At 45.5% G+C, this 85981-nt stretch carries 65 protein-coding genes and 1 pseudogene; 31 read left to right on the forward strand and 35 right to left on the reverse strand.

All coding sequences use genetic code 11. From position 1 onward, the window contains the following. The first annotated feature begins 124 nt into the window (after window positions 1-124). Entirely contained in the window at window positions 125-487 is a 363-nt protein-coding gene (locus QUB30_RS01390; RefSeq protein WP_333327981.1) for a hypothetical protein, read from the forward strand. Window positions 488-719: 232 nt separating this feature from the next. On the opposite strand, the gene QUB30_RS01395 is transcribed toward QUB30_RS01390, so the two are convergent. From QUB30_RS01395 to QUB30_RS01410, 4 genes are all read right to left on the reverse strand, one after another. Further along, entirely contained in the window at window positions 720-1121 is a 402-nt protein-coding gene (locus QUB30_RS01395) for an MgtC/SapB family protein (protein ID WP_333327984.1), read from the reverse strand. A gap of 107 nt (window positions 1122-1228) precedes the next feature. Next, on the reverse strand, window positions 1229-1885 hold the full coding sequence (locus QUB30_RS01400) for a hypothetical protein (RefSeq protein ID WP_333327987.1): 657 nt from the start codon (window positions 1883-1885) through the stop codon (window positions 1229-1231). Between the two features lie 280 nt (window positions 1886-2165). Further along, window positions 2166-3131: a BadF/BadG/BcrA/BcrD ATPase family protein gene (locus QUB30_RS01405; RefSeq protein WP_333327990.1), complete on the reverse strand. Its 966-nt coding sequence runs from the start codon at window positions 3129-3131 to the stop codon at window positions 2166-2168. 72 nt (window positions 3132-3203) lie between these two features. After that, complete coding sequence (locus tag QUB30_RS01410; RefSeq protein WP_333327992.1) at window positions 3204-3560, reverse strand: zinc ribbon domain-containing protein; 357 nt, start codon at window positions 3558-3560, stop codon at window positions 3204-3206. A gap of 215 nt (window positions 3561-3775) precedes the next feature. Here QUB30_RS01410 and QUB30_RS01415 point away from each other — a divergent pair, with 215 nt between their 5' ends. Together QUB30_RS01415 and QUB30_RS01420 are read left to right on the forward strand one after the other, a co-directional pair. Then, on the forward strand, window positions 3776-4102 hold the full coding sequence (locus QUB30_RS01415; RefSeq protein ID WP_242723321.1) for a phasin family protein: 327 nt from the start codon (window positions 3776-3778) through the stop codon (window positions 4100-4102). A 242-nt stretch (window positions 4103-4344) separates the two neighbouring features. Continuing rightward, window positions 4345-4932 (forward strand): FKBP-type peptidyl-prolyl cis-trans isomerase, encoded by a 588-nt coding sequence (locus QUB30_RS01420; RefSeq protein ID WP_333327996.1) that lies wholly within the window; start codon window positions 4345-4347, stop codon window positions 4930-4932. Between the two features lie 164 nt (window positions 4933-5096). Here QUB30_RS01420 and topA read toward each other — a convergent pair whose 3' ends face one another. Further along, window positions 5097-7823 carry a type I DNA topoisomerase gene (gene topA, locus QUB30_RS01425; protein ID WP_333327999.1) on the reverse strand — a complete coding sequence of 909 codons (2727 nt, stop codon included), beginning with the start codon at window positions 7821-7823 and terminating at the stop codon, window positions 5097-5099. Between the two features lie 300 nt (window positions 7824-8123). On the opposite strand from topA, the gene QUB30_RS01430 reads away from it, so the two are divergent. Both QUB30_RS01430 and QUB30_RS01435 read left to right on the forward strand, forming a co-directional pair. Beyond that, the gene (locus QUB30_RS01430; RefSeq protein WP_333328003.1) at window positions 8124-9449 is read left to right on the forward strand and encodes a transposase; all 1326 of its coding nucleotides are present in this window, start codon (window positions 8124-8126) and stop codon (window positions 9447-9449) included. Between the two features lie 445 nt (window positions 9450-9894). Further along, the gene (locus tag QUB30_RS01435) at window positions 9895-10566 is read left to right on the forward strand and encodes a VOC family protein (RefSeq protein WP_333328006.1); all 672 of its coding nucleotides are present in this window, start codon (window positions 9895-9897) and stop codon (window positions 10564-10566) included. 278 nt (window positions 10567-10844) lie between these two features. Here QUB30_RS01435 and QUB30_RS01440 read toward each other — a convergent pair whose 3' ends face one another. Genes QUB30_RS01440 through QUB30_RS01450 form a run of 3 tightly spaced genes read right to left on the reverse strand, consistent with a single transcriptional unit; the run spans window position 10845 to window position 14197 of the window. Continuing rightward, on the reverse strand, window positions 10845-12956 hold the full coding sequence (locus tag QUB30_RS01440) for a SpoIIE family protein phosphatase (RefSeq protein ID WP_333328010.1): 2112 nt from the start codon (window positions 12954-12956) through the stop codon (window positions 10845-10847). Further along, window positions 12953-13945: an ABC transporter substrate-binding protein gene (locus tag QUB30_RS01445; protein WP_333328013.1), complete on the reverse strand. Its 993-nt coding sequence runs from the start codon at window positions 13943-13945 to the stop codon at window positions 12953-12955. The genes QUB30_RS01440 and QUB30_RS01445 overlap by 4 nt, the downstream gene beginning before the upstream one ends. 42 nt (window positions 13946-13987) lie before the next feature. Next, window positions 13988-14197: a hypothetical protein gene (locus QUB30_RS01450; RefSeq protein WP_333328016.1), complete on the reverse strand. Its 210-nt coding sequence runs from the start codon at window positions 14195-14197 to the stop codon at window positions 13988-13990. 265 nt (window positions 14198-14462) lie between these two features. Here QUB30_RS01450 and QUB30_RS01455 point away from each other — a divergent pair, with 265 nt between their 5' ends. The 5 genes and pseudogenes from QUB30_RS01455 to QUB30_RS01475 all read left to right on the forward strand — a co-directional run bounded on the left by QUB30_RS01455 (window position 14463) and on the right by QUB30_RS01475 (window position 19803). After that, window positions 14463-16034 carry an NAD(P)H-quinone oxidoreductase subunit N gene (locus QUB30_RS01455; protein WP_333328564.1) on the forward strand — a complete coding sequence of 524 codons (1572 nt, stop codon included), beginning with the start codon at window positions 14463-14465 and terminating at the stop codon, window positions 16032-16034. Window positions 16035-16187: 153 nt separating this feature from the next. Then, window positions 16188-16787, forward strand: a pseudogene (locus tag QUB30_RS01460) (Uma2 family endonuclease). A 74-nt stretch (window positions 16788-16861) separates the two neighbouring features. Further along, window positions 16862-17554, forward strand: coding sequence for a class I SAM-dependent methyltransferase (locus tag QUB30_RS01465; RefSeq protein WP_333328019.1), 693 nt, complete (start codon window positions 16862-16864; stop codon window positions 17552-17554). A gap of 220 nt (window positions 17555-17774) precedes the next feature. Further along, on the forward strand, window positions 17775-19385 hold the full coding sequence (locus QUB30_RS01470; protein ID WP_333328022.1) for a cyclic peptide export ABC transporter: 1611 nt from the start codon (window positions 17775-17777) through the stop codon (window positions 19383-19385). After that, a complete protein-coding gene (locus QUB30_RS01475; protein WP_333328025.1) occupies window positions 19375-19803 on the forward strand; it encodes a GNAT family N-acetyltransferase in 429 nt (142 codons plus the stop codon). Before QUB30_RS01470 ends, QUB30_RS01475 begins: the two co-directional genes overlap by 11 nt. An 11-nt stretch (window positions 19804-19814) precedes the next feature. Here the strand turns inward: QUB30_RS01475 and QUB30_RS01480 are convergent, their stop codons facing one another. Further along, window positions 19815-20165: a Spx/MgsR family RNA polymerase-binding regulatory protein gene (locus QUB30_RS01480; protein ID WP_333328028.1), complete on the reverse strand. Its 351-nt coding sequence runs from the start codon at window positions 20163-20165 to the stop codon at window positions 19815-19817. A gap of 117 nt (window positions 20166-20282) precedes the next feature. Next, complete coding sequence (locus QUB30_RS01485; RefSeq protein WP_333328031.1) at window positions 20283-20726, reverse strand: DUF4332 domain-containing protein; 444 nt, start codon at window positions 20724-20726, stop codon at window positions 20283-20285. 396 nt (window positions 20727-21122) lie between these two features. Between QUB30_RS01485 and QUB30_RS01490 the strand changes: the two genes are divergently transcribed. The 5 genes from QUB30_RS01490 (at window position 21123) to QUB30_RS01510 (ending at window position 28742) form a co-directional block, all read left to right on the forward strand. After that, entirely contained in the window at window positions 21123-22532 is a 1410-nt protein-coding gene (locus tag QUB30_RS01490) for an aminopeptidase P family protein (protein WP_333328034.1), read from the forward strand. 180 nt (window positions 22533-22712) lie between these two features. Next, on the forward strand, window positions 22713-24278 hold the full coding sequence (locus QUB30_RS01495; protein ID WP_445300459.1) for an adenylate/guanylate cyclase domain-containing protein: 1566 nt from the start codon (window positions 22713-22715) through the stop codon (window positions 24276-24278). A 470-nt stretch (window positions 24279-24748) separates the two neighbouring features. Next, on the forward strand, window positions 24749-25732 hold the full coding sequence (locus QUB30_RS01500; RefSeq protein ID WP_333328040.1) for a GntR family transcriptional regulator: 984 nt from the start codon (window positions 24749-24751) through the stop codon (window positions 25730-25732). 272 nt (window positions 25733-26004) lie between these two features. Next, window positions 26005-26679, forward strand: coding sequence for a nitroreductase family protein (locus tag QUB30_RS01505; RefSeq protein WP_333328043.1), 675 nt, complete (start codon window positions 26005-26007; stop codon window positions 26677-26679). Window positions 26680-26852: 173 nt separating this feature from the next. Next, window positions 26853-28742 carry a hypothetical protein gene (locus tag QUB30_RS01510; RefSeq protein WP_333328046.1) on the forward strand — a complete coding sequence of 630 codons (1890 nt, stop codon included), beginning with the start codon at window positions 26853-26855 and terminating at the stop codon, window positions 28740-28742. A gap of 59 nt (window positions 28743-28801) precedes the next feature. On the opposite strand, the gene QUB30_RS01515 is transcribed toward QUB30_RS01510, so the two are convergent. Both QUB30_RS01515 and QUB30_RS01520 read right to left on the reverse strand, forming a co-directional pair. Next, complete coding sequence (locus tag QUB30_RS01515; RefSeq protein ID WP_333328049.1) at window positions 28802-29440, reverse strand: Uma2 family endonuclease; 639 nt, start codon at window positions 29438-29440, stop codon at window positions 28802-28804. A gap of 324 nt (window positions 29441-29764) precedes the next feature. Beyond that, complete coding sequence (locus QUB30_RS01520) at window positions 29765-30544, reverse strand: ABC transporter permease (protein WP_190742169.1); 780 nt, start codon at window positions 30542-30544, stop codon at window positions 29765-29767. Between the two features lie 127 nt (window positions 30545-30671). On the opposite strand from QUB30_RS01520, the gene QUB30_RS01525 reads away from it, so the two are divergent. The 4 genes from QUB30_RS01525 (at window position 30672) to QUB30_RS01540 (ending at window position 35625) form a co-directional block, all read left to right on the forward strand. Further along, the gene (locus QUB30_RS01525; protein WP_333328052.1) at window positions 30672-31829 is read left to right on the forward strand and encodes a DegT/DnrJ/EryC1/StrS family aminotransferase; all 1158 of its coding nucleotides are present in this window, start codon (window positions 30672-30674) and stop codon (window positions 31827-31829) included. Between the two features lie 409 nt (window positions 31830-32238). After that, entirely contained in the window at window positions 32239-33915 is a 1677-nt protein-coding gene (locus QUB30_RS01530; RefSeq protein WP_333328055.1) for an AarF/ABC1/UbiB kinase family protein, read from the forward strand. Window positions 33916-34108: 193 nt separating this feature from the next. Beyond that, the gene (locus tag QUB30_RS01535) at window positions 34109-34483 is read left to right on the forward strand and encodes a hypothetical protein (protein ID WP_333041041.1); all 375 of its coding nucleotides are present in this window, start codon (window positions 34109-34111) and stop codon (window positions 34481-34483) included. A 191-nt stretch (window positions 34484-34674) separates the two neighbouring features. Continuing rightward, window positions 34675-35625, forward strand: coding sequence for an NAD-dependent epimerase/dehydratase family protein (locus QUB30_RS01540; protein WP_333328058.1), 951 nt, complete (start codon window positions 34675-34677; stop codon window positions 35623-35625). A 3-nt stretch (window positions 35626-35628) separates the two neighbouring features. On the opposite strand, the gene QUB30_RS01545 is transcribed toward QUB30_RS01540, so the two are convergent. From QUB30_RS01545 to QUB30_RS01600, 12 genes are all read right to left on the reverse strand, one after another. Further along, window positions 35629-36651 carry an Npun_R2821/Npun_R2822 family protein gene (locus QUB30_RS01545; RefSeq protein WP_333328061.1) on the reverse strand — a complete coding sequence of 341 codons (1023 nt, stop codon included), beginning with the start codon at window positions 36649-36651 and terminating at the stop codon, window positions 35629-35631. A 225-nt stretch (window positions 36652-36876) separates the two neighbouring features. Then, complete coding sequence (locus QUB30_RS01550) at window positions 36877-37749, reverse strand: Npun_R2821/Npun_R2822 family protein (RefSeq protein ID WP_333328064.1); 873 nt, start codon at window positions 37747-37749, stop codon at window positions 36877-36879. Further along, a complete protein-coding gene (locus QUB30_RS01555) occupies window positions 37746-38720 on the reverse strand; it encodes an Npun_R2821/Npun_R2822 family protein (RefSeq protein WP_333328067.1) in 975 nt (324 codons plus the stop codon). The genes QUB30_RS01550 and QUB30_RS01555 overlap by 4 nt, the downstream gene beginning before the upstream one ends. Before the next feature lie 109 nt (window positions 38721-38829). Next, a complete protein-coding gene (locus QUB30_RS01560) occupies window positions 38830-39939 on the reverse strand; it encodes a formylglycine-generating enzyme family protein (protein ID WP_333328070.1) in 1110 nt (369 codons plus the stop codon). Between the two features lie 11 nt (window positions 39940-39950). Then, on the reverse strand, window positions 39951-40901 hold the full coding sequence (locus QUB30_RS01565) for a glycosyltransferase family 10 domain-containing protein (protein ID WP_333328073.1): 951 nt from the start codon (window positions 40899-40901) through the stop codon (window positions 39951-39953). Between the two features lie 118 nt (window positions 40902-41019). Beyond that, window positions 41020-42219, reverse strand: a complete 1200-nt coding sequence (locus tag QUB30_RS01570) for a glycosyltransferase family 4 protein (RefSeq protein ID WP_333328076.1) — start codon at window positions 42217-42219, stop codon at window positions 41020-41022. 91 nt (window positions 42220-42310) lie between these two features. Next, the gene (locus QUB30_RS01575) at window positions 42311-44314 is read right to left on the reverse strand and encodes an ABC transporter ATP-binding protein (protein ID WP_333328079.1); all 2004 of its coding nucleotides are present in this window, start codon (window positions 44312-44314) and stop codon (window positions 42311-42313) included. An 86-nt stretch (window positions 44315-44400) separates the two neighbouring features. Beyond that, window positions 44401-45558, reverse strand: a complete 1158-nt coding sequence (locus QUB30_RS01580) for a glycosyltransferase family 4 protein (RefSeq protein ID WP_333328082.1) — start codon at window positions 45556-45558, stop codon at window positions 44401-44403. Window positions 45559-46756: 1198 nt separating this feature from the next. Next, window positions 46757-47575 (reverse strand): hypothetical protein, encoded by an 819-nt coding sequence (locus QUB30_RS01585; protein WP_333328085.1) that lies wholly within the window; start codon window positions 47573-47575, stop codon window positions 46757-46759. A 9-nt stretch (window positions 47576-47584) separates the two neighbouring features. Further along, the gene (locus QUB30_RS01590; RefSeq protein ID WP_333328086.1) at window positions 47585-48460 is read right to left on the reverse strand and encodes a hypothetical protein; all 876 of its coding nucleotides are present in this window, start codon (window positions 48458-48460) and stop codon (window positions 47585-47587) included. Further along, the gene (gene galE, locus QUB30_RS01595; RefSeq protein ID WP_333328089.1) at window positions 48426-49424 is read right to left on the reverse strand and encodes a UDP-glucose 4-epimerase GalE; all 999 of its coding nucleotides are present in this window, start codon (window positions 49422-49424) and stop codon (window positions 48426-48428) included. Before galE ends, QUB30_RS01590 begins: the two co-directional genes overlap by 35 nt. A 57-nt stretch (window positions 49425-49481) precedes the next feature. Next, a complete protein-coding gene (locus tag QUB30_RS01600; protein WP_333328091.1) occupies window positions 49482-49685 on the reverse strand; it encodes a hypothetical protein in 204 nt (67 codons plus the stop codon). A 118-nt stretch (window positions 49686-49803) separates the two neighbouring features. Here QUB30_RS01600 and gloB point away from each other — a divergent pair, with 118 nt between their 5' ends. The 4 genes from gloB (at window position 49804) to dnaB (ending at window position 58554) form a co-directional block, all read left to right on the forward strand. Beyond that, window positions 49804-50577 (forward strand): hydroxyacylglutathione hydrolase, encoded by a 774-nt coding sequence (gene gloB, locus QUB30_RS01605; RefSeq protein WP_333328094.1) that lies wholly within the window; start codon window positions 49804-49806, stop codon window positions 50575-50577. 376 nt (window positions 50578-50953) lie between these two features. Continuing rightward, window positions 50954-56053 (forward strand): PAS domain-containing protein, encoded by a 5100-nt coding sequence (locus QUB30_RS01610; RefSeq protein WP_333328097.1) that lies wholly within the window; start codon window positions 50954-50956, stop codon window positions 56051-56053. Window positions 56054-56322: 269 nt separating this feature from the next. Then, window positions 56323-56781, forward strand: coding sequence for a 50S ribosomal protein L9 (gene rplI / locus QUB30_RS01615; RefSeq protein WP_333328100.1), 459 nt, complete (start codon window positions 56323-56325; stop codon window positions 56779-56781). Between the two features lie 447 nt (window positions 56782-57228). Continuing rightward, window positions 57229-58554 carry a replicative DNA helicase gene (gene dnaB / locus QUB30_RS01620; protein WP_333328103.1) on the forward strand — a complete coding sequence of 442 codons (1326 nt, stop codon included), beginning with the start codon at window positions 57229-57231 and terminating at the stop codon, window positions 58552-58554. A gap of 514 nt (window positions 58555-59068) precedes the next feature. Here the strand turns inward: dnaB and QUB30_RS01625 are convergent. Then, window positions 59069-60289, reverse strand: a complete 1221-nt coding sequence (locus QUB30_RS01625; RefSeq protein ID WP_333328105.1) for an acetate kinase — start codon at window positions 60287-60289, stop codon at window positions 59069-59071. Between the two features lie 230 nt (window positions 60290-60519). Here QUB30_RS01625 and psaK point away from each other — a divergent pair, with 230 nt between their 5' ends. Continuing rightward, window positions 60520-60780 carry a photosystem I reaction center subunit PsaK gene (psaK, locus tag QUB30_RS01630; RefSeq protein ID WP_333328108.1) on the forward strand — a complete coding sequence of 87 codons (261 nt, stop codon included), beginning with the start codon at window positions 60520-60522 and terminating at the stop codon, window positions 60778-60780. Window positions 60781-60821: 41 nt separating this feature from the next. Here psaK and QUB30_RS01635 read toward each other — a convergent pair whose 3' ends face one another. The 8 genes from QUB30_RS01635 to QUB30_RS01670 all read right to left on the reverse strand — a co-directional run bounded on the left by QUB30_RS01635 (window position 60822) and on the right by QUB30_RS01670 (window position 74594). Beyond that, window positions 60822-61460 (reverse strand): histidine phosphatase family protein, encoded by a 639-nt coding sequence (locus QUB30_RS01635; RefSeq protein WP_333328111.1) that lies wholly within the window; start codon window positions 61458-61460, stop codon window positions 60822-60824. A gap of 32 nt (window positions 61461-61492) precedes the next feature. Further along, the gene (locus tag QUB30_RS01640; RefSeq protein WP_333328114.1) at window positions 61493-62179 is read right to left on the reverse strand and encodes a DUF3226 domain-containing protein; all 687 of its coding nucleotides are present in this window, start codon (window positions 62177-62179) and stop codon (window positions 61493-61495) included. Then, window positions 62172-63266, reverse strand: coding sequence for an ATP-binding protein (locus QUB30_RS01645; protein WP_333328116.1), 1095 nt, complete (start codon window positions 63264-63266; stop codon window positions 62172-62174). Before QUB30_RS01645 ends, QUB30_RS01640 begins: the two co-directional genes overlap by 8 nt. A 147-nt stretch (window positions 63267-63413) precedes the next feature. Beyond that, complete coding sequence (locus tag QUB30_RS01650; RefSeq protein ID WP_333328119.1) at window positions 63414-65885, reverse strand: phosphoketolase family protein; 2472 nt, start codon at window positions 65883-65885, stop codon at window positions 63414-63416. A 473-nt stretch (window positions 65886-66358) separates the two neighbouring features. Continuing rightward, window positions 66359-66793: a hypothetical protein gene (locus tag QUB30_RS01655; protein WP_333328122.1), complete on the reverse strand. Its 435-nt coding sequence runs from the start codon at window positions 66791-66793 to the stop codon at window positions 66359-66361. A gap of 7 nt (window positions 66794-66800) precedes the next feature. Next, entirely contained in the window at window positions 66801-68072 is a 1272-nt protein-coding gene (locus QUB30_RS01660; protein WP_333328125.1) for an AAA family ATPase, read from the reverse strand. Between the two features lie 535 nt (window positions 68073-68607). Continuing rightward, window positions 68608-68856 carry a hypothetical protein gene (locus QUB30_RS01665; RefSeq protein WP_190659166.1) on the reverse strand — a complete coding sequence of 83 codons (249 nt, stop codon included), beginning with the start codon at window positions 68854-68856 and terminating at the stop codon, window positions 68608-68610. A gap of 932 nt (window positions 68857-69788) precedes the next feature. Beyond that, entirely contained in the window at window positions 69789-74594 is a 4806-nt protein-coding gene (locus tag QUB30_RS01670; RefSeq protein WP_333328128.1) for a CHAT domain-containing protein, read from the reverse strand. An 81-nt stretch (window positions 74595-74675) separates the two neighbouring features. On the opposite strand from QUB30_RS01670, the gene rnhA reads away from it, so the two are divergent. From rnhA to blaOXA, 5 genes are all read left to right on the forward strand, one after another. After that, window positions 74676-75593 carry a ribonuclease HI gene (gene rnhA, locus QUB30_RS01675; protein WP_333328131.1) on the forward strand — a complete coding sequence of 306 codons (918 nt, stop codon included), beginning with the start codon at window positions 74676-74678 and terminating at the stop codon, window positions 75591-75593. A 347-nt stretch (window positions 75594-75940) separates the two neighbouring features. Continuing rightward, on the forward strand, window positions 75941-76729 hold the full coding sequence (locus QUB30_RS01680; RefSeq protein ID WP_333328134.1) for a HipA family kinase: 789 nt from the start codon (window positions 75941-75943) through the stop codon (window positions 76727-76729). Further along, a complete protein-coding gene (locus tag QUB30_RS01685) occupies window positions 76707-77171 on the forward strand; it encodes a DUF3037 domain-containing protein (RefSeq protein WP_333328137.1) in 465 nt (154 codons plus the stop codon). Before QUB30_RS01680 ends, QUB30_RS01685 begins: the two co-directional genes overlap by 23 nt. A gap of 175 nt (window positions 77172-77346) precedes the next feature. Further along, the gene (locus QUB30_RS01690) at window positions 77347-77760 is read left to right on the forward strand and encodes an MAPEG family protein (protein ID WP_333328140.1); all 414 of its coding nucleotides are present in this window, start codon (window positions 77347-77349) and stop codon (window positions 77758-77760) included. Window positions 77761-77911: 151 nt separating this feature from the next. Beyond that, window positions 77912-78784 carry a class D beta-lactamase gene (gene blaOXA / locus QUB30_RS01695; protein ID WP_333328143.1) on the forward strand — a complete coding sequence of 291 codons (873 nt, stop codon included), beginning with the start codon at window positions 77912-77914 and terminating at the stop codon, window positions 78782-78784. 266 nt (window positions 78785-79050) lie between these two features. Here the strand turns inward: blaOXA and QUB30_RS01700 are convergent, their stop codons facing one another. After that, entirely contained in the window at window positions 79051-79596 is a 546-nt protein-coding gene (locus QUB30_RS01700) for a phosphatase domain-containing putative toxin (protein ID WP_333328147.1), read from the reverse strand. A gap of 57 nt (window positions 79597-79653) precedes the next feature. On the opposite strand from QUB30_RS01700, the gene QUB30_RS01705 reads away from it, so the two are divergent. Continuing rightward, window positions 79654-80292: a pentapeptide repeat-containing protein gene (locus tag QUB30_RS01705; protein ID WP_333328150.1), complete on the forward strand. Its 639-nt coding sequence runs from the start codon at window positions 79654-79656 to the stop codon at window positions 80290-80292. Window positions 80293-80389: 97 nt separating this feature from the next. On the opposite strand, the gene QUB30_RS01710 is transcribed toward QUB30_RS01705, so the two are convergent. After that, window positions 80390-83506, reverse strand: coding sequence for a TIGR03032 family protein (locus QUB30_RS01710; protein WP_333328153.1), 3117 nt, complete (start codon window positions 83504-83506; stop codon window positions 80390-80392). A 379-nt stretch (window positions 83507-83885) separates the two neighbouring features. Here QUB30_RS01710 and QUB30_RS01715 point away from each other — a divergent pair. Further along, window positions 83886-85981 (forward strand): DUF4347 domain-containing protein (locus tag QUB30_RS01715; RefSeq protein ID WP_333328156.1); only part of this gene is annotated, 2096 nt, incomplete at its 3' end.

Below are 85981 nucleotides of genomic sequence, written 5' to 3' on the forward strand. Positions count from 1 at the left end.
TCTCGCTGCTTGTTTATTTCCCCATGATGATGCCTCTCAACCCGCTTGTCAATAGCCTTTGAGATGCGCTTACCCTGCTCACTGTACCAAAGCTAGCTTATCTGATGATCGAGGGCTGATTGAAATGCTTTCCCAAAACATCGATTACTTCAAATCTAAACCTGCCGAACTTCCCAAAACTACCATCTTGTTAGACAACGGGTACCACCCTGAGAAAATTACTCAAGCCTTGGAGGAGATTTATCCTCAGATTATGGCTAAGATTCAATTTGAACTCTCCGCCAAGCCATCAAAAGCCGAAAAGCTCGCTAAAGGGCAATCGGGATTTGTGCCTGTGGCGGCTAGATGGGTGATTGAACGTTCAAACGCTTGGGTGGAAAGATGCAAAAGTTTAGTCAAAAACTTTGATCGCACACTCGCTCGTTCAAATGCCAAACTCAAGCTTTGCTTTATCAGACTGATGCTTAAAAGACTAGCCACCGCGTAAAAAGATCTCAAATGGGTTCTATAAGTAGCGAGTCAAACCACTTGTTGCGTATCGTGTATAAGTGATTAACTGGACTTGCTATGAAACCGCTAATATTATGTCACCTCGATCGACCGCAGTCAAATTGGTTGGTAGTTAGGACTTCATTCCTCATAAAACTGGCTGGGAATGATCGAGTTTTCACTGCAACGTTATAACGGTTATTTTACCAGACCTGATATAATCGCTGAGACTATTTCCTGCGACTCCGACGCTCTAACTCTTTAATTACTCTCAGAACAAACAGCGACATTAAAGCGCCAATTAATGCAAGTTGCCACAACCCGCATCCTGCCGCAGTTCCTAAAGCTGCTGACACCCAAATAGCGGCGGCAGACGTAAGCCCGCGAACTTCAACTTTGCCTATTTCCTGCTGATTTTGCCGCAGGATTTCTCCGCCTCCCAAAAACCCAACCCCGGCAGCAATGCCTTGAATTACGCGCTCGATCGCCTCTCGTTCGTTTCCATTTTTACCTATTGCCAGCGGTATTAAAACAAACAGTGCAGAACCCATACTTACTAGCATATGAGTTCTCAATCCCGCTGGTTTGTGTCTGAGTTGGCGTTCCCATCCAATAATTCCGCCAACAAACATGGCTAGGCACAACCTTAATAGTATGCCTAGCCCATGATCGGGAGACCAAAAGTTAGCGATCGACAATGTTTTGCTGCAAATAATTAATCAATCGGAAGATTCCAATATTAGCGCAGCACGATGTCCGATCGCAATCTCACTGCCAAATCTTGTTCCGGGCGAATCACGAGCACGTCAACGCTGCGCCGCCCCAACAATACTCCAGCTAAAGCGCCGATCCCAGCGCCTCCCAATACTTCTTCAGTGGCGATCGCTTTGTCGCCGGTAATGCCTGCTAGCGCTGCTGCTGCTGCTGCACCCAATGCTGCACCTTGCGCGATCGAACCTGTACCAGCACCTTTTTGAACTCTTTCGGTTCTGGTAATAATTCCCGAATAGCCGTCAATCCGATAGCGTTGGCGGCGGCTGATAATTAACTCTCTGGCAACAAATTGAGTACCGATTTGATTGCCTCTTCTTACAGGTTGCAGTGTCCCGACAATCTGACTGCCTGCGGGGATTAATACTCTGCCTTGATCTGTGCGGATGTCTCGCGCTACTGTTAAAGTTAAAGGTGCTGTTTCTTCGCGGGTGACAATAATTTTGTCTTTTTCATAGCTAACTGGAATTACACTGCCCGAGGGAATTCGGATGCTATCAAATTGGGAAATTCGTTGTTGAGCTTCTGCGGGGGTAGCTACCACCAGCGGCGCGCTGGTTCCAAGTGTAATGCCCAATGCGAGGATTGCTGCTGTTGCTGAACGCCATTTTTGAGAAGTAATCATATAAATTGTCTCCTTGCTTCGGTTTTGGTTTACTTAGGAACGCACTACTGCTAAATTTGTTTCTGGTTTCGGATTCATCTGATGTTTTAATTATGGCAGCCTGGAATTCTACAAGTTGGGAAGATAAGGTAGATAATCCAGAATTTGAAAATTTGGAAAAATCGCGAAAATCCGCAAGATTGGGAAGATAAGGAGGATAAAGCAGAGATTTCGATTCATCGTCCCCCTTAGCCTCTCACAGTTAATGTGAAATCCGACCAGGAAGCGTCGGGGCACGAGTTTAATTGTTGAGAGCGTTTAAGGCTAACAACCCAGCACCGAAAGCTGGTTCGTATCGGGGCGAGATTACCTTAGCTTTTGGGGCGATCGCACTTACTGCCGCTTCAAACCGACCCCGGAAATTTGCCTCTGAGCTCCACACACCTCCTATGAGCACAATTTCAAATTCTTCTCTGGGGTTAAATAGGGCTGAAATGGCTATTTTTGTTGAAAAGGTTAATTCTGCCACGGCACTATCAATAATGCCGTCAGCGACGCGATCGCCCTCGGCTGCGACTCGATCGACAATCGGCGCTAAACCTGCAATTTCTTTCACTCCCCAACCGCGGCGGTAAACGACTTCTACCAATTCTTCGAGGTGATTTAGGCCGAAATGGTTTTGAAATTTTTCCGCAAGTGCTGTAAATTCTCCGCGTCCGTCATCAAACTTCAAAGCCGCTTGCAAACCCTGAATGGCGATGTCATATCCGCTGCCTTCATCGCCTAAAAGATATCCCCAACCGCCGACTCGTTTAGTTTTCCCTTGACTGTTTTGCCCGAAAACAATCGAACCGGTTCCTGAAATAACGGTGATACCCACTGGATAGCCCGTGCCCCCAACAAGTGCGATCGCGCAGTCGCTGCAAATTACGATATTCCTAGGCAAGAACGATCGGGTTACAGGTAAAGTATTCGTCAACTGCAAGTTCTGCACTACAAATTGCACTATTTCAATATCTTTTGGACGCCCGACGCCTGCTAGTCCCAGACCAATTGCTTCTATGTTGAGATTGCTATTCGTCTCGATTTTAGCGGACAGAACTGCTCGTTCGATCGCCAATTGAATGGATTGTTTGGTTGTCTCAATTCCCAGCGTTTGATAATTTGACGGCCCTGCTTCGCCCCGTCCCAAAACAATGTGGTTTTCGTCCATTAAGAGGCAGATAGTTTTCGTGCCGCCCCCGTCGATGCCGAATACGTAGCTCATGAATAATTTAGAGAATAATAGAGCAACCCAGATTAACAGATATATTTCTATTCTACGCTTTGTACAATCCGATTAAATCGACAGAGCAATGCTAATAATAATTAAACCAACTAAAGCTAACCAAACGAGATGGCGCTGACACCAATTTTTGATTGATTGCGGCCAGCCGCCGCTGATGTAAGGGATCGTCGGCGGCACAAGTGGCTCAGCTCGATCGTGATAAAGCGTGCATTCTTTGGCAAAAGGACGCTGCGGGTAGTTGCAAGTGTCATCTTCGTGGTAAATACAGGTAGTGCACAGAAAGTCTTCCGATTTCGATCGATAAAGGGGGATACCCGGATGACCGAAAGCTTTGAGAGGGATTTTGCAGTGCGCACAGGCGATGGCTCGGGCGTCTACAGGTTGGTGACAGCGGGGACAATCAGGCATTGACTTTGCTGGTGATAGGGTAATCTTGTCGGTAGCTCATTAGCGGGTTTTCCGAACGCCCATAAGCGCGATCGACTCGCCATCAGGCGGCTGGATGCTCCAAAATAGAAAGGTAGGTCAGCGCTGATGTAACTTTAAGTTTACAGATGGTTTCGCAGCGACCGCAGGCGACCTGAGCCGATCGGGTATGAAGGGGCAAACAGTAGGAAAAATTTATGGATAACAATAGCAACTTACTCAAACAACTGGTAATGCTGGGCATTGGTACTACCTCCTTGGTGGCCGAGAAATTGCAGGAAGTCAGCGAGCAATGGGTCAAAGATGGCAAAATCAATCCTGAGCAAGCCAAAACCTTTGTCGATGACATGACGGAGCACCTCAAGTCTGAACAGGGCAATTGGGATACGCAGTTGCAGCGGCAACTGCGGAATATGCTGCAAGATATGGGCGTTCCCCGACAGTCCGAAATGGATGAGTTGCGGGGAAGGCTCGATCGTTTGGAACGTCAGATGCGGGATTTAGAGAACCGTAATTGGCGCTGAGTTCGATCGCCCGGGAGCGGTTCGCTGTTATCTTGTGATAAAATTGTCACCCGAAGGCAGAAGGCTCAAGAAGGCACTTATGTAGAATTACAAACATTCTGACTTCATACTTTTGTCTTTAAAATTAGCTGGCACCTGCCATCTTTTGGCGGAAAAGTTCAGATAAAATTTGGTGGTTCTTGTTGTAATAGATGTCTTAGATATCTGAGATATCGCGGTTAAAAGTATCAGGAGGATTAATTTTGCGAGGAGTTCTAGTCAGCTTGGGGGTAATGCTGGTTTGCTTTGTGTTTTTGATAGTCGCTCAAATGGGCGGTTCTGGGCCCCAAGCAGTTGCCGCCGAATTAAATAATCCTTCATCCGAGACTGCTATTGAGAAGTTGTCAGCGCAGTCTTTGAATGAAGATAGCTTGCTAGTAGCTGATGCTACTTTACCGGATGTACCAACTACTATCGCTGGCAATAACATGACTGATAATACTGAGAAAACTGTCACCACAGATTCAGGTCTGAAATATGTTGAATTGAAACAGGGTGATGGGGCGACTCCAAAAAAAAGCCAGACGGTTGTGGTGCACTACACTGGCACTTTGGAAGATGGCACGAAGTTTGACAGTTCGCGCGATCGCAATTCTCCTTTTCAGTTCAAAATTGGCGTAGGTCAAGTAATTAAGGGTTGGGATGAAGGTGTCGGTACGATGAAAGTTGGAGACCGCCGCAAGTTGATTATTCCCCCTGAACTCGGTTACGGCGCTCGCGGTGCCGGCGGGGTAATTCCTCCTAATGCTACGCTGATTTTTGATGTGGAATTGCTGAAAATCGCTGGCTAGGTAACTCAACCTAATTAAACGTAAAACTTTGACAGTGTTTAGAAACCCGGTTTTTCAAATAAACCGGGTTTTTTGGGTTAGCGTGCGTTCAGGGCTGTACAAATAAATAAACCCGGTTTCTCAAGTAAACCGGGTTTCTGGGATGATAGAAAAATAAACTAATTTTACTTGGTTTTCTTCTTAGTCGCAGTCGCAGTCGCCGCCTTCTTAGTCGTGGTTTTCTTCGCCGCAGTTGTCGTCTTTTTAGCAGTAGTTTTCTTCGCCGCAGTTTTCTCAGTTGCAGTCTCCGACTTCGCCGCCGCAGTCTTCGTTGACTTCTTGGACTTGCTGCTAGTTTTTCCCCCGGCTGCTTCCTTGGTTGCTAACAATTCCAGTGCTCTTTGTAAGGTAAAATTCTCGACAGATTCATCCTTGGACAAAGAAGCATTGATATCGCCGTGTTTCACGTAGGGGCCGTAGCGGCCATCGTAAACATTGATGGGTTCTCCCGACTCTGGATGCGCGCCCAATTCCTTCAAAGGTGTGGTGGCTTTGCTGTTGCGGCCGCGGGCGGCTTTCGGCTGCGCTAACAATTCTAATGCCCGATCGAGCTCGATCGTCAAAACATCATCCGGCGCTTTGATCGATCGATAATCTTTCCCCACCTTACCCTGGTCGTGCACCACATAAGGCCCGTACATCCCCAAATTAGCTTGCACCTTCGCCCCCGTCTCCGGGTGAGTTCCCAACAACCGGGGTAAAGTCAACAAACTCACCGCCATATCCAGCGTCACGCTATCCTTATCCGTCCCCTTCGGTAAAGAAGCCCGCTTCGGTTTCTTGTTCGTTTCCGAAACTTCCCCTAACTGAACGTACGGCCCATAACTGCCAATCAGCACAAAAATCGGTTCCCCGGTTTCCGGGTGAAGACCCAATTTTTCCGGGCCTTCCGTTTTTTGCTTTAACAGAAACTCGACTTTTTCCGGGTCTAAATCTGCCGGCGTTAAATCTTGGGGAATCGATGCTTTTACCAGGCCTTCTTCGCTTTCTGATTCCAGGTATGCGCCGAATTTGCCGATGCAGACTTTGGCGGTGAGATTCTCCAATACCACAGTTCGGGCAACTTTCGCATCAATCTGACTTTCCTGTTCTTTAACTTGGGTTGCGAGTCCGCTTTCCCCTGTATAAAACTTTTGCAAATACGGCAGCCATTTCGCCTCGCCCGTGGCAATTTCATCGAGGGTTTGTTCCATTCGGGAAGTAAAACCGGTGTCTACTAAATCGGGAAAATGTGTTTCCAATAAAGTCGTGACTGCGAAAGCGGTGAATGTCGGAATTAGGGCGTTAGCTATTAATTTCGCATATCCCCGATCGACAATTGTACCGATAATACTCGCATAGGTACTCGGACGGCCCACACCTTCGCTTTCGAGCATTTTCACCAGAGAAGCTTCCGTGTAGCGGGCGGGAGGTTGAGTTTCGTGGCCAACTGCCTCTAAATCTTTACAATTAGGTTTATCCCCCACCTTCAGCGCCGGCAAAATCACCTCTTGGTCTTCCAACGCCGCATTCGGATCGTCGGAACCTTCCACGTATGCCCGCAAAAAGCCTGGAAAATCAATGCGTTTGCCGCTGGAACGGAAACCGGCATCTTCTACCTGAGTTAATACAGTGACGTGAGTTTGGCGGGAATCGGCCATTTGAGAGGCCACAGTCCGCTTCCAAATCAAATCGTAGAGGCGGAAATCAATGCCATCCAATCCGGTTTGCTGCGGAGTCCGAAAAGTGCTGCCGGCGGGACGGATAGCTTCGTGGGCTTCCTGCGCGCCTTTGCTTTTCGTCGTGTATTTGCGCGGTTGGGGGCTGAGGTATTCGCTGCCGTAAAGTTCTTGCACGCAACTGCGCGCCGCTGCGATCGCCTGTTCGGACAAATGCACCGAATCCGTCCGCATATAGGTGATAAAACCCCGTTCGTAGAGACTTTGGGCAATTCGCATAGTTTCCCGCGCACCCAGCCGCAGCTTGCGGTTAGCTTCCTGCTGCAAAGTCGAGGTCGTAAACGGCGGCGAAGGTTTCCGGGTGACTGGCCGTTCTTCGAGATTTGTGACAGTCCAGGGTTTGTTTTGAATGCGCGAGAGTAAAGCCCGCGCCTGTTCTTCGTTCAGCAAAAGTACGCGGCGGCCTGCGATAATTTGCCCGGTATTTTCATCAAAATCGCTGCCGTTGGCAACTTTCACATTCCCGACAGTCACGAGTTTGGCATCAAAGGAAATCTTGCCCTTTTCCAAAAGGGCTTTTAAATCCCAGTAGCTACCTTGGCGGAAGGCGCGGCGTTCCCGTTCCCGGCGCACCAAAAGCCTGACTGCGACTGACTGCACCCGGCCTGCCGACAAACCCCAAGCGATTTTTTTCCACAGTAGCGGGGAGAGTGTGTAACCGACGAGTCTGTCGAGAATCCGGCGAGTTTCTTGGGCTTGTACTACTCGATTGTCGATATCGCGACAGTGAGTCAAAGCATCGCGGATTGCTTCGCGGGTGATTTCGTGAAACACCATCCGCTTGATGGGCACTTTGGGTTTGAGGATTTGCAGCAAATGCCAGGAAATGCTTTCGCCTTCCCGGTCTTCGTCAGTGGCTAGAATCAGTTCTGTGGCGTCTTTGAGGGCGTCTTTGAGTTCTTTAACAATTTTCTTTTTATCTTTCGGGATGACGTAGAGGGGTTCAAAGTCTGCCTCCACGTTTACGCCGAGTTGCGCCCATTTTTCTCCTTTAACGGCTTCTGGTATTTCTTCGGCCGAGGAGGGGAGGTCGCGGACATGGCCCATCGATGCCTCTACGCGGTAGGTGGAGGGCAGGAAGTTGCGAATGGTGCGGGCTTTGGTCGGAGATTCGACGATGACTAGGGTTGACATGGCATCTTTAATATGGGTAGCGGCGCAGAAGCGAGTGTTTAATTTACAGAGTGTATGTCAGATGTCAAGGCTTCTGGAAACATTTGGGTATTATTTTCAACTAGAACAGCAGGATTCCCCCACCATAGCGTAGCTTGGTGGCGGGAGAAATGCGCGTGAGCGACGAATCCCGTCCCCAACCGAAACCGACAATCTTTAGATGTTGGAAGGGCTCTTTCGGTGAGGAGTGAACAAATTCCTGACTTTTCGTTGCTATCTTTATCTTCACGAGATACAATAATACTAGATTTCGTGAAAATAATGTCCCAAGTAATCACCGCCAAGCTAAAACTCAACCTGACCACCGAGCAAAAAGCTTTGGTGTCCCAGACTGCCTTGGCTTATCGAGATGCTTTGAACTACACTTCGCGAGTTGCTTTTGACGCAGGTAAAACCAGTAATGGGGCTAAGTTGCAGAAAGCTGTTTATAACGAGTTAAGAGCTAAATTTGGGCTGGGAGCGCAAATGGCTTGCAATGCTCCAAGACAGGTATCTGCTACCTATAAAGCCCTGTGGATCAAAGCAAAGCAGAACGCTGATGCTATTGCCAAAGGCTACACTAAGAAACGATATAAAGGACTAGACAAAGCTCCCAAGTATGTTTCTAGGACTTGCACTTTGAACTATCAGCGAGATTACTCATTTAAAACTGAGGGTCGAGTTAGTATTAACACTCTGAATGGTCGAGTGGTTGTTTCTTATAATGGTTACAATAAGCACCTTGCTCTGATTGCGAAATGCCCAAAGATTGGTGCGGCAAAGATTGTCTATCAGCGTTCTTCTAAGACTTACTACTTGATGGTGAGCTTAGAGATAGAAACCCTTGAAATCGATCCCACAAAGATCACCAGAGTCTCTGGTGTTGATGTTGGGCAAAGATATCTGGCGGTAGAAACAGATTTGCAAAACAAGTCTAAATTCTACTCTGGTAAATCTGCTAGACACAAAGCTAATCGCTACCATAAAGCGCGACAAACTCTTCAGCGTAAAGGCACTAGATCGGCAAAGCGTAGATTAATTGCTTTGTCTGGTAGAGAAAGACGGTTTATCGCTGATGTCAACCATCAAATCAGTAAAGAGATTGCTAAACCTCACAGCTTGATTGGACTAGAAAACTTGACTGGAATAGGGGATAGAACTAAGTCTAGGTCGGGAAAAAGGGCTAGCAAGAAGCAACGCAAAGCTAATCGGAACAAAGCTAAGTGGTCGTTTGCCGAATTACATGGCTATATTGATTATAAGGCTAATCTGAATGGTTCTTTGGCTACAAAAGTTCCGGCTCATTATACTTCGCAAAGTTGTCCTAAATGCGGTCATACATCGAAGGCTAATCGACCAAACAAAGGGCTAAGATTTCGTTGTGAATGCTGCCAACATGAGTTGCATTCTGATTTGGTTGGGGCACGAAATATCACATTAAGAACGCTACTTGTCCGGCAAGACTGGATGAGTACGGGGAGCTTGTCAGTATCCCCTGATGTGTCAGGCAATGAAGCCAAAGCTGAGATTTTACAAAAATTCTCAGAATTGCGGTGGAGTCTAGACACAAGCCCCCACCATAGCGGTACTCCGCTTGGTGGCGGGTAATTGACACTACCTTAATTTTTAAGTTACTGCCTCACGGGTGGCAGGTGACAAGCTGATGGGATTTTATTGCTTTCGGGGCAGAGGCTGCGAATCGCGTCTCTACAAGATGCACCGGATGATGACCTGACTTTACCAGAATAGTCGGTAACTGGATGTTGAGACTGCTGGATGCGGGCGGATGGTTCCTCAATCTGGTTGTAACTTAAAGGTTGGGGAAGGTTGGGGGGATCGATTTTAGATTTTAGATTTTAGATTTTAGATTGGGAAAAATTGACTGAGTAGAGGTTTGGGACTATCGATTTTAGATTTTAGATTGGGAAAAATTGACTGAGTAGAGGTTTGGGACTTTGGTACAGTACGCTGTGCAGCATCAGCCCGGCGATCGGAAGGAAAGCCATCACAGAAGGTTAAAATTACTGGAGCGATCAATTCTATCAACAATGCTATGACATTTGAATTCGACCATCTTTTCATCCTTACTGATATTGGTGCTTCGGAAGCTAATCGTTTATCATCCTTCGGTTTAGTTGAGGGTGGATCTCGCATTCATCGCGGACAAGGTACAACCAATCGCTGTTTCTTTTTCCATAACGCAATGTTGGAATTGTTATGGATTCACGATCCAGAAGAGGCGCAGTCTGAGCCAATTCATCAGACTCGTCTTTGGGATCGATCGACAAATCGGAATAATGGTGCGTGTCCATTTGGCATCTGTTTGCGTCCAGCCAAAGGTTCTGAGGACACAGTTGCATTTTCTAGTTGGGCATATCGTCCACCTTATTTATCTGAAACGATGAGTATCGCGGTGGCAACAAATAGTGATGTGTTGACTGAGCCGATGCTTTTCCAAATTTCCTTTAGTCAACGTCCAGATCGATACTCGGGCCAGAAGTCACAGCCTTTGGAGCATGGTGTTGGTTTCCGGGAAATTACTCGCGTAGAATTAGTCAGTCCTGCTGCCAATAATCCGTCACCTGAACTGCAAGCAGTGATTGACACAAATCAGCTCAAGTTACGGATAGGAACCGAGTATTTTGTGGAGCTTGGTTTTGATGGAGAAGTGCAGGGACAACAGGTAGATTTTCGACCTGGATTGCCGCTGATTATCAGTTGGTAATCTCAAGCCGTCAGCTAACAATAATTTTGATAAGCTGTAGAAGTCTTGGCGTTGCACAATTTGAGGATGATGTTTGTGCGGAGTAGGAGTTAGGCGTGAAAATACACGCCTTCGGGCAGGACGCCCATCCCACAAAACAATCAAAATAATCCCGCAATTATCCAAGGCCGAATTTTTTGTCGATTAGCTATAGTTCACGGCGCTGCGACAGAATTATTTTTAAAGCGTCTGCCGTTAAATCAATTGTTTTTTAGTAATTTATTTTCATAAAGTATTGCTCAAACTCTCAGTGTCACGGTAGTATTTTTTTGGGAAATGATATTTTTAACTAAAGTTCCCTTTTCAGTAACGTCAGCCTCCCGCTTAAAGACTAGCAACGTAATATCATCAAATACTTTCTGCTTACCGATATGTTGCCGCAGATCTACAATCACCGCATCCTTAATTTCTCCAGCAGATTTGTGCCAATTTTGACCGATCACTTGACACAATTGCTTCAGTCCATACTGTTTTTTGCCGATGTTATAGGCTTCTGGAATGCCATCAGTATAAAGCACCACGCCATCCCCAGGTTCTAGCTCAATCAGGATGTGACTGATGAAGTCTGCGATATCATCATCTAAAGCGATCGGGAAGCCTAAATCCATCGTGTCGATGCGCTCAACCTCTCCATTTTTTCGCACCACTAGCGTTTCTTCATGTTGACCGCTGATGCTGATTCGTCCTTCGGAATAGTTCAAAATCGCCAGCGTCAAACTTTTCTCAGAATTCATCCGCTGCACGTTTTTGTAGAGGGTACGGTTGAGTACATCCAGGAACCGAACGGGGTCTAGTTCGCGAATCTCTTGCAGGGTGCGAACTGAGGTTTGCGTCATCAGCATTAGAATGCCACTCTCCAGGCCGTGTCCGGTGACATCGCCGATACCCAGTGTTACCACACCATCGATCTGTAGCACGTCATAGTAATCACCTCCTACTTCATCGGCGGATTCCATGTATGCGGCGATATCTAGTCCGTCAATTTCCAGTTCATCAGGGTTGGGCAAAATCATTTGCTGGATCTGACGCGCCACATTCAATTCTGCACCTAAACGAAGGTTGTCTTCTTTGAGTTTTGCGTTGAGGGCAATGATTTCGTCATTAGCATTAGCTAGTTCTGCTGTTCGTTCTTTAACTTTGTCTTCGAGGGTTTCAAAGGATTCTTGGAGTTGCCTCGCCATACTGTTGAAGGATCGTGCCAGCAGACCGATTTCGTCTTGCGATCGCATCTTCACACGGATGTCTAAGCGACCGGCCGTAAACTGGGCAACCGCTTGGGTGAGGTCAATCAGAGGCTTTGTTAATAGTTGTGCGATCGCAAAAGCTATGATAGTTACAATTGTGGCGATGATGGCTAATAAAAGAAGTGCATCGCGTATTTGTTTTTCTACAGGTGCTAGGGCAACGGCAATGGGCTGTGCGAAAAGGACTGACCAAGGTTTATATTTCAGGTGGGCGATCGCTAAAAGGCTCAACTCATTTTTATTGCCCCTAGCTGCCAACCGTGTGGTTAGATAGGGCTGTTTAGTGTCTAATGCTTGCTTGAGATCGGACAAATTGATTGCAAGTTCTTGCGTTAGAGTCTTAGGCAAACGCCCTTCGCGTTGCAGTTGTGCTACAACATTGGGTGGCAAAGGCACAATGGATTTGAAAAGGAGTTCAGGTTTAGTGCTATGTGCCAGATGGATATAGTGTTCATCTAAAAGAACTGCTAACGATTTCGCACCTGCGTGTTCAGTTTCCCGAGTCACCAACTGCTGGACAGATGTGGCATTGTATGTCACCCGCAATACACCCAATATATTTCCCTTCGTATCGCGAACAGGACTGCTAAAGAAGAGCGTAACAAGGTTGGGAATTGTCGGCGATAGTCTAATACTAGAAACAAAAGATAGTTGAGTTTTGAGCGGTTCTTGGAAGTAATCTTGACCGGATTCATCTCGTCCAACATCCGATGTATTCGTATCGAGTACATTCCGTCCCTTTAAGTCGAGCAAGGCATAGGAGAGAATATGAAGCATATCTTTGCGACTGAGGCGACTTAAGGTTTCAGCCGCTAACATATCTTCGGGACTACCATTTCGCAGTTCTGGAGGTAGGCCCAGATAGGCAGCCAAACCTGGTAAAATCGCTTCTACGCGCACGGCATTGAGATTCCTATCGATAAACTCATCTATTCTGTGAGCGGTTTCGGTAGCCTCTGCAGATAGGGCTTGTCGTGCGTTGTCGGTCAATGCCTTTTCAGTTGTCTGCTTGTCGATAAATGCTAACAACAGCAACGGAATTAGAGCAACGACGAGAAACGACACGATTAACTTTGTACGAATGCTTTTGAAAAACGAGCGCTTCATGGTTTCAAACTAGGAGGGGGGGTTAAGAAAGAAGAATTGAACAAGCTTTCTATATTTGGAAGGCGCGTCACATTGCCCGTGCGAATAAAAAAGTCCGCATATTTCTTGGCGGTTTTGTAGATATAATTAGGACTGTCAGATTGAAAAAATTTTTGATTTTCTGCAAAATCAGTGAGGTCTAATCCCTCGAAAGAGATTGTATTGCTGGGAATATTCAAGGCTTGGCTCGCGATCTCGTTTCCTTCGGGAATATTTGTTTCCCAATAAGACAAGGCTTGAAGCCAGCCTCGCACAAAGGCGCGAATATCTTCGGGGCGATCGCGTATCACCTCACCCCGAAACGCGACCACATCCAAAATTAAGCCTGGGGTTTGCTTGCTTGTAAACAGGATATGTGCGCCTAATTTTAATGCTTCAGAAAGATACGGTTCCCAAGTGTGTCCTGCTTGGATAGCATTGTTTTGTATGTGCTGGGGAACTTCTAAAGCCTCGGCTTTAACCAGGCTAACATCATCGCTCGTCAGCTTGGAGGTTTTCAACATCTCACTAACGAAGACTTCGCTAAAGCCGCCTAGATTTGCACCAAGCTTTTTTCCTTTCAAGTTAAGAATTGTTTTAATGTCCGATTGCGCGACTACCGCATCAGCACCTGTCGATTCATCCACAACCATCACAGCTTGCATATCAGGATTTGTGGCACTCAAGAAAATAAAATCTCCCAAGGTTAATCCGATCCCATCATACTTCCCTGCACTGAAATCTGCTTGTTGCAATTGTAAGTAGTTTACATAGCTCAGTTCCACGTCTATTCCTTGGGCTTTGAAGAATCCTTTCTTTTGAGCAATGATGACAGGTGTATGGCCAACAAAAGGGACACAAGTTACGTTCAGGGGAGGACGTTTTACTTGTAGAGATTCCGGAGATTGACAAGCAAACAGCAGCCCGCCGGTAATAATAAAGATACAGATGTAATTGAGTAGTTTAGACATACTAGCTATAGCATTCCTGGTGTAGAAAATGCGACTGATATTTTATTGAGTTCGATCCGACCTAAGTGCATCCTCCGCAATTGCCGCTAAACCTGTTCCGGTGGCTATATCTAGAACTTGCTGGCCCGATCGCACTTTTGCCAATTCTACTAACCGAGTTGCAGCTTGTTTGTGAAATTCATTTTCGCAGTCGGGACGGTTGTTGAAGTAATTGAGAATAAGTTGTTTGTAGGCACTTAGCGAGTAAGTCATGCCGGATTACTGGTTTAACTTTCTACATTGTGGCAGTTATGGTCGATCGCGACGAGAGTCGCAGGTGACATCAGTCTGCAATCTCTACAATGCCCGCAACTGTATGCAAAACCGCTACCGAGTATCGACTCCCGGACCACAAACAACCGCAAAACTGGGAGCGCGAAGCTGTAATCAGCTACAATCTGTGTTTGGTAAAGAATTTTTACGAGTTCACTGCCCATTACAGCCTTTGCGGCTTGTACTACCCAACCTGCGTGAAAATATGGATTTTGCTACTCTTGCCGCCCAGCTAAATGCTGGAACTATCTTACCGGAGGGAATTGTCATCATCACCCTCTTGGTTGTTCTCGTCGGCGATTTAATCGTAGGCCGCAGTTCCTCGGGTTGGACTCCCTACGCTGCCGTTGCGGGTTTGCTGGCCGCCGTCGCTGCCTTGTGTTTGCAGTGGGATAACACGGATACTATCTCGTTTCTGGGCGGTTTTAACAGCGATGCCTTGAGTTTAGTATTTCGGGGAATTATCGCTTTGACTGCGGCTGTCACTATTTTGATCTCCGTCCGCTATGTACTGCAAACGGGTACTGCTTTAGCGGAATTTATCGGCATTTTGCTCAGCGCTACTTTGGGGGGAATGTTCCTCAGCGGCGCTGATGAATTGGTGATGATTTTTATTTCGTTGGAAACTCTGAGTATCTCGTCTTATTTGCTGACGGGTTACACAAAACGCGACCCGCGTTCCAATGAAGCTGCTTTGAAATATTTGTTAATTGGTGCATCTTCTTCGGCGGTGTTTCTCTACGGTATTTCGCTGTTGTACGGGTTGTCTGGCGGCGAAACTAAGCTGAGTGCGATCGCGGCTAACCTTTCTACTGTGAATGAAGGTCAATCTCTCGGTTTGGTGATTGCTTTGGTTTTTGCGATCGCCGGAATCGCCTTCAAAATCTCTGCGGTTCCCTTCCACCAGTGGACTCCTGACGTTTACGAAGGTTCTCCTACACCCGTTGTTGCCTTTCTTTCTGTCGGTTCCAAAGCAGCAGGTTTTGCCCTAGCAATCCGCTTGTTAACAACTGCTTTCCCCGCACTTACCGAACAGTGGCACTTCGTATTCACGGCCTTAGCTATTCTCAGCATGGTGTTGGGAAATGTGGTTGCCCTCGCCCAGACTAGCATGAAGCGGCTTTTGGCTTATTCGTCGATCGGGCAAGCCGGTTTTGTAATGATTGGTTTGGTTGCAGGAACAGAAGCCGGTTACTCCAGCATGATATTTTATATGTTGGTTTACCTGTTTATGAACTTGGGCGCTTTCGCCTGCATCATCCTGTTCTCGCTGCGGACTGGAACCGACCAAATTAGCGAATACTCCGGTTTGTATCAAAAAGACCCGCTGCTAACTTTAACCTTGAGTATTTGCCTGCTTTCTCTCGGCGGAATTCCGCCGCTGGCTGGATTTTTCGGCAAAATCTATCTGTTCTGGGCAGGCTGGCAAGCTGGACTTTACGGCTTAGTTATTCTGGGATTAATTACCAGCGTGGTTTCGATTTACTACTACATCCGCGTCGTCAAAATGATGGTCGTGAAGGAACCTCAAGAAATGTCAGAAGCGGTGAAAACTTATCCCGAAATTCGCTGGAATCTTCAGGGAATGCGGCCTTTGCAGGTCAGCGTTGTACTCACCTTGGTTGCGACAACTTTGGCAGGTATTTTGTCTAACCCTTTGTTTAATTTGGCTAATGATGCTGTTACCAAAAGTCCCATCTTGCAGTCGGCATTGAGTCAGGTGCAACCTGTGGTGGCTGCAAAAGTTGAATCGAATTTGTTGTCTAGCCGGGATTAAGTTTACCTGGTTTTGAGAGATTGAAAAGCGCCTAACTTTGTGAAGTTGGGCGTTTCTTTTTTGTTGTGATATACTGTCAATTATGATTTTTAACCGCAGGTGTAGGCAGATTAACGCAGATTAACGCAGATTAAAGTTAGTACAGAGGCAACAATGTTAGTAAAAAGTAAGGAAAAGTTTTATACTCCAGATGAGTACCGGGAGTTAGAGGAAACTGCTGAGTTTAGAAATGAATACCGGGATGGAAAAATTGTACAAATGAGTGGTGGTAGTATTAATCACAGCCGGATTATCCGAAATTTGAGTAGAGTCTTGGGAAATTTGCTTGAGGGGCAGCCCTATGAGCTTTTTCACAACGATTTGCGGTTGTGGATTCCTCGGTAGCGACGGGGAACTTACCCGGATGTGATGGTTATTGAAGGAGAGCCAGTTTTTAACGAGGGACGCAGTGATGAGATCCTCAATCCGATGCTCATTGTGGAAGTGCTTTCTAAGTCTACCAAAGATTTCGATAAAGAGGATAAGTTTCGGTTTTATCGCTCGATTCCTGAATTGCGGGAATATGTATTAGTGAGCCAATATGAGTTTTTGGTCGAACAGTATATTAAAACTGACTCGAATGAGTGGTTATTTAGGGAATATGAGGGAGAAACAGCAACAGTTTCTTTGGCTTCGGTGGGAGTGCAAATGTCGATGAGTGACATTTATGTAAAAGTAGTATTTGAAAGCCAGGAAACGGAAGTACAAGAATGAAAATCATCCTAGTGGGGGATGCGAAGCTTAACTTTATAACGGGCAAACCAAAATATAGCTATTAGGAAACGAACATGACAATAGAAGAAAACCTCCAAGAACAAGTTGATTACTACCGTGCCAGAGCTAGCGAATATGATGAATGGTTTTACAGAACAGGTCGCTACGATCGCGGAGCGGAAATTAACCAGCGTTGGTTTAATGAGGTTGCCGTTGTTAAAAGTGATTTGCATAAACTTGGCAAATTTGCAAGTGTTTTAGAGTTGGCTTGCGGTACGGGTATTTGGACTGCTGAACTTTTGCAGGTGGGCGAGGATCTCGATGCTTTTGATGCCGCGCCAGAAGTTATCGAAATTAACCGCCAAAAGCTAAATGCTTCTCAAGTTACTTACCGACAGATCGATTTATTTTCATGGGAACCCGATCGGGAGTACGATCTAGTTTTCTTTGCTTTTTGGCTTTCTCACGTACCCCCAACTTTAGTGGATGAGTTTTTGGGAAAAGTTTACCGATCGGTTCGCTTTGGGGGACAAGTATTTATAGTTGACTCTTTATTTGAAGAAACCTCTTCAGCCACAAATCATATTCTGAAGGATGAAACCAGTATTTGCCAAAATCGCAAGTTAAATGACGATCGAGAATTTCAAGTTTATAAAGTTTACTACCAGCAGGATTCGCTTTTAGAAAAATTAGCTAAAATAGGGTTTAAATCTGAAGTTAAGGTGACAGAAAACTATTTTATTTACGCTACCGGGATTAAGGTTTAAAGTTTTTGCTCCTAATCTGTCGCGCTATGTGTAGAGAAGATGAGGACATTTTGGGAAAAAATTGGCCAAATAGACAGTCATGGACGCAGAGTGTCCATATATAGTTTTTTGTATGGGCAATCCCCCCGTGGTTGCCCCTAAATCTGGAAAAAATTGGCAAAATAGTTAAGGGTGCGATCGAGCTCTGACTACCGTCAAAAATCAACCTCAATAAACTTCTATGAATGTAATTTGGTTACTGTTAAAAGCTTCGTGGTTAAATGTTTCCATCGCCATACTCACAGGTTTAATCAGCGGCGGTTGCAGCGCTATGTTAATTTCCCTCATTAACCGTGCAATCAACGACAATTCCAATGGTAATTTAGTCTGGTATTTTGCCGGGTTAGCCGTTTTGGCTCTCGTCGCCGGAGTCATATCGCAATTTTTGTTAATCTACCTTTCTCAAGAAGCGGTTTACAATCTGCGTCTGAGTTTGAGCCGCGGGATTTTGTCTACTCCTTTGCGGAATTTGGAAGAGTTGGGCGCTAACGGCTTGCTGGCAACTCTGACTGATGATGTGGGAACGCTTTCTAATACTATATTTTTGATTCCTTTTCTCTGTGTTGATATCGCCGTTGTTATCGGCTGCTTAACTTATTTAAGCACGATTTCTGGGACGGTTTTTGTTGTTGTATTTTGTTTTATGGGGCTGACGATTGGCACGGTGCAGTTGCTGCTAAATAAAATGCGGAAATTCTTCGATTTAGCCAGAGAAGAACAAGATATATTGTTTAAGCATTTTCGCAGTATTACTGAGGGAATTAAGGAACTAAAACTGCATTCGTTGCGCCGCCAAGAGTTTTTTGCGGAAGAATTGCAGGTGAGTGCTGATGCTTCCCGCGATTATAACGTGACTGCTTTGAATACTGGCGCAGTTGCGATGGGAGTTGGGCAGTTGCTGTTTTTTATGCTGATGGGTTTGTTGTTATTTGTTGTACCCAAATTTGTGCTGGTTTCTACTCCGGTTTTGTCAGCTTACATTCTGACAAGTACCTATTTAATGTCTCCGTTTAACAATATTTTGCAAAGGTTGCCTGCGCTTTTTCGTGCTAATACTTCTGTGGAAAAGATAGAGAGAATGGGCTTGGCTTTGGCGAGTCAAGCTGAGATAAATTCAACGGTTAAACTGCCTGACACAGCTCAGTGGGAGACGCTGGAGTTAAATCGAGTAATTCACAGCTATCCGGGAGAAAAAGAAGACAGCAATTTTAGTTTGGGCGAGCTGAATTTGAAGTTTCATCCGGGTCAATTGGTGTTTATAATTGGCGGGAATGGCAGCGGTAAGTCTACTTTAGCTAAGTTAATCACTGGTTTGTATATTCCTGAATCGGGAAAAATTCTCCTAGATGGCCAGCCAATTACTGATGAAAATCGAGAGTGGTACAGACAGCATTATTCTGCGATTTTTTCTGATTTTTATCTGTTTGAAAGGCTTTTGGGGATGACTGATCGCGATTTGGACAAGCAGGCTGCTGAATATTTGCGAGAGTTTCATTTGGAAAATAAGGTTCAGGTGAAAGATGGAGTTTTGTCAACTACGGCTTTGTCTCAGGGACAGCGAAAGCGGCTGGCTTTGCTGACGGCGTATTTGGAAGATAGACCGATTTATTTGTTTGATGAATGGGCTTCGGATCAAGACCAGTTTTTCCGGGATATTTTTTACAAGCAGTTGCTACCGGAGTTGAAGCGGCGGGGGAAAACGGTGTTTGTGATTAGTCACGATGACCGCTATTTTGATTTAGCCGATCGCGCAATTAAACTAGATTACGGTAAAGTAGAGTATGACCGATAAAATGGATAACTACCGAATTGTCGAAACTTTGAATGACAGCCAGATTTCTGACTTGATGGATTTGTACAAAAACGAGTTTTGGAGCGACAAGCGGACGCGGGAGGATGTTGTGAAAATGCTGGCTTCTACTGATGTTATCATTGCTTTTGTCGATGAGAGCGATCGACTAATTGGCATTATCCGCGTCATTACCGATTTCGTATACAGAGCCATGATTTTTGATGTCATTATCAAGCCGACACACAGAAAGATGGGACTGGGTGCGAAGTTGATGGATGCAGTTTTAAGCCATCCCGAACTGCAAGATGTCGAGCATTTTTATCTTAATTGTTTGCCCAACATGATGCCGTTTTACGAGCGTTGGGGTTTTACGGATGATGTGGGCGAACTTAAGTTTTTGCGGCGAACAACAGGCTGAACTCAGCCATTTTAAAGCCCCAATTTTTCTCTAATTGCGTCTTGTTTGAAACCTACTAAGACAGCCGTTCCATCTTTAACGAAAAGAGGACGTTTCAGCAGCATCGCATCCTTAGCAAAAGCCTCCACCCACTGTTCGCTAGTCCAATTATTCTTGTCGTCCCCCAAAGCGCGGTAAGATTGACCGGAAGTATTTCGCATGGGTTTAAAACCCAAAGCAGCTACCCAGCTTTGAATTGTTTCGCGATGCGGCGGCTGTTCTTTTGTGTTAATAAACTCGTAATTAACGCCGCTATCTTGGAGCCACTGGAAAGCTTTTTTGCAGGTTCCGCAGTTCGGGATTCCGTAAACTTGAATTGACATACTAATGACTGCTGATTGTTGACGGTTGACTGTTGACTGGTGACTGTTGACAGGAAAGCTAATAACAACTGACAACTAATAACCAATAACTAATAACCAATAACTAATGACTAATGACTAGGGACTGCTGACTAATCTAGCTTGTTGAACCCATTTTTGCACGCGATCGACTGAAGGAGTCAAGTCATTGCGCTGCATTGTCGCTACGTGCAGCCTTAAAATTTGTTGGTGCAATCTCTCCACGGGCATTTGAGCCAATTGAGCCGGAGAAGCAACGCCGGCGTGCAGTAACAGCCCGCAATACTGACAACCTACACTCGGAATTCGAGCCAAATTTGCCATGGCTGCCCATTTATTAATATATTGAATGTTAATCTGTAATTGATGCGCTAGCAATGCTTTTGCAGCCTGCGTTTTCGTCATGCGAATTAGTTGTCCGGTTGTGGTGATGCTGCACTCTTCCAGTTGAGATTGGTTTTCTTTGCTCAATCCCGGTAAGTGTGCGATAGGCCAGTCGCGTACTTGTACGGAAGTTTGAGGAGCTTTGTGAGAAATTTTCATGTTTTTTCAGTGAATTTTACTTATACTTTAAAGTCTAAAATATCAAACCGTCAATACAGGCGATCGCTCAGCTCGCAAAATCAACAAAAACCAGACAAACGAATTTCGCTAATAGCGGGTGTTGTGACATTTCTGCTAATTGGCTGCACACTAGCACTTTCAGCCTTTTTGTGGGAGCAGCCGGCAGGGTTCCTACTTAAGAAAATCATGCCGGCAATGACGACAAATACGATTAAAAAGACCGCCCTAAAAATGATAGCAAAAAATCTGAGCAAGATGAGACTTTTTCCAAAAATGGCTGCCAAGTTGGCAGTCTGGACTTTAGTGCTTTAATCCCGAGACTCAAACGACTTCCGCTTTATTGCAAACCAAACTCAAATTTATCGGTTTTTACCCATGAGAATTACAGAAGGTTATGATTTCTTAACTAATACTTTACACCAAAGGCGGCAAAAACTGGCCAATTTAATTAATTTTCCGGTAATTCTCTGGTCTGGTCGTAGCATTCCTCGCAATTATCCGGCACTTACTTATCCCTTTCGTGCCAGCAGTCACTTTCTATATTTTGCTGGTTTGCCCTTAGAAAATGCTGCCATTCGCTTAGAATCGGGCAAATTAGAACTGTTCTTAGATGACGCACCTGCTAGCAACACGCTTTGGCACGGAGAAATGCCGAAAAGAGCAGAAATTGCTGAACTAATTGGGGCTGATGCTGCTTTTCCAATGGCCGAATTGAAAGCGCGATCCTCTTCGAGGGCTGCGCTAACGACAAATGCAGCAACTATCGCCGTTCAGGATTCTTTGACTCAGTTACAACAGTCTCAAATTCTCGATCGCCCTCTGGCACCGCCCAAATCCCCAACCGGAATCGACCTAGAATTAACCAAGGCGATCGTATCTCTGCGCCTGAGCCACGATGCAGCCAGTTTGGCCGAATTGCGTCAAGCTGCGGCTGTCACCGTAGCAGCTCACAAAGCGGGAATGGCGGCAACTCGAAATGCTCAAATTGAAGCAGGGGTGCGCGCTGCAATGGAAAGTGTCATCATCTCGGAGAACATGACCTATGCCTATCCCAGTATCGTGACTGTGCATGGGGAAGTCCTGCACAGCGAACATTATCACCATCCCCTACAAACAGGAGATTTGCTGTTAGCAGATGTCGGTGCGGAAACATCAACGGGATGGGCGGCTGATGTGACTCGCACTTGGCCGGTTTCTGGCAAGTTTTCTCCGACTCAAAAAGCGATATATGATGTGGTTTTGGCAGCGCACGATGCTTGTATCGATAAAATTAGTCCGGGCATGGAATATCAAGACATTCACCTGTTAGCTGCTCGAATTATGGCGGAAGGATTGGTTGATTTAGGTATCTTGCGGGGGAAGGTTGAAGATTTGGTAGAAATGGACGCTCACGCGCTGTTTTTTGTGCACGGAATCGGACATTTAATCGGTTTAGATGTTCACGATATGGAAGATTTAGGAGATTTGGCTGGCTATCAAGAAGGAAGAACGAGAAGCAGTCGGTTTGGGCTGGGATTTTTGCGGCTGAATCGAGTTTTGCGATCGGGAATGCTGGTATCGATCGAACCGGGATTTTATCAAGTTCCGGCAATTTTAAATAACTCGGAAAATCGCGCCAAATATAAAGATTTTGTTAAGTGGGATGAGTTGGAAAAATTCGCAGATGTGCGGGGAATTCGCATAGAAGATGATATACTTGTCAGTGAAGAGGGTAGAGAAGTATTGACAGGGAAATTGCCTACAAAAGCTCCGGAGATTGAGGAGTTAGTTGCGGTAAATACGTAAGTAGAGCCGAGTTCGATCGCCCTCAGTTCGAGCGGGTATGAAAAAAAATAAATAAAGATGAATAAAGCTTGGCAAATAGGTCTTTTGATGCTAGTTGAAAAACTGGCCGCGCAAGTCCAAAAATTCGCAGCACAGAGACTTGCGCGCATTTTTCACAAACCTGTATCCTCGCCACCGCCGATGCAAGCTGCACCTTTGCCCAGCAACGAAGCAGAGAGGCTAGAAGCACTTTACCGCTACAACATTCTCGATACAGATGCCGAAGCAGCTTTTGATGACCTAACAGCTTTAGCCTCCTATATTTGCGGTACTCCTATTGCTTTAGTCAGCTTAATAGATTCTAACCGACAGTGGTTTAAATCAAAAGTCGGTCTGGAAGCGCCAGAAACTCCGAGAGAGTTAGCTTTTTGCGCTCACGCTATTTTAAATCCCAGCGAATTGCTAGTTGTACCGAATGCTCTAGAAGACGATCGCTTTGCCGGCAATCCGTTAGTAACTTCCGATCCAAATATTCGATTTTATGCTGGAGCCCCGCTAGTAACTGCTGACGGTTTCCCTATAGGCACTTTGTGCGCGATAGATACAGTTCCTCGCAATCTCACCCCAGAACAGCTAGAAGCGCTGCGGACTTTAGGACGGCAAATTATCACCCAAATGGAGTTGCGGATTAATCTGACTAAATTAAAGCGCGCCAAATTCCGGCAGAAACAAGTTGAAGCAAAACTCCGTTCAAGTGACGAGCAAATTGTCAATTTTTTAGAAGAAATGAGCGATGCTTTTTTTGCTCTCGACCCCCAGTGGCGATTTACTTACGTCAATTACAAAGCATCGCAATTTTTGCAGCGTTCGCCGGAAGAGCTTTTTGGTAAAATTTTTTGGGAAGAGTTTCCCGACTTAATAAATTCGGTATTTTATGAAGAGTATCGTGAAGCTGTAGCCAAACAAGTTGAAGTGACTTTTGAAAAATATTATCAGCCCTTAAAAGTCTGGTTGGAAGTCCGGGCTTTTCCAGGTCACGGCGGCATTTCTGTGTTTTTTCACGAGATCACCAAGCGCAAGCAGATGGAATCTGCACTCAGAAAAGAACAGAAAAAAACTGAAAGTTTACTGCTAAATATTTTGCCAGAAGCAATCGCAGACAGGTTGAAGTACCAACCGGGGGTGATTGCAGACAAGTTTGAAAAAGCAACAATTCTTTTTGCTGACTTGGTGGATTTTACCCAAATTTCTACTACCATGTCTGCCACTAAATTGGTATACTTGCTGAATGAAATTTTCTCAGCTTTTGACGAACTGAGTGAGAAGCACGGCTTAGAAAAAATCAAGACGATCGGGGACGCTTACATGGTAGCAGGCGGCATTCCCATTGAACGCCCAGACCACGCAGAGGCGATCGCCGAAATGGCGCTGGATATGCTAGCAGCAATTGATGAATTAAATGTGAAGCTAGACGCGAAATTTGACCTCCGAATCGGGATTAATAGCGGCCCGGTGGTAGCGGGGGTAATCGGCACTAAAAAATTTATTTACGATTTGTGGGGAAATGCCGTGAATACAGCCAGCCGCATGGAATCTCACGGCATAACAGGTCGCATTCAAGTCAGCCACTATACTTATGAGTTGCTGCGGGATAAATATGAATTTGAAGATCGCGGCGAGATCGAGATTAAAGGTAAAGGGCAAATGCAAACTTATTTATTGACGGGTAAAAAACAGCAAGCGCTCTCAAAATCTGAGAGTAAATAGGGAGCATCCCGATTTTATAAAAAGCGTTTTTTTTAGGAGTGTTCGCTGTGAGAGATCGAAGCGAGATACAGCAATTGTAGGGACACTCCACCGTGCCAATTGGTGTCAACTTAACGTCAAATCTTGAGTCTCTCTTGTTTATATCAAAGCTGAGATCCCCCCTAACCCCCCTTAATAAGGGGGGAACAAGAAATTTTATCAAAGTCCCCCTTATTAAGGGGGATTTAGGGGGATCTAGACTTTGCCTAAAAGCGATATTTATTATAGGTTTCAGTCTTAAGTTGACACCAATTGGCACGGTGGAGTGTCCCTACGGGGAACGAGAAAGCGGCTGCGATCGCAAGGCAAGCAGAACGGCCGCAGCAGATGAACAAAATAAGATTATGCTATAGACAGAGATATCCGAGCAATCCTCTGTCCGGTACTCGACGTTATAAAAATACTAAGTTGAAGTCCTCGGAGCCTTTAAGATGGTTCAATTTCATATTCAAACAGATAGCGATATTCCCGCATCCACCCAACTATTCAATCAAATCAGGTTTGCGATCGCATCGCGACAATTTCCGCCCGGGCACCGCTTGCCCAGCACTAGGCAACTAGCCATGCAGACGGGTTTGCACCGCAACACCATCAGCAAAGTATACCGACAGCTAGAAAATACCGGACTCGTAGTAGCCCAAGCAGGATCTGGCATTTACGTCCGCGCTCAAGGCCACGAAGGCGGCAGTAAACTCAAATCCCCGATCCTCGAAGAATATCCCCTTGCCAACAAAATAGTGCAAGAAAGTATGGATCAACTGCTGGGACAGGGCTGTACGCTCAACCAAGCCAGGGAATTATTTTTGGCCGAAATAGACTGGCGGCTCAGATGCAGCGCCCGAGTGCTCGTCACAGCCCCCACAGAAGACATCGGCGTGGGCGAGCTGATGGCGAAAGAACTCGAACAAGCTCTGCGCATTCCCATACAGTTAGTGCCGATGGAACAGCTAGGTACTTTTCTGGATCAAATCTCTTCGGGAACTGTGATCACCAGCCGGTATTTTATCGGAGAAGCAGAATCGATTTCGGCACCGCGTTCGGTGCGAGTCATTCCCGTAGATATCTACGACTACAGTCAGGAAATCCAGCTAGTGGGGGGTTTGCCAAAAGACAGTTATTTGGGTCTTGTCAGCCTGAGTCCGGGAATGCTGCGATCGACCGAAGTCATCATCCACAGCATCCGGGGAGAGGATTTGCTGGTGATGACGGCATTGCTGTCAGACGCCTACAAGATTAACTCGATCGTGCGATCGGCCAGAACAATTCTCTGCGACCAACCGAGTTTTGCTACAGTAAAAGCTGCCATTAACGCGGTCAGAGAAGATATTATTCGTCCCCCTCAACTGGTATGCTGCGAAAATTACATCGGCTCTAAGTCGATTAACTTGCTCAAACGCGAGTTGGGCTTGGGATGATACGATTTTCGATTTTCGATTTTCGATTTTCGATTAAAAAATTGGGAATGACTTACTGCATAATGGTTGGGATATTCTTTAAAGCTGCATCCTTTTGGGAACTGGTATAATTCTCAATTCCTAATGGGCGTAATGTGCTTAAGTAGGTTGCACCCTACATAATTAGGTTATGCGTCTAGGACTGAACTCGTAACTTTCAACTTCTATTACCCAATAGCGGATACCGGATACCCAATTCCCAGCGATTACCAATTACCAATTACCAATCATTTATGACAATTGAAATCCAACCTTCTATTAATGTTAAAACCGCGATCGAAAGCCGACGGGCCGCGCGCAGTTTCAAACCAGATCCGATTCCCCCAGCAATATTGGCAGAGATTTTGCGATTGGGAGTGCGATCGCCCTCCGGTTACAACTTGCAGCCTTGGCGGTTTATCGTACTTCAAGATTCAGCCAGCAAACAAAAATTAAAAGCTTGCGCTTTCGACCAGCGCCAAGTGGTAGAAGCCCCAACAGTATTAATTTGCTGTGGCGATCGGCGCGCCGGTGAACCGGAAAACACCGAAGCCGTCATCGAATTGGGCAAAGCAGCAGGCGCAATGAATGACAATTTAGCCGGTTATATGCGGCAAGCAATCCCGCAATTGTTCGAGAACCGTCCCTGCTTCGAGTCCCTAGAAACTTGGACAAACAGGCATACAATGCTCGCAGTAGCCCACTTAATGATTGCAGCTAAAAGCTTTGGAGTAGACAGTTGTCCGATGGAAGGTTTTGTCAGCGCTAAGGTGAAAGAAGCCTTTCAAGTTCCCGAAGAAGTAGATGTTTGCTGTTTGCTGCCGCTTGGTTATGCAGCAGAACCTTTGAAACAATACGGCGGGCGTTTTGAGGTGACTCAAGTTTATTACAGTGAAAGTTATGGAGAGACCTTGCAAATTGAGATTTGAGAGTTAAGATTTGAGAGTTAAGATTTAAGAATTGAGATTTGAATGAGTCGGTACAAGTTCAAACAAATCGGAAATACCGACAATTTCGCTATTTCGCAATCCGAAATCTAAAATCTAAAATCTAAAATCTAAAATCTAAAATTTCAAGTGGTGATATCAGAGAGAGGAAAAATATGACAGTAGCAGCGCGACAAAGCAACGCCCAAATTTTAGAAGTAAAGTTGCAGCAGCACTTACAAGCAGCCGGCTTTAAAAAATTACCGCTTTATATCAGTTGCGATTTTCGAGATGAATCTTTAACGGTTGTGGGAGAACACCCGCGCAGTTTAGTTCTCAAAGCAAAACCGACTTTTGCAGTGCTAGAAGCAGCCCTTCTCGAAATAGAACCAGAATCTATTCAACAGATTGGACTTTGCCTAAAAATTACCGGGCAAAAACAGCCTTATGCTTTCCATTCTTTTACCATGCACAACCCTGTTTTGTCAAGACCAAAAACAGTGCAGTTGTTCAAAAAAACAGAGAATACCCCCGCAGAAGAAACCGGGATAGTCTTAACAGAAAATGCGGCCCAGACTGCAGATGTAGAGGAGAAGATACCGTTAGAAACGGATGGGAAAGATGCGTGGGATGAAGAATATTTCCCCAATTTGTCTGAGAGTTCCAGCAATTCCGAGCCGATCGCCTTTAAAGTAGCTGCCATACCGACAGATATTGCAGACAATCCCTTCAATCCGCTGGATATGGAAGCGGTAACAGTTGCCCAAAAACCCCAGCATTCACCGTTTGCGATGCTGGCTGCAGCAGGAATGGTCAGCATGGCGGCGCTAATTTTGGCAGGCGGTTATTATATGCTGAGCCGCCCCTGCGTCATCGGAGAATGTACTGCATTAGCTAATGCCAAACAGTTGAGCGAGAATTCGGCGAAGACGCTGAAAACGTCAAAAGTTGCCAGCAGCCCCCAAGAAGCGCAGGAACAGTTAAAACAGGCGATCGCCCTTTTGGAACCGATTCCCTCTTGGTCAATTCATCGCGGTGAAGCTCAAACCGCTCTGGAAAACTACCGCCAGCAAAGTCAGAATTTAAACTCTGCGATCGATGCAGCGCGCCTCGCACAGTCAGCAGCCCAGAAAATCCAAAATTCGCCTTATTCTGCCGAGAACGGGCAGGAAGCGCAAGCTCTGTGGCAAAGCGCGATCGCCGAACTCGGAGAAATCCCCACAGATAGCCCAGTTTATCCGTTTGCTCAGAGAAAGACAAAAGAATACCGGAAGAATTTAGCAAGCGGAAATCGCCAGTTAAGCACAGAGAAACAAGCCGAAAAAACGCTGCTCGCCGCCAAAAATACAGCCCAAATAGCAGAAGCTCGCGAAGCAGTAGCTCAGACAGCCGAGACTTGGGATCAAGTGCAAGCAGGTTGGGAAGAATCCCTCGAAACCCTATCAGAAATTCCCACGGGTACGACATCTTACCAACAAGCTAAACTGCTAGTTCCCAAATACGAAACCAAACTTTCACAAGCTCGCGAGCGCAAAAATGTCGAAGGAATTTCTGAAGATGCCTACACTCAAGCAGTGACTTTAGCAGCTCAAGCTAAAATTTTTGAGGGGCAAAATGCGTGGTTTAAAGCATCAGAATACTGGCGGAGAGCTTTGAGTTACGCGGAGCAAGTGCCGGCGGCAACTTCTTATTCCCAGAAAGCCCAACCGCTGATCGCTTCCTACAAAACTTCCTTGCAGCAAGCAGAAGTAAGGTTGCAGGAAGAAAGAAATCTGCAAAAAGCCCGCACCGATTTAGATAGAACTTGCAAAGGCAACCCCAAAATTTGTGACTATACTGTTAGCAAAGGTTTGATTGCCGTGCAGATGACTCCAGGTTACGTGCAGAAACTGCAACAAACTTTTATTCAAGCAAACAACAACAATGCTGTGAAGTCTCGCCAAGCTGTAGAAAACCACGTTCAAACGTTGCAAAAAGCTTTGGAGGCGATCGCCGAAAACGCCAAAATCCCGATGCAGGTGTACGATGGCGAAGGCAAGCGGATTGCGAGCCACGAACCGAAATAGTTGTATTTGTAGGGTGCGTGAGGGCGAAAAATTTGTCACAACGATCGAAATATTTACACTCACGCATCGCCAGCAATTTCACCCGCAGTCAATCCAGCTTGAAAAACTTGTTGCGCCGTTAATTTCAACTCGGGAAAAGTTGGCGACTCAATCCTATCATTTCCCCGAAACAAACTCACCTCATACTCGCCCTCAACCAACTGATAAACCGATATCGTTGGTTGTTTGGGATTGCCAATAAACCTGCGACCCCCCAAACCGAGATAATCCACAATCCAGTATTCAGGAATCCCGATTAGTTCGTATTCGCCTACTTTTTTGATGTAGTCATCTTGCCAATTCGTGCTAACTACTTCAATAACCAGCGGAATTGATGCGCCTTGAGTCACAGTGGAGAACTTTTCCCAAAGAGGTTCTGATGCTAAATTGGTTTCATTTAATATCAGAACATCGGGGGAATAAGCTGATTCGTTTTCGGACGACTTAACTAATGCTTGTTTAGGGATGAAGTACGGAAGGTTTAATCGATCGAATTGCGCGGTCAGTTTTTTGGCTGAAAAACCTATAACTTTCTCATGCTTACCTAATGGCTGTGACATTTCAACAATCTCTCCATTGTGCAGTTCATAACGTCCGTTTTCGGGCTTCCATTCCGCAAATTCTTCAAAAGTTAGCGGTTTAGTTGCAGTTTGAATCATGGCTATTTCTCCTGAATTATGGCCGGGCGGGCTAGAAGCCCACCCCACAAGAAAACTCACTCTTTGTGGAACAGGCATCTTGCCTGTTCCGCCCACCCCACAAGAAAACTTAAGTCTTGTGGAACAGGCATCTTGCCTGTTCTTAAAAATACTGCGGGTTTAATAGATAAGCTGTCTGGCATCTAAATTGTTTTTTTCGGGCGGGCGAGACGCCCACCCCACAAGAAAATTTAAGTCTTGTGGAACAGGCATCTTGCCTGTTCTTAAAAATAGTGCCAAATGCAAGTTCATACCCACATGATCTTACCAATGCCCAATTCCCAATTACCATTTTATCAATTGTGCATCTTGATTGAAAAACTTCCGGGACAATCCCTCAGTCAACAGCAGAGTTGCGATTACAGTTGCCAGCGCTAACACAAACATAATCAAAATCTGGTAAGATGCTGCATCAAGAGGACTGACACCGCTCAGCATTTGACCTGTCATCATTCCCGGTAAAGTCACGATTCCTACCACTGTCATTGTATTTAAGAGCGGGATTAATCCAGCTTTGATCGCATCTTTGCGGTATTGTTTGACTGCTTGCTGCGGCGTCGAACCTAAACTTAAATGGGTCTCTATTTCTAACTGGCTGCTATTAACTGTACTGACAAGTCTTTCGCCGGCGATCGCCCCGGAGTTCATAGCATTGCCCAAAATCATACCCGCTAAAGGAATCAGGTATTGCGGTTCGTACCAAGGGTCAGGTTGCAAAATTAGCAAGTTTGTATACGCGAGAGTCAAGGCCGTACTGATAAAAATTGAACCCCAAACTAAGGGCAGTAAGTTCTTGATTTTTTTGCTGATGCGGTTGCTGGCAACCATGCTAGCTGTTGTCAGCATGATTGCTAAAACTGCTAAAACCAGCCAAGGATTTTTCCCCTCCGGGTCAAATACGACTGCGAGCACGTATCCGACTAAGATTAGCTGGATCAGGGTGCGCCCCGCGGCGATCGCGATCGCCCCCTCCAATCCCAATCCCTGCCACGCCGAAAGCCCGATCGCGATCGCCACCATCCCCAAAGCCCAACCCAAATCAGTAAAATCTAGCAGAATTAACACCGGCCTACCCTTTCGATAATGTGATTGTTTGCCTGTCCAAATATAAGATATTGCAATAAAGGTTTCTGAGAAACAGTTTTGCTGCAAGAATTTGCTTTGATAATGGTTGAAATTTATGGTGTGAAGAGTGAATAATGTTCCCCCCCTCGACTTAACCCGCCAATACGCGCAGATTGGCGACGAGATAACCGCTGCGGTGCAAAAAGTGCTTGCCTCTGGCGGCTACGTAGGCGGCCCAGCCGTAAAGAGTTTTGAACGAGAGTTCGCCGACTACACTGGAGTTTCCGAGTGCGTGGGCTGCAACTCCGGCACCGATGCCCTGATTTTGGCTTTGCGAGCTCTCAAAATTGGCCCTGGCGATGAAGTAATTACCACTCCTTTTACCTTTTTTGCTTCGGCTGAGACAATTAGCGCCGTCGGCGCAACTCCAGTATTTGTCGATATTGACAGCGATACTTTTAATCTGGATGTCGAGCTCCTCGAAGCGGCAATTACCGACAAAACCAAGGCAATTATGCCCGTGCACATCTTCGGTCAACCGGTAGACATGACTCGGTTGATGGAAATTGCGACTCGACACAATTTAGCCGTAATTGAAGATTGCGCCCAATCTGTCGGGGCCGAGTGGCAGTCTCGAAAAGTGGGCAGTATTGGTCATGTAGGATGCTTTAGTTTTTATCCGACCAAAAATTTAGGCGCTTGCGGTGACGGTGGCGCGGTGACGACAAATGATCCTGCCCTCGCAGCTTCGATGCGAGTGCTCAAAGAACACGGACAGTCTTCTAGGTATTTCTACGAAGAAATCGGGTACAACAGCCGTTTAGATGCCCTGCAAGCGGTGATTCTCAGCATTAAATTGCGGTATCTCGACAGTTGGAACGCCCAGCGGCGGGAGAAAGCGGCACTTTACAGCGAATTTCTCTCCCGCGCGCCCGGAGTTGCCGTCCCCAAAGAATTGCCGGAAGCAAAAGGAGTTTGGAATCAATACACGATCCGGCTGACAAGTCCAGAAGAGGCGCAAAATTCCTCTGGCAATTTTCGAGATTGGATGCGGGCTCAGTTGCAGGAAGCTGGCATCGGTTCGATGGTTTACTATCCGTTACCTTTGCACCTGCAACCTGTTTACAAATCTTTGGGTTATCAAGCAGGTCAGTTGCCAAAGGCTGAGCAAGTTTGTCGCGAAGTCTTGTCTTTGCCGATGTTTCCGGAACTGTCGAGGGATCAACAAGAGCGGACGATTTATGGTTTGAAAGATTGCTTGGCAAAGGCCGATCGCATCCGGTAGCTTTGGCGCGATGGCATCAGCGAGGGAAATGCAGGAGGAGAAAAGAATTGCAGGGTTGCAGTGCTGTGAGAATGTGCAGGGTTCAGGGAGAGCTGTTAAGTATTTTGACCGATCACTTGTACTTTTATGTACTATATTTAATGAAAAGAAACAAATTTAGGCTAGCAATCCGCCTCGCACGGGTGCATTTTCCGCTCGCCTAAAACTTGCAGTGCGATCGGTCAATGATGAAGAAGGAAGAGGGAAGAGGGAAGAACGAAGAAGGAAGAACGAAGAAGAAAGAATAAATAATATTTGAACTTTCGACTTCCATCCCCGATGCCCGATGCCCGATGCCCGATGCCCGATGCCCGATGCCCAATTCTCAATTTAACCTGTAATTTTCAGAAGATAAGAGGAAAATAAACGAGTGCCTCAGTATCAATTCACTCAGGCTAGACGCTACGATCCACAAGCGATCGCTCAGTATTACCGCAACCGTCCTTGGAAAGCAATTTGGCGCGCAATTACCGTTATTTGGTCTTTTGCGGGCTTCGTGCTGGGGATGCTGTGGGACAGTTGGCAGCACGAAGTCGCAGCACACCAGCCGGAACGGGCCGCCCACCTGCGACAAATACTCACTCGCTTGGGCCCCACTTTCATTAAAGTCGGCCAAGCCCTTTCTACCAGACCAGATTTGATCCGCAAAGACTTTCTCGAAGAATTGATCAAACTTCAGGATCAATTGCCGCCGTTTGACTCGGTGCGCGCTTTCGAGATTATTGAAGCGGAACTCGATCGCAAAATTAGCGAAACCTATAGCGAAATCTCTCCCGAACCTGTCGCCGCGGCAAGTCTCGGTCAAGTCTATCGAGCTCGCCTCCTCACCGGGGAAGCAGTAGCAGTCAAGGTTCAGCGACCGAATTTGCTGCCAGTCTTGAGCCTTGACCTTTACTTAATGCGCTGGGCGGCTGGATTGTTGGGCCCCTGGCTGCCGCTGAATCTCGGTCACGACCTTTGTTTAATAGTCGATGAATTCGGTATCAAATTGTTCGAGGAAATTGATTATATCAATGAAGGACGCAACGCCGAGAAATTTGCTACAAATTTTGCCGACGACCCGACAGTAAAAGTTCCGAGCATTTACTGGCGTTATACTTCAAATTGCGTTCTGACTCTCGAATGGATTGACGGCATCAAGCTGACAGATATGGAAAGTGTTAAAGCCGCAGGTTTGGATACCGATAGTTTAATTGAAGTCGGAGTCCGCAGCGGTTTGCGACAGTTGCTGGAACACGGATTTTTTCATGCTGACCCCCATCCCGGAAATCTGTTTGCCTTAGCGGACGGCCGCATGGCTTACATTGATTTTGGGATGATGGATCAGATGGAAGAAACAACTAAAGAAACTTTGGTTGATTCTGTCGTTCATTTGATCAACAAAGATTACTTACAGTTAGCTAAGGATTTTGTCAAACTGGGCTTTTTGACACCAGATACAGATATTATGCCGATCGTCCCGGCGCTGGAATCTGTACTGGGTGATATCGTCGGCGAAAAGGTGTCAGATTTTAACTTCAAGACGATTACAGACCAGTTTTCGGAGTTGATGTACGATTATCCTTTCCGGGTGCCGGCGAAATTTGCCTTAATTATTCGCTCTCTGGTGACAGAAGAAGGTTTGGCCCTGACGCTGAATCCCAATTTCAAGATAGTCGAGGTGGCGTATCCTTATGTAGCGCGGCGTTTGTTGAACGGAGAATCTCCGGCACTGCGGCGGCGTCTGATTGAGGTATTATTCAAAGATGGCAAATTCCAGTGGAACAGGTTGGAGGACATGATCGCGATCGCCCGATCCGATCGTAGTTTCGACTTGCTACCAACAGCACAACTAGGCTTGCAATTTTTGCTGTCCGAGGAAGGGTCGTTTTTGAGACGCCAGCTAATGTTAGCTTTGATTGAGGACGATCGAATCCACACCGAAGAAGTTCGCAGCCTGTGGAACTTAGTCAAGGAAGATTTGCAGCCCGGTCGCCTTTTCAACGTTGCTCTAGGCGCTTTGACGGAGTTTTCCACAGCAGGAGCAGCGGCGCTAACTCGGTTTTAATTAGAAGGAAGTTCGGCAACGGATTCTGTAACGGATGTAACGGATGTCAGTCCGATGGAAGTCGGAAGAAGGAAGAAGGAAGAAGGAAGAAAAATAATTCTACTCTTCCCAATTCCCAATTCCCAATTCCCAATTCCCAATTCCCAATTCCCCATTTCCAATTACCCAAATTACCCAAATTAAGGAATTATTCGTGTATTATTTTCCAGAACCTCCCTATTTTTTAATGTCGGCTGGACTGCTAGCAGGGATGGCCTCCGGTGTAGCATTTGAAGCAACTCTCAAACAATCCGTACAACAGTGGTCTAAAAATCGTTCTACTCGCACCTTGGCTAACCTGCCAAGGCTACAATTGGTCATACCTTTTCTGGGAATGGCTGGCGGTATTTGCGTATTTTTAGCTTCTGGAATGGAGATTTTTGGCTTCCCAAAACTACTTTCTTATGCCCTAGCTTTGCCACTGACGGTACTCACAGGTTGGCTAGTTTGGACTCAGTTGGGTAAGCTTTTGATCGAGTTAGAACGCGGAGGTTCCCAAGCGCTGGATTTAGATTCTTTTGAACAATGAAAGGTTAACTATCAACCTCTTTTTATCTGAAGGAAGGGGGTTGATAGTTCTCTAAGATTATCCTATTTGATGTTTTTTGAAACGCAGAGAACGCAGAGGAAGAGAAAGAGAAAGAAGAATAGGACAACTTATGCAATAATTTCTGTAAAATTTTTAAAATCTAAAATCTAAAATCTAAAATCTAAAATCTAATGAGTATTGTTATTGTTACGGGTGCGGCGGGATTTATTGGCTCTAACTTAGTAGAAACTCTTTTAAATAGAGGGGACACGGTTATCGGTGTTGATGAGTTCAACGATTATTACGATCCGGCTCTCAAGCGCAAGAATATTGCACGATTTGAAAAGTATCCGGGTTTTGAATTGGTGGAAGGCGATATTTTGTCTCTAAATTGGCGAGGTCTTTTATCCGATGTTAAGGTAATATTTCATCAGGCGGCGCAAGCCGGAGTTCGTGCTAGCTGGGGCGATGGTTTTCGCAGTTATACCGAACGCAATATTAACAGCACCCAAGTATTGTTAGAAGCTGCAAAAGATGCGCCAAAATTGCAAAAGTTTGTCTATGCTTCTTCTTCTTCTATTTACGGCAATGCTGAATCTTTTCCCACGAATGAAAATGCTTGTCCGCACCCGGTTTCTCCCTACGGAATTACGAAATTAGCCGGTGAACGTTTGTGCGGGCTTTATTACAAAAATTTCGGTCTTCCGACTACTTCGCTGCGCTATTTTACGGTTTACGGGCCGAGACAGCGCCCCGATATGGCTTTTCACAAGTTTTTTAAGTCGATTTTGTTTGATGAGGCGATTTCAATTTTTGGCGACGGATTGCAAACGCGGGATTTTACGTTTATCAGCGATTGCGTTGCGGCGAACTTAGCAGCGGCTGAGGTTCCGGAAGCTGCGGGGGAAGTTTTTAATATTGGTGGGGGAAGTCGGGTAGTTTTAAAAGAAGTTATTGATACAATAGAGAGAATTGTCGATCGACCTATTCGGATAGATTTTACTGAAGCTGCGAGGGGAGACGCCCGACACACTAGCGCTGATGTGTCTAAAGCCAAGAAAATCTTAGGTTATCAGCCGCAGGTTGCTTTAGAAGAAGGTTTAAGGCGCGAATGGGAGTGGATTCAGTCTTTGTACAGTTAGAGGCTATCTATCCCAGAAATTCCGCAACTTAAATTGAAAATTATTAACTTTTTGACTTCCCCAAGTTTTGAGATTTCTCCCCAAGCGAACCAACAAATTTGGAGGCGCGAGTTTTGGCTGTGTTTCCGGCGAATTCAAATAGCGATAGTGGAGAAATACGTCTCGGTAGGGAATCTCAACATCTTCGCCAGCACACAATCGAGTAAACTTTGCAGCCGAAATGCTCATGTAGTGCAAGTAAGTCAGCCGCCGTCCTTTATCGTATAGAACATAATCTATCACATCAAATTGAGAAGACCAATGATTGCCCGTTACCAGTGCAGGTTGATGATAAGCAAAGTTATAAAAAGAGATGCCGCTGCGGGCGACTAAATAGTTAAATAAAGGTTGGTCAGTTCCCCGCAAAGACAAAATTCCTGCTTCTCCTGAAGTCAATTTATCTAAAAGCTGGCTTGAGTAATTTTGATTTAAAATACCTTTTTTTGAAGCAAACCAACCAGCACAAAAAATTTGAGATTCCAGTCGGTCAAGATTGAAGATTTCTGCGAGTTTTTGGGAGGATAAGTCAAATACATAATTGAGATCAGATTTGTATTGAAAATCGTTGGCTACCCAATCAAATTCATCAAGTTTTTGATAGATGTAATCTAGAGAACCCATTAACAGAGTGTCCGCATCAAAATAGACAAATTTATCAAAAGGGCCGTCAAAACAGCAAAATTTTCGGTGCATTCCCAAACAGTGAACTTGCTGCCAACCTTTGGCTTCCCAAACTTTTTGAGCCTTGCGGTGAGATGTCCAAGCTTGAGTGGCAAAGTTTTCCCAAAAATTGATGGAATCGGTATTGTCAAAGAGGGTGACATTATGGCGAATTGCAATTTCTATTCGTACTTTTTTCATTCTGTCATCATAGGGAATGATGCAAACTGGAATATCTTTTGCCCCATTGACTTCAAGACTGTTCAATAAAGCGACTAAGTGGTCGAAAACAACATCGTTTGCCAGAATATAAATGCCATCAGCCATAGTTTTTAGTTAATAAGTAACCCAGTGCATATACATTACTTTTTAGGTGCGGGCAAGATGCCCACACCACAAGAAATAAAATTTATTGATTGTGGAACAGGCATCTTGCCTGTTTTTCAAAGCTTGTTTGGTTTCAAAAATACAACAAAATTTATAAATTGTGGAACAGGCATCTTGCCTGTTCTTCAAAGCTTTTTGATAATGATACAACATATAATTTTATCCTCACCTACTGAAAACCCGAAATATCTTTTGCACTAAATTGGGTTGTTTTTCATTGAGATAACGATAATGTTTCCAAAGTTTCCAATAAGGACTACCCGATTTAATTGGTATTCCAGCCCAGTGAAGATATTTTAACCTTTTGCCTTTGTCATAAAGAACATAATCTATTTCTTGAAAATGCTTGGAACCAGCCCAGCTTCCAGGTGCGGTTGCTGAATCTTTAACAAGATTGCAGCGTTTGGAAATCAATTTAAGAATGATATAATTTAGTATAGGTTGGTCTGTGACATTTTGAGTAAAGTCAAAATATTCTCGATGCTGCGAACATTCTCGCAAAATTTCATACATTTGCGATTCGGTAATAGTTCCTTTTCTCGAAGCCCAAAAACCGCTGTTAAATACATCTTGAAGCTGTGAGTCTGTAAAGATATTTTGTTCTTTTACAGCGGGTGAAAATACATTTCGCAGTTTTTCGCTGAGGTGGTGGTAGTCGCAGCAAAAAAAGTCTACTTCTGATAGTTTGTTTAGGTTGGCTGCGATGTCTTCAAAGACGATGATATCGGTATCGATGTACAGAAATTCATCGAGGGGGCCAAACCAAACGGCGAGTTTTCGCATTTTGTTAGGAAGGGCTAAAAAGTTGCGCTCGAACATTTGGCCAATTTCCCTGGTAAACTGTTCGACAAACTCCAGATTTGGGAACAATTGCACCCCGTGGAGACTGCTGAGTGCGGCTGCGACTTGCTGATAATTGTCGTCGAAGGGAATCAGAAAAACAGGTACTTGACAATTGTACAGACGTATGCTGTTTAAAAGGGCGATCGCACTTTCGATCACCTTATCATTCGCAACAATATAAATACCGCGACTCATACATTTATCCTCAACCTTCTCAATACCCTTTTTAACAAATTCGGCGCAGAAACCTCAGCATAAGACTTTGGCGCGTGGGCAAAAATCGGACGCTTGGACGGTTCGCGGAGATAGCGGTAATGCAGGAACAAATCGCGATAGGGAAACTCAATATTTTCGCCCGCACAAACTCTCCGAATTAAATCGGGCTGCACGCCAATATAATGAATGTAAGTAAGTCGGTTTCCCTTGTCGTACAAAATCTGATCTTGCTCTTCAAAATGTTTGGAAGTGACGCTGCACCCAGTTTTTTCGCCATCCGGGAGGCTGTAAGCAAAATTATAGCTATTCATCCCCGTTTTCATCACCATATAATTGAGCAACGGCTGTTCTCCCGCACCTTCATAGAGAATTTCCGCCTCGCCCGATTGCAGTTGAGCTAACAGCCATTCCCTAGTATCTTGCTCAAACAATCCTTGCTTGCTTGCGTAAAATCCCGAACAAAATATTTCCGAGTCGATCCGATTTTGCTCAAAAACTTCGAGGAGTTTTGGCGACTGAATATTGTATACTTTAGTTGGGTCGCGAAATTGAAAATCATAAACCACAAAATCCGATTCCTCTAACTTCTGAAAAACCGCATCAAGGGAATTCATCACCAAAGTATCCGCATCCATATAGATAAACTTTTCAAACGGGCCGTCGAAAGCGCAAAAGCGCCGGTGTGCGCCGTAAAGCCGAATTTTTTTGCGGTTCAAACGCTCTGGAGCGGCTGCTTGCATGAATTTATCCCATCGCTGAATAGATGCGCTATCTTCATAAATAAAGACGTTGGGACGGTTAACAATTTCAGCTTGGATTTGCTGTATCTGGTCGTCGAAAGGATAAATACAGACAGGAGTATTTGAGCCTAAGATAACTTCAATACTGTTGAGCAAGGCAATTAGTTGGTCGTAAACTGTATCGTTGGCTAGCGTGCAAATTCCATTCATATCTATAGTCTCGCGAAGGCGGACTTTGTTTGTGTCGTTGCGGTTTCAACCGCCGAATCAGTTAGTAAAATGGTAGAGAAGGGCGATCGAGGCAAAACGAGGATAAAGGCTATACCGACGCTACCGCTACGCGAAAACCTATGCCCCAGTACCTGTTGCTCAGCAAGTTCCTGTTGCGGTTGGCACTGCGGCAATTGACCGCATTGCTGTTCCACGAACCTCCACGTCGCACTCGGTAATCATGTGAGCCAGTTTCCCAGGAACTTCCGTCATTAGGTGCGCCGTTATAGTTATAGTGCCAGCGATCGCTGCACCATTCCCAAACCTGACCGTGCATATCGTACAGTCCAAAGGCATTGGCAGGAAAACTCCCCATAGTCGTTGTTTCTTCACGGTAAAGTCCTTTGGATACCGAAGCGTAGGGATAGTTTCCGTTATAGTTGACTAAATCCGGGGTAATGGTTTCCCCAAAATGAAATGGCCCTGTCGTACCCGCACGACAAGCATATTCCCATTCTGCCTCGCTCAGGAGGCGATACTTTTTCCCGGTTTTTTGCGAGAGTTGAGTACAGAATTCGACTGCATTTTGCCACGATACATTTTCTACAGGACGTTTTTCACATTGAAACCACGATGGATTATTTCCCATCACTGCTTCCCATACCTCCTGAGTGATGGGGTATTTGCCTGCATAAAAAAAAGGTACTGTTACTCGATGCTGCGGACTTTCGCTCTTATCTCGATCTTTCTCTGTTGCCGGGGAACCCATCATAAATGTGCCGCCGGGAATATAAACCATTTCCAGCACAACTCCGTACCCTAAGTCTTCTGTGAAGAAGTGAGCATAATGACGGCGACGACTGTTTTCTTTTCCTTCAGCATCAACTGTGATCGCGTCAAACTCAAAGGTAGGAAAAGATTTTTTTAACTTTTGTAACTGCTGTTTTATATTTGGTTCATCTCTATCCCTCAGCAGCGAATAGGCTGCAAACTTCATCGGCATTGATTCATCTTGCAGTACCCCCATTATTAAATCTAAACCTGCATCTCCATATTTCAGCGCTTCAGACAGTGCAGCAATTTTCACCTCGACAATCGGTGAAGCCAAACGACTCTTAACGCCGGGAATCCCGCCTAAAACACCTGCACCCAATGGCACCTGAGATTCACGGCCCTTGACGGCATCGTATTCTCTGGGTTGATTTTGGTTTTCTGTCATTGCGCTATTTCCTAAGATGCAAAGTTAGACAGCCAATTGAGCAAGTTTAATTCATGGAGAATGATTTGTCTGGCTTCAGCAATTTTCTCCCTCGCTTCATGCCAATAATCCGGCGTAGCCAAAACCTCTTTAATAAATTCTACTCCTTTCTCATCCAAACTCGGCAGCCGCAGAAAACTCCCAGCAGGCAACAATTTATCCACCGCCGAACCGCCGTAATAAATCGGCAAACACCAAGCTAACAAAGCATCCCAAAGCTTCTCGCTGACATACAAATCGTTTTCGGCATAATTTTCTATAGCTAAGTTGTAATAGTATGGTGCGACGGCGTGCCATTTATTGTTTACAGTGCCGTTACCGCGCGCCCAAGTTGGCAAGTTTCGCCCGTAAAGGTCAAAATCAAATTCTTGCGATCGCAGCAATTTGATAAAGTCTAATCTGTGGCGGTGATTGGCGGTGCGGCTAACACCTGAAGTAATCCAAGAACAGGATTTAGTTTTCGGCGGCGCAGGCATTTCATCGAGTTCTCGAAACGAGTTAGAGTGATACCAAATCGCGGGCATATAATTGGGGTTTGGTGCGAAATCGTCTGGCCCGGAAACGTAACCGCAATAAAGTTTCGCTTGTTCGTAGTTGGCTTTGGTAATTTCAATTACTTCTGGTAATGGCGGTTCGCGGATCAGGTAAATTATGCGTTCTTTGGGGACACCGCGCAATTTGTCTCTAATGTCGTTTTCTGGATTTTGATGCCTGTAGCCACGTATTTTATCGACCAACGATTGCTTTTTGGGCGGTTGGGGAAAGTCGAATTGATACATGAGTAAAAAGTCTGGTTCTGGGTGGTTGGCGAGCATTTGAATGTTGCCCCATTTGCCGAAGTGGTGGGGGGTTTGTTGCCACAGCCAGTCGCTTTGGTTCATGCCTGGGTAGGTGGTGATTGTGCCGATGATTTTTTTGTTCATATCTAATAATCAATCTGGTTTTTGCGTGTGGGCGGGGCGGGTTTATGAGATTATTAATTTTAGGCGATGATTGTTAGTAAAACCCGCCCCGGAGGATATTCAAATTATCCGATGAGGATTAATGAATGATTTGCGATCGCACTCGATCATCCACATAACCCATAATTTTCTGTATCCTATTTTCCCAGGAAAATTGCTTGACAAAATTCAATGTTTCTGCATAACCTTCGATTTTCCTCGGATATTTGGTTAAACAATCTCGAATGCTTTGCGCGAAATGGTGCGGGTTATCCGGTTCGCACCAAGTTGCTGCTATATTTCCCGATTTAAATTCCATTAAAGAGGCAATCTCCGTCGCTACAATCGGAGTTCCCGATGCCATGTAATCAAAGAATTTTAAAGGAGATGTGAACGTCGCGGCCTCTGTCAAACAGTGCGGGTGAGTCAAAACATCGGCTGCTTGCAGCAAGCTAGCAAGTTGATTTTGAGGGAGGTAGCCGAGAAATCTAATGTTGTTAACTTGCTTGGATTTGGCTAACTGCTGGTATGCTGTTACTTGGGATGAATCACCGCCCGCGATCGCAAATTGAACCAGCGGCAATTCCTTAGCCACATCCACCAACATATCGACACCTTTAAACGGGTAAAGTCCGCCTGCATAAACTGCTAAATGCTGTCTGTCATCTTCTAATAATTGCTGTCGCCAATTCTGGGCAGTTTCTGTTTGTCTCGCGAGAAACAAATGGTTAAAACCGTTGTGCAGCGTAATTACTTTTTCCGGCGGCATCCCATTCAAAATCATGCTGTCTCGCACTGTATCGGCAACTGTTACGGAAATCTGAAACAGAGGATTTCGGACAATTTCTGATTCAAATTGCTTGTTTTCATGGTGGTGCTGTTCGTAGATAGCGGGAAGTCCGTTTTTAACTGCTGCTTTGACAAAGTTCCAGTCCCGGCTATGGACAATTTGAGTGGATTTAAGCAGGTGAATCGGTAAATAGTATTTTGATACTATGGTACTCGCACTCGTCCACTTGTTATCCCAAATGTCGAGCGGCCAAGGCACGGGCAAATCTGCTACTTTTAAATTTTCCTGAATATTGTAAATTTTGGCAAGTTTGTCATCCGGTTTCCTCGGTTGAAAAGGAAAAAGCAAATCAACCGGATTCAAAGCACTCCAGCCTTTGCGGAGGTATACCAAAACTGCTGGATAACCGAGATTTGCTGCGGCATTGGCAGAGTGCGCAACTTGAACTAAGCTCGCTACATTTTGTTGTGGTAAGATATTCCTGGTAAAAAACACATAATATTTGGACATGGTAATTGGTAGTTAGTAATTGGGGATTGGTAATTTTTGACTGTGCAGACTGTTGACTAATGACTAATGACAACTACCAACTGCAAACTGACTACTTTTTAACAGCTTGACGCTTAATAGTATTTTCTATAAATTCTAAAGTCGTAAAAATATTAGCAGCCGAGTGAAATGATTCTCTGATTAACTCGTCTCTTTCTTCGGGAGAGTCTACCATTTCATCTACTAGCAATTTGAGGTAAGCTATCATGGGAGTCAAGCGAGTGCGAATTTCGTAAGAACCTCTAATTAGAGCTTCATCGCGAGCGGTTTCTTCGGCAAATTGCACTGAATACAAGCGAGTGTAGTAACCTCCTTTTGCTAGCAATTCTTCGTGAGAGCCAATTTCTACTACTTGTCCGCGATCGATCACGGCGATTTTGTGGGCTTTTTGGACTGTGGAGAGGCGGTGGGCGATTACCAAGGTTGTGCGATCGCAGCTCAATTTCTCGATCGCCGCTTGCACGTACCTTTCCGAAACCGTATCCAGCGAACTCGTTGCCTCATCTAAAATTAAGATTTCCGGGTTTTGCAGCAAAGCTCTAGCAATTGAAATTCTCTGACGCTGCCCTCCCGATAATATCACCCCCCGATCGCCAATTTGAGTATCCAACCCCTCCGGCAACAGTTGGATAAACTCGTAAGCATTCGCTCCCTTCGCCGCTTCCACAATTTCTTCCTCACTCGCTTGGGGCCTAGCGTAAGCAATATTTTCGCGCACAGAAGCATTAAACAAAAACGTATCTTGGCTAACAATACCCATCGCTTGTCGGAGACTTTTTAGCTCAAATTCGCGCAAATCCCTGCCATCGATCGAGATATGACCTTCAGTAGGATCGTAAAATCTCGGCAGTAAATCTGCCAAAGTTGACTTGCCCGAACCCGAGGCTCCTACCAAAGCCAAAGTAGTGCCATGAGGTAGAAATAAATCAACTCCTTGAAGAACTAAATTTTTGTGATTGGGATAACTAAAAGATATTTTATTAAAATGAATTCCCGATCGCAAATGATTATACGGCACAGAACCGTTTAGCATAAACGGCTTGTCATCACAGCTCAAAAACTCATTAACCACCTCTACACTAGCCGAGGTATTAGCAAATTGACTCCGCCCGCTATTCAACTGAGAAATGAAAGGAATTAACCGGAAAAGCACCAATAAATATGTCAACAAAACTGTAGAAATCGACTCTACTTCATTCGCAAATATTGTGCGTCCTATAAATACAATCAAAATAATAACTATCAAATTAACAACTTCGTTAATTGGAGCGATCGCCGCATAATTGACCTGAGCCTGAAAATCCGCTTGTTCTCGCCTGTGAATTAAATGCTTGATCCGCTCATACTCCCTTTCCTCGTTCCCGGTTGACTTGACCAGGCGAATCCCAGTCATGGTTTCGAGCACTCTAACCGAATAATCTTTCGACATTTCAGAAAGCAGGTGTCCAAAATGCTTGGAACGGTTAATAATATATTGATTTGTCCAAGCAACTAACGCCAGCAAAACTGTAGATGTCACCGTCAATTTCCACGAGATAGAAAGCAGCAAACCCACAAACACCAAAACCGTGATTGAGGTAGTAAACATTCCGATCGCCGTGCCAACTGCACCAGCAGTCCGGCCAATCTCTCCGCCCAATCTATTAATTAAATCCCCGACTTTAGTTTTAGAATAAAAATCTAAATCTACTTCTAACAACAAGCGCAAACCTGCTTCTCGCAAATCAAAAGTCAGAGATCGCGTCAGAGAAGTAGCTACTAAAGTATTAATATAACTCGCAACATTTTTTAAAATAATTGCCAGAACAATCGCCACTGTTATCAACATTAAACGCTGATTTGGGGGCATTCCCTCAAAGGGATACATCAAAGTTTTAATTACAGGTGGAGCGCCGCGCAGCTCGATAGCTTCGTCTAAAAAACTTAAAAGCACTGGTACAATCAGAGTAGTGCTGATACCGTTGAATAAAGCCCCAGAAAAGCCCAGCATCACAGTTAACAGAATCCTGCCGGGATATCGTCTGGCAAATTTTAGGAGTAGCTTATTGGCAGACATGAAGCATTCCCAGCTAAACAGTACGGCATCTCAAAATATTCTTTAATTACAACCAGTGTTTCCTCCTCCATTCAGTCGCTTGAAAGTTAGCTCTGTATACCTGAAATTATATCTGAAAGTATCGGTGCCATTGCTTGAATGCTATATTTTTTCACGCATCTTTCCCGAGCTTTCATTCCTTGCAAATTTGCGGCTGTCAAATTTTGAAATATCCATTGAATTTTTTGGGAAATTTGAGCCGGAGAACTCGGCTCGACTAAATAACCGGTTCCCCCTAAAATTGCTGGAATATCTCCCACTCGCGTAGACAAAACAGGCTTAGCCATTGCCATGCCATCTGTCAGCTTGAGCGGAAACTGAGCCACCGCTGTGAGAGTTTCTCGCTGAGGAACAACGACAACATGAGCCGCCGCTACAACGGACGGCATCGTCTCGACTGGAAACCTGGGCAGTTTAACAATCCAACGCCCCCATTGTTTCACAAGTTTATCATCATAATCATCATAAGGACTCCCACCGACGATCGCTAATTTTAAATCGGGCTCATTTAACTGTTTGAGTGCCATCAAAACATCCTCAACACCTTTGTGAGGTCGCGGTGCCCCGGGAAACATCAGAATTCTACACCCGGACAAGCCGTAACGCTGCCTGCTTAATTCAGGATTGTATTTAGCGGGGTCGAACATTTTAGTATCTTTGCCGTTCGGCAAATATACGCCCCCAAAACGCTGTTTTAAAAACTCAGTATCGACGGTGACGGCATCAGCACGAGAAACTAAACTTTCCATCCACTTGACATATAGCGGATGATCTGGTTCTCTCAATTGACCATTTTTTTTGGCAAGATCTCGATAAAGTTGTTTGAAAGAAGGGCGATATTTCCACTCGTCTCCGCCGCACCAGCTAAGTTCCCAGTCATCTATATCTAAAATGACAGGGCGGCGAGTATCCAGTTTTTTTAGCAGCGATAAACCAAAGCTTGTAGGTTTAGGTTTGACTGCATAAATAATATCTCCATCTATTTTTTTCAAAACTTTTTGAGCATCCATCAAAAACCCCGGATAATTTTTCCCCGGTATCGCACATACCGGGATGCCTTGCGGAGGAATAGCATACAATTCCTTGCCAAACTGAAATCCGACAACTTCTACCTCGCAGTTAAGCTCTATCAGAACTTGAGCTAGGAGAAAAGCACGAATTGCACCTCCTCCCGACAAATCGCTCACCACTAATGAAACTTTCACTTGGTAATTTTTTTCAAAAAAAGTTGCTTTATTTTCCTACTTAACCGAGGTTTTGTCAAGGGTAGCAAAGCAAACAATATTTTTTTGAGGCAAACTTTCGGATATTTTAAGGCTAAAGCATCTTTGATTTCTTGTCTAAAATTGGTTGCTCCTGATGCTGTTGGCAAATAAAGCTGCGGATGAATTAAGGAAAGCTGAAAAATGTTAGTTCGAGCGGTATCTTTTTGCAAGACAGGATTCGTTGTTAAATATCCCCCTTGGCAAATATAAGTATATTCTGGGCGCAGTACGATTTAAGTCGATCGTTTCGCCATATCAGTCCTGAACGCAAAAACCCGGGTTCTTCACGACGTAATTTGGTCGTATATGCTCGAACGTGACAAGGAGAAACCGCGTTTTTTTGGGAAGCGTGCATAAGTCCTGCATATTTTATTTCTCACGCAGTCAACTGCCAGATATCCTTGCTATTGGAATAGTTTCGCTCAACAGTCGGGCAACTGTTCATTTACGTGATTTGTTCCCCCTTGAAATCGTACTGTGGCAGAGAATAAAATAAGTGCGATCGGCTTCACTAAAGACTCTAAAAATATCTGGGCCTACTCAGAGGGCAAGTGTTTGGCAACTTCTCAGGAAAAAAGTAAATCAAATTATTTTTCAAGGGGCAAAGCCTGGTTTAAATCTAATGCTAAAAAGTTAGCATTGACGCTTTTTAGCATCTTTGAGTAAACCCTATTACCAGAAATTTAAAAATATTTTAAACAACGAATTTTTTGAATGTTTACAGCCGATTCCCCGTGCCACAACCAGATAAATTACTCGCTTTTGCTGCACTAATTACCAAATAATATGAATGATTTTCATGGCTGATTATTGGGAGGTTTTTTGCAAGTACAGGACTTACGCACTTACGCACAGACTCTAGTTGTAGGGTGCGGACTGCGCACCTTACCAGTACAGATAGTATAAAACATGATTCCTTGCGTAAGTCCTAAAGTATTGATATAGTTCTTTCGTATAATGTTGCACAATAGCTAGAGTAGTTATATTTCATTTGTTGTGAATGATATTTTTTTAATCAACCGCAGAGGGCGCAGAGGCCACAGAGAGAAAGAAAGAAAGAAAGAAAGAGAGAGAGAGAGATGTTCAGTAATTGGCAGCGGTTGCTATAATATTGAAATCTTGAATACGTTACTAAAGTTTATTTTAAACGCCAGGGATTGTTAAGTTGATTTGGTAAAAATATTTTAGCCATGCGATCGACTATTCTAGTAAAGATCGATCGCGTCACGTTCTTCGCGTACTGAGGGCGGTAAGGATAAGTGCAGTGCATTACTTTAATAGGTTTGTCGATCGCATAAACATCTTTCCACTTATCCAAGTAGTTGTAAACCGGGGACAAAGTTGTCATTTTCGGTTTCACAGATTCCACAGCCGCCGCAAAAGCACCCTGGTCTTTTAGTAGTAGCACATTTTGATGTAAAACTACCATCTCGAAATATTTCTTAAAGTTTATAAACAATTCCTGAGTTTTACTGCTTTTCGTAAAAGCGATAAATCCGCCATTGTATTGAATGCTATTTTCATTTAGTGGCAACCCGACAGACTGCAAAGTTGACAGAATATCCTGCTTGACTCTTAATAAATTTGCAGCTTTAGCAATCGCAGGCTGCACATCTTCCGTCACCAACAAATCCACCCCATCAAGAAAATCAAACACCTCATCTATTGGCGACAGCAAACAAATATCACAATCCATATAAATAGTTTTCTCAAATAAAGATTCCCCGTACAAAGCCAGCTTAGCTAGCCGCGACGCTAAAACAGGATTTTCGTGTTTCGGTGCCGCCTGCAATCTCACATTTCCGAACACCAAAAGTAAGGGATATAAAAATCGCGGGACTCTATCTATTAAAACAATAATTGGTTCGCGGTGAAACTTCCTGACTGAAGCTAGAAAATGTATGCAGTCTTGAAATGAGTACAATCCAATTAAAATGGTGATAAATCCTCTATCCATATCTTTTCTCTAACGATAGTAAAAATTGAAATTTAATAAGGCAATTAACTGTGTTTTTAATAACCGATAGAGATATTGCCAATGCTCAAAATGCAATTTATCCCAAACTTTATCCCAAAAGGTTCTTACTTGATTTTTTTGCCAGTCCCAATGAGCCAAAGAATGCTCCATAATTTGAGCGAGTTCCTGCCACCCGTCATTACGAATATTCCACCCAACTTTAGCAGTTGCTAACCCAATTGGATTACCGTCTTTTGTTTTGACTTTTTGCACTTCAAAAAATCTTCCAATTTTTCCCCATTCTTGAATAAACTGAATTTCTTTCCCATTGTCTCTCGCAATTACAAACAAATTTTCTTGAACAAAACTTACCTTTTTCAAGGGTAGTTCTAGCTTTTTTGCTAATTTATGAATTGCCTCTTTTCTCCCCGGCAATGATTGATTTGGTGGATGTTCTAGAATGGGAATAAACCCTTTACAAGTAATTCCTGACATCCATTCTCTCTCCGGCACTTTTCCTATGATTCTTGTATCTGCATCCACAAAGATTGCCACTCGGCATAATTCTAAGGCTTTTTTTAGTGCAAATCGTTTATCGTTATAACAATAGTCTACACCTTCGCGACTTTTTTTAAAGGCGAAAACATTCGTCAAATTCTGAAAGTCATTTGGGTTGTCAGTACAAACAACTAGCATCGTCCCTAGAGAATGAGTTTCTAAGTCTGCGGCTAGTTGTTTGGCTAATTCGCGATACTTTTTCCGAAAAGCTAAGGTGCAAAAACAAAAATCTTTGTGACTGTTTAACATTCTTTTCGACTCAATTTTTGCACTTTTTTTATTTGATTTTATGCTAACTGTGACGCTTTTGATGCCACTGCCAAGCATGGGAGATAATGTTCTTTATGTCGGGATATTCTGGAGACCAACCCAAGGCTTTGATGGCTTTCTCGCTGCTGCCAACCAAAGCAGGCGGGTCCCCCGGACGCCGATCGCACTCAACCGCCTTAATCTCTTTTCCGGTCACTTGGCGAGCCGTTTCTATCACCTCTTTCACCGAAAACCCGCCGCCGTTGCCCAAATTAAAGAAATCAGATTTGCCACCATTTAACAAATATTCTAATCCCAAAATGTGAGCAGATGCCAAATCGTTAACGTGAATGTAATCCCGAATGCAAGTACCGTCAGGAGTATCGTAATCCGTACCCAAAATCGCGATCGAATCTCGTTTCCCCAAAGCAGCGAACAACACCAGCGGAATCAAATGAGTTTCGGGATTGTGATCCTCTCCTAACAACCCGTTCGGATCGGCCCCAGCCGCGTTAAAATAGCGGAAACAAACAGACTTGAAATCGTACGCAGCGTCAAAATCCGACAAAATCCGTTCTACCATTAACTTAGTAGCACCGTAGGGATTGATCGGATTTTGCGGGTGGTCTTCTGTGAGCGGAATTTTCTGCGGTACGCCGTAAGTCGCGCAAGTAGAAGAAAACACAAATTTCTTCACGTCAGCAGCGAGCATTGCTTCCAAAAGGGTAATAGTGCCGATAACATTGTTGCGGTAATATTTAGCTGGGTCGGTAACAGATTCGCCCACGTAAGCGTAAGCAGAAAAGTGCATTACCGCATCAATTTTGTGCGTAGCAAACAGGTTATCGAGAAGAGTGCGATCGCTCGTATCGCCAACTATAAACTCCACCTGCAAAACCTGCTCTACTAAATCTCGGTGACCGTAAGCTAAATTATCCAAAATCACCACACCGTAACCGGCGTTTTTCAGTGCTAATACCGCGTGAGAGCCAATATATCCAGCTCCGCCCGTCACCAAAATAGTTTGTTTTTCTGCACTCATTTTATTAGGCCTTTTTTTTGTAACTGCAACTGTCGATTATCTGGTGAATTTACAAGTTCAATCGATAAACTTGATGCGACCAATTTGGATATAATCAAATATCCGATTGATTTGATGTCGCTCCTCCTCTGAAATTTTATCATCTGACAGGATAGCAGAAGTCAAAACCAAATGTTCCCGGCGAGCGATCTTGCCAGATACTACAATCCGATCGACCATTTGAAAAATTGTTAAGTTCGATTTGTTTTGAGAAGTTCGCATAAGTCGCTCGCGCTTTTATGTCAGAATAATCATAGCAGTTTGCAGTTCTTGACGAACTAGCTCAGCGTTTACATTCATTGATTGTAAGTAAAAAATTACTGTTGAGAGGCAGTTTTCTATGCAGGTTTATCGGCTTCCGGTACTGTCCGACAACTACATTTTCTTGCTGCACGACCCCGATCGCCGCACAGCAGCCGTCGTCGATCCAGCGCGATCGCAGCCAGTATTAGAGCAACTGCGATCGCTCGGAGCCGAATTAACCGCAATTTTCAATACCCACCACCACAACGACCACATAGGTGGCAATCAGGAACTGATCGATCGCTTTCCCAACATTAAAGTTTACGGCGGCGCAGAAGACCGAGGCAGAATTCCGGGACAGCAAGTGTTTTTACAAGCGGGCGATCGAGTTTCTTTCGCCAACAGAACCGCCGAAATCTTCTTCGTACCCGGTCACACAAAAGCTCACATCGCCTACTATTTCCCCCCCAGCAACCCAGGCGAAACCGGCGAATTGTTCTGCGGCGACACCTTATTTGCAGGAGGCTGCGGCAGGCTGAAAGAAGGCACTCCCGCCCAAATGTTAGCCTCTCTGGGGCAACTGCGAAACTTGCCAGACAATACCAGAGTTTGGTGCGCCCACGAATACACGCTGAACAACCTGCAATTTGCCTTGAGTGTGGATGGCGACAATCCCGATTTACAGCACCGCTTCGCCGAAGTCAAGGAAGCGCGCAGCCGATCGCAACCTACAATACCATCATCGATCGGCATCGAAAAAAGCACAAACCCATTTTTGCGCTGGGATTGTCCCAACCTCCAATCAGCCGCCAACACCCGCGATCCACTGCAAACTTTCGCTCGATTGCGCGACATGAAAGACCGATTTTGAGCATTACCAACAATAAAGATCGCTAGATCGAGCCATAATTGATTGGGGCGGAGCTTTCGCACGGTTTCGGTATTGATAGAAAGCGCACCACTTTAGTTGACATATCTTCAGTATGGTAGTTTTTCCCTACTCGATCGCATTTGCAACAGCCAGAAAATTGCCCGTCGCCCGTGCTGATTCTCGCAACTTGTTAAGAGGTGGGAGTCTCATATAAAATAAATTGTCTAGAGCTTGATATTCCAGCAGGACGACCGACATCCCTCTGAGGTTTGAATTGTCACCCTGATTAAATCAAAACTTCCTTTGAATTATTTCTCTATTCATTGATGAGCGCGATTGGCTTGGCCAAAAGTAAAATGAGCGTTGTTAGAAACCGATGCAAAATCCAGGCAATACTGAACCCCAACCGAAAATCGACCCCTCTGTTTCAACGAATTCTAACAAAACGTTCTACCCAGCCGCGCCTTTGCCCGCAGATATAGGGATGGTTCTGCAATTGGCAGATGGTAGCATTCAGGGGTGCAATTTTCACGCCCAGAAGCTGTTGGGGATGACAGCACAACAGATGCAGGGCTGCACTTCCATAAATAGTCTGTGGCAGACTGTGGGTGGAGAGGGGTCGGATTTTCCCGGCGAGACGCATCCGGCGATGGTGGCGCTGCAAACAGGGAGACCATCCTCAAATGTCATCACGCGCTTTTATCGGCCACAGGGAGAATTGATTTGGTTGACGCTCAATTCTCAACCTTTATTTCAGGGAGATCGATCGACTCCCTATGCGGTAGTAACAACCTTCACCGAGCTCGCTCAACCTCAGCCACAAGCCTTGACTCACGCGCCCGCCCAACAACTGTCAGACACCCTCGAAAGTATTTCGGATGGGTTCTTTGCTTTGGATCGAGACTGGCGATTTACCTACCTCAATTTGCAAGCGGCGCGGTGGCTGAATCGACTCCCGCAAGAGGTGATTGGCAACACCATTTGGGAAGAGTTTCCAGAATCTGTGGGCAGTTTGTTTGAAAAGGAATATCGCCACGCCGCGACATTCCAAGTTACGGTTAGTTTTGAATCTTTTTATCCGCCGCTCAATGCTTGGTATGCGGTACGAGCCTATCCGATCGCCTCGGGACTTGCCGTTTATTTTCAAGATGTGACTGAGGAAAAAGCAGCTCGGGCTGCTTTTATTGAACAAGCGCAAACTGTGCAGCAACAACTAGCAGAAATCGAGGCGATTTATGCTAGCGCGCCGGTCGGACTTTGCTTTATCGATACCGAGTTGCGGTTTGTCCGCCTCAACGATCGCCTAGCAGAAATTAACCGAGTTCCAGCCGCCGCCCATATCGGCAAAACATGGCGCGAAATCTTGCCCGAAATGGCAGATGATTTAGAGCCGCTTTACCGACAAGTTATTGAAACTAAAGTTCCTCTCAAACAGCTCGAAGTTCGCAGGACGAACACAGCACAGCCAGGACTAGAACAGGATTGGCTGTTGAGTCTCTATCCGCTGAGGGCCGAGGACGATCGCGTCCTGGGCGTGAATGTGACGGTGCATGAAATCACCGAACGCAAAGCTACCAAAAAAGAAATTCAACGGCTCAACCAAGAACTAGAGCGGCGAGTTAATGAACTGCAATCGATACTTGATGCTGTACCCGTCGGTATTACGATCGCCGACGACCCACAGTGTCAAGTAATTCGCGCTAATCGGTTTGCCCAGTCGATGTTGAAAGTGCTGCCCGATACCAATGTTTCTGGAACCGGAGAGCGAGCCGCAGTCCTTCCGTTTAGACGACTCCGCAACGGAGAGCAAATTCCGGGAGAACAACTCCCCATGCAACTAGCCGTGGCTTCCGGCGTCGCAGTGCGAGATATGGAAATTCAAATGGTGCGCGAGGACGGCGCGGCCTTTGATTGGTTGGTGAATGCGGTGCCGTTATTTGACGAACAAGGCGCAGTTCGCGGCTGTGTGGCGGCGTTTATGGATATTAGCGAGCGCAAACAAGCTATTGCTGCTTTGCGCCGTTCCGAGGAACGCTACCGCACTTTGTTTGAGTCGCTAGACGAAGGCTTTTGCGTCATAGAAATGCTGTTTGACGAAAACGAAAAGCCGATCGATTACCGCTTTTTAGAAATCAATCCGGCCTTTGAGAAACAAACCGGACTCGTACAAGCTACGGGGAAAACGATGCGACAGCTCGTTCCAGAGCACGAAAATTATTGGTTTGAGGTGTACGGCAAAGTCGCACTCACGGGGGAACCCTTGCGCTTTGAGCATGGCTCGGAAGCCATGAACCGCTGGTTTGAGGTTTCGGCGTTCCGCACTCCTGAGCCGCACAGCCGCAAAGTCGCCGTACTTTTCAAAGACATCAGCGCTCGCAAACAGTCGGAGAATCTTTTGCGGCAACAGGAAGAGCAACTGCGGCTGTTCGTAAAACATTCGCCTGCGGGGGTGGCGATGTTTGACCGCCAGATGCGGTATATGCTGGTGAGCGACCGCTGGCTGGCAAGTTACGGGCTCGGCACTCAAAACATTGTAGGTCGATCGCACTACGACATCTTTCCGGATTTGCCGGATCGTTTCAAACAAATCCACCAGCGCTGTCTGGCGGGAGCAGACGAAATCTGCCAAGAAGATCGGTTACCCCGCCCTGATGGCTCGATCGACTGGGTGCGCTGGGAAATTCACCCTTGGCGAACCAACACCAACGAGATTGGCGGCAGCATGATTTTTTGCGAAATCATCACCGAGCGCAAAAACGCTGAACTCGCCGTGCAAGCGGCCTCCCAGCAAGTCAGCAATATTCTAGAAAGTATTACCGATGCCTTTATGGCGCTCGATTCACAATGGCGCTATACCTACGTTAATGCAACTGCTGAAAAACTGCTTTCTCGATCGAGAAACGACTTGTTAGGTCGATCGATCTGGGAGGTATTTCCCGCCCCGGGAGAATCCAATTCGATGGTATATCAAGAATTTCATCGAGTCGTTAACGAGCAAGTTTCTGTCAAATTTGAAGAGTTTTCCCCGTCGCTCCAGATATATATAGAAGTGAGCGCCTATCCTGCGGCCGAAGGACTTACGGCTTATTGGAGCGATATTAGCGATCGCAAACGCACTGAAGAAGAACTGCGGCAAAAAAATGCGATTTTGAATCTGATTAACGAGTCAGCGCCCACGCCAATTTTTGTCAAAGATCGAGAAGGACGGATTATTTATGCAAATCCAGCCACGCTGGACGTACTGGACAAACCTGCTGCTGAAGTAATTGGCCGGCGCGATCGCGATTTATACCCAATAGCAGAACTTGGAGCCACAGTCACCGAAAACGATCGGCGCATTATGGAATCCGGACAAACAGAAGTCGTCGAAGAATCTCCCGATGGCATTCGGACATTTGTGACAATGAAAGCTCCCTACCGCAATCAGGCGGGAGAAGTCATCGGCCTGATTGGCATCTCCAGCGACATCACAAATCGCAAACGAGGAGAAGTCGCCCGGGAAGAACAAACTAAGTTACTGCAAGTAATTATTGACAGCATTGGTGATGGCTTGATTTTGGCCAACCAACAAGGGGAGTTTGTGCTGTTTAACAGAGCCGCCGTGCGGATATTCGGTCAGCTATCGAATGAAAAATCTTCTGAGGAATGGTCGATCACTTACGGGCTATTTTTGGCAGACAAAAACACTCTCTTCCCCGACGCTGAACTACCTCTAGCCAGAGCAATCAAAGGTGAATATGTCAATGATGTAGAGGTATTTGTCCGCCGCGAAGATTCCGCAGAACGCTGGATCAGTATCAGCGGTTATCCAGTAGTTGATGCTAGCAGCGAAATCAAAGGCGGAGTGATTGTCTGTCGGGATATCACAGAACGCAAACAAGCCGAAGCAGCGATGCAAGAAAGCGAAGAACGATTCCGCAATATGGCTAACAACGCTCCCTTTATGGTATGGGTAACAGACTCCACAGGCTATTGCAGTTTCTTGAGCGAAAGCTGGTATGAATTCACAGGTCAAAGTGAGGAAACAGGTTTGGGATTGGGTTGGGTAAACGCGGCGCATCCAGAAGACCGAGAAAAGGCCAAAAATGCGTTCTTGACCGCCAACGAACGCCAGGAACCGTACCGCGTAGAATTTCGCCTCCGGCGCAAGGATGGCGGATATTCTTGGGTGATAGATGCGGCTGCTCCCAGATTTTCCGAAAGGGGACAATTTGAGGGTTATATCGGCTCTGTTATCGACATTACAGAGCGCAAACAAGTGGAAACTGAGCGCGATATGGTTCTCCAATTAGAACAAACTGCCCGCGCGGAAGCTGAGCGAGCTAACCGCATTAAAGACGAGTTTCTGGCGGTGCTTTCTCACGAGTTGCGATCGCCCTTAAATCCGATTTTAGGCTGGTCGCAACTGCTCGTCGGCGGCAAGCTGAACAGGCCTCAAGCCGCCAAGGCTTTTGAGACGATCGAGCGTAACGCCAGACTGCAATCGCAATTAATAGAAGACTTGCTTGACGTGTCTCGGATTCTGCAAGGGAAACTCACATTAAATGTTGCTCCGGTGAATCTGGCAACCATTATTCCGTCTGCGGCGGAAACGGTGCAATTAGCAGCCGAAGCCAAAAACATTGAAATCCAAATAATCTTAAATCCCGATGTGGGGAAAGTTGTAGGCGATACAAGTCGCTTGCAGCAAATTGTGTGGAATTTGTTATCAAACGCGGTAAAATTCACTCCCAAAGGCGGTAGAGTAGAAGTTCGATTAGCGCAAATCGAAGACCAAGCTCAAATTGAAGTCACGGACACTGGTAAAGGTATTATTCCCGATTTCTTGCCTTATGTTTTTGACCATTTCCGGCAAGAAGATGGCGCTACAACTCGCAAATTTGGCGGCTTGGGATTGGGATTGGCGATCGTCCGCCAACTGATCGAACTTCACGGCGGAACGGTGTTTGCAGAAAGTGCCGGAGAAGGTAAAGGAGCGACGTTTACGGTGAGATTACCGCTTTTAAATGATGATTCTAGAAGGTATGAGGAAAAAGAACGTCATTGGGCTGCTAGTCCCGATATCTCATCCTTGCCGCTAGCTGGATTGAGAATTTTGGTGGTAGATGATGAACTCGACTCGCGAGATTTTGTCGCTTTCGTGCTTGAGGAAGCGGGTGCAGAGGTGATTTCCCTGTCATCTGGTGCTGAGGCGCTAGAGTCGATCGAACAAACTGCACCGGATTTGCTCGTCAGCGACATCGGAATGCCGCAGATGGACGGGTATATGTTGATAAATCGCATCCGCACTCAGCTTGCGCCTGAGTATCGGCAGTTGTTGGCGATCGCCTTAACCGCCTATGCTGGAGAAGGGAACCAGCGCCAAGTTTTGCAAGCAGGATTTGACAAACACTTAGCCAAGCCGATCGATCCGACTGAGTTAGTTGCTACTGTAACGCGATCGATCGTCGCCCAGCGCCTGAAAAATAAAGCCTGAGTTCTCGGTAAGACATTGCACGGTAGTTGATTTGGCTCATTACAGCAGCCCCGTTTGGCGTAATTTCCAACTGAATTTGCCCGTTAAAAATATTATCCCTGTTTCTTCCGTCGAACCTAGAATCTCGAACCTCTAATCTCAACATCCATCCGTTAAATCCGTTAAATCCGTTACATCCGCTACAAAATCCGTTGCCGAACTTCCTTGCGATCGCCCCTCAAACTTCGCTATTATAAAAAGTTGCAGTTAAAACCCCACAACCCACGATCATGGCCAAGCGCGTTCAATTAGTTTTAAATAAAGATGTCAGCAAACTCGGCAAAGCTGGCGACGTAGTAGAAGTAGCCCCGGGCTACGCCCGCAACTACCTAGTACCCCAAGGAATGGGATTTAGAGCCACTCCGGGCATTCTCAAGCAAGCAGAGCGCCGCCGTGAAGAAGAAAGACTGCGCCAGCTAGAGCTCAAGCAGCAAGCTGAAGTCCGCAAAACCGCCCTGGAATCGGCCGGGCCTTTCATTATCTCCAAGCAAGTCGGCGAAGCAGACGCGATTTTTGGTACTGTTACCAACCAAGAAGTAGCAGAACTGATTTTCAACTCTACCAGTCAAGAAGTCGATCGGCGCGGCATCACTCTGCCCGAAATTCGCCAAACTGGTACATACAAAGCTGAAATCAAACTACACGCAGAAGTGATCGCCGAAGTTGATATTCAAGTTGTTCCGATGTAATTAAGAGTCATCATTCATCAGTCATCAGTCATTAGTTGTTAGTCATTAGTCATTAGCTAACAACTAAGCACTGCTAAGTAAGGACTCAGTAACGCTAACTTGCAGATTGAGAACGGAGCATCTCTGCAGAGAGTAAGAAGAAGCATTTTTTCAGGAGTGCGAGATCGAGAGAGCGTGAGTCTGGTATAAACGCGAGCTCGCGACAGATCGCACTCCTACAAAAGCTTACACTGATAATAACTAATGACCCCGCCGGAAAAACGGACACAAGCCCCGACGCTCCTGAGGGTCGAACCTAAAATTGTCGGATCTTGTTCAAGCTCCCAGATTCATCTGTAGAGTAAATCTAAAATCTAAAACCTAAAATCTAAAACCTAAAATCTAAAACCTAAAATCTAAAATCTAAAATCTAAAATCTAAAATTGACTGACTGAGGACTATTGACTAATGAGCGATTTGATGCCGACAAATATAGAGGCAGAAGAAGCAATTTTGGGCGGGATTTTAATTGACCCCGAAGCTATTTCCCGAATTGCCGAACTGCTGCGGCCGGAGTTTTTTGCCATCACCGCTCATCAAGTCATTTATCGATCGGCATTAGGGCTATTTTTACATGGTCAACCTACGGATCTAATGACGGTAACAACTGCGCTAACCGACCGCAACCAGTTAGAGCAAGTAGGAGGACTAACTAAATTAGCACAATTAGTCGATCGCACAGTTTCCGCAGTCAACATCGACCAATATGCAGTTTTAGTTGAAGACAAATATCAGCGCCGCAAATTAATCGAAGCTGGCAACAACATAGTACAATTAGGTTACGAAACGGCAACACCGCTAGAAACAGTCTTAGACCGCGCCGAACAAGAAATTTTCAGCATAACTCAAGAACGTCCGCAACAGGATTTAGTGTCGATCGGCGAAACATTAAACCAAACATTTCAAGACCTAGAAAATCGCAATGAAGGCCTCACACTTCCCGGTATTCCGTGCGGTTTCTATGACTTAGATGCTATGACAGGAGGCTTTCAGCGATCGGATTTAATCATCGTTGCAGCCAGGCCGGCGATGGGCAAAACGGCCTTTTGTACCAATATCGCCCACCACATCGCCGCCGGACAGCAAAAATTGCCGGTTGCCGTTTTCAGCTTAGAAATGTCGAAAGAACAGCTAGTGCAGCGTATTCTGTCCAGCGAAGCCAAAATAGAAAGTAACCGATTGCGATCGGGTAGAATCAGTCAAAACGAATGGGAACCAATCAGTACAGCCATTGGCAATTTATCAGAACTACCACTATTTATTGACGATACTCCCAATATTACCGTCACAGAAATACGATCGAAAGTCCGCCGCCTGCAAGCAGAACAAGGCGGAACCCTAGGATTAGTCTTGCTAGATTACCTGCAATTAATGGAAGGTAGCAGCGACAACCGCGTGCAAGAACTATCTCGAATTACCAGAAGTCTTAAAGGTTTAGCCCGCGAACTCAACGTGCCGATTATTGCCTTATCTCAGTTGAGTCGGGGTGTCGAAGCGAGGACAAACAAGCGGCCCATGATGTCGGATTTACGCGAAAGCGGATCGATCGAGCAGGACGCGGATTTAGTAATTATGCTCTACCGCGATGAATATTACAACCCTGATTCGCCCGATCGCGGAATTGCAGAAGTAATTATTACCAAACACAGAAACGGCCCCACAGGAATCATCAAACTATTATTTGACGCCCAATTTACCTGCTTCCGCAATCTGGCATCTCCAAAGCGATCGTAAATCAACCCTGGGGGGGTGACAACCCGCCCCAAACCCAGATTGAGTAAAGATTTAGACCACTTATACTAAAAAAAGATAGGCAGCCAGATTGTTACACGCTTGCTTATCCAAAAACATAATGTTACCAAAATTCTATTAGACCCACTTACAAAAACAACTGACGCACACTCAGTTTGTTCTGCGAACAATCTTACTGAATCTGCTATATTCCGAGAAACGGGTGAGGGGAGGATAACTGTATTCATCGCGGTGGCAAAGCACCAGCTTGCTTTGGCAATGGTCAGACAATTTTTAGTATTTTTGGCTCGGATGAGTGGTATGAATACTCTTCCACAAGCTTTAAGATTGATGGTTAACCAACTTGAAAATATCGGTAAGTTGCTTTTCGGTTTTTCTAACCGAGACAAACCAGTTAAATTCTTCACGTAGGATCGACAAATAGCCGAATCAGCTTAGTTTATTTTTTTGACAATTAATCCACCCTGCTTGTAAAGGGGGGCTAGGAGAACTGGAATTAGGGAAAATGCGAGTAAATTTTCCAGCATTCTCGCGCAATTTCCCAGTCTTCCTGCGTGTGAATTAACAAAACTCTCGCCGCTGAATCGACTGCCGCAATATCTTCATCAACTGGCGAGTTTTGATTCTTTTCCCCATCCAATTTCAAATCCATAAATCCAAAAGCTTCGCAAGCGGCCGCCCGCACAACAGCCGAATTTTCCCCAACTCCCGCCGTAAAAATCAAAGCATCCAATCCTCCCAAACTCGCCAGCATCGCCCCAATTCCCGCGCGCAAACGGTGGATGTAAATATCTAATGCAAGTTGAGATCTCTCATTACTTTGTGCGATCGCCTCTCCAATCTGCCGCATATCGCTAGATACCCCAGAAATCCCTTTTAAACCAGAATTTCGATTGAGAATATTATCTAATTTTTCCGAAGTTAAATCCCCTCGCCTTAACAAATGAATTATAATCCCAGGATCTATCGAACCCGATCGACTTCCCATCATCAAACCTTCCACAGGCGTAAATCCCATCGTCGTGTCAACACTCACGCCCCCGCGAATCGCCGCCAAAGAACACCCGTTGCCCAAATGACAGCTAATCAGCCGCAAATCAGCCAAATCGCGGTTCAGAATTTGAGCAGCCCTGCGAGCGCAATATTGATGGCTAATGCCGTGAAAACCGTAGCGGCGAATCCCGTTTTCCAGCCATTCGTAGGGGCCGGGATAAACAAACGCAGCGGGCGGCAATTGCGCGTGAAAAGCTGTATCAAATACAGCTACTTGCGGCACATTTCCGAGGTTTTTTTCAAGGGCTTCGATGCCTTCGAGGTTGACGGGATTGTGGACGGGAGCAAACACAGATAAACGGGCGATCGCCTCTTTGACATCCGGTGAAATCAACGTACTTTGCTGATAGTCTTGCCCGCCGTGTACGACGCGGTGGCCGACAATATCGATCTCCTTTAAACTGTTAATAACTTGAGTTTTACCGTGCCACAGAGTCTCCAGCATTCGAGAAATACCGGCTTCGCGAGAGTCTGAGGTGAATTCTTCCTCAAGTTCAGTTCCCGAGGCAGTTTCGACATTCAACTCGGCCACACCTTCGCGGTGATTCCACTCAATTTGCGCTGACCACAGGGGTTGCGGCGGGCGATCGGGCAGGACATCCTTTAACTCGTAAAGACAGCTCTTTTGACTGCTAGAACCCGCATTTAACACCAGTATTTTCATGCTTTATTCTGTCCGGTTGATTCATTCTTTCGATCGCTAGGCGATTGAAATCGCGTTTTGTCAAACTTTCGTCCCAGCAGAGGGGGACTAAAAAATGTTGAGATCCTGGGAAAATTATTAAGAAAAATGTCGAAAAATTAACTGTTAATGCAATCTGTAGCTAACAGTTGCATTTTTTTGATATATCTTCTGTGCAGATTTTCATTTACTAAAGTTTAAGGAGCAGATCGATGTTTACACCAATTTTACTTGCCACTGTCGCCAGAACCGTAGAGTGGAGCCCCACGACTGGTTTGATTATGATTCTTTGCAATATTTTAGCTATTGCGATCGGCAAATCAACCATCCAAAATCCTCACACAGGCCCAGCCGCGCCCTCATCGGGTGCGTTGGGCGGTTTGAGCTTGGGTGCACTTGTGGGAAGTCTCTGCTTCGGTCATATTTTGGGAACGGGTACGATTTTAGGATTGTCTTACATCGGTGCGATTTAGTGGCAGACTGTAGGGTGCGCCTCCGCACCTTACCCGCGATTTCAAGTACCGGGTAAATTGCGGAGGTTTTCATCCATGTACGATCGATCGCCCAAAACCTCCAGCAGCGGCCCGCGAACATCAAACTTGACGATACTGACAGAAGCTGCTAAAGCGGCAATGCGATAGCGATAACGTCCCAAATCAATCCCCAAGAGACTGCACAGAATAATTCTAATAGTCGCCTTGTGCGAGACAACCAAAACATTACCGCTCTTGTACTTTTCCTGAATTTCTGCGATAACTAAGGACGAGCGGCTAGCAATTTCCACGGAAGTTTCGCCGCCATTCGGTGCATTCCAAGCAGGTTCAGTCAGCCAGTTAATATAATCATCTTCGTATTCTTTTTTGACTAATTCTACTGTTTTGCCTTCCCACTCGCCGTAATTAATCTCCCTCAGTCCGTCGCGAAGCTGCATTTCAATTCCCACAGCATCGCACAAAGGTTTTGCAGTAGCAATTGTGCGTTTCATCGGACTGACATAAACAGCATCCCAAGGCAATTTTGCGTAAGTAGCAGCAAACTGTTCTGCCATTTGAGAACCTTCGGGCGTTAATTCTGGGTCGATAGCGCCGCAGAAACCGCCTGTTTTGCTGTAAGTCGTTTCACCGTGTCGTACAAAGTAGATTTTTAAGCTCATGATTTAGTTAATTGTGTGTGAATTTTACTATGTTAGCAAAAGAGTTTAAAAAACTCCTTCAAATCATTGAGAGCAGGATTATCCCAATCCCAAATATCTTTTTTGTGTTCCATAACATAATCAAACTCATACATACTGCATTTTCTGCCAGCTTGTTTCTGATCCTGCTTTGAGCAAGTATCAAACCTCAGATAGGTGTTAACCCAGAATTTATCAAAATCTTTCTGCTTGATTTTCTTTCCCTTGCTTTCTATGCAAGTTTTCCAACTATCCAAACAATCAGCATGAGGAGATTCTTGAGTTTTTATTCCCTTTAAAAGCGTTTCCAGTTCGCCTTTACCTTCAAAATTTGTAAAGTAACAAGCCAATTTTGCCTTGGTTCCATTATCTCCACAAATATCGATAAATTGTTTAGTGCTTGACAATGTTTCAGATTTAAACACCTGTTGTATACATTTATTTACCCATTCTAACCGATCTGGCTCGGAATAGTTGTCAATATCAATAATAATCCCAATTTTTTCTATATCTCTTTTTTGAAGGTCGGCTTCTAAAGCTTTTAAAGTAGTAATTAATTTTGTTGCGCTCAATCCTTCCAAACGTTCATAATTATCTATATAAATAGGTTTTTCTACCTGGATATCGCAGTTTAGTTTCTCAACCATTGCCTGCATAAAAATTGCATCATTTTTACTTTCTACTATGACAATATTACTCACCTCTCACTCCTTTTTGATGCTCTAGTGCGTAATTCAAGGTTTCCAAATCGCGCCGGATTCCGATTACTTGATCGGTTTTCGGTTTCTTGGCTAGTTCAAAATATGCGCTGCTACATTCCTGATTGGTTTCTAAACCAACATCAGCAAATGCTTGAAGCATCTCTAAACTGTGCGTTGTGGCAAAAATCTGGGTATCCAGTTCCACCGCCAAGCGAAATAAAATTCTCCAAAACTCCCGCTGGTTTGTATAGTGTATGCCATTCTCTATTTCATCGATTAGCAGGATTTTATGTTCGCTGTTTACCAGTTTCAAGATTATGTCTGCAACTCGGTTAATTGCATCTCCGAATAATGGAAGAGGCAAACGCTTTTCTCCTTTTTTTCTCAAGTACAGCGTGGGTTCACCAATTGAAAAGCTTTCTACTGATTCGATAGCCGGATCGATAACTTGAAAAGCTTTTAAAACTTCACTATCTTTATCATCCAAACGGGCGCGGTCGTAGGCTGCCGTGAGTTCTTTTCCAGAAATTCTGATAAAGGAGGGAATGATTGCTACTTCGTCAGCCTCATCTTCAATAAAAATTCTATCACTATTTATTAAACCACTTGAACTAGCTATTAAAGATGACTGGACAGCTTCTTTTTCGTTTATTATTACCTTAATAGTTATTACAGATACACCTGCCTTGTCTTTCGGTAAAGCATCTATTATACCTTGACTAGCAATCATATCAATTACGGTGTTTTTGAATTTATTGAAGATCGACTCTATAACTATTTCTACTCTATAAGTTTGATAATTCTCAATTTTTCCAATAATTACTATATGTTTATCTTTATCGAACAAATAAAAAAAGTTATCCCAGGCTCTCTTAGGCATAGCTTTTAGGGCTTCTAATGACTCCCTTCTTAGCTCTCTTAGTATTTCTATACTACTCGCTTTGGGAGCAACATAGAGAACAAGTGCTTCTAGCAGGGCTGTCTTGCCTGCATTGTTTTTACCGCCGATTAAATTGACTCTTTCAAACCCAGAAATTTTGATTTGCTCAAAGCACCTAAAATTTTGGATTTCTATTTCTTTAAGCATGACCAATCCCTTTTGGATATCTAAATCCTGAATTACGGCAGATTTATTCTAAAACAAATGGAATCCCGTAGGGACACGGCATTACGGTGTCCTAATCCACGATCCTGTGCCGGACACGGCATTGCCGTGTCCCTACCCAGAATATCGCTAGCCCGGTGCACCCGATCGCACGGTTTGTTCTCCTACCTCGGGCTCTTTCGTTTCCTTCGGCGCTTCCGACGAAACCGCGCCACCGTGCGGCCACTTCCAGTCGCGGATTTCCGGCATATCATCGCCGTGTTCGGTAATGTATTGCCTGTGTTCGATCAGCTTGTCGCGGATAGCTTGTTTCCCATAAGCAGCAGCATAACCGAGTTTCGGCACGCGATCGAGTACATCACCAACCAAATGGAATCGATCGAGGTCATTAATTACCACCATATCAAACGGCGTCGTAGTCGTGCCCTCTTCCTTGTAACCGCGCACGTGAATATTCGGGTGATTTGTCCGGCGGTAAGTCAACCGGTGAATCAGCCAAGGATAGCCGTGAAAAGCAAAAATCACTGGCTTATCTTTCGTGAACAAAGCATCAAAATCTTTGTCAGACAAACCGTGGGGATGTTCTGTCGAAGGCTGAAGCGTCATCAAATCCACCACATTCACCACCCGCACTTTTAACTCGGGATAATGTTGGCGGAGAATGTCAACAGCAGCCAAAGTTTCCAGCGTCGGAACATCACCCGCGCAAGCCATCACCACATCCGGTTCGTAACCTTTATCGTTGCTAGCCCACTCCCAAATACCGATACCCGCAGTGCAGTGTTTAACCGCAGCATCCATATCCAAATACTGCAATGCCGGCTGCTTCCCTGCAATAATCACGTTGACATAGTGGCGGCTGCGGAGACAGTGATCGGTAACAGACAGCAAAGTGTTCGCATCCGGCGGCAAATAAATCCGCACAACTTCCGCTTTCTTGTTAATTACGTGGTCGATAAAGCCCGGATCTTGGTGAGAAAAACCGTTGTGATCTTGCCGCCAAACGTGAGAAGTTAATAAGTAATTCAGAGAGGCGATCGGTCTGCGCCAAGGAATATCGCGAGTAGTTTTCAACCACTTGGCGTGTTGGTTGAACATCGAATCAATGATGTGAATAAAAGCCTCGTAACAGGAGAAAAAGCCGTGGCGTCCCGTCAGCAAATAGCCTTCCAGCCATCCCTGACACATATGTTCGCTGAGGACTTCCATCACTCGGCCATCGGGAGAGATGCGATCGTCCTCCGGCAAAATTTCGCCCGCCCACACCCGGTCTGTCACTTCAAACACCGGATCGAGGCGGTTTGATGCAGTTTCGTCAGGCCCGACAATGCGGAAATTCTGGTTCTCCTGATTGAGTTTCATCACATCCCGCAGGAAACGACCAGTGACGCGGGTGGCTTCGGCCATCACAGTGGCTGGTTTTGGCACGTCTACGGCGTAGTCCTCAAATTTTGGCATTTTTAAGTCTTTTAGCAAGATGCCGCCGTTAGCGTGCGGATTTGCCCCCATCCGCCGATCGCCCTTGGGCGCGAGTTCCGCCAATTCTGCAATTAGTTTGCCCTTGTCGTCGAAGAGTTCTTCGGGCTTGTAGCTTTTCATCCAATCCTCCAGGAGTTGGACGTGTCCCGGCTGAGAAGCCATTTCAGCTAATGGGACTTGGTGCGATCGCCAATAATCCTCAGTTTTCTTCCCGTCAACTTCCTTCGGCCCCGTCCAGCCTTTGGGAGTCTTCATCACAATCATCGGCCACTGGGGACGGCCGGAATATCCCTCTGTCCGGGCTTTTTCCTGAATCGCCTTAATTTCGCCAATGACTGTATCCATAGTTGCAGCCATCAACTGGTGCATGGTTTCCGGGTCTGAACCTTCCACCCAATAAGGTTTGTAGCCGTAACCGACCATCAAACTTTCCAATTCCTCCTGCGGAATGCGGGCCAACACCGTCGGATTGGCAATTTTGTAGCCGTTCAAGTGCAAAATCGGCAACACGGCCCCATCCCGAACCGGGTTGAGAAACTTGTTAGAATGCCAGCTAGCAGCCAGCGGGCCAGTTTCCGCTTCCCCGTCACCGACAACGGCCGCCACGATTAAATCGGGGTTATCGAAGGCCGCCCCGTAAGCGTGGACTAGGGCGTAGCCGAGTTCCCCGCCTTCGTGAATCGATCCCGGAGTTTCCGGCGCGACGTGGCTGGGAATACCGCCGGGAAAGGAAAACTGTTTGAACAGCCGTCTCATCCCCTCTTTATCTTGGGAAATATGCGCGTAATATTCGGTGTAAGTTCCTTCTAAGTAAGTGTTGGCCACCAAGCCCGGCCCGCCGTGTCCCGGGCCTGCGATGTAGATAGCGTTTAAGTCTTGCGCTTTGATGATGCGGTTGAGGTGAACGTAGATGAAGTTTAGGCCTGGAGTGGTGCCCCAATGTCCGAGGAGTCTGGGTTTGACGTGTTCGATTTTGAGGGGTTCTTTGAGTAGCGGGTTGTCGAGGAGATAGATTTGTCCGACGGATAGGTAGTTTGCCGCCCGCCAGTAGGCGTTCATTTTGTGTAGTTCTGAGTCGGAAAGCGGCTTTAATTGCGGGATCTCGGTTGTTCCTAGCATCATCAGCGATTGACTCCTGAATTTTGGTTGTTTTGTAAAGTGCGATCGATAAGTGCGATCGATATTAATTTGTTATTTGTGACATTTTGTATTTAAACTCGATGTCTTCCACGCAAACTATTGAATTCTAGCTTGTTTATGCCTCCATTAAAGTTTAAATCAATGTTAATTTCTGGCTAAACATCGCACAATTCTGAGGGAAAAAAGGCGGATCATTGCGGGGATCAAAGAATTAAGCAATACATAATAGGATTTAAACAAGAGTTTTTGTAGGGTGTGCACTGCGCACCGATCCTTAGTATATTTTGCGAGTGGTGGGATGTGTTGTGGAAGTCCCGAAAAGATATTTCTTAAGGTAGATGTCAGAATTAATTATAATAAATACGAACTAAAATGTTGTTGAGGCAGGGCGATCGTCCGCTGACTCCTTTTCTGCTAAAGTTTTGTATGTTCGTCATATCAAAGTTCTCGTTAGCTTAGCTTATGGGCGTACTTAAATCATACTCATCTTGAATATTCTTGATTCGGAAACTAGCATTAAATTTTTTCTTAAACTGACTTTGTAGCTGTTGTATACTTGTTGTCTGTTTTGGCACACGTGTAGACACGACAAAACATAGCTTCTTAATCTTTTGGGGATTTGTCGAAAGTAATTTAATAGTTGATTCTATTTGTTTAACCGCCTGTGCAATATCGCTTCCTTTCAACTCTACATATATTTCTACTGCATCAGAAGGAATGAGTGCGTAGTCGCAACGCAAAGTCTCATTGTCACTAATAACGCAGCCATCAACCTTAATTTTTAATATTTTGTCTTGATTCGGGTTGAGGAACGTTATTTTACTTTTGTTTTCCTGCAAGACAATCTTGGTGTCGGCTCTATGTTCCTCACACTCTGGAAGACTTTTCATATACGATTCAAACTAAGTTGAGAAGTTGATCGAATTCAATAGCTAGTTCATCAGAAACAGAATCAATCACTCGCGCATCAATCAACCCAGTATCAGGACACACAATACTATTGCATTTTCCATCGCTCAAAACATAGGCTGAGAGATCGTCAACATCTAATGATTTGTATCTAGATACAATCTCTTCTAGTTGATGTTGTATATCTTCGCTGGACTCTTCATAAAGAAGCCCAGCCTGGAGCAGATTATTAAGTGCTGTCAGGACATAAGGACTATGGGTAGTTATAAAGAATTGAAGTTGCTCTTTGCGAGAATTAAAGACAGTAGCGATCAACTCGACAATATTACGCTGTGCGCTTGGAAATAAATGCGCTTCCGGCTCCTCAATATACACTGTCTGACCGACAGGAGGGGAAGCTAGAAAAGGTAGTGCCGCTAGAATAATTGTCAGAGGTAATGTTTCCTGTTGACCGGAAGATGAGTTGACAATATTCATGCGTCTTCCATCTGCGGCCTCCAGAAAATCTTTGCCTTTTTCCTGTATATGCTTACCGCATAAAGACTGCTCTATGAGCCTGTTTATTTCCTCTAGTATGTCTTTTGTATATTTATCTTCAAGATCATATTGTATACGCAAATTTTTTATCCCTTCGTATGTTGAGCCAAACGATATTAGAAATGGATCTAAGGTATTATTACTTGAGATAATAGAAAAAATATTGCTTTGAAGATTAGAGAAAAATGAGCGGCCAGCAGGAATAAAAAGCTGATTGAAGGCTGCCTCTCGACCAATGGATCTGCCTAAACTTTCTACTAAGTGATTTTTTAATTTTTCTTCTTCAAAAAATGAATGAACAATATAACTCCAATCCAAGCTTTTTCCTCTTCCTTTTTTTACGAAATTTCGTAGGTCTGCCAATTCTTTCTTGAAAAAATCTGAATAGCTGAGGGAAATTCTACCTTTGGTATCCTGTTTTCTCCTAACTTCTATAAAAACATTGGAAATTTCATACCTGATGAAAAAATGTTCTTTTCCCCAACAATCAGGAGGAAAATATTCCTCAAACCTCTTGGAATAGTTTGAATCTAGATTGCGTTTTGTCTGCTCATTATCTACAACCGATAAAATTTCCCATACGAAGTTCTTAAAATAAAAAAGGAGTTTAGCGCAAACGCTTTTACCGCTGGCTTGAGGGCCAATAAGTATATTTATTCGTTTGATTTCAATCTCCAAATCCTTGATGCCAGCAAAGTTTCTAACTATTAATTTTTCAGCCATAATTGAAATCAAGTATGCTAAGGGCTTGCGTCATCTTAACATACCAATTTAAATTTTATGGTTAAAGTGGTCACTTTTGTGTTAATAAACCGAATTAGTCACCCTAGGAAAAACCTCAAACAACTCTCATTAATATCAAGATGGATTTATACCATTTGTACCAATATACTTTTGGATTACCGCAGTTTTTTCGTGAAAGTCGATCGCCCATATCGCCTTTCTGGTCGCTGAGGAGATTTTAGACCAACGTGCGGTTATTGATAGGGAAAGGAATTACCGAAACTCTAAAATAATACCATTTTTACAAAGTTTGGCTAGAAAATAAGTGTTGGGTTTGTTTACATGGCCTCTCGATCGCACAGGTGCGGATCTGTGAGATTGTCGATATGGTGCGTTAGGGGTTGTTCATGGAGTCGCACCCTACGACTACTTAGCCGATGCCACCAAGTAAACTCAAGCAATCTCAATCCGAAAATCACTGCATCGGTTTGATTGCTGGCTAGATGCCATCGCCAATATTTCCCACTGAAAAAACTTAGGAGGCGACTAAAACAGGACTCTCTGAAATCCGGCAAACATTGGACACAGTTGGCTGGTGGGAAACGACTCGCAGTTCGTGAGGATAGCGGGGACGCGGGTCATTTTCTAACCAGATGGGCGGTACCATCATCACTTCATAGTAAGCGATCGTATGCAAAACCCCTGGCTGGGACTTCAACTCCACAGTTAAGCCCGCTCGGTACTCAAATGCTTCTTCCCAGTCTAAGTTTTCATTGATACCCATAGCCATCGCGCCTCTTAATCTTGTTTCTTTTCTCCATTGTAGGCTGCTACATAAAACATTCGGTACTTTCTGTTGCTTATGATACAATTTGTAACTTTATATATACGTTCCCTGACAATTGAACAGAGAGGAGCAATTGTCAATAAGTAAATAGACAGATTTTCCGAGAGGTGACAAGCAAGCTCAAAAGCTAGGCTGGAAAAGAGTTTGAGTTGATATGTCTCAAAAAAAATACGTGGGCGAAGCGCCAAGAGGCTGATATCAACTCCGGTAGCATCGGAATTGATATTACCCACAGTCAGGACACGGCAGTGCCGTGTCCTGACAATTAATCGGGGTAGGGACTTAGGTGCTCGGCGCGGTGTCCTCGGTATCATTCCAATGCAATCGGAAAGGATATGATGACACAAAGGAAGAGAAGAGAATTTTAAGGACTCAAGTTTGTACTACAAACCTATTTTTGGAAGTTGGTCTAGTAAAAGAAAGCCGTTTTTTTTTACTAGACCGGGTTTCTCGATTAGTGAAAACTCAACTAATTTCACTTGGTTTGTTTCTGGTTCCTGTCGCTGTCGCCGTCTTTTTAGCAGTTGTTTTGTTCGGCACCGTCTTCTCAGTTCCAGTTCCGATTTGAGCGCAGCAGTTTTAGTTGACTTCTTCGACTTGCTGCTAGTTTGCTCGCCCCCTGCTGCTGGGGGGTTATACGGGGCGTTTGCCGCGCCTGATATTTCTGGCCTATAGAACCCATTTGAGATCTTTTCTTAAAAAATAAGGCAAACAAACAAGTCGTCTCACAGAACTCAATAGCCACAAGACGATAAATCATGGAGCGCCTGACAACGAAGTATTTTTGTCAAAAACCCGCTTTCTGACCACCCCTGCGTAACTCCCCATTACCAATTACCAATTACCAATTACCCATTTCCAATCACCAATCACCAAGGACTCCCAATCATCACAAAAGCCGACCAATAATAAGGATGCGACAACTTCAAATCCGCAAACCCTTGCAGCGAAGCCGGCAACTCCACCCCCTCACCCCGACTCAAACCCCGCAATCTGCCGCCCTCCAAACGCACATCTCCCCGCAACATCGCAATTTGCGCTTGTCGCAGCGCCGCCCCCTTAATTCGCGCCGTCTTCAACTGCTGGTAAAACTCACTCATCAATCCCAAAGTACCTTCATCACTCACGTACCACAAACTCCCCAAAGCCGTTTGCACCCCCGCCTGCAGCGCCAACCCCCCAAAACCCAACTCCGCCTGTGCATCTCCCACCGCAGTCCGACAAGCACTTAAAACTAACATATTCACTTGCGGATCATTCAATCTCAAATCCCGCAATTGATCCAGTCGCAGCCGACTATTCCACAACTGAATAAAAGAATTATTTGGTGTTCCAGGTCGAAATTCGCCATGAGTAGCTAAGTGAATAACCCCAAAAGGTCGGCTTTGATGCTGTCGCTTCAAATTCTCCAAAGTGAAACCCTCATTTAGAAAACTAACTCCAGGCCACTCTTTAGAAATAGCCGCTATTTCAGCAGGAACTGCAGGCAAAGGATTCAACTCGGAAAATTCCGAGGCCCCCATTGCTAAAACTTGAGAATTTCTGAGATCGACGTAGCGGGTATCTGTTAAATTAATGCTGGGCATCAGGCTGAGATTGTACTTTTCTACCAAAAATTGCTGTCCGTCGTGCAAAGCAGCAAAGGGCATACCTCTCAAACCTCGATCGACAACAAAGGAAATAGTATCCGTTTCGCAGCTTTTCAAACTGTCCTCTAAAGGCGCAATCATCCACTTATAAAGCTGTTGGGAAGATGGTAGATAACTCGTAGTAGTCCGCACCCCCGGTTTGGTAATCTCATCCCTGAACTGAGTTACAACTTTCAGAAGTTCTTGCCGGTTCGCTGACGGCACACTTTTGTGAACCACTTCACCGCAAGAAGTTATCAGCATTAAATTTAATTTTTCCGGTTGCGAGAACAGATAAATTAAGCTAGGTTTTGTGCCGGTTTGTGCACCCACGGATGCTAACTTTTTTTGAATTTCCTCTGGGGATACCAACTCGTCGCTGATGTTGATTCCTAAATATTCCCCGAATTCTTGGCTGAAAGATTTGTCCAGCAGAGACAAAGCTGCCGATATTTTGCCGGTTTCCAAATTCCTGCCGATATCGCCGCGAAATGCTGACTGAATAACTGAATCTCTGATATTTGAATTGATGAAATTTCTCAGTTCTCTGGGAGACTGCATTCTTTCGGGCGGCATCCTTTCTCCGGGTTTTCCTATATCTCGCGATATTCTGTTTTGGTTCTGCCGCTGTTCGCGACTAAAGGGTTGGTTGCGATCGGGAAAAACCCGGCTTCTATCTAATGGAAATCTACCGCTTGGCGATGGTGAAGGAGTTGGATTTGGTGAAGGAGTTGGGGTTGGAGTTGGAGTTGGGGTTGGAGTTGGAGTTGGGGTTGGAGTTGGAGTTGGGGTTGGAGTTGGGGTTGGGGTTGGAGTTGGAGTTGGGGTTGGAGTTGGAGTTGGGGTTGGAGTTGGCGGAATAATATTGACAGCGCCATCGATCGGCGCAGCACTACCGTTAATTCTCGCATCTCCTTCCACAAAAGGTATCGGCGGGTTCCTATCGCCGCCGCCGTGGCGAATCGCAACCGATCCGACCCGATCGCCCCTAACAGTCGAGATGCTAACTGGAGTGCCGTTTTGGTTGTTGAAAGTATCAGTTACTCGAACAAAATTGGGAGTTTCTATATTAACGTTACCGCCCGGAGCATTTATGGATGCAACACTGATATCATTTTGGGCATTAAGAGTGACTGTCGGAGTTCGATCGAACCCAATCGGATTAACATTTATTCGCTCAATTCTGATTTCGTTTCCGGCTAAAATCCTCACTATTCCTGAAGCATCTATATTGCCAGTGCTAACAGTTCCCCTGCTGCTAGTGACATCAACTGCAACTCCCTGCAAATCTCGTGAATTCACATCGAGCGGCGCTATTAAATTGACATTTCCTGTTGTAGCGTCTGTATTGCCAATATCAATACTTCCCGTATTGCTAGTTACATTAACTCCAACGCCCCGCAAATCTCTTGAATTTACATTGCCAGAAGTTGTCAAACTGACATTTCCTGTTGTGGCGTCGGTATTGCCAATATTAATCCTTCCCGTATTGCTAGTTACATTAACTCCAACTCCCCGCAAATCTCTTGAATTTACATCCAGCGGCGCTGTTAAATTGACAGTATTTTCTGTTGCTGTAGCGGGTCCAACATCAATAATTCCAGAAGTGCTAATTACATTAACTTTTGTTCCCAGCAAATCCCCTAACTTTACATTTCCTGAACCTCTTATATTAAGATTCCCAATAGATGTAGTATTACCGATCGCAATATTTCCCCGAGCGCTATTGATATCGACTGAGCCCCCCAGCAAACTCCGTGCATTTAAGTTGCTGGTTGCTCTCAAAGCAATCCTAGCCGCCGGAGCATTGATGGAATCAACGCTAATATTAGTTAGGGCGTCCAGATTGACTGTAGGGATAATGGGATTAACTGGATTTGTGGCGACAGGATTAACAGTTATTACCCCTGTATTGATTTGCTGTCCTGCTACAATTCTGACATCTCCAGAAGTAGCGACCGCCCCCGTAGCGACACTCCCCGTACTGCTGCTAGCACTGACAGTCGCAGCGGTGAGATTGCCAACCGTTAAGTCCCTAAAAGCTGTCAAATTGATATTCTCGGTTGCTGTAATATTGACTGGTGTAGTATTAGGAACAATGATATTGGCATCAGTCAAAACTCCCAATGCCCCGGAGTTACTGGTAATATCAACATTCGATCCCTGCAAAGTCCCAAAATTCACATTGCCAAAAGCTCTGAGTGCGATCGCCCCGGAAGTCCCAGTATCGATCGACCCTGTGACGATATTACCCCGAACAGTATTCAGACTAATACTGCCGTTGATATCAGCACGAGAAATGTCACTTGTCAATATAATATTGTCATTAGCTTGAATATTAATTGTCGAACTAGACGTTAATCTGCCCCCAGCTAGCACTCCGGCTTCCCTGCTTTCGATATTAATTTGACCGCCATTAATATCTCTAGTGGCGATACTTCCCGGCGCTGACAAAATTACAGGCCCACCGGCTGAAATATTTTCAACTGAAATCAAATTGCTCGATAAAAGTGGGCTTGTAAATATCGAATCTTCATCTAAACTGTTAGTAGGAGGATTTAGCAAATTTGCCACTCCCGCCCGCAGAATTAAGGCCGGACTGCTGCTTAAAGTAGCAATATCGGGATCACCACTCACATTTTCCCTGCCCAATGCAATATCGGGGCCGGTAATTGTAATATCCTCGGCAACAATGCTCCCCTTCGCCTCGACTTTCAGCGAAACACCAGTATAATCTCCAAAGAAAACATCTCCTTCAGAACTGATAATCGGGTCAAATAAACTGACAAAGTTTCCCGGCATTCCCGATAGATTCCGAATGGAAAAATTGCCACCCGAAACAAAGTGAGAATCCCCCGAAATAACTCCGTTGCTAACCAAACTCAAATTGCCGCCGCTTTGGAATTGCGGGGGAAGAGATAAGCCGCCGATCGCATTTTGAGTGAGAATATCAATAGTGCGATCGCCCCGAATGTATAAATTCCCCCCAGCCTGCGCCAAAAAAGGATTCTGGGCGCTGTCCCTGACCCGCACCGCATCGGAGCCCAGCAAACTCAAATCCCCGGTAGTTTGCAACCTAGCATCCGCTAACGTGAGATTTCCCGCAGCCCATAAATTCGCACTTCCCGCATTCAACTGCGGCAGCCCAGACACATTAGCAGCAATTGCCACATCCCCAGAATTCACCTGCAAACCAGAACCCACAAGCCTCACAGAACCGTCATCCGCAACCGCAACAGCCACCGCCTGATTTTGCCCAGTACCTGTCAGCAACTGCGGCAAAGAAACAGGATTCAAAGTCTGTGGAGAATTACCAAAATTTCCGCCCGTTGCTATTTCTAAACTCAACAAATGCCCCGGTTGACTAATGCGCAAAACACGATCTCCCCCAACAGCCGCAACAGTAATTTGCCCGCCCGGGGCAGATAACTGTCCGGTACTAACAACCGTACCGCCAAGCAAAGCCAAATTTTGCCCCGGAGTCACCGCTAAATTGCCAGCATTCACAATACTTCCCGGTACAGCCCCACCAAAATAAAAAGCATTTGGCGTACCAACCAAGGCGCTAAAATTATTTGTACCCGCAGCATTAAACCAATTAGAACCAAAACCGACACCAGTAGCAGTAGTTGCAGTGAAAGCCCCCGGCACGTTCAAACTCGCGTTGGGGCCAAACACAATCCCCGCAGGATTAATTAGAAACAGATTAGAATTGCCGCCCGTGACAGTAATTAAACCGTTAATTAGCGAAGCGTCCCCGCCCGCAATGCGAGCTAATATATTCTGAATAGCCGAATTCGTCAGAAAATTAGCAATTTGACCTTCATTCAAGCCAAACTGCCCAAAACTGTGAAAAAGATTCGCGCCGTCTCCCGACAAACTGCCACCGTTGATATCATAACGGTTGCCGCTGGGGGTGACAACAGTACCCGTACCGTCAGCAGCAGGCACTATGGGCTGTGCTTGCGCGAAAGTATTAAAAATTAACAAAGAAAAGGGACAAATAAATAGCGCAACCTTTTTAATCTTTAAGTTGGCATTTTTCATAGCACTAAGTAAAACTATCTCAATTGCCTTAATTATCGCACTTGCAAACAACTTACCTCTAAATAACAAATTAATTCGCTCATGACAACTCCCAAAATCAAAAGCCTCTACACAGACGGCGCTTGTTCCGGCAACCCAGGTCCTGGTGGCTGGGGTGCAGTAGTTTGCTTCGCCGACGGCAACTGTCACGAACTCGGGGGTGGAGACCCCCAAACTACTAACAACCGCATGGAAATGCAAGCTGCCGTCGCTGCGCTGGAATTTTTTGCCAATTCCGGTCAAACCGAACCCGTCACCGTTTACACCGACAGCGAATACGTTAAAAACGGCATCACTAAATGGATTCAAGGCTGGAAAAATAAAGGCTGGAAAACCTCAACCGGAAAAGATGTTGTCAACCAAGACCTCTGGCATCTGCTAGACAAGCTGAATTCCCGGCAAATCCAGTGGGAACACGTCCGCGGTCACTCCGGCGACTTCTACAACGACAGGTGCGATGAAATCGCCCGCAGCTTCTCGCACAATCTCACTCCCGAACTGCAACAGCAGAAACCAACTGCAGGTGAGACTCAGGCGGGAACTTTGGTTAGCGCGGCCGCACCGCCTCTAGGTTCGGAAAACACAATTGTTTCGGAAGAAACGGACGCAACTGGTAACAAAACGATAGAATCCTATGTCATAACTTCTGACCTTCCGATCTCCAACTCTACCATGATGGATTCAACTGCCGATACCCTGGAGAACTTGCCCCGCGAGGTGAGGGTTCAGGAACTCCGCAATCTGATCGAAACGTTGCACATCGCCGACGAGGTTGCGACGAAAGGCTACTTGATTACCAGTTCTGAACTGGCTGATTTGATGGATGTAAATGCCAGCGCTGTCACCAGTCGCGGAGACAACTGGGTTTGGCGAAATTGGGTAGTTTCGCGGGTGCGGCGCGAGGGCAACCAAATTCTCTGGCAATTAGAGAGAATCGACCACGTTAGTACAACTGATTAAATTGTCGCGCATTTAAATTGTATATTCGGGGCGGGCGGGACGCCCACCCCACAAGACTGTGATTTTTTTTTACATACAATTTAAAGACCGCAACAGCTTAGTGGTTAGTCATGAGTTATTAGTTGATTAATAACTCATGACTAATGACTGTCTCAAAGAAAGATTTGGCAAAATTCCGTAGGGACACAACAATGTTGTGTCCTTTTAGTCATCAGTTTAGTAAACAGACTACTTGACATCAGCCCCAGTTAAAAGAAAGAATCCAACTGTCTGTAAGCCCGTACTCCAAACCCTCATAAAATCAGTGATTTTGCATCTAAAATCTCAAATAGAAAATCTAAAATAGCATGAGTATTAGCTTGCGAACAGTCACTGCTACCAGATATGTCACTCCCTTACGCGAGGGCGGGTCGCTACCCGCGATCGTCGAAGCAGACGATGATGGTATGTACGTGCTCAAATTTCGCGGTGCGGGCCAGGGAGCCAAATCTCTGATCGCCGAGCTAGTGGCGGGAGAGATTGCTCGCGCTTCCGGGCTGCCTGTCCCCGAACTCGTCTTTGTTGAACTCGATCCCGAACTGGCTCGCACTGAGCCTGACCCGGAAATTCAAGATTTGATCCGAGCAAGTGCTGGCCTCAACCTCGCCCTCGACTATCTTCCGGGTTCCATCACCTTTGACCCGATAGCGGGTAAGTCCGAGGCGGATCTGGCCTCAGAAATCGTCTGGTTTGATGCTTTTGTGACCAACATCGATCGCACGCCGCGCAATGCAAATATGCTGGTATGGCACCGCCGGCTTTGGCTGATAGATCACGGTGCAGCCCTCTACTTCCACCACACCTGGAAAGATTATCTCTCGCGCAGCCGCGATCGTTTTCCGCCAATCAAAGACCACGTTCTACTGCGTTTTGCCAGCACGCTGGAAGCGGCAAATTCAAAGATGACTCAAAGGCTAACGCCGGAAATCATTCGCAACATCGTTAAACTAATTCCTGATACTTGGCTGGTGGGAGATTCTCCTTTCAGCGATAGCAACCAACATCGGAATGCTTATATCGAGTACCTGCTAAATCGGCTAGAATCACCACATATTTTTTTGGAGGAAGCGATTAGTGCCAGATCGATTTCTTTATGATTACGCCATTATCCGCGTTGTTCCCAAAGTCGAGCGCGAGGAGTTTATCAACGTGGGGGCGATCGTTTCCTGCGGTACGAAAAAATTCCTCGAAGCCCGGATCGAAATTGATGAACAGCGCTTGATGGCGATCGACTCAACGTTGGATTTGGAAATGATTCGCAATCACCTAGCAGTCATTCCCATCATTTGTGCAGGCGGCAAGGAATCTGGCGCGATCGGTCAACTTCCCCACAGAGAGCGCTTTCACTGGCTCGTAGCACCCCGCAGCACGATCGTTCAGACATCGCGGGTACACACTGGTTTTTGCCAGAATCTACCGGGCGCGATCGAACACTTGCTCGATACAATGGTGCGATCGTCAAGCCGAAAACCCTCTGTAAACGCTCGGTTGCTAGCGGTTGGAATTGACACTCAGGAGAGGCGATCGCACTCTAGTTAGCCTCAACTTGTCGGTTAGATGCTGCGGTGAGCTTGGCGGGCGATCTATCGATTTCCGAAAACAGCCAAAATAGAAGCATCCTCAAGCTGTTTTAGCTAAAAATGAGAATGCCAGAACAAGAGTCTTGACCGATAACTTTTCTAAAGTGTTAGCAGCAGTTTCGCAAGGTAGAAAGATGATGCAAATTGAACCGACAAATATGACTTTCCCTCTCTGGGGTTTAACAATTTTCATCCTGTGGACGATCGCGGTTGTTATCCTGCTGCTAACAGTCAGGATTCGGCATCTATCTGCGGGCGGATCTGTAAAAGATTTCGGCACACAAAACGACGACAGCTTGCTATGGCGACTATTTCGAGTACAATCCAACTTGATAGAAAACCTGCCTTTGTATTTGGGAGTTGTTTTTCTTCTAACAGTTAGGGGTGTTTCAGGAACAGCAGTAGATTTACTGATTGTTGTGTACATTCTATTTCGGCTTATACATTCAGCGATTCACATTGCTGGTCTCGATCCCAAGTATCGGTTCTTCAGCTTAGTAATTCAGTTAAGCTGCTTGGTCGCGTTAACTATGATGGCAGTTTTCTAGTTAAGAAATTACGCAATTGCAACCTCTATATAGTAGGTTGCGTCAGGGGCCAACCTTTATTGTTTCTTGCACAGCGTAAGTCAGACGCACCTTACAAGTCGATCGCCCCTGTGACCTTACTGCCTGTGATTTTGCTAACTTATTGAAGTTTATGAACCGAATATCTCGTGCGATCGCTGTTATTTTAATTGTATTAGGCTGCATTACTTTTGTTTTAGTTCCGCCACCGCAATCAGCCTTAACCGTGCCACCTCCAGTGCAAGAATCTCCACGACGCGGAGGAGATGTTGCTCAGACAATGAATTTTGGACGGCACTTTCAAGAACTAGGAGTTGAAGGCTCGATCGCAATTTACGATTTGAATAGCGATCGGCTTTATCAACACAACCCGCAGCGTAACGCCACAGCTTTTTTACCTGCATCTACATTTAAGATTCTCAACTCTCTAATTTCCTTAGAAACAGGGGTGATTTCAGATGAGATTGCTGTTCTAACTTGGGATGGAATTCAAAGGCAAATTCCCGCATGGAATCGAGACTTGAATATGAGAGAAGCCATAAAACTTTCCGCCGTTTGGTTTTACCAAGTTCTCGCCCGCCGAGTCGGGCACGAGCAAATGCAAAAATGGGTAGCTAAAGTCGGTTATGGCAACCAAAAAATTGGTAACAAAGACGATATTGACAAATTCTGGTTAGAGGGAGAACTGCGAATCACACCCAACGAGCAAATTCAATTTCTCCGCCGTCTGTACAAAAATGACTTACCCTTTTCTGAGCGATCGCTGTCTCTGGTGAAAGACATCATAATTGTTGAACAAACTCCCGATTACACAATTAGGGCAAAAACAGGCTGGGCAAGTTTTGGAGAAGAAACAAAGCCTCAACTTGGCTGGTATGTAGGTTATTTAGAGAAGAATAAAAATGTTTACTTTTTTGCTACAAACATTGACATCCGCAACCAAAATGACGCACCTGCAAGAATCGAGTTAACGCGCCGTTGCTTCAAGGATCTTGTGCTGCTGTAAGTGCGTTATTTGTTCTCTTATATTGGCAAAAACGCCAGCGGATAGGCTAACGGTGACAGCCAAAACAGCCATTTATTGGATACCTGAGTTCGATCGTAGGAAGCCGAGTCTTTTAAATCTTTTAAAACTTACGCAATTGGCACATATAGCAATCCTTGCAGGAGTCGTAAACTTTTTACCCCACCCCAACCCTCCCCGAACCCAAGGGGAGGGAGTAAGAAATTCACAAATGATTTAGGATTGCTATATATATAGTTGCTATAGTGTTATATATCATTTCTCGCAGCAAGGCGACAATCATCTAAGAGAGCATTAAGTTCTTCAACGACTAGCCAGGGGTTTCGACCTTTCAAAAAAGCTACGATTGCTGCTTCATAGGGATTTCTGCCAGTTTTTTTTACTGCTGCGATCGCCTGTTTGTTAGACAATCCCCGCCCGCTGACCAACCAAGCAGCCAAAACCTGTCCTGTACGTCCGATCCCCCCAGAACAGTGAACTACCACCCGTTCGCCTTTGCTATTTGCAGATTCCAAGAACGGCAATATGCGATCGATTAAAATATCGCGATCGACCAATTCAAAGTCTGCAATCGGTGCCCAGCAAACTCGATCGCACCCAAATATTTTCCGATATGTTCCCAGTAAGTCCCTGTAGCGGATGAGTTGGGTCTGAGCAAGCAAGCAGCAAACTTGCTTGATATTATGCCCCTGCATAAATTCAATCCAGCGAGCAATTTCTGCATCGCGGTATCCTGGTCTGGCTGCACCAAACACAATTAATTCATTCTCTGAAGCCGCAGCGAATTTGTGCATACTGTTTTCAATATTTTTACCTATAATTAAGAAAGACGCACAAATCCTGAATCAACAGTGAAAAACAACAGCTCGATCGCCTTAATGAACTGGCTGCAACCCAAACCAGAAAACGTTTTGCTGTGCGACTCAATTGCAGCAGCTTCTGAGATGGCATTCATGCTCAACGGTGAGTGGGATGGGTGCAATAGTTTGGTGCTCTCTAAATGCGACAAGGTAGCAATTGAAGCAGCCGCTAGTTTGCTGGAAACATCGTGGTGCTACCAAAATACTTGCGAACCGGTTTTAATTCGGCTGGAAGTTGACGAATTGCTGCGCCGTTATGCGGCGGGAGACAGGTTTTTTATTAATGCTAACTTGCGATGCGCCCAATTGAGCGAACTTTGCTTGGAAAATATTGATTTGAGTTATGCTAAATTAAATTTGGCTAACCTCAGCGATACTAATTTAAGCAAAGCAAACTTAATGGCAGCACAGATGCAATCGGCAAACTTGAGTGGCAGCAATTTGAGTGGATCGCAACTTGTGAGGGCGAATTTATCAGGAGCAAATTTATCTGATGCTAATCTCAGAGGTGCCGATCTGAGTTATGCAGATTTAAGCAATACTTGTTTAACAGGTACTGATTTAAGAGGTGTAAATTTAGCTAGAGTAGACTTAAGAAAAACTTCGTTAAATGGGGCGATTTTTGAGTAATACCAAATCCCGCTTAAATACTCTCTCTCACACCCCGTGGGTAAATCCTGTAAACATTTATCTGCGTTAATCCGCGTACATCCGCCACCATCTGCGGTTAAAGTTCCAAAGTAATTAACTGAGCAATTTCTTCAGTCTGAAAACCTACAGCCATAGGCTTTTGGACTGTGGGAATCACCTGCACATCATAGAGTTCCGTGACAATTCCTTCAAACCGCAACCAGTGAACGATCGCCCCCGTAGTCAAATCGATCGCCATCATACCACAGCGAGGCTCAGCATCCTTTGCTACCAACAACTCCTCCAATTCTAAACCGCTAAAAGTGTTGTCACCTCCCCGAGGTTTCGAGAGTCCCACAATTGCCCAATTTTGCCAAAATGCTAGTCCTCGGACATAGCCCGGACAAAACGTAATTGCCTCAAATTTCCCTGTATCTAAATCCACATAACCCAATTCCCCTCTCCCCGAATTCAGCAACCACAATTTATCTTGATACCAGCGCGGTGAGTGGGGCATTGACAATCCTGTGACGATGATATCATTAGATTCAATATCAATAACTATACCGCCGTTTTTTCTGCGATCGCGCCAGCCATCCACCACATCCGACTGACTCGACGCCGTGACATATTTCGCCTCCCCAGCTACCATTGCCAAACCGTTGAGGTGACAGCGGTCTTCGTTGATGTATTGTGAGATAAATTGCGGTTTCCAGAGAGGTTTGCAACTGTGGCGATCGCTCAAAGTAGCGATACAATTAAACAAAGTGCTAATAAAAAGGATTTGATTATTTTTATCGACAGCGATATCGTGAATGTCGATATCTCCTGTAGTATAGCCGATTCTGGGTATATATAATTTATCGTATCCTTGGTATAATTTACCGGATTCTAAGACATTATCTAATTGCCAAAGTTGATATTTTGAACTTAAATAAAGGCGTTCCGGCGTGCAGTAAAGACCCATTGCGCGATCGAATATCCGCCAATGAATTGAGATTCTGTCAGTTTCCGCCCCCGCACCGATTAACATTAACCTGTTAGTTTGATAGGTAGTGCAAGCAATGCTAATTTGTTGTTGTTTCAACCACAGCGGAAATTCGCGATCGGCAATTACCGAAATTTCTTCTGATGAATCCGCACTAGGATTTATTTGACCGTTTTGCCCTGGGTTCGCTACATTTCTTTTGATTTGTACTTCACCAGTCGCTGATTTTATCGCATTATTGGCTGGAAAATTTATGCGATGGTTTGGTGCTGCTTTTTCTGGTATTTCTTCAATTGGTTCGATTTGGACTGCTGCGGGGGGTAAGTTCGAGCGATACCTTTCCCAAACCTGCAAATATGCTGATTCTAAATGCTTCACAGTTCGCGCGGTATTAAACAGCGGAAATTGGCGGCGATTCTCGTGCAAGTAATCTTTCAACTGTTGCAATTCTTGAAGGTGAGTTGCTAAATGTACGGCTAATTGTTCGTATTCTGCCAAACTGTTAACTATTAACTGCGGCAAATTAACTGCATTCAACAAACTCGCTCCCACCCGCGCCGCGAAAGTTTCTCCCGGACAAGTAATCAACGGAATTCCCATCCACAAAGCATCGCTAGCTGTAGTGTGAGCGTTGCAATATAAAGTATCGACAAATAAATCGATCCAGATGTGGCGCGCTAGGTGTTCTTCTGGCAACAATCTAGGAGCAAAAATCAGGCGACTTGCATCAATTCCCCGCAATTGGGCTTCATTTTTCAGGTTGTGGGTTGCTTCGGGATTGCCTTCTAACAGCCACAGCACGCTATGCGGTACTTGCTGTAAAATTCGCATCCAAACGTCAAACATTACCGGCTCGATTTTGCGACTGTAATTGAAACAGCCAAAAACAAACGCATTTTCCGGCAAGCCATATTTTACCTTAGGATTTTGCTGTTTGATTTGGAAGTTTTCGGCGGGACAAACTCGCCGATAGTTGTTAATCTGATAGCTATCGGGCAAGCAGATGAATTTTTCCGTAAAGAATTCGGCGAGGTGGGGTGGAGTTACTGTATTGTCTGTAACGATGTAATCAATAAAATCAGCACCCATCGTGCTGGCGTAAGTTAGATAATTAATTTGAATCGGTGCGGGGCGCATTGCTAAGATTCCGGGGTTAGAATGCAGCGTGTAGGCTCCCATATCTACGAGAATGTGGAGGCGCTCGCCCTGTATTTTTTCGGCTGCTGCTGCGGTTACTAAGCCTCGCAAATCGGTAAATCGATCGCAGTCTGCTTCGATTTTTTGACGCTCGAAACTGCCGTCGTTGGGGCCGAGGGAGTAGGCGAAAATTTCAAAGCGAGATCGATCGTGCAAGGCGAATAATTCAAGCATTAAATGGGTTAAAGCGTGTTTGTAAAAATCTCCGGCTATGTAACCTATTCGCAGGCGTGGGGGAGTTTCAGCAGGAGTAATGTGAGGGGGCAAGTAGTTTCGATCGACTTTACTGCTGATAAATTGAGCGTAGTAACGGGCGATCGCGAAATGGCGATCGGGCCCGAAGGGCGAGAACATCACAAAGTCAAACAGGGAGAAGTTTTGTAAAATATTTTGTTCGATTAAACTGATGCCGATTTGCCACATGGTTTCGAGATCGGCTGCGAGATTCTCCCAGCGACAAACCCACTGATTAATTTTTACTAAAGCCGACATGGCATTGATGTTATTGGCGTCGAGTTGCAAGACTTTTTGATAATTTACTGCCGCGTCGGCATACTGTTCGCACATAAATTGAATTCTGGCTAAATCGCCCAAATATGCGATCGCATCTGGTTGAATTTCTACAGCTTTTTGATAGGCAATTTTTGCTGCTTCCCCCTTGTATTGTTTTTCGAGCAAGCTGCCCAAACTGTGGTAGGCGATCGCATATTTGGGATTGTAGGTAACAGCTTGTTGGTAGGTGGCGATCGCCCCTTCAATATCCCCGAGATTTTCCAAACATACGCCTAGATTGTACCAGGCTTGCGAGTAGCGCTGTTCGCAATTTAAAGCTTGGCGGTAAAAGTCGATCGCGCTTTGCCATTCTTGTTTGACTAACTTAGCATTGCCCAGTTGGAAATAGGCTGGCGCGTAATTAGGCTGTTGCGCGATAATCTGCCGGTATTCTGGTTCGGCACTTTCCCAATCGCCTTGTCTTTGCATGGCTAGGGCGCGATCGTAAAGACTGTCTGCCGAAATCTGTTGAGACATTTTTTGAATCCTTGGCAACTATTATTCTCAGTCTAATCCAGAACTTTCCCAGTGTTCCAGTGCGATCGAAAAAACCTGATTTTATTTTAATAATTCGTTATCGCTTTAAAATCCGGAACAAACCAGTTTCTAACTGCCCGTGCTTGGGACCAGTAAATACACGGATTGCAGACTGCCGAGCGTAAAAATTTCGTAAATCTCTATATTTTTAGTAGAAGATTCGATCGAAGTACGATATTATTAGTATCAGGTATTTTTTCAGCCATATAACACGCTCGCCCCTTCCTTTGGTGGCGTCTTTGCTGCGATCAAATCCACAAATAAGGGGAATTTAAACTCTCTCCCCTATCTTATTAGCAATAATAACGCAAAAATCAGAATGAAAACCATAAATAAAATTAACTTATCCTCAATTAAAAACATCTGGAACTTGACAGGCAGCACCAGCGATCGCTCGACTGCGATCGCCATCATCGACCCCACAATACCCGAGTGCGATCGGTTACTCCAAGGGATAACACCAGGCATCCAAACCTACACCCTCGAAACCCAAATCGATGCCGTAGCACAAATTACCAAAATATTAGCCAAACATACAAACATCCAAACCCTGCACATCATCTCCCACGGCAGTTCTGGCACCCTTTACCTAGACACAACAGAACTCAACAGCAGCAATATCAAAAACTACAAACAACAGTTGCAACAGTGGCGAAGAGCCTTCACCCCCAATGCCAACATCATCTTATATGGATGTAACGTAGCAGCCGGGGAAACAGGCAGCCAATTCCTGACTCACCTGCACCAACTCACAGGCGCAAACATCGCCGCCAACCCGCACCCAACAGGCAACAGTACGCTAGGAGGCACCTGGGACATCCCCCAACTCATCCCCCCATCCCCCCAAGCGCCCAAACTAGCCCTCACAGAAGCCACCCTCAAAACCTACAGTGGCGTACTAGGCCTCGCCACCCAAGTCACCTTCGCTACTGGCGATCTCCCCGTATCCGTCAGCATCGGCGACTTCAACGGCGATGGCCTCCCCGACTTAGCTGTCGCGAACTTCGACAGCAACAATGTCTCCATCCTGCTCAATACCACCCCCACCAACGCCACCACCCCCACCTTCGCCACCCAAGTCACCTTCGCTACTGGCTCTGCCCCCATCTCCGTCAGCATCGGCGACATCAACGGCGACGGCCGCCCCGACTTAGCTGTGGCGAACATCTTCAGCAACAACGCCTCCATCCTACTCAACACCACCGCCACCGGAGCCACTACCCCCACCTTCGCCACCCAAGTCACCTTCGCTACTGGCACTAGCCCCTACTCCGTCAGCATCGGCGACATCAACGGCGACGGCCGCCCCGACTTAGCTGTGACGAACCGCGACGACGACACGGTTTCGATCCTGCTCAATACCACCCCCACCAACGCCACCACCCCCACCTTCGCCACCCAAGTCACCTTCGCTACTGGCAATAGCCCCAGATCCGTCAGCATCGGCGACATCAACGGCGACGGCCGCCCCGACTTAGCTGTGGCGAACCGCTTCAGCAACACCGCCTCGATCTTGCTCAACAAGACCCCCAATGTCACCTCTGTCACCGCCACCACCGCCGACGGTAGCTACGGCGTCGGTGCCACCATTGCCATCACCGTCACCTTCGATGCCGCTGTCACCGTCACCGGCACCCCCCAACTGCAACTAGAAACAGGCACAACTGACAGATTTGCCACATATATCAGCGGTAGCGGCGGTACTATACTCACCTTCAACTATGTAGTGCAAGCAGGAGACACCACCCCCGACTTAGAATACCTCGCCACCACCAACACCCTCACCCTCAACGGCGGCACCATTCAAGATAATTTGGCCACGAATGCCGATTTAACCCTCCCCGCCCTAGCCACAGCCAACTCCCTCGGTGGCAGCAAAGCCATAGTTATTGACACCCAAGCACCCACCATCGCCAGCGTCACCTCTACCACCACTGACGGCAGTTACAACACAACGGGCAACATCAACGTCACCGTCAACTTCAGCGAAGCCGTTACTTTAGCAGGCGGTAATATGAGTGTCGCCTTAGATACAGGCGGCACTGTCACTATTGCACCTTTCACAGGCACATCTGCTGTGGGCACCTATACTCCAGCAGCAGGACAAAATAGCACCGACCTCAACTCAACTGGGCTCACTTTAGCAGTCGGTGCAACATTGAGAGATGCTGCGGGAAATAATGCAACCTTGACTATTCCTGCGGGGCAATCTTTAGCTGATAGCAAAGCCATAATTGTAGACACCGTTGTCCCCACAGTTGCCTTAACATCAGCATCCCCAACCACCACAAACGCACCATTTTTAGTCACAGCAACATTCAGCGAAAGCGTCACAGGATTTATTGCCAGCGACGTGAATCTTACTAACAGTACGATTAGCAATTTCACAGGTAGCGGCACAACTTATAACTTTAC

Source organism: Microcoleus sp. BROC3, from assembly GCF_036702515.1.
GTDB lineage: Bacteria > Cyanobacteriota > Cyanobacteriia > Cyanobacteriales > Microcoleaceae > Microcoleus.

Coding starts and splice junctions, on each gene's coding strand:
- QUB30_RS01390 (WP_333327981.1), top strand. CDS start 125: ATGCTTTCCCAAAACATCGATTACTTCAAATCTAAACCTGCCGAACTT.
- QUB30_RS01395 (WP_333327984.1), bottom strand. CDS start 1,121: ATGTTTGTTGGCGGAATTATTGGATGGGAACGCCAACTCAGACACAAA.
- QUB30_RS01400 (WP_333327987.1), bottom strand. CDS start 1,885: ATGATTACTTCTCAAAAATGGCGTTCAGCAACAGCAGCAATCCTCGCA.
- QUB30_RS01405 (WP_333327990.1), bottom strand. CDS start 3,131: ATGAGCTACGTATTCGGCATCGACGGGGGCGGCACGAAAACTATCTGC.
- QUB30_RS01410 (WP_333327992.1), bottom strand. CDS start 3,560: ATGCCTGATTGTCCCCGCTGTCACCAACCTGTAGACGCCCGAGCCATC.
- QUB30_RS01415 (WP_242723321.1), top strand. CDS start 3,776: ATGGATAACAATAGCAACTTACTCAAACAACTGGTAATGCTGGGCATT.
- topA (WP_333327999.1), bottom strand. CDS start 7,823: ATGTCAACCCTAGTCATCGTCGAATCTCCGACCAAAGCCCGCACCATT.
- QUB30_RS01430 (WP_333328003.1), top strand. CDS start 8,124: ATGTCCCAAGTAATCACCGCCAAGCTAAAACTCAACCTGACCACCGAG.
- QUB30_RS01435 (WP_333328006.1), top strand. CDS start 9,895: ATGACATTTGAATTCGACCATCTTTTCATCCTTACTGATATTGGTGCT.
- QUB30_RS01440 (WP_333328010.1), bottom strand. CDS start 12,956: ATGAAGCGCTCGTTTTTCAAAAGCATTCGTACAAAGTTAATCGTGTCG.
- QUB30_RS01445 (WP_333328013.1), bottom strand. CDS start 13,945: ATGTCTAAACTACTCAATTACATCTGTATCTTTATTATTACCGGCGGG.
- QUB30_RS01450 (WP_333328016.1), bottom strand. CDS start 14,197: ATGACTTACTCGCTAAGTGCCTACAAACAACTTATTCTCAATTACTTC.
- QUB30_RS01455 (WP_333328564.1), top strand. CDS start 14,463: ATGGATTTTGCTACTCTTGCCGCCCAGCTAAATGCTGGAACTATCTTA.
- QUB30_RS01465 (WP_333328019.1), top strand. CDS start 16,862: ATGACAATAGAAGAAAACCTCCAAGAACAAGTTGATTACTACCGTGCC.
- QUB30_RS01470 (WP_333328022.1), top strand. CDS start 17,775: ATGAATGTAATTTGGTTACTGTTAAAAGCTTCGTGGTTAAATGTTTCC.
- QUB30_RS01475 (WP_333328025.1), top strand. CDS start 19,375: ATGACCGATAAAATGGATAACTACCGAATTGTCGAAACTTTGAATGAC.
- QUB30_RS01480 (WP_333328028.1), bottom strand. CDS start 20,165: ATGTCAATTCAAGTTTACGGAATCCCGAACTGCGGAACCTGCAAAAAA.
- QUB30_RS01485 (WP_333328031.1), bottom strand. CDS start 20,726: ATGAAAATTTCTCACAAAGCTCCTCAAACTTCCGTACAAGTACGCGAC.
- QUB30_RS01490 (WP_333328034.1), top strand. CDS start 21,123: ATGAGAATTACAGAAGGTTATGATTTCTTAACTAATACTTTACACCAA.
- QUB30_RS01495 (WP_445300459.1), top strand. CDS start 22,713: ATGCAAGCTGCACCTTTGCCCAGCAACGAAGCAGAGAGGCTAGAAGCA.
- QUB30_RS01500 (WP_333328040.1), top strand. CDS start 24,749: ATGGTTCAATTTCATATTCAAACAGATAGCGATATTCCCGCATCCACC.
- QUB30_RS01505 (WP_333328043.1), top strand. CDS start 26,005: ATGACAATTGAAATCCAACCTTCTATTAATGTTAAAACCGCGATCGAA.
- QUB30_RS01510 (WP_333328046.1), top strand. CDS start 26,853: ATGACAGTAGCAGCGCGACAAAGCAACGCCCAAATTTTAGAAGTAAAG.
- QUB30_RS01515 (WP_333328049.1), bottom strand. CDS start 29,440: ATGATTCAAACTGCAACTAAACCGCTAACTTTTGAAGAATTTGCGGAA.
- QUB30_RS01540 (WP_333328058.1), top strand. CDS start 34,675: ATGAGTATTGTTATTGTTACGGGTGCGGCGGGATTTATTGGCTCTAAC.
- QUB30_RS01545 (WP_333328061.1), bottom strand. CDS start 36,651: ATGGCTGATGGCATTTATATTCTGGCAAACGATGTTGTTTTCGACCAC.
- QUB30_RS01550 (WP_333328064.1), bottom strand. CDS start 37,749: ATGAGTCGCGGTATTTATATTGTTGCGAATGATAAGGTGATCGAAAGT.
- QUB30_RS01555 (WP_333328067.1), bottom strand. CDS start 38,720: ATGAATGGAATTTGCACGCTAGCCAACGATACAGTTTACGACCAACTA.
- QUB30_RS01560 (WP_333328070.1), bottom strand. CDS start 39,939: ATGACAGAAAACCAAAATCAACCCAGAGAATACGATGCCGTCAAGGGC.
- QUB30_RS01565 (WP_333328073.1), bottom strand. CDS start 40,901: ATGAACAAAAAAATCATCGGCACAATCACCACCTACCCAGGCATGAAC.
- QUB30_RS01570 (WP_333328076.1), bottom strand. CDS start 42,219: ATGTCCAAATATTATGTGTTTTTTACCAGGAATATCTTACCACAACAA.
- QUB30_RS01575 (WP_333328079.1), bottom strand. CDS start 44,314: ATGTCTGCCAATAAGCTACTCCTAAAATTTGCCAGACGATATCCCGGC.
- QUB30_RS01585 (WP_333328085.1), bottom strand. CDS start 47,575: ATGGATAGAGGATTTATCACCATTTTAATTGGATTGTACTCATTTCAA.
- QUB30_RS01590 (WP_333328086.1), bottom strand. CDS start 48,460: ATGCTTGGCAGTGGCATCAAAAGCGTCACAGTTAGCATAAAATCAAAT.
- galE (WP_333328089.1), bottom strand. CDS start 49,424: ATGAGTGCAGAAAAACAAACTATTTTGGTGACGGGCGGAGCTGGATAT.
- QUB30_RS01600 (WP_333328091.1), bottom strand. CDS start 49,685: ATGCGAACTTCTCAAAACAAATCGAACTTAACAATTTTTCAAATGGTC.
- gloB (WP_333328094.1), top strand. CDS start 49,804: ATGCAGGTTTATCGGCTTCCGGTACTGTCCGACAACTACATTTTCTTG.
- QUB30_RS01610 (WP_333328097.1), top strand. CDS start 50,954: ATGCAAAATCCAGGCAATACTGAACCCCAACCGAAAATCGACCCCTCT.
- rplI (WP_333328100.1), top strand. CDS start 56,323: ATGGCCAAGCGCGTTCAATTAGTTTTAAATAAAGATGTCAGCAAACTC.
- dnaB (WP_333328103.1), top strand. CDS start 57,229: ATGAGCGATTTGATGCCGACAAATATAGAGGCAGAAGAAGCAATTTTG.
- QUB30_RS01625 (WP_333328105.1), bottom strand. CDS start 60,289: ATGAAAATACTGGTGTTAAATGCGGGTTCTAGCAGTCAAAAGAGCTGT.
- psaK (WP_333328108.1), top strand. CDS start 60,520: ATGTTTACACCAATTTTACTTGCCACTGTCGCCAGAACCGTAGAGTGG.
- QUB30_RS01635 (WP_333328111.1), bottom strand. CDS start 61,460: ATGAGCTTAAAAATCTACTTTGTACGACACGGTGAAACGACTTACAGC.
- QUB30_RS01645 (WP_333328116.1), bottom strand. CDS start 63,266: ATGCTTAAAGAAATAGAAATCCAAAATTTTAGGTGCTTTGAGCAAATC.
- QUB30_RS01650 (WP_333328119.1), bottom strand. CDS start 65,885: ATGATGCTAGGAACAACCGAGATCCCGCAATTAAAGCCGCTTTCCGAC.
- QUB30_RS01655 (WP_333328122.1), bottom strand. CDS start 66,793: ATGAAAAGTCTTCCAGAGTGTGAGGAACATAGAGCCGACACCAAGATT.
- QUB30_RS01660 (WP_333328125.1), bottom strand. CDS start 68,072: ATGGCTGAAAAATTAATAGTTAGAAACTTTGCTGGCATCAAGGATTTG.
- QUB30_RS01665 (WP_190659166.1), bottom strand. CDS start 68,856: ATGGGTATCAATGAAAACTTAGACTGGGAAGAAGCATTTGAGTACCGA.
- QUB30_RS01670 (WP_333328128.1), bottom strand. CDS start 74,594: ATGAAAAATGCCAACTTAAAGATTAAAAAGGTTGCGCTATTTATTTGT.
- rnhA (WP_333328131.1), top strand. CDS start 74,676: ATGACAACTCCCAAAATCAAAAGCCTCTACACAGACGGCGCTTGTTCC.
- QUB30_RS01680 (WP_333328134.1), top strand. CDS start 75,941: ATGAGTATTAGCTTGCGAACAGTCACTGCTACCAGATATGTCACTCCC.
- QUB30_RS01690 (WP_333328140.1), top strand. CDS start 77,347: ATGATGCAAATTGAACCGACAAATATGACTTTCCCTCTCTGGGGTTTA.
- blaOXA (WP_333328143.1), top strand. CDS start 77,912: ATGAACCGAATATCTCGTGCGATCGCTGTTATTTTAATTGTATTAGGC.
- QUB30_RS01700 (WP_333328147.1), bottom strand. CDS start 79,596: ATGCACAAATTCGCTGCGGCTTCAGAGAATGAATTAATTGTGTTTGGT.
- QUB30_RS01710 (WP_333328153.1), bottom strand. CDS start 83,506: ATGTCTCAACAGATTTCGGCAGACAGTCTTTACGATCGCGCCCTAGCC.